Origin of the sequence: Mycobacterium sp. (assembly GCF_032159775.1) — a bacterium.
Lineage (GTDB): Bacteria > Actinomycetota > Actinomycetes > Mycobacteriales > Mycobacteriaceae > Mycobacterium.
In genome coordinates this window covers 1-108,011 of the sequence record NZ_JAVHWK010000137.1, presented here as the reverse complement: position 1 = coordinate 108,011, position 108,011 = coordinate 1, and the positions used below count along the sequence as shown (strand labels likewise).

124 protein-coding genes and 2 pseudogenes (1 of these 126 running past the window's edge) are annotated in these 108,011 nt (G+C 66.2%); 66 read left to right on the top strand and 60 right to left on the bottom strand.

Annotation, left to right across the window (positions count from 1 at the left end; translation table 11 throughout):
* A protein-coding gene (locus QOJ24_RS18475) for a glutamine amidotransferase (RefSeq protein ID WP_526263780.1) crosses the window boundary here: on the top strand, positions 1-199 show its 3' portion. Its footprint begins 557 nt before the window's first position; 199 of the gene's 756 nt are visible here — the last part of the coding sequence; the start codon falls outside the window, past its left edge; the stop codon is at positions 197-199.
* Between the two features lie 8 nt (positions 200-207).
* Here QOJ24_RS18475 and QOJ24_RS18470 read toward each other — a convergent pair whose 3' ends face one another.
* The 3 genes from QOJ24_RS18470 to QOJ24_RS18460 form a co-directional block, all read right to left on the bottom strand.
* Positions 208-1,890, bottom strand: coding sequence for an NAD-dependent malic enzyme (locus QOJ24_RS18470; RefSeq protein ID WP_526263778.1), 1,683 nt, complete (start codon positions 1,888-1,890; stop codon positions 208-210).
* 61 nt (positions 1,891-1,951) lie between these two features.
* Positions 1,952-3,316 carry a phenylacetate--CoA ligase family protein gene (locus tag QOJ24_RS18465; RefSeq protein ID WP_526263816.1) on the bottom strand — a complete coding sequence of 455 codons (1,365 nt, stop codon included), beginning with the start codon at positions 3,314-3,316 and terminating at the stop codon, positions 1,952-1,954.
* Complete coding sequence (locus tag QOJ24_RS18460; protein WP_526263776.1) at positions 3,316-3,879, bottom strand: hypothetical protein; 564 nt, start codon at positions 3,877-3,879, stop codon at positions 3,316-3,318. Before QOJ24_RS18460 ends, QOJ24_RS18465 begins: the two co-directional genes overlap by 1 nt.
* A gap of 177 nt (positions 3,880-4,056) precedes the next feature.
* Between QOJ24_RS18460 and QOJ24_RS18455 the strand changes: the two genes are divergently transcribed.
* Positions 4,057-4,728 carry an alpha/beta hydrolase gene (locus tag QOJ24_RS18455; RefSeq protein WP_526263774.1) on the top strand — a complete coding sequence of 224 codons (672 nt, stop codon included), beginning with the start codon at positions 4,057-4,059 and terminating at the stop codon, positions 4,726-4,728.
* A 6-nt stretch (positions 4,729-4,734) separates the two neighbouring features.
* On the opposite strand, the gene QOJ24_RS18450 is transcribed toward QOJ24_RS18455, so the two are convergent.
* The gene (locus QOJ24_RS18450; protein WP_526263772.1) at positions 4,735-5,355 is read right to left on the bottom strand and encodes a M15 family metallopeptidase; all 621 of its coding nucleotides are present in this window, start codon (positions 5,353-5,355) and stop codon (positions 4,735-4,737) included.
* 28 nt (positions 5,356-5,383) lie between these two features.
* Here QOJ24_RS18450 and QOJ24_RS18445 point away from each other — a divergent pair, with 28 nt between their 5' ends.
* Positions 5,384-6,520: an alkaline phosphatase family protein gene (locus tag QOJ24_RS18445; RefSeq protein WP_526263770.1), complete on the top strand. Its 1,137-nt coding sequence runs from the start codon at positions 5,384-5,386 to the stop codon at positions 6,518-6,520.
* Positions 6,521-6,558: 38 nt separating this feature from the next.
* Here QOJ24_RS18445 and QOJ24_RS18440 read toward each other — a convergent pair.
* Positions 6,559-6,825, bottom strand: a pseudogene (locus QOJ24_RS18440) (ArsR/SmtB family transcription factor); the annotation flags it as partial.
* Positions 6,826-7,215: 390 nt separating this feature from the next.
* On the opposite strand from QOJ24_RS18440, the gene QOJ24_RS18435 reads away from it, so the two are divergent.
* Both QOJ24_RS18435 and QOJ24_RS18430 read left to right on the top strand, forming a co-directional pair.
* Positions 7,216-7,830, top strand: coding sequence for a peptidoglycan endopeptidase (locus QOJ24_RS18435; protein WP_526263768.1), 615 nt, complete (start codon positions 7,216-7,218; stop codon positions 7,828-7,830).
* 670 nt (positions 7,831-8,500) lie between these two features.
* Positions 8,501-8,734: a hypothetical protein gene (locus QOJ24_RS18430; protein WP_526263766.1), complete on the top strand. Its 234-nt coding sequence runs from the start codon at positions 8,501-8,503 to the stop codon at positions 8,732-8,734.
* A gap of 5 nt (positions 8,735-8,739) precedes the next feature.
* Here QOJ24_RS18430 and QOJ24_RS18425 read toward each other — a convergent pair whose 3' ends face one another.
* Positions 8,740-9,030 (bottom strand): DUF4333 domain-containing protein, encoded by a 291-nt coding sequence (locus tag QOJ24_RS18425; protein ID WP_526263765.1) that lies wholly within the window; start codon positions 9,028-9,030, stop codon positions 8,740-8,742.
* Between the two features lie 167 nt (positions 9,031-9,197).
* Here QOJ24_RS18425 and QOJ24_RS18420 point away from each other — a divergent pair, with 167 nt between their 5' ends.
* The gene (locus tag QOJ24_RS18420; protein ID WP_526263763.1) at positions 9,198-9,572 is read left to right on the top strand and encodes an ACT domain-containing protein; all 375 of its coding nucleotides are present in this window, start codon (positions 9,198-9,200) and stop codon (positions 9,570-9,572) included.
* On the opposite strand, the gene QOJ24_RS18415 is transcribed toward QOJ24_RS18420, so the two are convergent.
* Positions 9,573-10,436, bottom strand: a complete 864-nt coding sequence (locus QOJ24_RS18415) for a hypothetical protein (protein ID WP_526263761.1) — start codon at positions 10,434-10,436, stop codon at positions 9,573-9,575.
* Positions 10,437-10,506: 70 nt separating this feature from the next.
* Here QOJ24_RS18415 and QOJ24_RS18410 point away from each other — a divergent pair, with 70 nt between their 5' ends.
* Positions 10,507-11,424 (top strand): alpha/beta fold hydrolase, encoded by a 918-nt coding sequence (locus tag QOJ24_RS18410; RefSeq protein ID WP_526263759.1) that lies wholly within the window; start codon positions 10,507-10,509, stop codon positions 11,422-11,424.
* A gap of 3 nt (positions 11,425-11,427) precedes the next feature.
* Positions 11,428-11,826 (top strand): DUF6941 family protein, encoded by a 399-nt coding sequence (locus QOJ24_RS18405; protein WP_526263757.1) that lies wholly within the window; start codon positions 11,428-11,430, stop codon positions 11,824-11,826.
* A gap of 6 nt (positions 11,827-11,832) precedes the next feature.
* On the opposite strand, the gene QOJ24_RS18400 is transcribed toward QOJ24_RS18405, so the two are convergent.
* Genes QOJ24_RS18400 through QOJ24_RS18390 form a run of 3 tightly spaced genes read right to left on the bottom strand, consistent with a single transcriptional unit; the run spans position 11,833 to position 15,022 of the window.
* On the bottom strand, positions 11,833-13,122 hold the full coding sequence (locus QOJ24_RS18400) for a competence/damage-inducible protein A (RefSeq protein ID WP_526263755.1): 1,290 nt from the start codon (positions 13,120-13,122) through the stop codon (positions 11,833-11,835).
* Complete coding sequence (locus QOJ24_RS18395) at positions 13,119-14,504, bottom strand: cytochrome P450 (RefSeq protein ID WP_526263753.1); 1,386 nt, start codon at positions 14,502-14,504, stop codon at positions 13,119-13,121. Before QOJ24_RS18395 ends, QOJ24_RS18400 begins: the two co-directional genes overlap by 4 nt.
* Positions 14,505-14,542: 38 nt before the next feature.
* Positions 14,543-15,022, bottom strand: a complete 480-nt coding sequence (locus tag QOJ24_RS18390) for an MSMEG_6728 family protein (RefSeq protein WP_526263814.1) — start codon at positions 15,020-15,022, stop codon at positions 14,543-14,545.
* A gap of 40 nt (positions 15,023-15,062) precedes the next feature.
* Here QOJ24_RS18390 and QOJ24_RS18385 point away from each other — a divergent pair, with 40 nt between their 5' ends.
* Complete coding sequence (locus QOJ24_RS18385; RefSeq protein WP_526263751.1) at positions 15,063-15,455, top strand: PaaI family thioesterase; 393 nt, start codon at positions 15,063-15,065, stop codon at positions 15,453-15,455.
* Positions 15,456-15,465: 10 nt separating this feature from the next.
* The gene (locus tag QOJ24_RS18380) at positions 15,466-16,335 is read left to right on the top strand and encodes an LLM class F420-dependent oxidoreductase (protein WP_526263749.1); all 870 of its coding nucleotides are present in this window, start codon (positions 15,466-15,468) and stop codon (positions 16,333-16,335) included.
* Between the two features lie 6 nt (positions 16,336-16,341).
* Here QOJ24_RS18380 and QOJ24_RS18375 read toward each other — a convergent pair whose 3' ends face one another.
* Positions 16,342-17,685 (bottom strand): pyridoxal phosphate-dependent decarboxylase family protein, encoded by a 1,344-nt coding sequence (locus tag QOJ24_RS18375; protein WP_526263748.1) that lies wholly within the window; start codon positions 17,683-17,685, stop codon positions 16,342-16,344.
* A 12-nt stretch (positions 17,686-17,697) separates the two neighbouring features.
* On the bottom strand, positions 17,698-20,415 hold the full coding sequence (locus QOJ24_RS18370; RefSeq protein WP_526263812.1) for a glycoside hydrolase family 2 protein: 2,718 nt from the start codon (positions 20,413-20,415) through the stop codon (positions 17,698-17,700).
* Between the two features lie 158 nt (positions 20,416-20,573).
* On the opposite strand from QOJ24_RS18370, the gene QOJ24_RS18365 reads away from it, so the two are divergent.
* From QOJ24_RS18365 to QOJ24_RS18345, 5 genes are all read left to right on the top strand, one after another.
* On the top strand, positions 20,574-21,302 hold the full coding sequence (locus QOJ24_RS18365; RefSeq protein WP_526263746.1) for an HAD family hydrolase: 729 nt from the start codon (positions 20,574-20,576) through the stop codon (positions 21,300-21,302).
* A 10-nt stretch (positions 21,303-21,312) separates the two neighbouring features.
* The gene (locus QOJ24_RS18360) at positions 21,313-21,768 is read left to right on the top strand and encodes a hypothetical protein (RefSeq protein ID WP_526263744.1); all 456 of its coding nucleotides are present in this window, start codon (positions 21,313-21,315) and stop codon (positions 21,766-21,768) included.
* Between the two features lie 69 nt (positions 21,769-21,837).
* Positions 21,838-22,170, top strand: a complete 333-nt coding sequence (locus tag QOJ24_RS18355) for an aminopeptidase (RefSeq protein ID WP_526263742.1) — start codon at positions 21,838-21,840, stop codon at positions 22,168-22,170.
* A 68-nt stretch (positions 22,171-22,238) separates the two neighbouring features.
* Positions 22,239-22,766, top strand: coding sequence for a hypothetical protein (locus QOJ24_RS18350; protein ID WP_526263740.1), 528 nt, complete (start codon positions 22,239-22,241; stop codon positions 22,764-22,766).
* A gap of 100 nt (positions 22,767-22,866) precedes the next feature.
* Positions 22,867-23,997, top strand: coding sequence for a nitronate monooxygenase (locus tag QOJ24_RS18345; protein ID WP_526263738.1), 1,131 nt, complete (start codon positions 22,867-22,869; stop codon positions 23,995-23,997).
* 1 nt (position 23,998) lies between these two features.
* On the opposite strand, the gene QOJ24_RS18340 is transcribed toward QOJ24_RS18345, so the two are convergent.
* Positions 23,999-24,541, bottom strand: coding sequence for a hypothetical protein (locus QOJ24_RS18340; protein ID WP_526263736.1), 543 nt, complete (start codon positions 24,539-24,541; stop codon positions 23,999-24,001).
* Positions 24,542-24,765: 224 nt separating this feature from the next.
* Between QOJ24_RS18340 and QOJ24_RS18335 the strand changes: the two genes are divergently transcribed.
* A complete protein-coding gene (locus QOJ24_RS18335; protein ID WP_526263734.1) occupies positions 24,766-26,016 on the top strand; it encodes a cytochrome P450 in 1,251 nt (416 codons plus the stop codon).
* Here the strand turns inward: QOJ24_RS18335 and QOJ24_RS18330 are convergent.
* Positions 26,003-26,311 carry a hypothetical protein gene (locus QOJ24_RS18330; RefSeq protein ID WP_526263732.1) on the bottom strand — a complete coding sequence of 103 codons (309 nt, stop codon included), beginning with the start codon at positions 26,309-26,311 and terminating at the stop codon, positions 26,003-26,005. The two genes, QOJ24_RS18335 and QOJ24_RS18330, sit on opposite strands and share 14 nt — an antisense overlap.
* 151 nt (positions 26,312-26,462) lie before the next feature.
* On the opposite strand from QOJ24_RS18330, the gene QOJ24_RS18325 reads away from it, so the two are divergent.
* Both QOJ24_RS18325 and QOJ24_RS18320 read left to right on the top strand, forming a co-directional pair.
* Entirely contained in the window at positions 26,463-27,185 is a 723-nt protein-coding gene (locus QOJ24_RS18325; protein WP_526263730.1) for a FadR/GntR family transcriptional regulator, read from the top strand.
* Positions 27,176-27,850: a sterol desaturase family protein gene (locus tag QOJ24_RS18320; protein WP_526263810.1), complete on the top strand. Its 675-nt coding sequence runs from the start codon at positions 27,176-27,178 to the stop codon at positions 27,848-27,850. The genes QOJ24_RS18325 and QOJ24_RS18320 overlap by 10 nt, the downstream gene beginning before the upstream one ends.
* On the opposite strand, the gene QOJ24_RS18315 is transcribed toward QOJ24_RS18320, so the two are convergent.
* The 4 genes from QOJ24_RS18315 to QOJ24_RS18300 all read right to left on the bottom strand — a co-directional run bounded on the left by QOJ24_RS18315 (position 27,847) and on the right by QOJ24_RS18300 (position 31,562).
* Entirely contained in the window at positions 27,847-28,470 is a 624-nt protein-coding gene (locus tag QOJ24_RS18315; protein WP_526263729.1) for a Pr6Pr family membrane protein, read from the bottom strand. The two genes, QOJ24_RS18320 and QOJ24_RS18315, sit on opposite strands and share 4 nt — an antisense overlap.
* On the bottom strand, positions 28,442-29,773 hold the full coding sequence (locus QOJ24_RS18310; protein WP_526263727.1) for a DUF7159 family protein: 1,332 nt from the start codon (positions 29,771-29,773) through the stop codon (positions 28,442-28,444). Before QOJ24_RS18310 ends, QOJ24_RS18315 begins: the two co-directional genes overlap by 29 nt.
* Before the next feature lie 206 nt (positions 29,774-29,979).
* Positions 29,980-30,927, bottom strand: a complete 948-nt coding sequence (locus QOJ24_RS18305; RefSeq protein WP_526263725.1) for a threonine ammonia-lyase — start codon at positions 30,925-30,927, stop codon at positions 29,980-29,982.
* 5 nt (positions 30,928-30,932) lie between these two features.
* Positions 30,933-31,562 carry a TetR/AcrR family transcriptional regulator gene (locus tag QOJ24_RS18300; RefSeq protein WP_526263723.1) on the bottom strand — a complete coding sequence of 210 codons (630 nt, stop codon included), beginning with the start codon at positions 31,560-31,562 and terminating at the stop codon, positions 30,933-30,935.
* 36 nt (positions 31,563-31,598) lie between these two features.
* Between QOJ24_RS18300 and QOJ24_RS18295 the strand changes: the two genes are divergently transcribed.
* The 8 genes from QOJ24_RS18295 (at position 31,599) to QOJ24_RS18260 (ending at position 36,267) form a co-directional block, all read left to right on the top strand.
* The gene (locus tag QOJ24_RS18295) at positions 31,599-32,180 is read left to right on the top strand and encodes a DUF2867 domain-containing protein (RefSeq protein WP_526263721.1); all 582 of its coding nucleotides are present in this window, start codon (positions 31,599-31,601) and stop codon (positions 32,178-32,180) included.
* Positions 32,150-32,602, top strand: a complete 453-nt coding sequence (locus tag QOJ24_RS18290; RefSeq protein ID WP_526263720.1) for a hypothetical protein — start codon at positions 32,150-32,152, stop codon at positions 32,600-32,602. Before QOJ24_RS18295 ends, QOJ24_RS18290 begins: the two co-directional genes overlap by 31 nt.
* A gap of 63 nt (positions 32,603-32,665) precedes the next feature.
* Entirely contained in the window at positions 32,666-32,983 is a 318-nt protein-coding gene (locus tag QOJ24_RS18285) for an ArsR/SmtB family transcription factor (RefSeq protein ID WP_526263718.1), read from the top strand.
* Positions 32,984-32,985: 2 nt separating this feature from the next.
* Positions 32,986-33,453 carry an SRPBCC family protein gene (locus QOJ24_RS18280; protein ID WP_526263716.1) on the top strand — a complete coding sequence of 156 codons (468 nt, stop codon included), beginning with the start codon at positions 32,986-32,988 and terminating at the stop codon, positions 33,451-33,453.
* A gap of 55 nt (positions 33,454-33,508) precedes the next feature.
* On the top strand, positions 33,509-34,561 hold the full coding sequence (speB, locus tag QOJ24_RS18275) for an agmatinase (RefSeq protein WP_526263714.1): 1,053 nt from the start codon (positions 33,509-33,511) through the stop codon (positions 34,559-34,561).
* On the top strand, positions 34,548-35,531 hold the full coding sequence (locus QOJ24_RS18270) for an NAD(P)H-dependent flavin oxidoreductase (RefSeq protein WP_526263712.1): 984 nt from the start codon (positions 34,548-34,550) through the stop codon (positions 35,529-35,531). Before speB ends, QOJ24_RS18270 begins: the two co-directional genes overlap by 14 nt.
* A 4-nt stretch (positions 35,532-35,535) precedes the next feature.
* A complete protein-coding gene (locus tag QOJ24_RS18265) occupies positions 35,536-35,925 on the top strand; it encodes a thiol-disulfide oxidoreductase DCC family protein (protein WP_526263711.1) in 390 nt (129 codons plus the stop codon).
* Positions 35,926-36,057: 132 nt separating this feature from the next.
* Positions 36,058-36,267 (top strand): GNAT family N-acetyltransferase, encoded by a 210-nt coding sequence (locus QOJ24_RS18260; RefSeq protein WP_526263709.1) that lies wholly within the window; start codon positions 36,058-36,060, stop codon positions 36,265-36,267.
* 57 nt (positions 36,268-36,324) lie between these two features.
* On the opposite strand, the gene QOJ24_RS18255 is transcribed toward QOJ24_RS18260, so the two are convergent.
* Positions 36,325-36,876, bottom strand: coding sequence for a lipoprotein LppJ family protein (locus QOJ24_RS18255; protein WP_526263808.1), 552 nt, complete (start codon positions 36,874-36,876; stop codon positions 36,325-36,327).
* Positions 36,877-36,958: 82 nt separating this feature from the next.
* On the opposite strand from QOJ24_RS18255, the gene QOJ24_RS18250 reads away from it, so the two are divergent.
* Positions 36,959-37,801: an alpha/beta fold hydrolase gene (locus QOJ24_RS18250; protein ID WP_526263707.1), complete on the top strand. Its 843-nt coding sequence runs from the start codon at positions 36,959-36,961 to the stop codon at positions 37,799-37,801.
* On the opposite strand, the gene QOJ24_RS18245 is transcribed toward QOJ24_RS18250, so the two are convergent.
* Complete coding sequence (locus QOJ24_RS18245; RefSeq protein ID WP_526263705.1) at positions 37,791-38,675, bottom strand: cyclopropane mycolic acid synthase family methyltransferase; 885 nt, start codon at positions 38,673-38,675, stop codon at positions 37,791-37,793. The two genes, QOJ24_RS18250 and QOJ24_RS18245, sit on opposite strands and share 11 nt — an antisense overlap.
* 165 nt (positions 38,676-38,840) lie before the next feature.
* Here QOJ24_RS18245 and QOJ24_RS18240 point away from each other — a divergent pair, with 165 nt between their 5' ends.
* Complete coding sequence (locus tag QOJ24_RS18240; protein WP_526263703.1) at positions 38,841-39,758, top strand: bifunctional helix-turn-helix transcriptional regulator/GNAT family N-acetyltransferase; 918 nt, start codon at positions 38,841-38,843, stop codon at positions 39,756-39,758.
* Between the two features lies 1 nt (position 39,759).
* Here QOJ24_RS18240 and QOJ24_RS18235 read toward each other — a convergent pair whose 3' ends face one another.
* Positions 39,760-40,710 (bottom strand): alpha/beta hydrolase, encoded by a 951-nt coding sequence (locus tag QOJ24_RS18235; RefSeq protein WP_526263701.1) that lies wholly within the window; start codon positions 40,708-40,710, stop codon positions 39,760-39,762.
* A 122-nt stretch (positions 40,711-40,832) separates the two neighbouring features.
* Between QOJ24_RS18235 and QOJ24_RS18230 the strand changes: the two genes are divergently transcribed.
* Positions 40,833-40,982 carry an Rv3202a family protein gene (locus tag QOJ24_RS18230; protein ID WP_526263699.1) on the top strand — a complete coding sequence of 50 codons (150 nt, stop codon included), beginning with the start codon at positions 40,833-40,835 and terminating at the stop codon, positions 40,980-40,982.
* A gap of 12 nt (positions 40,983-40,994) precedes the next feature.
* Here the strand turns inward: QOJ24_RS18230 and QOJ24_RS18225 are convergent, their stop codons facing one another.
* Both QOJ24_RS18225 and QOJ24_RS18220 read right to left on the bottom strand, forming a co-directional pair.
* Entirely contained in the window at positions 40,995-41,243 is a 249-nt protein-coding gene (locus QOJ24_RS18225; protein WP_526263697.1) for a hypothetical protein, read from the bottom strand.
* A 143-nt stretch (positions 41,244-41,386) separates the two neighbouring features.
* Positions 41,387-41,674 (bottom strand): putative quinol monooxygenase, encoded by a 288-nt coding sequence (locus QOJ24_RS18220; protein WP_526263695.1) that lies wholly within the window; start codon positions 41,672-41,674, stop codon positions 41,387-41,389.
* Positions 41,675-41,771: 97 nt separating this feature from the next.
* Between QOJ24_RS18220 and QOJ24_RS18215 the strand changes: the two genes are divergently transcribed.
* On the top strand, positions 41,772-42,119 hold the full coding sequence (locus tag QOJ24_RS18215) for a hypothetical protein (protein ID WP_526263693.1): 348 nt from the start codon (positions 41,772-41,774) through the stop codon (positions 42,117-42,119).
* On the opposite strand, the gene QOJ24_RS18210 is transcribed toward QOJ24_RS18215, so the two are convergent.
* Positions 42,061-42,972, bottom strand: a complete 912-nt coding sequence (locus QOJ24_RS18210; protein WP_526263691.1) for a cytochrome c biogenesis CcdA family protein — start codon at positions 42,970-42,972, stop codon at positions 42,061-42,063. The two genes, QOJ24_RS18215 and QOJ24_RS18210, sit on opposite strands and share 59 nt — an antisense overlap.
* Positions 42,973-42,978: 6 nt before the next feature.
* Positions 42,979-43,485, bottom strand: a complete 507-nt coding sequence (gene dsbE, locus QOJ24_RS18205) for a disulfide bond-forming protein DsbE (RefSeq protein ID WP_526263689.1) — start codon at positions 43,483-43,485, stop codon at positions 42,979-42,981.
* 35 nt (positions 43,486-43,520) lie between these two features.
* Here dsbE and QOJ24_RS18200 point away from each other — a divergent pair, with 35 nt between their 5' ends.
* Positions 43,521-43,937: a DUF6653 family protein gene (locus tag QOJ24_RS18200; protein WP_526263687.1), complete on the top strand. Its 417-nt coding sequence runs from the start codon at positions 43,521-43,523 to the stop codon at positions 43,935-43,937.
* Here the strand turns inward: QOJ24_RS18200 and QOJ24_RS18195 are convergent.
* Positions 43,927-44,697 (bottom strand): class I SAM-dependent methyltransferase, encoded by a 771-nt coding sequence (locus tag QOJ24_RS18195; protein ID WP_526263685.1) that lies wholly within the window; start codon positions 44,695-44,697, stop codon positions 43,927-43,929. The genes QOJ24_RS18200 and QOJ24_RS18195 overlap by 11 nt on opposite strands.
* Positions 44,698-44,737: 40 nt before the next feature.
* Here QOJ24_RS18195 and QOJ24_RS18190 point away from each other — a divergent pair, with 40 nt between their 5' ends.
* Positions 44,738-45,199 (top strand): SRPBCC family protein, encoded by a 462-nt coding sequence (locus tag QOJ24_RS18190; protein WP_526263683.1) that lies wholly within the window; start codon positions 44,738-44,740, stop codon positions 45,197-45,199.
* Here the strand turns inward: QOJ24_RS18190 and QOJ24_RS18185 are convergent.
* Together QOJ24_RS18185 and QOJ24_RS18180 are read right to left on the bottom strand one after the other, a co-directional pair.
* Positions 45,192-45,617, bottom strand: coding sequence for a hypothetical protein (locus QOJ24_RS18185; protein WP_526263681.1), 426 nt, complete (start codon positions 45,615-45,617; stop codon positions 45,192-45,194). The genes QOJ24_RS18190 and QOJ24_RS18185 overlap by 8 nt on opposite strands.
* A gap of 168 nt (positions 45,618-45,785) precedes the next feature.
* Positions 45,786-46,748 carry an alpha/beta hydrolase gene (locus tag QOJ24_RS18180; protein WP_526263679.1) on the bottom strand — a complete coding sequence of 321 codons (963 nt, stop codon included), beginning with the start codon at positions 46,746-46,748 and terminating at the stop codon, positions 45,786-45,788.
* Between the two features lie 24 nt (positions 46,749-46,772).
* Between QOJ24_RS18180 and QOJ24_RS18175 the strand changes: the two genes are divergently transcribed.
* The 3 genes from QOJ24_RS18175 to QOJ24_RS18165 all read left to right on the top strand — a co-directional run bounded on the left by QOJ24_RS18175 (position 46,773) and on the right by QOJ24_RS18165 (position 48,608).
* Positions 46,773-47,180, top strand: a complete 408-nt coding sequence (locus QOJ24_RS18175; RefSeq protein WP_526263677.1) for a hypothetical protein — start codon at positions 46,773-46,775, stop codon at positions 47,178-47,180.
* The gene (locus QOJ24_RS18170) at positions 47,102-48,031 is read left to right on the top strand and encodes a hypothetical protein (RefSeq protein WP_526263675.1); all 930 of its coding nucleotides are present in this window, start codon (positions 47,102-47,104) and stop codon (positions 48,029-48,031) included. Before QOJ24_RS18175 ends, QOJ24_RS18170 begins: the two co-directional genes overlap by 79 nt.
* 73 nt (positions 48,032-48,104) lie before the next feature.
* The gene (locus QOJ24_RS18165) at positions 48,105-48,608 is read left to right on the top strand and encodes a nuclear transport factor 2-like protein (RefSeq protein WP_526263673.1); all 504 of its coding nucleotides are present in this window, start codon (positions 48,105-48,107) and stop codon (positions 48,606-48,608) included.
* Positions 48,609-48,611: 3 nt separating this feature from the next.
* Here the strand turns inward: QOJ24_RS18165 and QOJ24_RS18160 are convergent, their stop codons facing one another.
* Complete coding sequence (locus tag QOJ24_RS18160; RefSeq protein ID WP_526263671.1) at positions 48,612-50,537, bottom strand: flavin-containing monooxygenase; 1,926 nt, start codon at positions 50,535-50,537, stop codon at positions 48,612-48,614.
* Positions 50,538-50,611: 74 nt separating this feature from the next.
* On the opposite strand from QOJ24_RS18160, the gene QOJ24_RS18155 reads away from it, so the two are divergent.
* Together QOJ24_RS18155 and QOJ24_RS18150 are read left to right on the top strand one after the other, a co-directional pair.
* Positions 50,612-51,049 (top strand): hypothetical protein, encoded by a 438-nt coding sequence (locus QOJ24_RS18155; protein ID WP_526263669.1) that lies wholly within the window; start codon positions 50,612-50,614, stop codon positions 51,047-51,049.
* Between the two features lie 9 nt (positions 51,050-51,058).
* Positions 51,059-52,339, top strand: coding sequence for a cytochrome P450 (locus tag QOJ24_RS18150; RefSeq protein WP_526263668.1), 1,281 nt, complete (start codon positions 51,059-51,061; stop codon positions 52,337-52,339).
* Here the strand turns inward: QOJ24_RS18150 and QOJ24_RS18145 are convergent.
* The 4 genes from QOJ24_RS18145 to QOJ24_RS18130 all read right to left on the bottom strand — a co-directional run bounded on the left by QOJ24_RS18145 (position 52,336) and on the right by QOJ24_RS18130 (position 55,270).
* Entirely contained in the window at positions 52,336-53,019 is a 684-nt protein-coding gene (locus QOJ24_RS18145) for an HAD family hydrolase (protein ID WP_526263666.1), read from the bottom strand. The two genes, QOJ24_RS18150 and QOJ24_RS18145, sit on opposite strands and share 4 nt — an antisense overlap.
* 38 nt (positions 53,020-53,057) lie before the next feature.
* Positions 53,058-53,441 carry a cupredoxin domain-containing protein gene (locus QOJ24_RS18140; protein ID WP_526263664.1) on the bottom strand — a complete coding sequence of 128 codons (384 nt, stop codon included), beginning with the start codon at positions 53,439-53,441 and terminating at the stop codon, positions 53,058-53,060.
* Positions 53,442-53,519: 78 nt separating this feature from the next.
* The gene (locus QOJ24_RS18135) at positions 53,520-54,215 is read right to left on the bottom strand and encodes a YoaK family protein (protein WP_526263662.1); all 696 of its coding nucleotides are present in this window, start codon (positions 54,213-54,215) and stop codon (positions 53,520-53,522) included.
* A gap of 122 nt (positions 54,216-54,337) precedes the next feature.
* Positions 54,338-55,270, bottom strand: a complete 933-nt coding sequence (locus QOJ24_RS18130) for a dienelactone hydrolase family protein (RefSeq protein ID WP_526263660.1) — start codon at positions 55,268-55,270, stop codon at positions 54,338-54,340.
* 69 nt (positions 55,271-55,339) lie between these two features.
* On the opposite strand from QOJ24_RS18130, the gene QOJ24_RS18125 reads away from it, so the two are divergent.
* Together QOJ24_RS18125 and QOJ24_RS18120 are read left to right on the top strand one after the other, a co-directional pair.
* Entirely contained in the window at positions 55,340-56,260 is a 921-nt protein-coding gene (locus tag QOJ24_RS18125; protein WP_526263658.1) for an SDR family oxidoreductase, read from the top strand.
* 48 nt (positions 56,261-56,308) lie between these two features.
* Positions 56,309-56,722, top strand: coding sequence for a limonene-1,2-epoxide hydrolase family protein (locus QOJ24_RS18120; RefSeq protein ID WP_526263806.1), 414 nt, complete (start codon positions 56,309-56,311; stop codon positions 56,720-56,722).
* 11 nt (positions 56,723-56,733) lie between these two features.
* On the opposite strand, the gene QOJ24_RS18115 is transcribed toward QOJ24_RS18120, so the two are convergent.
* The 4 genes from QOJ24_RS18115 to bfr form a co-directional block, all read right to left on the bottom strand.
* Positions 56,734-58,104 carry a type I glutamate--ammonia ligase gene (locus QOJ24_RS18115; RefSeq protein ID WP_526263656.1) on the bottom strand — a complete coding sequence of 457 codons (1,371 nt, stop codon included), beginning with the start codon at positions 58,102-58,104 and terminating at the stop codon, positions 56,734-56,736.
* 20 nt (positions 58,105-58,124) lie between these two features.
* A complete protein-coding gene (locus tag QOJ24_RS18110) occupies positions 58,125-58,607 on the bottom strand; it encodes a carboxymuconolactone decarboxylase family protein (RefSeq protein ID WP_526263654.1) in 483 nt (160 codons plus the stop codon).
* A gap of 70 nt (positions 58,608-58,677) precedes the next feature.
* On the bottom strand, positions 58,678-60,741 hold the full coding sequence (locus QOJ24_RS18105) for an MDR family MFS transporter (protein WP_526263652.1): 2,064 nt from the start codon (positions 60,739-60,741) through the stop codon (positions 58,678-58,680).
* A gap of 121 nt (positions 60,742-60,862) precedes the next feature.
* A complete protein-coding gene (bfr, locus tag QOJ24_RS18100) occupies positions 60,863-61,354 on the bottom strand; it encodes a bacterioferritin (RefSeq protein WP_526263650.1) in 492 nt (163 codons plus the stop codon).
* A 271-nt stretch (positions 61,355-61,625) separates the two neighbouring features.
* Between bfr and QOJ24_RS18095 the strand changes: the two genes are divergently transcribed.
* Positions 61,626-62,258, top strand: a complete 633-nt coding sequence (locus QOJ24_RS18095) for a fatty-acid--CoA ligase (protein ID WP_526263804.1) — start codon at positions 61,626-61,628, stop codon at positions 62,256-62,258.
* 11 nt (positions 62,259-62,269) lie between these two features.
* Positions 62,270-62,464, top strand: coding sequence for a (2Fe-2S)-binding protein (locus QOJ24_RS18090; RefSeq protein WP_526263648.1), 195 nt, complete (start codon positions 62,270-62,272; stop codon positions 62,462-62,464).
* On the opposite strand, the gene QOJ24_RS18085 is transcribed toward QOJ24_RS18090, so the two are convergent.
* From QOJ24_RS18085 to QOJ24_RS18075, 3 genes are read right to left on the bottom strand one after another with little or no spacing between them, the layout of a single operon-like run.
* Entirely contained in the window at positions 62,461-63,228 is a 768-nt protein-coding gene (locus tag QOJ24_RS18085; RefSeq protein WP_526263646.1) for an enoyl-CoA hydratase/isomerase family protein, read from the bottom strand. The two genes, QOJ24_RS18090 and QOJ24_RS18085, sit on opposite strands and share 4 nt — an antisense overlap.
* 16 nt (positions 63,229-63,244) lie before the next feature.
* Positions 63,245-63,688 (bottom strand): TIGR03618 family F420-dependent PPOX class oxidoreductase, encoded by a 444-nt coding sequence (locus QOJ24_RS18080; protein ID WP_526263644.1) that lies wholly within the window; start codon positions 63,686-63,688, stop codon positions 63,245-63,247.
* Entirely contained in the window at positions 63,685-64,407 is a 723-nt protein-coding gene (locus QOJ24_RS18075; protein ID WP_526263642.1) for an EthD domain-containing protein, read from the bottom strand. The genes QOJ24_RS18080 and QOJ24_RS18075 overlap by 4 nt, the downstream gene beginning before the upstream one ends.
* Before the next feature lie 75 nt (positions 64,408-64,482).
* Between QOJ24_RS18075 and QOJ24_RS18070 the strand changes: the two genes are divergently transcribed.
* The gene (locus tag QOJ24_RS18070; protein WP_526263640.1) at positions 64,483-66,444 is read left to right on the top strand and encodes an FUSC family protein; all 1,962 of its coding nucleotides are present in this window, start codon (positions 64,483-64,485) and stop codon (positions 66,442-66,444) included.
* Positions 66,445-66,453: 9 nt separating this feature from the next.
* Here the strand turns inward: QOJ24_RS18070 and QOJ24_RS18065 are convergent, their stop codons facing one another.
* Positions 66,454-67,086 carry a PaaI family thioesterase gene (locus tag QOJ24_RS18065; protein WP_526263638.1) on the bottom strand — a complete coding sequence of 211 codons (633 nt, stop codon included), beginning with the start codon at positions 67,084-67,086 and terminating at the stop codon, positions 66,454-66,456.
* Positions 67,087-67,162: 76 nt separating this feature from the next.
* Between QOJ24_RS18065 and QOJ24_RS18060 the strand changes: the two genes are divergently transcribed.
* The 4 genes from QOJ24_RS18060 (at position 67,163) to QOJ24_RS18045 (ending at position 70,867) form a co-directional block, all read left to right on the top strand.
* Positions 67,163-67,510 carry a DoxX family protein gene (locus tag QOJ24_RS18060; RefSeq protein WP_526263636.1) on the top strand — a complete coding sequence of 116 codons (348 nt, stop codon included), beginning with the start codon at positions 67,163-67,165 and terminating at the stop codon, positions 67,508-67,510.
* Positions 67,511-67,600: 90 nt separating this feature from the next.
* Positions 67,601-68,173 (top strand): TetR/AcrR family transcriptional regulator, encoded by a 573-nt coding sequence (locus QOJ24_RS18055; RefSeq protein ID WP_526263634.1) that lies wholly within the window; start codon positions 67,601-67,603, stop codon positions 68,171-68,173.
* A 32-nt stretch (positions 68,174-68,205) separates the two neighbouring features.
* Complete coding sequence (locus QOJ24_RS18050; RefSeq protein ID WP_526263632.1) at positions 68,206-69,294, top strand: hypothetical protein; 1,089 nt, start codon at positions 68,206-68,208, stop codon at positions 69,292-69,294.
* Positions 69,197-70,867, top strand: coding sequence for a tetratricopeptide repeat protein (locus tag QOJ24_RS18045; RefSeq protein ID WP_526263630.1), 1,671 nt, complete (start codon positions 69,197-69,199; stop codon positions 70,865-70,867). Before QOJ24_RS18050 ends, QOJ24_RS18045 begins: the two co-directional genes overlap by 98 nt.
* Positions 70,868-70,871: 4 nt before the next feature.
* On the opposite strand, the gene QOJ24_RS18040 is transcribed toward QOJ24_RS18045, so the two are convergent.
* A complete protein-coding gene (locus QOJ24_RS18040; protein ID WP_526263628.1) occupies positions 70,872-71,291 on the bottom strand; it encodes a VOC family protein in 420 nt (139 codons plus the stop codon).
* 132 nt (positions 71,292-71,423) lie between these two features.
* Between QOJ24_RS18040 and QOJ24_RS18035 the strand changes: the two genes are divergently transcribed.
* Positions 71,424-72,761 (top strand): alpha-amylase family protein, encoded by a 1,338-nt coding sequence (locus QOJ24_RS18035; protein ID WP_526263626.1) that lies wholly within the window; start codon positions 71,424-71,426, stop codon positions 72,759-72,761.
* A 2-nt stretch (positions 72,762-72,763) separates the two neighbouring features.
* Here QOJ24_RS18035 and QOJ24_RS18030 read toward each other — a convergent pair whose 3' ends face one another.
* Entirely contained in the window at positions 72,764-73,210 is a 447-nt protein-coding gene (locus QOJ24_RS18030; RefSeq protein WP_526263624.1) for a DUF1810 domain-containing protein, read from the bottom strand.
* 44 nt (positions 73,211-73,254) lie between these two features.
* On the opposite strand from QOJ24_RS18030, the gene QOJ24_RS18025 reads away from it, so the two are divergent.
* From QOJ24_RS18025 to QOJ24_RS18010, 4 genes are all read left to right on the top strand, one after another.
* Positions 73,255-75,429 (top strand): adenylate/guanylate cyclase domain-containing protein, encoded by a 2,175-nt coding sequence (locus QOJ24_RS18025; RefSeq protein ID WP_526263622.1) that lies wholly within the window; start codon positions 73,255-73,257, stop codon positions 75,427-75,429.
* Complete coding sequence (locus tag QOJ24_RS18020) at positions 75,426-76,826, top strand: mechanosensitive ion channel domain-containing protein (protein WP_526263620.1); 1,401 nt, start codon at positions 75,426-75,428, stop codon at positions 76,824-76,826. Before QOJ24_RS18025 ends, QOJ24_RS18020 begins: the two co-directional genes overlap by 4 nt.
* 9 nt (positions 76,827-76,835) lie before the next feature.
* Complete coding sequence (locus QOJ24_RS18015; protein WP_526263618.1) at positions 76,836-78,059, top strand: alpha-hydroxy acid oxidase; 1,224 nt, start codon at positions 76,836-76,838, stop codon at positions 78,057-78,059.
* A gap of 222 nt (positions 78,060-78,281) precedes the next feature.
* Positions 78,282-79,247, top strand: a complete 966-nt coding sequence (locus QOJ24_RS18010; RefSeq protein ID WP_526263802.1) for an alpha/beta hydrolase — start codon at positions 78,282-78,284, stop codon at positions 79,245-79,247.
* Between the two features lie 113 nt (positions 79,248-79,360).
* Here QOJ24_RS18010 and QOJ24_RS18005 read toward each other — a convergent pair.
* A pseudogene (locus tag QOJ24_RS18005) lies at positions 79,361-80,049 on the bottom strand (AAA family ATPase).
* A gap of 159 nt (positions 80,050-80,208) precedes the next feature.
* Here QOJ24_RS18005 and lon point away from each other — a divergent pair.
* The 6 genes from lon (at position 80,209) to QOJ24_RS17975 (ending at position 86,028) form a co-directional block, all read left to right on the top strand.
* Positions 80,209-82,560, top strand: a complete 2,352-nt coding sequence (lon, locus tag QOJ24_RS18000; protein ID WP_526263616.1) for an endopeptidase La — start codon at positions 80,209-80,211, stop codon at positions 82,558-82,560.
* Positions 82,561-82,636: 76 nt separating this feature from the next.
* On the top strand, positions 82,637-83,659 hold the full coding sequence (locus QOJ24_RS17995; RefSeq protein WP_526263614.1) for an LLM class flavin-dependent oxidoreductase: 1,023 nt from the start codon (positions 82,637-82,639) through the stop codon (positions 83,657-83,659).
* A 9-nt stretch (positions 83,660-83,668) separates the two neighbouring features.
* Complete coding sequence (locus QOJ24_RS17990; protein WP_526263612.1) at positions 83,669-84,001, top strand: TfoX/Sxy family protein; 333 nt, start codon at positions 83,669-83,671, stop codon at positions 83,999-84,001.
* A 36-nt stretch (positions 84,002-84,037) separates the two neighbouring features.
* On the top strand, positions 84,038-84,679 hold the full coding sequence (locus tag QOJ24_RS17985; protein ID WP_526263610.1) for an endonuclease: 642 nt from the start codon (positions 84,038-84,040) through the stop codon (positions 84,677-84,679).
* Positions 84,676-85,404 (top strand): DUF72 domain-containing protein, encoded by a 729-nt coding sequence (locus QOJ24_RS17980; protein ID WP_526263608.1) that lies wholly within the window; start codon positions 84,676-84,678, stop codon positions 85,402-85,404. The genes QOJ24_RS17985 and QOJ24_RS17980 overlap by 4 nt, the downstream gene beginning before the upstream one ends.
* 36 nt (positions 85,405-85,440) lie before the next feature.
* Positions 85,441-86,028: a hypothetical protein gene (locus tag QOJ24_RS17975; RefSeq protein WP_526263606.1), complete on the top strand. Its 588-nt coding sequence runs from the start codon at positions 85,441-85,443 to the stop codon at positions 86,026-86,028.
* 19 nt (positions 86,029-86,047) lie between these two features.
* Here QOJ24_RS17975 and QOJ24_RS17970 read toward each other — a convergent pair whose 3' ends face one another.
* Positions 86,048-87,514, bottom strand: a complete 1,467-nt coding sequence (locus QOJ24_RS17970; RefSeq protein WP_526263605.1) for an acetyl-CoA acetyltransferase — start codon at positions 87,512-87,514, stop codon at positions 86,048-86,050.
* The gene (locus QOJ24_RS17965; RefSeq protein ID WP_526263800.1) at positions 87,511-89,865 is read right to left on the bottom strand and encodes a CaiB/BaiF CoA-transferase family protein; all 2,355 of its coding nucleotides are present in this window, start codon (positions 89,863-89,865) and stop codon (positions 87,511-87,513) included. The genes QOJ24_RS17970 and QOJ24_RS17965 overlap by 4 nt, the downstream gene beginning before the upstream one ends.
* A 58-nt stretch (positions 89,866-89,923) precedes the next feature.
* Between QOJ24_RS17965 and QOJ24_RS17960 the strand changes: the two genes are divergently transcribed.
* Positions 89,924-90,688, top strand: a complete 765-nt coding sequence (locus tag QOJ24_RS17960) for a CPBP family intramembrane glutamic endopeptidase (RefSeq protein WP_526263603.1) — start codon at positions 89,924-89,926, stop codon at positions 90,686-90,688.
* Here the strand turns inward: QOJ24_RS17960 and QOJ24_RS17955 are convergent.
* Positions 90,680-91,273 carry a CGNR zinc finger domain-containing protein gene (locus tag QOJ24_RS17955; protein WP_526263601.1) on the bottom strand — a complete coding sequence of 198 codons (594 nt, stop codon included), beginning with the start codon at positions 91,271-91,273 and terminating at the stop codon, positions 90,680-90,682. The two genes, QOJ24_RS17960 and QOJ24_RS17955, sit on opposite strands and share 9 nt — an antisense overlap.
* 117 nt (positions 91,274-91,390) lie before the next feature.
* Here QOJ24_RS17955 and QOJ24_RS17950 point away from each other — a divergent pair, with 117 nt between their 5' ends.
* Positions 91,391-91,879 carry a hypothetical protein gene (locus QOJ24_RS17950; protein ID WP_526263599.1) on the top strand — a complete coding sequence of 163 codons (489 nt, stop codon included), beginning with the start codon at positions 91,391-91,393 and terminating at the stop codon, positions 91,877-91,879.
* A gap of 8 nt (positions 91,880-91,887) precedes the next feature.
* Here QOJ24_RS17950 and QOJ24_RS17945 read toward each other — a convergent pair whose 3' ends face one another.
* The 5 genes from QOJ24_RS17945 to QOJ24_RS17925 all read right to left on the bottom strand — a co-directional run bounded on the left by QOJ24_RS17945 (position 91,888) and on the right by QOJ24_RS17925 (position 96,516).
* Positions 91,888-92,907, bottom strand: a complete 1,020-nt coding sequence (locus tag QOJ24_RS17945; RefSeq protein ID WP_526263597.1) for a zinc-binding alcohol dehydrogenase family protein — start codon at positions 92,905-92,907, stop codon at positions 91,888-91,890.
* A 57-nt stretch (positions 92,908-92,964) separates the two neighbouring features.
* Complete coding sequence (locus QOJ24_RS17940) at positions 92,965-93,276, bottom strand: GlsB/YeaQ/YmgE family stress response membrane protein (protein ID WP_526263595.1); 312 nt, start codon at positions 93,274-93,276, stop codon at positions 92,965-92,967.
* Between the two features lie 162 nt (positions 93,277-93,438).
* Positions 93,439-94,440, bottom strand: coding sequence for an APA family fibronectin-binding glycoprotein (locus QOJ24_RS17935; RefSeq protein WP_526263594.1), 1,002 nt, complete (start codon positions 94,438-94,440; stop codon positions 93,439-93,441).
* A gap of 184 nt (positions 94,441-94,624) precedes the next feature.
* Positions 94,625-95,710: a sulfate/molybdate ABC transporter ATP-binding protein gene (locus tag QOJ24_RS17930; protein WP_526263592.1), complete on the bottom strand. Its 1,086-nt coding sequence runs from the start codon at positions 95,708-95,710 to the stop codon at positions 94,625-94,627.
* On the bottom strand, positions 95,707-96,516 hold the full coding sequence (locus tag QOJ24_RS17925) for an ABC transporter permease (protein WP_526263590.1): 810 nt from the start codon (positions 96,514-96,516) through the stop codon (positions 95,707-95,709). The genes QOJ24_RS17930 and QOJ24_RS17925 overlap by 4 nt, the downstream gene beginning before the upstream one ends.
* Before the next feature lie 187 nt (positions 96,517-96,703).
* Here QOJ24_RS17925 and QOJ24_RS17920 point away from each other — a divergent pair, with 187 nt between their 5' ends.
* The 3 genes from QOJ24_RS17920 (at position 96,704) to ndh (ending at position 99,853) form a co-directional block, all read left to right on the top strand.
* Positions 96,704-97,378 carry an SDR family oxidoreductase gene (locus QOJ24_RS17920; protein WP_526263588.1) on the top strand — a complete coding sequence of 225 codons (675 nt, stop codon included), beginning with the start codon at positions 96,704-96,706 and terminating at the stop codon, positions 97,376-97,378.
* Positions 97,379-97,444: 66 nt separating this feature from the next.
* Positions 97,445-98,374, top strand: coding sequence for an LLM class F420-dependent oxidoreductase (locus QOJ24_RS17915; protein ID WP_526263586.1), 930 nt, complete (start codon positions 97,445-97,447; stop codon positions 98,372-98,374).
* Positions 98,375-98,482: 108 nt separating this feature from the next.
* Entirely contained in the window at positions 98,483-99,853 is a 1,371-nt protein-coding gene (gene ndh / locus QOJ24_RS17910) for a type II NADH:quinone oxidoreductase Ndh (RefSeq protein WP_526263584.1), read from the top strand.
* Here the strand turns inward: ndh and QOJ24_RS17905 are convergent.
* From QOJ24_RS17905 to QOJ24_RS17875, 7 genes are read right to left on the bottom strand one after another with little or no spacing between them, the layout of a single operon-like run.
* Positions 99,850-100,485: an urease accessory protein UreD gene (locus QOJ24_RS17905; RefSeq protein ID WP_526263582.1), complete on the bottom strand. Its 636-nt coding sequence runs from the start codon at positions 100,483-100,485 to the stop codon at positions 99,850-99,852. The two genes, ndh and QOJ24_RS17905, sit on opposite strands and share 4 nt — an antisense overlap.
* Positions 100,486-101,169 (bottom strand): urease accessory protein UreG, encoded by a 684-nt coding sequence (gene ureG / locus QOJ24_RS17900; protein ID WP_526263580.1) that lies wholly within the window; start codon positions 101,167-101,169, stop codon positions 100,486-100,488.
* Positions 101,170-101,186: 17 nt separating this feature from the next.
* Entirely contained in the window at positions 101,187-101,822 is a 636-nt protein-coding gene (locus tag QOJ24_RS17895) for an urease accessory protein UreF (RefSeq protein WP_526263578.1), read from the bottom strand.
* Positions 101,822-103,543 carry an urease subunit alpha gene (locus QOJ24_RS17890; protein ID WP_526263576.1) on the bottom strand — a complete coding sequence of 574 codons (1,722 nt, stop codon included), beginning with the start codon at positions 103,541-103,543 and terminating at the stop codon, positions 101,822-101,824. Before QOJ24_RS17890 ends, QOJ24_RS17895 begins: the two co-directional genes overlap by 1 nt.
* Positions 103,540-103,890, bottom strand: a complete 351-nt coding sequence (locus QOJ24_RS17885) for an urease subunit beta (RefSeq protein WP_526263574.1) — start codon at positions 103,888-103,890, stop codon at positions 103,540-103,542. The genes QOJ24_RS17890 and QOJ24_RS17885 overlap by 4 nt, the downstream gene beginning before the upstream one ends.
* Positions 103,887-104,189 (bottom strand): urease subunit gamma, encoded by a 303-nt coding sequence (locus QOJ24_RS17880; protein ID WP_526263572.1) that lies wholly within the window; start codon positions 104,187-104,189, stop codon positions 103,887-103,889. Before QOJ24_RS17880 ends, QOJ24_RS17885 begins: the two co-directional genes overlap by 4 nt.
* 49 nt (positions 104,190-104,238) lie before the next feature.
* Complete coding sequence (locus QOJ24_RS17875) at positions 104,239-104,628, bottom strand: PaaI family thioesterase (protein WP_526263570.1); 390 nt, start codon at positions 104,626-104,628, stop codon at positions 104,239-104,241.
* Between the two features lie 77 nt (positions 104,629-104,705).
* Between QOJ24_RS17875 and QOJ24_RS17870 the strand changes: the two genes are divergently transcribed.
* Complete coding sequence (locus QOJ24_RS17870; protein ID WP_526263568.1) at positions 104,706-105,083, top strand: rhodanese-like domain-containing protein; 378 nt, start codon at positions 104,706-104,708, stop codon at positions 105,081-105,083.
* 141 nt (positions 105,084-105,224) lie between these two features.
* On the opposite strand, the gene QOJ24_RS17865 is transcribed toward QOJ24_RS17870, so the two are convergent.
* Entirely contained in the window at positions 105,225-106,004 is a 780-nt protein-coding gene (locus QOJ24_RS17865) for an iron reductase (protein ID WP_526263566.1), read from the bottom strand.
* 217 nt (positions 106,005-106,221) lie between these two features.
* Here QOJ24_RS17865 and QOJ24_RS17860 point away from each other — a divergent pair, with 217 nt between their 5' ends.
* The 3 genes from QOJ24_RS17860 to QOJ24_RS17850 all read left to right on the top strand — a co-directional run.
* The gene (locus tag QOJ24_RS17860) at positions 106,222-106,635 is read left to right on the top strand and encodes a BlaI/MecI/CopY family transcriptional regulator (RefSeq protein ID WP_526263564.1); all 414 of its coding nucleotides are present in this window, start codon (positions 106,222-106,224) and stop codon (positions 106,633-106,635) included.
* Between the two features lie 14 nt (positions 106,636-106,649).
* Positions 106,650-107,591, top strand: coding sequence for a M56 family metallopeptidase (locus tag QOJ24_RS17855; RefSeq protein WP_526263562.1), 942 nt, complete (start codon positions 106,650-106,652; stop codon positions 107,589-107,591).
* Between the two features lie 57 nt (positions 107,592-107,648).
* Positions 107,649-108,011 (top strand): NAD(P)-binding domain-containing protein (locus QOJ24_RS17850; protein ID WP_526263560.1); only part of this gene is annotated, 363 nt, incomplete at its 3' end.

The following is a 108,011-nucleotide window of genomic DNA, read 5'->3' as shown; positions in this document are numbered from 1 at the left end:
CACCAACACCTACGCGACCCAGTTCCACCCCGAGCTGGATCTCGAGGGCATCCTGACCAGGATCGACGTGTACAAGAATTACGGCTATTTCGCACCCGAGTCGGCTGATTCGTTGAAAGCGGCTGCGCGGCAACGACATATCGAGTACCCGCCGACGATCTTGCGCCGGTTCGTTCAGCGCTACAGCAGGCGACGGTAGGCGGCTCGTTACGCCGGATATTCCGGTTTCCAGTGCACCTGCGATATGCGTTCGGACAGCTCTTCGTCACTGCGCGCAGGCGCGACGCCGTCCGCGATCGCCTGTCGGCCGACGGCCGCAGCGATGCGCAGCGCGATGCCGGGAACATCGGACCAGGCTGGTAACAGCGGCGCATTGGGATCCGTCAGCGCGGGCGACGCGTCACCCAGCGTGGCGGCCGCGACCCTCATCATGTTGTCGGTGACCCTGGTGGCTTGAGCCGCGGTCACCGCCAACCCCATTGCCGGGAAGATGTACACGTTGTTGCACTGGGCGATGGGCCGCGTCACCCCGTCGCGTTCCAGCGGCGCGAACGGCGATCCCGTCGCGATCAACGCGCGCCCATCGGTCCACGCGTCCAACTCGGCCGGATGTGCCTCGGCGTGGCTGGTCGGGTTCGACAACGGGAAGATGATGGGCCGCTCCGTCTTGCCCGCGAGCTCCCTCACGATCTCTTCGGTGAAGGCGCCCGCCGCAGTGGACAACCCCATCAGGATTCCGACATCCACGTTGTGCACGACGTCGGCGAGCTGGGCATGACCCGACAGGCCCCACCCCGCCACCCGGCCTGCCGGCTGGGCGAACTGTCGCTGTCCCGGCGACAGGTCGGTTCTGTCATCGGTGAGCAGACCCACGACGTCCACGACCCAGATGCGTTCTGCGGCTTGCGCTTCGGACAGCCCCTGCGCCACCATCTCCCGCGCCACCATGCCGAGCACACCGATGCCCGCCGAGCCCGCGCCCAGCATCACGACCTGCTGCTGCGACAGCGGACGACCCGCTACCTGCGATGCCCCGTGAAGCGCTCCGAGGGTCACTGCCGCGGTGCCCTGGATGTCGTCGTTGAAGGTGAGAAGTTTGTCGCGGTACCGCTCGAGGATCGGCTGCGCGTGCGCGGTGGCGAAGTCCTCCCACTGCAACAGGACGTCGGGCAGCTGTTCCTGTACGGCTTTGACGAATTCGTCGATGAAGGCGTAGTAGTCGTCGTCGTTGATCCGCCGATGGCGCCAGCCGAGGTATTGCGGGTCTTCGAGGAGTTCGACGTTGTCGGTGCCGACGTCGAGGACGATCGGCAGGGTGCGGGCGGGATCGATCCCGCCGATGAGGACATACAGCGACAGCTTGCCGATCGGGATGCCCATTCCGCCGATGCCTTGGTCGCCGAGCCCGAGAATGCGTTGGCCGTCCGTCACCACGATCACGTCGGGATTGCGGTGGGGCCGGTTGTTGATCACCTCGGCGAGCCGGTCCCGGTCCGGGTAGGACACGAACAGTCCGCGCGGTCGCCGGTAGATCTCGCTGAAGCGTTGGCAGGCCACCCCGACGATTGGGGTGTAGACGATCGGCATCGTCTCGGAGATGTGGTCGGCAAGGACACGGTAGAACAGGGTTTCGTTGCGGTCCTGTAACGCGCGGAGATAGATGTGTTTGTCGAGATCGTCTCGGCGCGTTGAGAACTCGTGCCAGCAGTGTTCGACCTGTTGATCGAGTGTCTTTTCCGCCGTTGGCAGCAGACCCAGCAGGCCGTATCGTTCGCGCTCCTCGCGGGTGAATGCGGTGCCCTTGGTGGTCAGCGCATCGAACAGTTTTGCCTGTCCCTGCAAGTCCTCGGGCATGGCTTCCCTTCTGCCGGTCGTCTGCGAGGATTCCACGCTAGCGGGGTGCGCGCGCGGGAAAACCGTCCGATCTCGGTGATTGTTGTTTCGTCAGCGACTAGCCAAGCGGAACGAAACGTTTCAGCTTGCCGGTCGACTCATGGCGCTGCAGTCTGCCGACGACACGGATGTCCACCTCGGGATCGGTCAGCCCGTGCCTGCGCAGCGCGGCCGCCAACGCCGGCGCCAGCGCATCCCCGTCCGGTGCCCCCACGATGAGCACATCGGCACCGCGCAGAGTCTGGTGCACCTGGTATTCGGAGACGCGCGGATCGGTGCCGAGTACGTGCCGGAACACGCTGGCCGGAATCGTGGCGGTGCCGTAGCGGAAATCGTCATCGCGGCGGCCGCCGATGTCGGCCACCCGCGCGAACACGCTTCCGCACGCGCACTGGCCAGGCAGCCAGTCGACCTGGTCGCCCAGGTCGTACCGGATGAACGGGAAGGTGCGGTTGGCAAGGCCGGTGGCGAGCGTTCTGGCGGCAGGCTCGTCGGGGCCGACCGGTGCGCCGGTTTCGTCGACGCGTTCCAGCACGACCTCGTCCTCGCACACGTGCAAACCCTTGCCGTGTGCGCAACCGACCGCCTGCACGCCGATCTCGGTGGACCCCCACAGGTTGTGCACCGGGGCGTCCCACGCCTCCCGGATGGCCTGCCTGTCCTCGTCGAGCAGCGGCTCGGAGTTCGTACTCACTCGGACGGGACGGATATCGAGCTGTCCTGCCAATGACGCGCGCGCGAGTTGCCCGACCACGGTGGCATAGCCCACCAGGTGCGTGGGGTCTGCCGCGGCAACAGCTGCGATGGTTTCGTCGAGCGGCGCCCCAGCCGGTATGACGATGGTTTCCATCCCCGGCGCAGTCGGCACGTCGAACAGCGGCGTGCTGGCGTGTGGCGGCATGCCGGCCGCAAGAACAGCGAGCCTGGCGGGCGCGTGCGGCGCCGCGCGCTCTTCGCGTGCCTGCTGGCGCCATGCCAGACAGCCGATGGACACGAAGAAGTGCCAGTCCCATACGTAGACGCCGCGCACGCCGCTGGACCCACCGGAACTGAAGATTTGCTGGTCGCCCAGTGTGTAGGAAAACCAAAGCTGTTCGGCGAGAACCTGTTCGGCCCGTTTCCGGCTCAGGTCGGGCACCGTGACGATGTCATCCCACTCGTCTTGGGCTTGTGCTTTGGTCATCATCGGCACGCCGGCCAGGTCTGCGGCAGTCATCGCCGACGGGTCGATTCCGCTCAGCCGCCGTGCATGGAACGGCGACCGCACCTTGGCGTAGGCCAACAGTGAGCGCAGCCGCTGCATCTGATGGTTTTCGATCTGTTCGCGCGACCAACCGAGGCGGCCGATGTGGTCCTGCAGCGCGCCTTGCACGGCGTCGACATGAGCGTCTCGCAGCCGCTCATAAGATTCACGTGCCGAGATCACAGCAGCCCTCCTCCGAGCAGTCCGCCGCCGCCGTGGCCTCCGCCGCCGTGGCCTCCGGGCGTCTGGCTGGGGACGGGTGCGCGGATTTCGGGTGCCACGCTGATGGGGGCCCTTGTGGCCGGCGAGTTGGTTGTCCGCGTCGCAGGCGCACCCGTCTCGGCCGAGGACGCTGGGGCGGGCAGCTGTTGCTCGGGCACCGACTCGATGGTCTGCGGGGCCTCGGTCGGCTGCTGCTCCGCAGCGTCCGGCGGCGGCGGAACGGGGACTGCCTGGCTCGACACGACGATCGAAGTCGACAACGGAGACGGATCGAGCGGAATCTGCACACGATCGGTTGTCCTGTTGGGCTGCTGCAGCAGCAGGGCGGCGACCACGGCGGCCACCCCTAGCGTGCCGAGGACGAAGGCCGCAAAGGCCAGCCGTACGGGTGCGGCGCTCGGCGGTGCCGTGCGGTCGTCCGCCCGGGATGTGCCACCGGGGGCGTCGTCGATCGACTCCTCGTCATCGAGGGGCTCGAAGAGGTAGTCGAACCGGCTGGAGAGGCTGTCCTCTCGCGACATGCCGCGATGGTACAGGCGCTGGTACAAGCACCCTCCTGAAATCCCTAATCCGCTGACACGGACGCGTTTTAGGCACGATGCTGCCCTGGGACCGCGGACTGCGCCGTGTTATCCGCCCCGCCACATGGCAATAGCGTGCCTGCAGATGACGGCGCCTCGCGACGTAGCCTCGACGGTATGGATACCGTCGAATACGCGGCTGGTCGGCTGGTCGACCTTTTCGGTGACCCGGCGCACCCGACCGTACTGATCTGGCACGGCATGCAGAGCAACGCCCGAGCTTCGGTCCGGCCACTCGCGGAAAGCGTGGCAGCGCACGGGCTGGCGGTGGTCGTGCCGGATTGGGATTCCCAGGCCGACGACGGGGGCCGCGGCGATCTGCTGCAGTCGTTGCGCTTCGCGCAGCAGGCGGGTGACCCTTCCGATGGCCTCACACTTGTCGGCTGGTCGATGGGAGGGCTTGCCGCGGCGGGACTGACCGCGCACGCGGCGCGCCATGAGGTCCTTCTGCGGCGGACCGTTTGCTTGGCCGGCGCCTTCACCGCACCCGACCCGATTTCCGGCCGCGAGCCGGCCTCGGCCTTGGCGGGCAGCGGGACGAGATCGCCGTTCGTCCTGCTTCACGGAATCAGGGACGACGTGGTGCCGGTCTCGGCCAGCCGTCGATTCGCCGCGGACCTCGAAGAACATGAATGGCCCGTCGAGCTGGTGGAACTCGAGGCCGACCACGCCTCTATCGCGGGCGCACGCTACGACCGAGTCGCAGGCCGCTACGACGCGGCCGAGGACGGCGAGTCACTGGCCATAGCCTCCGACGTGGCGGCCCGCATCGCGGCCGAATCGGGCTGAGGAGAGTCAGCCTGCCGCGTTCGGCCGCAACGGAGGGCAGCCGCCGTGTTCGTCGGCGGCGAGTTCGAAGTGCCAGATCTCGTTCGCGTAGATCTGGCACAGACCGAACCGAGACCCGTTGCGAATCAACCAGTTATCGGCGTCCACCGGCCCGACGTCAACGGCCTTGCCGAGGACGTGCCTCGACGCATCGGGCGAGGCGACGAATTGCTGGGCGGCCCCCACGTTTCCATACGTTCGCACCGCGTCGTCGAACAGCCGCTGCTGGAAACCCTTTGTGCGCCAGCCCGATGTGATCTGCACGCCGACGCCGTCGGCCTCGGCAGCGCGGGCCGCCTTTTCGATCGCTGCCAGCAACGCCGAGTCCAGCCAGGCGATCACGGGGTTGGTCGCGTCGAACGGCGAGATGGTCTGCCCGTCGGGAAGGTATCCGCCGATGGTGTCGGTGGCGGCCGGGCCGATCGAGAACGTCTTATCGTCGGGGGCCGGCGACTGTTGGGCGGCGGGAGTGGCGAGCGGCCTACTGCCCGCGGCCGCAGTGGGCGCCGCCGTCGGGTTCGACGGCGTGCAAGCAGCGAGCAACATCGTGAGCCCGATGCCCGCGACCGTGAATATCCGCAGCGGCATACCGAAAACAATATGGCAGGCTCGCGATGTGGACCTGCCACAGCCGGACGCGCACACCCCTCATCTGGCGGATGTGGTGCCATCGGTGCTGGCGGCGATGGGTGTGACGAGTTTCGAACGCCGCATCGATCTGGCCGCGGACGTCCGTGGTGCGTGCGTGCTGTTGATCGATGGTCTCGGGGCGGAATTGCTCGACGCCCACGTCGACGATGCCCCGGTCATGGCGGGGTTGCGCGGGCCGACACTGCAGGCCGGGTTCCCATCTACCACGGTGGCCGGGCTGGCCGCCGTCGGCACCGGCTGTCGCTCCGGCGAGCACGGTCTGGTGGGGCTGTCATTCCGGCTGCCGGGCGTCGGAGTGATCAACCCGTTGCGGTGGCGCCCCCACCCGTGGGGCGACGACCTTCGTGATGTGGCGCCGCCGGAACAGGTGCAGCCGATGGCGACGACTTTCGAACGGGCTGCCCGCGCAGGCGTCGAGGTGAGCGTCGTCTCCCCCGCGGAGTTCAGCGGTTCCGGGCTGACCCGTGCGATCCTGCGCGGCGGTGAGTACGTGGGGGTTCATGCGCTGGGCGATCTCGCCTCCGCCGTGCGGGCCGCCGTCGCGGGCGGCGGCTTCTGCTACGGCTACCACGGCGAGGTCGACCTGCTCGGTCATCTCTACGGTCCCGGCTCGCTCGCGTGGCGGATGCAGCTGAGGGAGGTCGACCGGCTGGTCGAGTCTCTCGTCGAGGGCCTGCCGCCCGGCGGGCTGCTCGCGGTCGTGGCCGATCACGGCATGGTGGCCGTCGATGACGACGAGGTGGTGGACATCGACGGCTGCGCAGCCCTGCTCGACGGCGTGGCCGCGATCGGCGGGGAACCGCGGGCCAGATATGTCTATGCCGACGACGGCGCAGCCGAAACGGTGCTCGCGACGTGGCGGGAGGTGCTCGCGGACCGGGCCTGGGTTGCCTCGCGGGACGAGGCGATCGCGGCCGGCTGGTTCGGCGCGCGCATCGGCGATGGTGTCCGCGCCCGCATCGGCGATGTCGTCGCGGCCGCCCGCGACTCGGCGACCATGGTCCGTCGCACGGTGGAGCCGCTCGAGTCGTCCCTGGTCGGCCACCACGGCTCGGTCACGACGGCCGAGCAGAGCATTCCTCTATTACTGGCCTACGGATGACTCGGTGCATCGTGCCACCCCGCCCATGGATATGGCGTCGCAGGCGCCCGCTCATACCGCTTGATCCAGCCGTCGGCAATCGCCCTGATCGGCCCGGCGTCGAGGAAATGCAATTTGTCCCTGCCGCGGCGTCGTGTGCTGACAAGGTCCGCCGCCTCGAGGACCGCCAGATGCTTACTCACCGACTGCCGGGTCATCGACAGCCGTGCACACAGCTCGCGCAGGCTTTGTCCGTTTCGCTCGTTCAGGCTGTCGAGCAGAGCACGGCGGCTCGGGTCGGCCAGCGCCTTGAAGACGTCGTCCATCGGCTCATTGTCGCACTATATGCAACCAATCAGCTGCATGTGCTCAACAGGCATCCGTTTGGCTGCATATAGATGGTCAGCACGGGTAATTTGCTGAAACTGCACGTTGCCGCGGCGTTTACTGATTGACAGCAACCGCGTCGATGGCGGAAAATTCGCCAGATCGGCCTGGAGATCACGAACGACAACGAAACCTGTTTCTTTGCAACGTAATACATACCTTACGCTCGGCCGAGCGCTCAGCTAGATAACCGCTTCGAGCGCGAAAAGCATTGCTTTTCAACCAAGTTCGTTTATCGCACAAAGTGAAAGGTGCCACTGCACAACCGAATTGTGAAGACCGTCACAGATTTTGAAGGTCGAATTGCACCTCTGTTACTGTCCGACGTCATGTTTGCTGTCGCAACCGCATCACTGCTGACGCTTGTCCAGCAGCTGTCCGGAACGCCCTACATCTCCGGTGGAGATTCGCCGCGCGGAACGGACTGCTCTGGCTTGGTGTCATTCGTAACGAACGCCGCAACCGGTCGTCCGGTCTACGGCGACCGGTTCAACACCGGCAATATCGAAGGCGCTCTCAAGGCCCGAGGCTTCCAGTACGGCACCAAGCCGGGCGCCCTGAACGTCGGATGGAACCGCGGCCACACCGCCGCCACCCTCCCCGACGGAACGCCGGTCTCGTCCGGCGAGGGCGGTGGAGTCAGGGTCGGTGGTGGAGGCGCGTACCAAAATCAGTTCGCCAAGCACATGTACCTCGAGCTGGCGCCCGCGGCTCCTGCGCCGGACGAGCAGCTTCCGCCAGGCGTGCTGCCCCCGCCGCCCGGCGAGCCGATGCCGCCGGAGGGCGTCATCGTTCCGGTCGGATTCGACCCACCGCCTGGTGAGCTCCCTCCGCCTCCGGCTGAGCTGCCCCCGCCTCCCGGTGCGGAGCCGCCCCCGCCTCCCGGTGCCGAGCTGCCCCCGCCTCCCGGTGCCGAGCCCCCGCCGCCGCCACTCCTCGCATAAGCGTCATCCCCGGCGGAAATTGCGGTCACGGCCTGCGGCGAACACCCGCCAGTTGGCCGCGGCCGGGCGTCACATCACGTCGCGGGGATAACACCGGTTGCCCGGTCGGGTGCCAGTGCATTCGCGGTGCGTAGCCACGGACAAGCCCGGCTTGACATACCGCTCGAACGACGGTGAGCGTCCGTAGTTCTCGCAATCGTGTCGTGCAGAATAGTCACCGCGCCGAACGGCTGTCGGCTTGTGACGATGCTGCATGACGGGAGCGAGGTTGGTTACCAAACCTGCGACGTCGCTTCGTCGGTTGCCCGCCGGAGGCAAGCACCGCAAACAACCTCTGCACCGGAAAACAATTGCGGAACAACGAATTTCAGCACGGAAGCGGCTTCTCGTCGGCGCGCTCGCAGCAGCGTTGGTCGCCGCGCTCGGCTTCGGTGGGCTGATCGCGATGGGGACGACCGAAAATTCGACACCAGTTGCGGATCCTCGGCTACCGTCGCCGACTACGAACACTGAACCAACGACGCAGTCGCCGAACCGTTCTCGTGGTTCTTCGCCGGGAACCGCTGCGCCGGCGCCGTTTCCCTACGACGACAGCGGTTTCCTCAATTCGCCTGCGCGATGCCCCCGATCGCAGCCTGCATCCGCAATCGGTCGGACAACTGGCTCGCTCGTGGTGATCTGTGGCGAACAGCCCGGCCGGTACACCTACCTCGGTGTCCGGCTCAGCGATGCGGCCGTGTTGCGGACAACCGCATCAACCACCTCAATCGGTTCGGCGCGTGGCTTCCTGGCCAGAAGGGCCGGTGTCCTCTACGCCGTCAACCGAAGCGAGCTGAGAGTCACCGCAGGCAGCACCGTCATCAAGCGAGAGCCGATGATCGAATACCGCGACGTGGCCCGCTAGCAGGATCAACTGGGCTTGGACTCGACGTAGAACTCCACGTTGTCGCCCTCGACCTTCGTCACCTTCATGTGCGCGGTGTACTCGACGCCTTCGGGCCCGGTGAATGTGCAGTCGAATTCGACGCCGACTTTCGCGTCCACTCCTGACGGACAGCTGACGTCTTTCGGCTTGAACTTCGTCTGCTTCGACACGACCTCGACAACCGATTTCGCGGCGCCATCGGGATTGATCTTCGAACCGCATCCACTGACGAGCATGGCCAGCACGGCGGCAAAGACCAGCAATGCGCGTCGCATCGTCGCAGTATCGCAGATCAGTGGGAACGCGACCAGGGTTGCGAACCGGCAACGGATGCCCGCTGCGCTGCTTCAGGGATGTGCCGGGCAGTGTTTTCGCGAGGAGTCGGGTATGGCCGCCGCCGTCGGAGCATGATCGTCGTTAATCGGTATGAAAGGAGCCGGTCATGGCAACCGACCTGACGCTCTATTTGAACGACGATCCCGGAGAACTTGCCCGCGTCGGCGACGTCCTCGGCCAAGCGGGCGCGAACATCGCCGGCTTGTGTGCGGTGGCGAGCGGCGGCGGACAGGCCGAGGTTCACATCCTCGTCGACGACGCGACGCCTGCGTTCGAAGCGCTGCAAGCCGCGGGAGTCAAAATCGCCACTGAGCAGGAGGTGCTGGTTCTGGAGATCGAGGACCGGCCGGGTGCCCTCGGTGAGATCACGCACCAACTCGGCGCAGCGAAGGTCAACCTCACCCTGGTGTACCTCGCGACGAACACCCGTCTGGTGCTGGGGGCGGACAATCTCGCCGATGCCAAGGCCGCGATCGGCTGATCACCTGGCGCGCCTGGATTGCGTCAGCCGCGCCTTCGCATCCCTGACCGTTTCGGCGGCGTCACGACTGGCCTGCTTGGCTTCGGCATAGGCGCCCTCGGCCGCTGCCAGGGCACCTTCGGCGTCCGAGAGGCGCTTCCGCATCTCGTCACGACGCAACCTGGCGACCGCCAGATCCGATTGTCGGTCCGACAACGCGTTCTCGGCGTCGCCTTTGGCGCGTTCGGCTGCGGCCAGTGCCGCTTTCCTCTCAGCCGTTTCCTTGGCGTCCTTGGCGTCCTTGGCGTCTTCGGAAGGGCGGCGGCCTTTCTCGCGCTGGCGCTCGTCGGAAGGCCGCTGCGACGGCCGCGCAGCTTTGGACCGGTCGTGGCCGCGCGCGGATGTGAGTACGGCTGTCGTCGCACCGAAATCGCCGAAACCCGACCACTGTTCGGCCTTGGCCAGCCGGCCGAGTCGTTCCGCCACGTCGGGATCGGCGACCGCGGCCTGCAGCGTCGAAATGACATCCTCGCGCACCGTTGCCGACGGATCCGCCATGTCTGCGCCGTCGAACGCGGCGCGGGCGAGCTCTTCGACAAGAGACCGCTGCTCGGCCGACAGCTCGCGGATGGCCGCGCCGTCCATCGCTGCGTGCGCTTCGCGCAGCCGCTCCCCCAGATCGGTCAGCGAACGCTTGACGTCGTCGTTGCTTCCCACGAGCCGGTTGACAACCCATGCCGCTGTGGTCGGCCTGCGCGCCGCAGAGATCCGCTTCGCCGCCGCAGCGTCGCCGCGCTTCTTGGCCGCGGCGGCGAGATCGGTGCGCAGCGCGGTGAACTCCTCGGGTTTGACTGTGTAGAGCTCGTCCAGCTCGTCAACGGCCATGACGCCATGATGCGCCATGAAGTCACCGACGCTCGACAGACCGCTGCGGCCGACATGCGACACTCTGGGCATGGTTGTCGCAATTGAACGCCCGAAGCTCGAAGGAAACATCGCCGTCGGCCGTGACCGCCAGATCGGGTTCGCCGAGTTCGGCGCACCGCAGGGACGAACCATTTTCTGGCTGCACGGCACCCCCGGGGCCCGCAGACAGATTCCCATCGAGGCCCGGGCGTACGCCGAAGAAGCAGACATCCGGCTGATCGGCATCGACCGGCCGGGCATCGGGTCCTCGACGCCGCATCAGTACGGGAACGTTCTCGAGTTTGCCGAGGATCTGCGCACCATCGCCGACGTCCTCGGCATCGACAAGATGGCCGTGGTCGGTCTGTCCGGCGGCGGCCCCTACACGTTGGCGTGCGCGGCGGCGATGCCCGAGCGCGTCGTGGCGGCAGGCGTCGTCGGCGGGGTCGCACCCACGGTCGGCGCCGACAGTATTGGCGGCGGCCTGATGGGGAATCTCGGAACACGCGTCGCACCGATCCTTGCTGTGGCGAAGGTACCGATCGGGATGGTTGCCACTACGCTGATTCGATTCATCCGCCCGTTCGGAGGCCCCGCGGCGGACCTTTACGGGCTGGTGTCGCCGCCGGCCGACCGTGCTCTGCTCGCGCGACCGGAGATCAAGGCGATGTTTCTCGACGATCTGCTCAACGGCAGCCGCAGGCAGATGGCGGCGCCGTTCTACGACGTCGTCGCCTTCGCACGTGACTGGGGATTCCGGCTGGACGAGGTCAAGGTGCACGTGCGCTGGTGGCACGGCGACGCCGACCACATCGTGCCCTATGCGCACGGACAGCATGTGGTGTCGCGGCTGCCCGACGCCGAGCTGTTCCCGATGCCGGGCGAGAGCCACCTCGGCGGCCTCGGCCGCGCCGAGGAGATCCTGCGCTCGATGCTCGAGGTGTGGGACAGCGCCGGCGCCCATTAGCCGATGAGAGCCATCGTCCTGCTCGCCCAGAGCGCTGCGCTGGACCAGGCGGGCACCGTGCACGCACTCGGCCTCGGCTGGACCGTCAGCGCCACACCGGTTCCCCAGCACGCGTTGGTCATCTTCGTCGAAGTCGAGTGGGCGGAACTCAACAAGTCCTTTCCGATCCGAGCCGAGTTGGTCGACAGCGACGGAGTGCGGGTGGCCCACACGGAACACGGCGTCATCAAAGCCAAACACAAACCGGTCCACCCCGCCGGAACCCCGGTCACCATCCCCTTCACCGCCACCATTCCGACCCTGAAGCTGACTGCCGGTGAGCGCTACCAGTGGCGGGTGTCGATCGACGACGAGATGCACGAAGACTGGCTGGCCGGGTTCACCGTCACCGACGACGACTGAGCAGCGTCAATCCCGAAGTACTGCAGGGTCTTTCGCGCCGAGCACGGCTCGCCGAAGCAGGTGCATCGCGACGGTCGTCGAACGCTCCCGGACATCGGAGCGGTTGCCCGGTAGAAGAAGCGTTCTGGTGAGCGTCGGACCGTCGGCCAGCATCACCGAGAAGCACACCGTCCCGACCGGCTTGTTCTTTGTTCCGCCACCCGGCCCGGCGATTCCGGTCGTCGCCACGGCGGTGTCGGCGCCGAAGCGCCGCAACGCACCACGGGCCATCGCCTCGGCCACCGGCTCGGACACCGCACCATGCGATTCGATGAGTTGGACATCGACGTCGAGCATGCCCGATTTCGCCTCGTTGCTGTAAGCCACCACACCGCCGGCCACGTAACCAGACGATCCCGGAATGTCGGTCAGCCTGGCTGCGACCAGCCCCGCCGTGCACGACTCCGCCGTCGCAATACGGCGGCCAGCCAGCAGCGCCGCCACCTGATCGTCGACCAGCGTGCCGTCTTCGGAAAAGATCTGGCGCGCATGGTGTTCGCGCAGGACGCCGAGCAACTCCGCATACACCGGCGCCGCATCCGGCTGATAGCGGGTGACGATCTCGAGCTCACCCCGACGCAGACAGGTGGTGATCTCCAGCCGCTCGAACCCGTCGATCTGTCCCTCCGCATCGCGCAGCGTCTCGGCGAGGCCCGACTCGGGAAGCCCGAACATGCGGACCATGTCCTGCCGGTACTCCGTGCGACCCGCGATGGCCTCCTGTAGTCCTTGGGTCTGCACCGCGGTGTGCCACATCGGCTGCAACTCGCGCGGCGGCCCCGGCAGCACGACGACCGTCGGCTTGCCCGCGACCACGACGCCGGGTGCCGTGCCCACCGGATCGAGGATCTGTGCGCCGGCGGGCACCATGGCCTGCTTTCGGTTGGCGGCCCGCACCGCGTCGAAATCCGCCTCGGTGAAGCGCGCCCGCAGCCGCTTGAGGATAGCCGCGATCTTCTCCTCGAGGACGTCGTCGAGCACCAGTTCGCGCCCACAGAACTGCGCAACGACTTCAACTGTCATATCGTCGGCCGTCGGCCCGAGTCCGCCGCTGGTGACGATGAGGTCGACTCCCTCGCCGGCCAGGAATTGGAGCGCAGCCGCGATGTCGCCCTGACGGTCGCCGCAGATCGTGACGTGGGCCAGCTCGACCCCGAGCTCGAGCAACCGGTCGGCGATCCACGGGCCGTTGCGGTCGGCCACCCGCCCGGTCAGAACCTCTGTCCCGGTGACGACGATGCCTGCGCGTGCGCTCACGGACTATGCATACACGACGACGTGCTCGCCGCAGCGGGAGCCGTGGCCGCAACGTCCTTGCGCGCCCGCACCCGGATGCGCGCGCCGCGGTGCGGGACCAGGATGACGTGTTTGACTCGTTGCCGTTCACCCGCCGCCGTCGTGGTGGCCAGCTCGACCCGGCGCAGTACTTCGCGCAACACGAGCCGCAGCTCGATCATCGCGAACGTTGCGCCGAGGCAGCGGCGGTTGCCCCCGCCGAACGGCAACCACGTGGTGGGTCCTGTTGCGGCGCCGACCATTCGGTCAGGGTCGAACCGGTCCGGATGCGGATACTGCGCCGAACTGCTGTGCACCAATCCGATTCCGGGGGCCACCATGACTCCTGCCGGAAGGCGATAGCCGGCCAGCTCGACCGGCTCCTTGAGGATTCGGCCGACGTCGAACACGACGGGGCGGATCCGCAGGGTCTCCCTGGCGACCGCATCGAGGAAGTCGTCTCCTGCGGGATCGCCTGCAGCGCTCGCTTCGGCGGCACGCACAGCCTTGTCCAAGATCGCGGGGTGTCTCGTCAGCCGCTCCAGTGCCCATGCCAGGCCGGTGGCTGTGGTGTCGTGGCCCGCGACCAACAGGGTGATCAGCTGATCGCGCAGTTCCCGATCGGTCATCGTGTTGCCGTCTTCCCCGGCGGCGCGAACCAGCTTCGCAAGGGCGTCGGTGCGCGTCGCGAGTGCGGGATCGGTTCGGCGATCGGCGATTTCGGCGTACAGCAGGCGGTCGGCCTCGTCCATGTTGCGCCGCAGAGAGCGCCACAGCCCGAGCTTCTGCAGTCTCGGGCTGGCGATCGCGAGCGACGCCCATGGAGTCACGTTGAGCAGCTTGGGCATCACCTCTCGTAACGCCGTGAGGCGATCCGGGTCGGAGGCGCCGATCACCGTCCGCAGGATCACCTCGAGGGTGATCTCCGACATCTTGGGTGCGACCGCGAATTCGGTGCCCACCGGCCATGTCGCGACGTTCGCCGAGGCGATCTCGGCCATCACCTCGGTCTGCCGCACGACGGCGTCGCGGTGAAAGGCCGGCAGCATCTGCCGTCGCCGCTCCCGATGCACGTCGCCGTCGATCACCAGCACGGAACTGTTGCCCAGCAGACCAGCCAGCATCGAGTTCGCCTCACCGGCGTGATAGACCGTCGGACTTCCCGCGAACACCTTCTTGATCTCGGCCGGGTCGTCCAGATACACCAGCGTTCCCATGGTGGCGATTCGCATCGTGAACACGCTCCCGTACCGCCGCCTGCACGCGGAGATGAAGCGCGGCCAGTAGCGGGCCATCAAGGCGGCCTGGATCGGGGCGGGCAGCCGTGGCCCAGGCGGCAATTCGGCGCGCGCAGTGTCGGCCATGTCCTGAGCATACGAGCCGACCAGCGCGCGGTCGAAGATCAAACGGGCACGCGGCGGGACCGATCCGATGCCGGCCATACGTAGGGCAGATCGTCGGGGACGTCGGGAAAAAACCGGCGATAGTGCGCCGGATCCTTGCGGACGAGTGCGGACTGGTGGCTGCGGTGGAACGCGGGATCACCGAGCCACGGAGGCAGTTCGCCCGCCGTGGCCAGGTCGGGCTGTGTGCGCACAGAGATCTGCCCGATCGTGCGTGTCAGATCCTCGACGAGGGTCGCGGCGCATGTGTCTGCGTTCCCGACTTCACACCACGCCGCGCAGATGTCGAGCCCATATCGCACGAGCGCCTCCTCGTATCCTGCCCACATCGCGGCCGCCGGATGATGCCGCCACCCGTAGCCGGGAACGGTCAGCGCCCGCAACACCTGGATGACCTCGACGCGTTGCTTGCCGAGACGGCGCGTGTCGAGCACGTGCGCGGAGTCGGCGAAGGCGCTGTACGGCAGGAACGTCTGCATCGCCCGAATGAGTACCCCGGCTACCGGTAATGTCATTCTCGTGACGGCGCCGAAATCCCTGCGGGAGCTGTTCGACCAGATCGGACTGGAGGAGGTGCCTGCCACGGACGGCACCGTCGTCATGGAGATGCCCGTCGACGAGCGGGTCACGAACACCGCGGGCGGCCTGCAGGGCGGACTCATCGCCACGATGGCCGATGTGACGGCCGGCCAGCTCGCCGCGCGCAGTACGCCCTTTGGCCACGCCATCGCGACCACCGATCTCTTCGTCCGTTATCTGCGACCCATCAAGGAACGGAACGGGCCTGCGCGCGCCGTCGCCAAGATTCTTCGCACCGGCAAGCGGTCGGTCGTCATCCAGGTCGACATCTACCGCGGTGACGACGGCGAACTCGGTGCGACGGCCACCGTCAACTTCGCGGCCGTCGGATAGGACGTCAAGCATGGATCTGTCCGGTGTCGGCATCTGGAACTACGGACTGCGTTACGGCGACAAGGCGGAATCCGCCGACGTCGCAGCGGAATTGGACGAACTCGGGTATACGGCGCTGTGGATACCCGACGTCGGCGGTACGCCGGTGCTCGAGTCAGTGGACCACCTGCTTTCGGCGACCGACGACATCGTTGTCGCGACGGGAATCCTCAATCTCTGGATGAACGATCCAGCCGATGTGGCGGCGTCCTACGCGTCGCTGACGGCCGCCCACGGCGACCGGTTCCTGATGGGCATCGGCGTCAGTCACGCGCCGCTGATCGACTCGACCGAGCCGGGCAGATATCGCAGGCCGCTGGCTGCCACCGCGTCGTTCCTCGATGCGCTGGACAGTGCCGAGCAACCCGTCCCGGCCGACGCACGGGTGCTCGCGGCGCTCGGGCCGAAGATGCTGGAGCTGGCGGCGAACCGGTCGCGCGGCGCCCACCCGTACCTTGTCACGCCAGAGCACAGTCATCGTGCCCGTGAAGTGCTTGGCCATGGCCCGCTGCTGCTTCCCGAACAGACCGCCATCCTCACCGACGACGCCGCCGAGGCCCATGACATCGGAAGCAGTTGGCTCCGAAGGTATTTGGCGATGCCGAACTACGCAAACAACATGCGCAGACTCGGCTTCTCCGCCGACGACGTGGCGTCGGTGAGTGACCGGCTGCTCGACGCGATCATCGTCTGGGGCGACGAGGCCGCGGTGATCGGCCGAGTGAACGAGCACTTGGCCGCCGGTGCCGACCACGTATGCCTCCAGCTGCTGACGGCTGACTCGAACGAGTATCCGCGTCAGGAGTGGCGGCGCATCGCCGATGCGCTGCGCCAGCCCTGAGGCCCCTCACTCGGTCCTGGCCAGCACCTCGCGAACCAGCTCCAGGTGAGTGTGCGGGTGCAGGAAGGCGAAGCGGCCCACCGTTTCGCCTTCCCACTTCGTCGGCGGGATGAAGGCGACCTGATCCGCATGCAGCCGCTGCGCCCATGCGTCGTAGTCCTCCGGCTTCCAGCCAAGCCTGCGGAACAACACCACCCCCAGGTCGGGCTCGCGGATCAGCTCCAGCTGCGGTGCAGCCTTGATCAGCTCCGCGGTTTGGCGTGCCAGCGACACAGCGACCTCGATGGCGCTCCGGTATGCCTCGAGCCCGTTCACCGCGAGTGAGAACCATAACGGCAGCCCCCGCGCCCGGCGGGTCAGCTGATAGGCGTAATCCGACGGGTTCCACTCCCCGTCGGATGTGTGGATCACGTCGAGATACGACGCGTCCTGAGTATGCGTCGCGCGGGCCAGCTCCGGGTCTCGATACAGCAGCGCACAGCAGTCGAACGGGGTGAACAACCATTTGTGCGGGTCGAGGATGAACGAGTCGGCCTCTTCCAGCCCCGCGTACTTGGGGCGCAGCGAACGGGCGAAGATGCCGGAGCCGCCGTAGGCGCCGTCCACGTGAAACCACCAGCCCCGCTCCCGAGCCAAGGCGCCGACGCCCGCAAGGTCGTCGATGATGCCCGCGTTTGTCGTGCCCGACGTGCACACCACCGCCGCGATATCCGTTGCGTCGGCGGGCACGACATCTCGTACGGTTTCGGCGGTGAGCCGATGATCCGGCGTGTCGACCACCAGGGCATCCATCTCCAGTAGCCGAAGCGTGTTGACGATCGACGAGTGCGCATCGGAGCCGACGACGACGCGCAGGCGTCCCGTTGCCCCGCGCCGTTTGGCGGTCTCTCTGGCAGTCGCGAGTGCGGACAGATTGCCTGCCGAGCCACCCGAAACGAAGCAACCTCCTGAGGTGATCGGCAGGCCTGCCTCGTTGGCGATCACGCGCAGCACGCTGTTTTCGGCAGCGATGGCGCCGGACGCCTCCAGCCACGAGATGCCCTGAATCGAGGCGCAGGACACCAGCATGTCGAACAGCAGGCTGGCCTTGGTCGGCGCCGCAGGGATGAAGCCGAGGAACCGCGGGCTGTCCGCCGATATGACGCTGGGCGCGATCACCGAGGTGTACACGCCGAGCACCTCGTCGGGTTGCCGCGGCGTATCGCGGATCAGCCCGTCGAGCCGGTCGTACAACTCCTCTGCGGGTAGCAGGCCCTTGTCCAGCGGTACGGGGTCCATCCGCAATCTGTTCTCCGCGTAGGCCAATACGCTGCGAACCATTTGCTCTGTCTGCTGGTCGACCTCGTGCATGGCACCTCTCCTCTATTCGATCGGCACCACCACTGGTGGCGTGTTGTATCCGGCCACCCGCACCCAGTCCGCGACTGTGCCGTCGCGCGGTACGACGCCGTGAACGTCGACGGTTTCGCCTGGGAAGACCGTCACGTAGTTGTCGCTGTATTCGATGGGCAGGATCTCGTCGCCGTCGGGCGCGCTCAGAATCTCGGCTCGCTCGAAGAACGCCACCCGCCCAGTGGTGTTCTTCAGACGAATGGCGACGCCGTTCTCGCCCGCCGCATCGGTTCGTTGGGCACTCACCTGCAACGGAACCCGCGGCATCCAGTTCAGTGCCGTCATGTCCGCCCAACTCACCTGCCTCAGTTCGAACGCCCAGTCGTTCGTCGGATCACCAAGATCGTCCCGCTGTTGCGACTGCCAGTAGACGTTTTCGGCAAGAACGGTTCCGTCGTCGTCGACCACCTCGCACCGCACGAAGAACACACTCGAGTCGCGGGCCACCTTCGGCAGGGTCATCGCCTCCACGCTTCCACCCGAGGCGACGTCGAGGTTCTCGGTCGTCCGGTCTTCGCGCATCTTGCCCTGCAGGTCGTAGACGCGGACCCGGACCTTCAGGTTCGACCGGTCGTCGGGCGTCTGGTTGACCAGCGTCACGTGCGCCTTGGTGTGGTCGGCCGTGGCATACGAGTCGAACACCACCGACAGCGGGCGGAGGCCCTTCTTCGCCCCGTAATAGGCACCGCCGGGCCGCAGGTAGTAGTCGAAGATGTTGCCGAAGAACGACGGCCAATGGTTGTTCAACATCCAGTAGATGGTCATCTTGTGGCTCGCCCAGCCGTTCGCGGCGAACGCCTCGAACTGAGCTCGCGTCGATTCGTAGTGTGCCAGTTGGGCTTTGCGGGTGAACTCCTCGGCATCGTCGGAGGGTCCGTAGCGCCGGTCGACCGCTCGCTTGATGCTCTGCAGCGCGGCGTTCTTCGGGTTCGAGCCGGCGTGGAAGGACCACGTGTCGTTGATCGGCCACAGTTTGTCGGGCGGGATGAACTTCTTCAGGCTCGCGAACGGCGGGATGTGCTCGTTGTCGCCCTGTTCGGCGGTGGACCCGCGGGTGGCGCCGTATTGCCCGCTGAACCAGTAGCCCGGCGACCGCCAGCTGTACGGGCCCGCCATGTGGATGCCGTCCCAGTCGCGCTCGCCGCTGCTGTCCCGCGCCAAGGACGAAACGGTGTCCACGGTGGCGTTCTGCCAGTGCGAGTCATCAAGGACGGCATGGTATTTCGCAAGGATGTCGGCGGGCGGCTTGCCGTCGCTTCCGTTGGCCCAGATGAACACCGACGGGTGTGAGCGCAGCACCAGGATCTGCGACCGCAGGCTGTCGGCGGCCACCCGGCGGTCCTCGTCGTCCCACTGGGACCACTTCTCCCACTGGTTGCAGCACATCCAGCCGTACATCAGAGGGATGCCGAGCTCGTCGGCCTTCTCGATGATGTGCTCGCCGGGAAACTTACCCTCCAGCCGCACCATGTTGAGGCCGAGATCCTTGACGTACCCCAAGATCGCGTCCTCGCGGTCGGGGTCGTCGGCGAACAGGAGGTCGGGCGTGTAGGCAGCCCCGCGGACCAGGAAGTCGCGTCCGTTGACGGTCAGATAGAAGTTGCCGCCCTTGCCGAGATCGGGAAAGTCGCCGTCGGAGTCACGGTGCTGGGAGACGGTGCGGATGCCGAACCGGAGGTCAGACGAATCCGACGTCTGCCCGAACTGGCTGAACTCCAGACGTAGGTCATAGAGGTCAGGCTTTCCAAGGGTGTAGGGCCACCACAGGTCGGGATTGCTCACCGTCAGCGCGTCGAATCGGTCCGGGTTGAACGTCACTTCGCGCTGTTCGCCCGGCAGCAGCGTCACCGGCTGTTCGACGTCGATGCTCGGCTTGCCTTCACGGCTGATGGTCCCCTTCAGCACACCGCGGACCTGCTCCGTCGAGTAGTTGTGCACAGACGTGTGGATGGTGAGCCGAGCGGAATCGGTTCGCGGTAAAGGCAGTTCGGTGTTGACGACGGCAGGCCCAAGCGACACCGCGCCGCCGACCTTCAGATATACCGGCTTCCAGATACCCGCATTCCGGTCGGAGACAAATGAGTTGCCGCGGTCGGGGTTCTTGCCCGCGCCCTGGTAGCCCAGGTACTTCCAGTTGATCCAGTCCCACCAACTGTCCGCCAGCTCGACTCCGTTGATGTCCTGCAGAGCCTGCTCCGGCGTGATCTTGATGGCGAGGGTGTTCGGCACGCCCGGAGCGATCCATCGCGCCACGTCGAGTTCGTGGGCGTTGTACATGCCGACGACTTGGGTGCTGTCGGCGACCAGGTGGCCGTTCAGCCAGACCTCGGCGCGGTAGTTGATGCCGGGTAGCTCCAGCAGGTATGTGGTGTGACCGGCGGGTGCGGTGAACGTCGTGCGATACCACCAGTCCTGCTTGTAGAGGTCCGCAGGCACCTCGTCGCGGAGGTTCTTGCCGTAGTAGAGGTCGGGATACGTGCCGTCATCCTGCAACGCTTCGAGGACGGTCGCCGGCATGTGCCGGACGGTGTGCCAGCCCGGCGCCGTGTAGTCGGCACGCGAGACCGTCGCACCGTCGGCGCCCAGTTGGCTGGCCGACGCGAGCTGCCAGCCGTGCGCGAGTTCGATGCGGTCGGGCGGCTGCGCAGGCCAGGCGAAGGTCGGCAGGGAACCCGCGCAGGCCAGCAGTAACAGGACGACGAGGAGTCCGGACAGGACGGTGCGGCGCCGGGTCGATATAGCCGTCTCCTCTCGGTGTGTTCCGCTCGTCGCATGCGCGGATTCGTCGACACTACGGGTGGTGACGCAATACGGCTGATTGTGATCAAGAACCGTAGTCTCGGGTGATGGTCACCGGGCCGCCGGGTCGGATCGACGAGATCGCCGCGAGCGAGGTAGGACCCGAGGTGGGCGCGTTCTTCGATCTCGACGGCACGCTGGTTTCGGGCTTCACCGCGACAGCCCACGCAGGCGACCGGATCCGGCGCAGACAGGCCAGGATCGGAGAGATTCTCGGAGTGCTCGAAGCCTCGATCAGATACCGGCTCGGCCGCATGCAGTTCGAGCGTCTGATCGTGCGGGCGGCGGGATATCTCAAGGGTGAGTCGCTGCGAGAACTCGACGAGCTGGGCGACCGGCTGTTCGTTCGCCACATCGCGTCGCGGGTCTACCCGCACATGCGCGAGGTCGTGGCCGCCCACCAGCAACGCGGCCACACGGTAGCGCTGTGCTCGTCGGCGCTGACCATCCATGCCGAACCGGTTGCTCGTGCCCTCGGCATCGAGAGGTTGCTCTGCAATCACTTCGCCGTCGACGAGAACGGTCGCCTGACAGGCGACATCGAAAGGCCCATCATCTGGGGAAGCAGGAAAGCCGATGCGGCACAGCGCTTCTGCGATGACAACGGCGTCGACTTGCAGCGCAGCTATTTCTACGCCGACGGCGACGAAGATGTCGCGTTGATGTCGTTGATCGGTCATCCCCGACCCGTGAACCCGCGTTCGGGCCTAGCGGCGGCCGCGGCGGTCAACGGGTGGCCCGTGTTGCGCGTGGCCGTGCCGGGCCGGAGGGGCTGATTCCCGCCCGATGAGTGTCTTCGACGGTCTGTCGCTGGCGTGCAGCGGTTTCCTGCTGGCGGTGCTGTGGATGGACCTGATCTTCGACAGCCAGGTTCGGTCTGTGCGGGGCGGTGAACTCCCCGAGCCGATCCTTGCATCCATCGCGGACTACTACCGACGTGCGACCACCACATCGCGCCCGATGAGCCGGCTGATCGCGGCGGTCATGGTGATTCTATTGGGCACGTTGGTGTTTCGCGGTTTGCGTGGCGACGAGCCGGTGATGGTGACCGCAGTGTCGGCCGTCCTTGCCGCGATTCCCATTGTGCTGGCGTTGTTGCGAACTCTGCCCGACGCCGTCCGGCTCGGCGCGCGGTCCGACGGGCCGGTCGAGCAGTCACGGCTCGCACGATCGATTTTCCGCGACCACATCGCGTGCCTGCTGGCGATATCGGCCCTTCTGGCGGTGTTGCTGGTTTGGTGAGCGGTGCCGCGGGCAATCCCCCGGCGGGGGTCGGGGCAACTCCCTTCATGAGAAACGAGGAACCGCGACATGAATGCGCGACGTTTGATCCTGCTCGTAGGCGCGGCGCTACTGGTCGCCGGTGTGATCGCGCTACTCATTCCGGTGTCGATCACCGGTGACGGGAATTCGATCGGCTGCGGAAACGCCATCGCTGCGGATTCCTCGGAAGCTGAGGCCGCCAACAACAAGACGGTGGCGAACGTGCCGATCCTCAACCAGATCGTTCCGCACAACGACTACGTCGCCAACTGTCAGTCGGCGGTGTCCAGCAGGCGGACCTGGTCCATTCCGTTGACGGTCATCGGCGTACTGGTCGTGCTGGGTTCGTTGGCGGTGCCGCGAACGCGCACTGTTTCGTAAATCACACTTTCGGGCAGTCCTACAGGCAGCAAAGCGCTAGAGACCTTGAGACCGGAGGGGGCGCCATCATGGCGAGCGAAGACCAAAAGACAGAAGAGACCGAAGAGAATGACAGCGAACAGCAAGACGATCGGCCGCGGACCGAGAAGCCCGAGGTCAAGGATGAGCACAAAGAGAAGGCCCAGGAGATGCGGAAGGAGTACGTGGAAGAACGCCCCACGGTGATCATGCCGGGGAGCGGTGGCACCGTGGCGGGCACGGCCGTCAACGAGTGGCTCGAGGACGACGGAAGCCCGAAGTTCGGGGACGAGTCTGAGTCAGCGGCCGACAAGTCGGAAAGCGATGACGTAGAGACCGGCAGGACCGACGATGACAAGTCATACGGCGACACGGTGGCGGATGACAAGGAAAGAAACGAGCGAATTCGGAAAGCGCACGAGGAGGCACAGGCCGACCAGGCGCAAAACGACGAGGCGCAGGGCGACGCGGCCCAGACCGACGACGAGCAGAGCGACGACGAGCAGACCGACGACGAGCACAGCGACAAGGCGGACCACGACGCGGCCAAGGGCGACGAGGCTAAGAAAGACGGTTAGGCGGCGTAAAGCTCTCCGCAGGCCTGCGTGGATCGCCGATGCCGGCGCGTACTAAACTAGAACACGTTTCAGTTCGCCTCTCGCGCCAAAGGAGCCTCGCATGCATACGGCCATCTGCGACGACCTCGACATCGAGTTTCCGATCTTCGCTTTCACACACTGCCGTGACGTGGTGGTGGCGGTCAGCAAGGCCGGCGGTTTCGGTGTGCTCGGCGCCGTGGGCTACACCCCCGAGCAGCTCGAGATCGAGCTGAAGTGGATCGACGAGAACATCGGCGACCACACCTACGGCGTCGACATCGTCATTCCGAACAAATACGAAGGCATGGATTCCAACCTGTCCGCCGACGAACTGACCAAGACCCTGCAGGACATGGTTCCGCAGGAACACGTCGACTTCGCCCGCAAGATCCTCTCCGACCACGGCGTGCCGATCGAAGGCAGCGGCGCCGACGCGTTCCAACTGCTCGGGTGGACCGAGGCGACGGCGACCCCTCAGGTCGAGGTGGCGCTGCAGCATCCGAAGGTGACGTTGATCGCCAATGCGCTCGGGACCCCTCCCGCGGAGATGATCAAGCACATTCACGACGAAGGCCGCAAGGTTGCGGCGCTCTGCGGCTCACCGTCGCAAGCCCGCAAGCACGCCGACGCAGGCGTGGACATCATCATCGCCCAGGGCGGCGAGGCGGGCGGACACTGTGGTGAGGTCGGCTCGATCGTGTTGTGGCCGCAGGTCGTCAAGGAGGTCGCCCCCGTTCCGGTGCTGGCCGCGGGCGGCATCGGCAGCGGCGAGCAGATCGCCGCGGCTCTGGCGCTCGGCGCGCAGGGCGCATGGACCGGTTCGCAGTGGCTGATGGTCGAGGAAGCCGAGCACACCGCCGTCCAGCAGCAGGCCTACGCCAACGCCTCGAGCCGCGACACCGTTCGTAGCCGGTCGTTCACCGGTAAGCCCGCCCGCATGCTGCGCAACGACTGGACGGAGGCGTGGGAAAAGGAAGACAATCCGAAGCCCCTCGGTATGCCGTTGCAGTACATGGTTTCCGGTATGGCGGTCGCCGCCACGCACAAATACCCGAACGAAAGCGTCGACGTCGCCTTCAACCCGGTCGGTCAGGTCGTCGGCCAACTGAACAAGGTGGAGAAGTCGTCCGCGGTCATTCAGCGCTGGGTCCAGGAATACCTCGAGGCGACCACGAGGCTCGACGAACTCAACGAAGCCGCCACCGTCTGATCTAGGGCGTCGGCGGGGGTGCGAGGCCGGGCAGCACCGGTCCCGGCGGCGGTCCGTCGGGTGGTGGCGCTACCGGCGCCAGCGGATCAGGTGCCGGCGCGCTAAGTGGCGGAGTGCCGGGTGGCGCCTGGGGCGCCACGGGCATGCCGTTGGTCGGCATCGCATTGGCGTCGAGCGGACGCTGCGTCAGTAGTAGCAGGGCGTCCTTTCCACTGATCTCCTGCGTCTGATATGCGTGAATCAGGTCGAGTAGGTAGGACGTACCGCGGCTTTCGGGAGGGCCGACGGGAACAGCAGAGGTGCCCGGCGGCAGGTTGTCGGGACTGGCCAGATGTGGGACCTCGGCGGGCGGCGGCGCAGGCAGCGCGGGGTCGTCCGCTGCGGCCTGGGTGGAGATGGACTGCTCGCCCGGTGAGGGCTGCGGCGCCGGCGCCGGCGCGTCAGGATCGGCATGTGCGACCGGGACCGCGAGCATCAACGCCGCGAAGGCTCCGAGTGCGCCACCAGCCAACGGCAGCGACCACACCTTGTCAGACTTCTTCACCGATACCCCCTTGGCTTTCTCGACGGCTATGGGGAACTTCAGTTTTAGTACACCAATTGTTACACCTGTGCACTATGTGACCAAGGTGTCATTAATGAGAAACGGAGCGGAACACGTTTCACTTGCGACTTTCCGCCAAGTTTCGGAACCCCCTTCACCGCTTCCCATCTGTGGTGTAGCAATGCCATACGGGCACTAGACAACGTCGTATGAGGAGTCCATTCATGCCATCTCCGAACCTCCCACCCGGGTTCGACTTCACTGACCCCGACATGTACGCCGAACGGCTGCCGGTCGACGAGCTGGCGCACATGCGGAAGGTGGCTCCGATCTGGTGGCAGCAGCAGGACCGGGGCAACCTCGCGTTCGGCGACTCCGGCTACTGGGTGGTGACCAAGCACAAAGACGTCAAGGAGGTGTCCCGCCGCAGCGACGTCTTCTCCAGCAACAAGAAGACGGCCTTGCCGCGGTATCGCGACGAGGCTGATCCGGCGTCTCTGGAGACGGGCAAGGTCGTGCTGCTCAACCAAGATGCCCCGCATCACACCCATCTGCGCAAGATCGTCTCGCGCGCATTCACGCCGCGGGCCGTCGAGTCACTGCGCGACGAGCTTCGCGACCGGGCGCGCGACATCGCCAAGCGAGCTGCGGCCGAGGGATCCGGTGATTTCGTCGAGCAGGTGTCGTGTGAGCTGCCGCTGCAGGCGATCGCCGGGTTGATGGGTGTGCCGCAGGAAGACCGTATGAAGTTGTTCGAGTGGTCCAACCAGATGGTGGGCGACCAGGACCCGGAGTACGCCAGGAACGATCCGTCGGCCGCGGCGGTCGAACTGATCATGTACGGCATGCAGATGGCCGCCGAGCGTGGCAAGAACCCCGGCGACGACCTCGTCACCAAGCTGGTGCAGGCCGATGTCGAGGGTCACAAGCTCACCGACGACGAGTTCGGTTTCTTCGTGATCCTGCTGGCGGTGGCGGGAAACGAGACCACCCGCAACTCGATCACCCAGGGCATGATGGCCTTCACCGAATTCCCGGACCAGTGGGAGCTTTTCAAGCGGGAGCGTCCTTCCACCGCCGCCGACGAGATCGTCCGATGGGCAACGCCGGTCACCTCGTTCCAGCGCACCGCGCTCGTGGACACCGAGTTGAGCGGCGTCGAGATCAAGAAGGACGACCGGGTGGTGATCTTCTACCGCTCGGCAAACTTCGACGAAGAGGTGTTCGACGACCCCTACGCCTTCAACGTCCTGCGGGATCCGAACCCACACGTCGGCTTCGGCGGGACCGGTGCCCATTACTGCATCGGTGCGAACCTCGCCAGGATGACGATCGACCTGATCTTCAACGCCATCGCCGACGAAATGCCCAACCTGACGCCGATCTCCCCGCCCGAGCGCCTGCGGTCAGGATGGCTCAACGGCATCAAGCACTGGCGGGTCGACTACACCGGCACGGCCGCTAACGGGATCTAGCCGGCGGGTAGTCGATGATCGAGCGCCAGTAGTCCTCGGGGATCTCCTCGCCCGACCGCAGGACGACCGCGAGGCCGGTTGCCATCGCGATGCCGAGCAGCCCGAGCCACAGGCCGGTGACGGCGATGACGGCCCACAGGATCGTCGTGACCGTCGGCCATGGCGAGAGCAGCGCGAGTATCGGCGCGAAGAAGAAGCCGGTGCCGATGTACCAGGACGACCCCGCGCGGTCGGATTTCAGCACGAAGCGCAGCCAGCGCGGGATGGACGAGTCCACCGGCCTTGTGTCAGGCATTCAGTCGGTCTCCTCTCGACACCTCCTCACGGTGCCCGGCGTGGGTAATGGAAGCAATTACCTCCGGGGTAGTTCCTGGTACGGTCGCAGTCAGCGCGCCTCATTGGTATGACCACTTGACCTCTGGCCACTTGTCCGACATTGTGGGGCCATGGCCCTTCAACCGGTGAACCGGCGCTCGGTACCCGAGGATGTATTCGATCAGATCGTCGCCGACGTACTCAGCGGCGAGATGCAGCCGGGAGAGACGCTCCCGAGCGAGCGCCGGCTCGCCGAACTTCTCGGTGTGTCCCGGCCGGCCATCCGCGAGGCGCTCAAGCGGGTATCTGCTGCCGGGCTGGTCGAGGTACGCCAGGGCGACGCCACCACCGTTCGAGACTTCCGCAGGCACGCAGGCCTGGACCTTCTCCCCCGGCTATTGCTCCGGGCGGGCGAACTGGACCTGTCGGTCGTTCGCAGCATCCTCGAGGCCCGGCTGCACAACGGACCGAAGACGGCGGAACTCGCCGCTTTGCGCCGCAAACCGGGCCTGGCCGCACTCCTCGACGACGCGGTGCGCGAGCTGGAATCCGCAACCGACGCGATCGCACGGCAACGTCACGCCCTGACTTTTTGGGACCACGTCGTCGACGGAGCGGACTCGATCGTGTTCCGGCTGATGTACAACACGCTGCGGGCTGCCTACGAGCCTGCCCTGCCCGCCCTCGCCGTGGTGATGGCCGCCGAGGTCGGCCGCCCGCAGGCCTACCGCGAACTCGCCGCAAGGATCTCGGCGGGTGAACCCGATGCCGCGAAGAAGGCGGCGATCGACCTCCTCGAACCCGCCACCGCCGCAATGCTCGCCGTGATCACCGAATTGGAGGGATTGTCTTGACCACAGCCACCGAGCGCCCGACGCGCAAGGGATTCACCCTGCGGAATGCGGGCATTGAATTCTGGAAACATCCGTCCCCCTGGGTGATCGGCACCATATTGGTGTCCGCGCTGACGGCGCGCATGGTCGTCGGTGACTGGCGGCTCAGCGATGCACTGGTGCCGGTGATGATGCTCGCACTGTTCCCCTTCTTCGAATGGATCGTCCATGTCTTCGTTCTGCATTGGCGCCCGAAGACATTCGGCGGATTGACCATCGACCCAGTGCTCGCACGTGAACATCGACGCCATCATGTCGATCCGCGCGACATTCCCACAATCTTCATACCCTGGAAGGCCCTGTTGTGGGCCGCACCGCTCGCGGTCGGCACTGCGCTGCTTGCGTTTCCCGAGTTGAACCTCGGACTGACGTTCCTTGTGGTCCTGATGATTCTCGGACTGGGCTACGAGTGGACCCACTACCTGATCCACAGCGACTACAAGCCGAAAACCCGGTTATATCGCACGATTTGGCGAAACCACCGTCAACACCACTTCAAGAACGAGCATTACTGGTTCACCGTGACCAGCTCGGGCACCGCCGACCGGGTGCTCGGCACATATCCCGATCTCGCGTCGATCGAGACGTCGCCGACAGCCAGGAACCTCTACGCGATGGAGGCTTAGCGCACGCCGGTCGGTTCGGCTCGCCTGGGGCGGCCGACAGCCGAAATCCCGTATCCCAGAGCCAGAATGAACGCCGCCAGCAATCCGATGTTGACGGTGACGACGGCCATCCCGACGGAGTCGGGATCCAGGAAGTAATAGGGCGCGCGCCGCCCGGCTCTGTTGAGCACGACCAACGCCAGGATCAGATAGGCCGCCGGATAAATCAGCCAGAGCAGAGGTTGCCACCAGCGGACCACCCGCCTGCGGCGTCCGACAACGAGCCAGTCCACGGCGGCCAGGACCGGGACGACGATGTGCAACAGGATGTTGGCCGGGGTGTACCCCATGCTGTAGTCGGTCAGCAACAGATTCCAAAGAATCCCTGCCGCAACGACATACAAAACAACAGCACCATGGATGCCGACCCGGTCGTCTACCCGAGGGGAGAGCAGACTCCACAGGTAGTACGCCGCGGCAAGCATGTTGGCCTGGTAAGTGAAGGTGATCAGCCGCCAGAGCACACCGGACCGCGATGTCGTCTCGACCGCGATCAGCGCGATCACCACCGCCGCGACAATCAGGACGCGTAGGGAGACCCGCACATGGTCATTATCCAGGCGGTGGCGGCTGAGGCGCATCCGCAGGCGGCGGGACCAGCAGCGGATCCTGCGGCGGCACCACGTCGACGGGAGCCTGCGCCGGTTCGTCCGGCTTGCCGATGCCGGAGATCCTGTCTCGGATCCGTCCCAGGAATCCCCCACTGCGCTGCGGCACCGGTGTCACCTCCGCGGGCACCAGACCCGGCGCCGGGTCGGTGACGCCCGGGGGCAGCGGCACACCGTTGGGGGCAAGCGGGCCCTGCGGAAGGGATCTGTCGGTAGGCGCGAGCGGGTCAGGAGCTCCCGCCTCGGGTGCCAGTGGGTCGGCGACCGGAACCGGTTCGACGTCGTATACCGGTGGCGGAGGCGGCTCTGCGGGCGGCGGTGGGAGCGCCGCTTCCAGGGTGGGCGTTGCGGCAGGAGCCGGCCTGGTAGCCTGCAGTGCGGCAGGAGCATCGGAGGTGCTCGCTGCGGGTGGCTTCTCCGCCGGTTTCGCGCTCTCACCCGTCGTCAGTTGCATGCCGATCGCCAGTGATCCCGACACCACGAAGGTCACCACGCCGATACCCAACATGGCGCCGGCGGCGCCAACACGCGGAAACAGCGATGACCGTCGAGGCGTGGTCTGCACGCGACCCGAGTCCTCCCGGCCTTCGTCGAGATAGAAGTCGGGTCCGTGAGTCGACGCCATGGCGGCACCGCGGGCGAGCGCCAACTGGGCCTCGGCGGGCACGAACACGGGCACGGCCAGCACCTCTTCGAGATGCGGTGTGATCGCCTCCAGGTCGCTGCCCGACCCGACCAGCACTAGGGCCTCAGGTTGCCACTCGGCCTGCGCGAAGATTGCGCTCAACCAGCGGGCCAGGTCCTCGTCGGTAGTGACGGCGTGGTTGACCGTGGTCTGCACATCGCCACGGGCCGAGTCGACCACCAGCACGACGACGCTGTCGGGCTCGATCACGCACACGGCGGTGATCTCGTAACCGATGACGCCCGCGATCCCGCGGGCAAGCGCTTCGGTGGCTTCGGGCATCCGCACCGCGACGACGTTGTCAAAACCGGACTCCGACAACGACTCCAGAAGAAGGGAAGCCTCCGTATCGGCGTCCTCGCTCCAGGTGACGCCGATCGAGTGGAGGCGGTGGCCCCGCGCCGCAGCGATCGCCTCGGTGCGCATCACCGCCGCAGCCGCCTTCTCAGAGGTGTTCACGGCGCTGACAAGGCCTCGTTCGTGAACCGCGAACTCGTCCTTGTCCATGGTGGCGCCGTCGGCTTCCTGGCCTTCGACAAGGACGAGCCCAACGGTGGTCGGCGTCATGGACAGTCCGAGCACCGCGTCCATCCGCACCCCCTTTGGGACATCTCGTTACGGGTGGTCTACGTCACCTATCGGGAAGTGAGACTACCTGGATCTGATGAGATAGCTGCCCTCGGGCGCTCGCCGTCGCCACTTACTCGATGCCGAGCAAATCTCCGATGCTGTGTAACGGGTTTGGACCGCTAAGGACAGATCGGACAGCAAACTGGAAAATGTTGCTGACCGATTTCTCAACCCGTCAGGATGTCCGCAAGAGCCGACGGTTCCACATTGCCGCCGGAAAGGATCATCACCGTGGCTCCGGGTGGCGTCGCGCCCTGCCGGTACGCGGCGAGCGCGACTGCGCCACTTGGCTCGCTGACAAGGTGCGCATTGACGGCGAGTTCCTTGACGGCGGCGCGAATCTCGTTTTCCGAAACCGTGATCATGCCGTCGATGACCCGTTGAAGATGCGCGAAGGTCAGCGCGGACGGCTGCGAACGCAGGCCGTCGGCGATGGTCCGGTTGCGGTCCTCGATGGACCAGTCCACTCGCCTGCCCCGTTGCAGGCCGTCGGTCGTATCGGCAGCAAGCTCGGGCTCGACCCCGAAGACCCTGACCTTCGGTCGCCTGGCCTTGATCGCGGTGCCGACGCCGGAGGCCAGACCGCCGCCACTGACCGGTATCAGCACGTTCTCCACGTCGGGCAGGTCGTCGGCGATCTCCAGGCCGATCGTGCCCTGGCCCGCGATGACGTCCGGATGGTCGAAGGGCGGTATCAGCACGCCGCCCGTCCGCTCCAGAAGCTCGGCGGCCACCTGCTCGCGTTCGCCGGGCCCACACAGCACCACCTTCGCGCCGTAGTCACGGGTGGCAGCCACCTTGACCCGCGGTGTCTCGCGCGGCATGACGATGTGCGCGTCGGCACCGAACGCGGCAGCGGCGTAAGCAACGGCCTGGGCGTGATTACCGCTGGAGTATGCGACTACGCCGCGCGCTCGGTCGGCGTCTGTCAGGTTGCCGATGGCGTTGAAGGCGCCGCGAATCTTGAATGCGCCGATCGGCTGCAGGTTCTCCGGCTTGATCCACAGTGGGCGCTCGGCGTCGGCCCACCGTGCCGGGATCAGCGGGGTGCGGAAGACGGCGTCCCTGACCCGGTCGGCCGCGGCATGAATGTCCTTGAGGGTGACCAGCTGCACGATCGTCAGTCTGCCCGTTTCGCGCTGACACCCAACAGTCCGCGCACCATCCGTTCGGCCATCGCCTCGTCGTGCGGGGCGCCGGCAAGGTGAATCGCCAGTCCCTCGACGGCGGCGGTGACCGCCGCCCCGAGCGTCTTGGCCGGTGGCCCGGCAGGTATGGACCCGTCCCGCCTGCCGGTGGCGATCACGGCGCCGAACCGCGTTGCGAGGTCCTTTCCGATATCGGCGACCCTGCTGCCGACGGGATGTTCGCGACCGTCGAACTCCATCCGCAGCGCCATCATCACCCGGGCGATGTCGCGACGGCAGAAGACGATGTGTCCCCGCGCCAACGCCACCAGCATGTCGACGGGTGTGCCCGCGCGCTGCGCGGGCTCCCACACTTCTCGTTCCCAGGTGTCGGCGACCCAGTCGACGACGGCGAAGGCGAGTTCCTCCTTGCCCGTGAAGAGGTGATAGAGCGCGCCGCGCGTGTAGCCGGCATCGCCTGCGACCTTCTCGAGCACGACATTGCCGTATCCGTAACGCGAAAAGCCCCTGGCTCCCGCTTCGAGCAGGGCGGCCCGGGTGCGTGCCCTTCGCTCCGCCTGCGTCCGCGGCCGCGTGTCGGATCCCGATATAGATACGTGCATGTATGTATGTTACTGTGGCGGTCAAGGAGGTGCCCGATGAAACTCCCAGAGGGTGACCACTTTTCGCGGGCCTGGCGTATCCACGACCTCACCCCCGACTTCCGACTCGAGGATGTCTGGGCGTTGCCGACCCCGGGCGGTCCGGACGACTTTCCCCGGCTGATCGATATGGTGGCATCCTTTGACGATGCGCGGCAACGGTTTTCAGTTGTCGGACTGCTCTTTGCGGTCCGGGAGGCGCTCGGGCATGTTTTCGGCTGGGATGGACGCGGCGCCGATCCCGACCGCCCGAGCCTTCGGGACAGGTTGCCCACCGACCTACGCGAGTCCCGCTCCACCGTCACCCCCGCGATGGGATTCGCCCCCCTGTACCAAATCGATGACGAGTGGGCGGCCGAGCTGATCAACCAGACCGTGCACGGGGTCATCCACCTCGGCTGGGTACCCGATGAAGGCGGCGGCTACCGAGGCCAGATGGCGATCCTGGTCAAGCCGAACGGCGTGCTGGGCCGCGCCTACATGACGGCGATCACCCCGTTCCGCTACCTGATCGTCTATCCGCGCATGCTGAAGGAGATGGGTCGAAAGTGGTTGTCGTACAGCGCAGATCGATCGTAGCGACGCAGCGTTGCGATTACGCCGACGCGTTCGAAGTCGGCCTGGCCACGACCGACGGGCGCTCCGCCGAGGAGTTAGTCCGCGCCGGTCTGGCAAATGTGCCCCGGTGGCTGGGTGCCGCGGTGCTGATCGTGCATCGTCATGTGCTCAGGTTCGACTTGGCTCCGTCGGCGCCGAACCACCTCCTCGGCTGGGAGATCGGCGACCGAGAGCACGACAGCATCCGATTGAGTGCCAGTGGGCCACTCCTTGACGGCGTGCTGCTAGCCAAACGTGTGCCGCCTTCGACGGCCGTGCTCGAGACGTTCGTCAGCTACCGGCACCCGGCGGCTCGTGTGGTCTGGCCGTTCGTGGCGCCGATTCACCGAGCCGTCGTACCGGTTCTCTTGCGAAGGGCGGCTATGGCTTTCGGCCCGCGGTGAAAAGCCCTGCTGCTAGCCCACTTGACCTTGACCGAATCATCCGTAAGCTGATATGAACGGTAAGTGGTTACTTACGGAGCGGTGTTGGACTCCCTTGCCGATTCAACCCGACGGGAGTTACTGGATCTGGTGCGCCGCAAACCGTCATCGGTGCAGGAACTCGCCGACCAACTACCGATCAGTCGGCCTGCGGTCTCACAACATCTGAAGATCCTCAAAGACGCAGGCGTTGTGACGTCCCATCCCGTCGGGACGCGTCGCGTCTACACCGTGACCACCGATGGCTTCGAGGTACTCAGGCAGTGGCTCGACGTCATATGGCGTGACGCGCTCTCGTCTTTCGCCGCGTTCGCCGATAGTCAGCCCAATTCAGGAGACTAATCATGACCACGATCACCGATGTCCGTCGCGAGGTCACCGTTGCCGGAACACCGGAACGGGCGTTCGAACTCTTCACTAACCGAATGGCCGAATGGTGGCCCGCCAACCACCATCTCGCGACCTCGCCGGTGGTGGCGATGACGGTGGAACCGCGTGTCGGCGGTCGCATGTTCGACACCTGCGAGGACGGCAGCGAATCGGCATGGGGCCGGGTCACCGAGTGGGATCCGCCAGCAGGCTTCGGCTTTGCCTGGATGATCTCCGGCACCTGGCAACTCGAGACGGACGTCGAGAAGGCGTCGCGGGTCACGGTGACGTTCAACGCCGAGGGCGACAAGACGCGAGTAAGTGTGGTGCACAAGGAGTTCTGGCGCCTGGGCGAGGGCGGACACGGTATGGCAGGTGCGGTCGGCGCGGCCGACGGCTGGGGTTCGGGGCTGACGGCGTTCGCCGCATTCGCGGCGAAGTGACCTCCGGTTCCCGTATCGCCGAATCCCGGGGGTGGCGGGCGGTACTGTCACGCCCATGGGCGATCAGCACGACCACGGGCCGCAGCGGGACTTGCCGCCGGGAATGGCCGAGCAGCTCGATCTGCCCCACTCGGGTCTCGCGTCGTTCGGTCACCGGCCGTTCCTGACCGAGCTCGAGCAACTGGACTCCTGGCAACCCGACGTCGCGATCGTGGGGGCACCGTTCGACATCGCGACGACGAACCGGCCGGGTGCCCGGTTCGGTCCCAGAGCCATCAGGGCAACCGCGTACGAGCCGGGCACGTATCACCTTGACCTCGGGCTGGAGATCTTTGACTGGCTCGAGGTCGTCGACTTCGGCGACGCGTTCTGTCCGCACGGGTTGACCGAGGTCTCGCACCGCAACATTCGTGAGCGCGTTCACGCGGTCGCGTCCCGCGGGATCGTGCCCGTCATCCTTGGCGGCGACCACTCGATCACCTGGCCAGCCGCGACAGCGGTCGCCGATGTGCACGGCTACGGCAACGTCGGAATCGTGCACTTCGACGCGCACGCCGACACCGCCGACATCATCGACGGAAATCTGGCGAGCCACGGCACGCCGATGCGTCGGCTGATCGAATCCGGCGCGGTGCCGGGCACCCACTTCGTGCAGGTCGGGTTGCGCGGATATTGGCCGCCGCAGGACACCTTCGAGTGGATGCTCGAACAGGGCATGACGTGGCACACCATGCAGGAGATCTGGGAGCGCGGTTTCAAGGACGTCATGCGGGACGCGGTCGGCGAGGCGCTCGCCAAGGCCGACAAGCTGTACGTGTCCGTCGACATCGACGTGCTCGACCCGGCGCACGCACCCGGGACGGGAACGCCCGAGCCCGGCGGCATCACCAGCGCCGACCTTCTCCGCATGGTCCGTCAGCTGTGCTACGAGCACGACGTCGCCGGTGTCGACGTGGTGGAGGTCTCGCCGGCCTACGACCACGCGGAACTCACGGTCAATGCCGCACATCGCGTGGTGTTCGAAGCCCTCGCGGGGATGGCCGCGCGCCGACGCGACGCCGCCACCAACCCGACGCCACCAGGACCGCCGGCCCGTGGACCTGCTTGACCGACTGAGCCTCGATGTTCCGGTCTGCCAAGCCGGGATGGGCGGAGGATTGGCGGGTCCCGAGCTCGCCGCCGCCGTCGCCGCTGCAGGCGGCTTGGGCACGCTCGGCCTTGCTCCCCCGGAAAAGCTGCGTGAATGGATCTCGCGGGTGCGTACGGCGGCGCCGGGCCGCGCAGTCGCGGTGAACCTGCTCACGCCTTTTCTGCGGCGCAGCCACGTTTCGGTGTGCGTCCGCGCCGGCGTCGACGTGGCGGTGGTGGCTTTCGGCGGTGACCGACAGTTGGTCGACGAGCTCAGTGACGCAGGGGTTTTCGTCTTCGTCATGGTGGGCAGCGAGGAGCAGGCCCACCGCGCCGTTGCGTGGGGCGCAGACGGGCTCATCGCGCAGGGCGGCGAGGCGGGTGGACATCTCTGCGGAACGACCGGGGCGCACGAGTTCCTGCCGCGCGCGCTGGCCGTCGCCGATGGCAGGCCGGTATTGCTCGCAGGCGGAATCGCCACGGGATCCGACACCGAGGCGGCGTTGTCGGCCGGAGCCAGCGGGGTCATCGCGGGAACCCGCTTTCTGCTCACCCATGAGTCACGGGCTCACCCCGAATACCAGCGCCGAATACTGGCTGCCGACAGAACGATTCGGACGAACCTGTTTGGCCTGAGCTGGCCGGCGCCGCACCGGGTGATCCCCAACGCGGCAACCGAGCGATGGTGCCGTGCAGACGGGAGTGCCAAGGTGGTCCCGCGCTCGATCAACGGTGGCAGCGCGTTTCTGGCCTGGCTTCCCGCCACACCGTGGGTATCGCGGATGCAGACGCTGCGGCTTCCGTTGTTCTCCCCCGTCGCGCCGACCGTCGGGATGCCCGCGTCGGCGGTGGACCGCGCCGCCTGTTACGCCGGAGAGTCCGCAATGCGGATGAACTCGGTCACATCGGCCCGGCAGGCGGTTGCGGACCTGGCGCAGGGAGGACAATGAATGTATGAAACGACCTGCCGGTGGAGTGCTGTTCTTCGACGGGGCATGCGGCATGTGCACCCGGTCCAGAGACTTCCTGCTCAAGCTCGACCGCACAGGTGCGCTGCGCACGGAGCCGCTTCAGGGAGCGGGCACGGCCGAGCGCCTCGGCATTTCTTCGGACCACCTCATGGAGCAGATCTGGTGGTTGGATGCGTCCGGCGAGCTGTACGGCGGGGCCGAGGCGGCGAACGCAGCCGTCTCGGCGGCTGTCGGCACCAGCCTTCCGCTCCTGGTGTACCGGGTGCCGGGCATGAGGTCGGTCCAGGATGCCGTCTACCGGTGGGTCGCCGAGCACCGCTACCGATTTCCCGGCGCGACCCCGTACTGCGAATCGCACCCGGTCGCCTGCTGACCTCGGTGGGCACAGCGAACCGACCGTCCGGCCCACCGTGCCCGACGATCTCGACGCAATCGGCGACATCTATGCCCACCATGTGCAGACCGGAGTCGCGACGTTCGAGGTGGACCCGCCCGATGGGCGTGAATGGAGAAGGCGCTCCACACTGTCGAGGACGCGGTCTACCTGTCCCCGGCGGCGGTTGGTCGAGGCATCGGCGGTCGCCTGCTCGATGCCCTACTCATCCGTTGCTCGGAAATCGGGGTCCGGCAGGTCATCGCCGTCATCGTGGACGACGATGCCGAGCATCGCTTGCGCTGCACCGTAATCGCGGCTTCGTGGACGCGGGCAGGCTGACCTCGGTCGGCTCCAAGCACGGCCGATGGCTGGACACGGTGCTGCTGCAGCGCGGCCTCAGCGCAGCCGGTCGGTGATGTCGGTGAAGGCCGGGTTGTCGTTGCGGTGATCTGAGGTGTTTCGGCACTCCCCGTAGATGCGCATGGTGGCGAACCTGCGGTCGTCGGGGTTCTCGTGAAATGTCGACGTGACGCCATCTCTGGTCAGCTTCATGCCGAAGTGCTCGGCCATCGCGGGTGCCTTCTGCCAGCCATGCGCTGTCATGGCGGCGGCGACTTCGCTGATGCGCTTGACCGAGTTCGTCTCGGGCAGCCCGAAGTTGAGGTGCACCGCAGCCTGATAGGGCGGATCGTGGCTGCTCGTGCACGACAGGAAGACAACGCTGGCGCTGACATCCCGCAGGTTCGCCGCATCGACAATGTCTCGCGCGGCGTCCAGCACCTGGTTCGTGGCCTGTTCGTCGGTCATCGGCTCCGCGCCGCCAAGCATGTCGGACTCGGTATTGCGCGACGAGTTGAACACGACGAAACCGACACCCAGGGCCAATGCCATCGACAGGGCCGCGAAAACCAGTGCCTTGGCGGCCGGGGACCAGTGCCACCCGCCCATCCCGCCCCTCATAGGGGTCAACCAACGCCGCAACCGGATACGGTGATGGCCAAGGTCACCGGTCACATAAGAGGAGTCGGTCATGCCGCAGGTTGCGTTGAACCAGGCCACAATCGGCTACCGGGTCATCGGTCCCGACGACTCGCCTCACCCCCCGGTGCTGTTCGTACACGGGATCCTGGTTGACCATCGGCTGTGGGACCGAGTCGCCGAAGGCCTAGCGCGGCAAGGGTTTCGGTGCATCCTGCCGGACTGGCCGCTTGGCTCGCACACCGTGCCTGTCAACGACGGCACCGAGCTGTCGCCGCTCACCGTTGCCGCGATGATCGTGGAATTCATCACCGAGTTGGGCTTGTCCGATGTGACGCTCGTCGGAAACAATACCGGCGGCGGCCTGTGCCAGTTCGTCATCGACGCGCATCCCGACGCGGTCGGTCGCCTGGTGCTGACCAACTGCGATGCGTTCGACAAATTTCCGCCGTTTCCGTTCCCGATCGTGTTCGCGCTGCTTCGCGGGCCCGCGTCGATCAAGTTCCTCGCCGGTCAGATGCGGGTGGCGGCGCTGCGGCATTCGCCCTTCGGCTACGGCCTCCTGGTGACCGACCCCGACCCCCACCTGACGAACAGCTGGCTCGATCCATGCCGGCGGGACAGCCGGATCTGCCGCGACCTGGCCATGCTGCTGCGCAACGTCGCCAAGGCCGACCTGACCGAGGTGTCGACGCGGTTCCCGCAGTTCGCCAAGCCGGTCACTCTGGTGTGGGGTCAGGGCGACCGGTGCTTCAAGCCATCGCTCGGCAGGCGGATGGCGGAGTTGTTCCCCAACTCCTCGCTGATCGAGGTAGCCGACGCCAAAACCTTTGTCTCCCTTGATGACCCAGAGGCGGTCATCGAGGCGATCGCCGCAGGCGCGGCTAGCCCTTGACGAGGGTGAACTGGCAGACGTCGGTGTAGCCCTTGCGAAACAGGTCCGCGCAACCGGTCAAATACCTCATGTACCGGTCGTAGACCTCCTGGCTCTGGATCGCGATCGCCTCGTCCTTGTGGGCTTCGAGGGCGGCCGACCAGATGTCCAGGGTGCGCGCATAGTGCAGCCGCAGCGGCTGCACCAGCTTGACCTCGAAGCCGGCTTTGGTGGCGTGGTCCTCGACGACGTTCACCTGTGGCAGATCGCCTCCGGGGAAGATCTCGTCCATGATGAATTTGAAGAACCGCAGCATGGTCATGGTGACCGGCAGCTCGCGTTCCTTGAACTCCTCGTCGCTGGGCTTGACGATGGTGTGCAGCATCATCACGCCGTCGGCGGGCAGGGCGGCGTAGGCCATCTTGAAGAACTCGTCGTAGCGGTCGCGGCCGAAATGCTCGAACGCCCCGATGGAGACGATGCGATCCACCGGCTCGTCGAATTGTTCCCAACCCTGAAGCAGCACGCGCTTGTTGCGTGGGCTCTCTTGTTTGTCGAGGAGTGCCTGGACGTGCGCCTGCTGATTACGGCTGAGGGTCAGGCCGACGACGTTGACGTCGTAGCGCTCGAGGGCGCGGTTGATGGTGGCACCCCATCCGCAGCCCACGTCCAGCAGCGTCATGCCCGGCTGGAGGCCGAGCTTGCCGAGGGACAGGTCGATCTTGGCGATCTGTGCCTCTTCGAGCGTCATGTCGTCGCGCTCGAAGTAGGCGCAACTGTAGGTCTGCGTGGGATCGAGGAAGAGGCGGAAGAAGTCGTCGGACAGGTCGTAATGAGCCTGGACGTCTTCGAAGTGCGGCTCCAGATTGGGGGTGCCCGTCGGTGTCTTTGGCAAGGTACAGCCTTTCGGCGCTGAACGGTTTTCCAGCCATGGTCGGCGCGGTGGTTTCGGCCGACGCTGGTTGGGATGAGGATAACCGTTCTCCCCTGCCAGCCTTGAATCGAGCCTTGAATCGGGCATTAGTTGACAAAGTCAATTAAGTGTTTGACTCTGTCAACTATGTCGGTATCGACAGTGAGCGAAATCCGCGGTTTCAACCGCTTCTACACCCGCATTCTGGGCCTGTTGCGACCCAAGCTGGCCGGTTCGGCATTCGGGCTGACCGAGGCCCGCGTGCTATTCGAACTGGCGCATGTCGACCAGATGGAGGTGGCGGAACTGCGGCGCGTCCTCGACCTGGACGCCGGCTATCTCAGCCGGATCCTGTCACGGTTCATCTCCGACGGCCTCGTCGAGCGGGAACCGTCGGCAGCCGACGCCCGCCGCCAGCTCGTCCGACTCACCGGCGCAGGACAGCTGGCGTTCAGGGAGACGGACACGCTGCAGGCGGACGCAATCGATCGGCTGGTTGAGCCGCTCGACGAGAATCAGCGCAACGAACTCGTCACGGCGATGGGACGGATCCGACGGATGCTCGACGGCGGGCACCGTGCCGGCGGCCTCGTGCTACGGCCCACCGAACCCGGCGACCTGGGCTGGGTGGTGGAACGGCACGGTGCCCGATACGCAGCCGAGCACGGCTGGGATGCCACCTTCGAGGCGCTCGTCGCCCGCGTGGTCGCGGACTTCGGTGACCGTGTGGACAGCAGATGCCAATCCGCGTGGATCGCCGAGCTCGACGGCGAACGAGTCGGCTGCATCTTCTGCACCGCTTCCGACGTTCCCGACACCGCGCAACTGCGTCTGCTGTTGGTTGAACCGCAATCGCGCGGCGCCGGAGTCGGAACCCGACTGGTCGACGAATGCCTTCGCTTCGCGCGACGTTCCGGCTATCGGCGAATCATGTTGTGGACCACCGAAGTACAGCGCGAAGCCCGGCGGATCTATCAGCGTCAGGGCTTCCGGCTGGACACACGTGAGCCGCAAACGAGATTCGGCCACGAGCTGGTGGGCGAATACTGGTCGCGCGAGCTGTAGGTCAGACGGCAGGCGCGGCGCCAAGCACGCGTTGAATGTCGGGCTTCATGGCCTGCAGCTGGCCGCCCCAGTAGCCCCAGCTGTGGGTGCCGTTGGGCGGGAACTCGAACACGCCGTTGCTTCCGCCCGCGCGCGCGTAGTGGGCCTGAAATTCTTTGTTGGTGTTGATGGTCAGACCCTCGAGGAACTGCGCAGGGATCTGTGCGTTGCCGAGGCCGGCATCGAGGTCGGTCGGATTGCCGTTGCCGCTGTAGACCCAGATGCGCGTCCCGTTGGAGACCAGCCGTCCTATCTGAAGCATCGGATCGTTGCGCTGCCAGGCCGGGCCGCCGTAGGGCCCCCACATGTCGAGGGCGTTGAAGCCTCCCGCGTCGGCCATCGCGATGCCGATCAGCACCGGCCACAACCTGTTCGACGTGTTCAAAAAGCCGGACAACGAACCCGCGTAGATGAATTGGCCGGGGTGATAGGCGGCCAGAATCAGTGCCGCTCCCCCGGACATCGACAGGCCGACCACGGCGTTCCCGCTGGCGCTGACGCCCTTGTTTGCAGCCAGCCAGCCCGGCAGCTCCGATGTCAGGAAGGTCTCCCATTTGTACGTCTGCGTTGTGCCGTTCCCCACCGCTGGCCGGTACCAGTCGCTGTAGAAGCTCGACATGCCACCCACCGGCATCACCACCGACACCCCGGAGCCGTCGAACCAGCTGAACGCGCCGGTCTCGATGTCCCAGCCATTGCGGTCATCGCGCGCCCGTAACCCGTCCAGCAGGTAGACGGCGTGCGGCCCGCCGCCCTGGAACTGGACCGGGATGTCGCGCCCCATCGAGGGCGAGGGCACGCTCAGCACCTCGGGTGCTGCCGCGGCCGTCGGCACGCCGCCGAGCACGCCGATCAGCCCGGCAAGGAGGGTCGCCGCCAAGGCGGCGGAAAACAGTCGGTGGAGGTATTTCATGGCGTCACTTCCAGTCGTGCTTAGAGCCCCGACAGTGTGGATATCGCCGATTGAGGACGGGCAGTTACAGACCTCTGCACTTCGGGAGACAATTCACTGAGCACGGAAAGGAACCGACGACCATGACCCACCCCGACGACATACCGGTCGTCACCGATGACGAGGACGCCGGACCCGAGGAGTTCCAGGTTGGTGCCGAAGCCGACGAGGCCGACCTGATCGAGCAGGCGACGGCCGTCCCGCACCGGGATGACGAAGACTTCGACCGCTGACCGCTCGGCCGGTCAGGCCGAGACGCGCAGCTTGGACCGTCGTGCGTCGATGTCCTTCAGCAGCAGACCGTAGCCGTTGCCCAGCAGGCTGATCCGCAACGGGCGGCTCAATTCGTGGACCATCATCCACCTGCCGAGGGCCGCCTTCTGCTTCTCGACGCATGCTTGGGACACGCCGAGCTCGCGCAACAATGTGCTGGCCGTAGCGGGCTGGGGGGACTCGACGGCGTCGAATGCGCGGTCTGAGATCGAGACTGTCATGGCTGTCTCCAGTCCTGGTGAACTGGGCGCCTCGGTGGCGTTTTCTTTGTGGCGCCGTGTCAATCGAGTGTAGGACGGCGTTGCTGTCCGGATGAGCTAAATTCGCGAACTGCCGATTGAGTACCGATCCGATGTTGCTGGCGCTAGGTCAAGCGACGTTCGCCAGATACGTCATATTCGGACACCGACGCCGATCTGATCATGGCGCCCTGGTCTTCGCCGGTGCCGCTTCCCCGAAACTCCTCGACGGCGGATTGCGAAGCCCATCGCTCGAAAACGTTGATTCGGCCGGGGTCGAGCAGGTCCGCCGAGATCGCGAAATCAAGGCAGCCGGGAGCACGGCGGGCTTGTGCGACGACGTCCGCGCAGCAGGCCAGATAGTCTTCGCGCGCCTCTTCGTCGACGATCAGATGCCCCGACACGATCACCATGGCGTGCCCCTTTCTCGCTGAGCCACTACAACTGAGACCACGGATGGCCTTCGAAGTCATCGAAGGACGTCGTCGAAGGAAGCCGAAAGGAACGCTGATGAAGCTGCGAGACGCGCTGGACTCGATCGTGCCCGATCCGTCCGCCGCGCAGGTCTACGGGCAGCCGTATCAAACCTCGGACGGGGCCACTGTGCTACCGGTTGCCAAAGTGCGCGGCCGGACCAGGCCGGGAGCGCAGGACGCGGATCTTCGGCTCACCGCGAAACCCGTTGGGGTGTTCATCATCAAGAACGGCGAGGCAACCTGGGTGCCTGCGGTGGATCAGACCCGGATAGCTCTGATGGGTGAGCTGATCGGATTGGTCGCGGCGACGTTCGCCACACTGGCTATGGTTCGTCGCCCGCCGTGGCCCGATCTGCACGGGACCGTCGACGTCTCCAAGTAGCACCCCTGGGCGTTCGCCAGGTCCACACGAAGGCTGCCAGCAGGAGCACGCCGAGTAACATGAGCCACGGCCATGCGCCGTGCCGGTGCACCCATCCGGCGACGGCGCCCTGCAGACGGCCGGCCGCGGCGATGACCGGATCGCCTGGGCTTCCGCCCGCCGTGAACAACCGCACCTCGTAGAACCCGTAGTAGCCGACGTAGAGGCCGACGACGATCAGCACCGCGCCACCGATTCGGTTGACATACGGCAGGATTCGCCGCATCCGCTCGACGAGCGCCGAACCTGCCAGCGCGACCGCGACCGCCAAGGCGCCGACAACCAGCGCAAAGCCCGCGGCATACGCCAGATAGACCCAGACCCGGCCCGGCACGGATGTGCCGCCAACGCCGGCACCCGTGACCGCCAGAAACGGTCCGACAGTGCAGGACAGCGAGGCGATCGCGTAGCCCACGCCGTACCCGAACATGGAGCCGAGGCTGCTCGTCGGCGTCGTCGACGCAGTGCGCGACAGCGGACTGGGGAGCAAAAGCGTCAGCTCATGTCCTGACAGCAGCCAGATACCAAGCGCTACAAGGGCGATGCCGATCACCACGGTGACGTACGGCATGTACTTCTGGACCGTTGAAGCCAGTGACACGGTCAAGAACCCGAATGTGCCGAACACCGTGAGGAAGCCGAGCGTCATCGCGGCAGTGGCCGCAACGGCGCGACCGACCGCGGTCGCAGCGCTGCCCTCGCCGCTGCCCCGCACCACAAGGGCGAGGTAAACGGGCAGCATCGCGAAACCACATGGGTTCAGCGCAGCCACCAGCCCGGCGGCGAACGCCAGCCCCACCAGGTCCTGTTGCACTCGCGATCAGGTGGACAGGGCCGAGACCCGCTCCTGCAGCTCCTGCTGCGACATCGCGGAAGTCGGGTTGTTCACGAACGTCGATGTGCCGTCCGCGCGATAGAACGCATACGCCGGCTGCCACGGCACGTTGTAGCGCGCCCAGATGGAGCCGTCAGCGTCATCCAGGGTGGTGAAGTTCAGGTTGTATTTGGACACGAAGGCCTGCATGGCGGCGACGTCGGAGCGGGCCGCGACGCCGACGAACGTCACCTTGGGGTTGTCGGCAGCCACACTGCTGACCGACGGCCCTTCGGCGTTGCAGAACGGGCACCACGGCGTCCAGAACCACAGCACGGCCGGCTTGCCCTGCAATGACGCCCCGTTGAACGGCGCGCCACTCAGGGTGGTGGCGGTGAAGTCCAGCCGGTCGTCGGCGAGCGCGGCAGGCGGGCTTGTCAGGGCGAGAGCGACGACGGCGGCGGCCATCGCGATCGCCAAGGACCTGCTTTTGCGAATGAGGCGGTGAATCATGGCGGCTCCTCCCTGCGCCTGGACACACGAATGAGGTGACACTATGTGGTACGGACTGGTTCGGTCGTCGGTTCACCGCATTCGGAAACCGAACGGAGGTGCGCGTTGGCCGGCCGGAGTCGATTGACCAAAGCGTTCGGCCTTTCGGATGGCGACGCGATCCCCGCGTTTTCCCGCCCGCGCGGTCGATCGACACCTGGGCGTCGCGCGGGGTGCTCGGCGAAGAGTATTGGTCCGCGCACAGACGGAACCCGATTTCCGCGCATCACCGTGTCGCGCCGATTGTGCTCGGCGGCATGAGCGCGGCAGGCTTGCCGTTCTGGGCATGGGGACTGATCGTGCTCGACCCGTGGATCACCGCATTCGGGCTGGCCGCGCAGATGCTGTGCAGGGTCTGGTTCATCGATCGGATGGCGTTGCTGTACGACGATGTTCAGGCATCTAGCGGTTGAGCTCGGCCCGCATCTGGGTGAACCGAAACAGCCCGGCCCCACCGACGACAGGCTCGTAGGCTGCCACGAGTTCCTCGATGAACCGGCCTCGGTCCCCTGCCGGTAACCGGTCCGTCCATGCTGTGCAGCCGACCGAGCACCACCGCGCAAAAGCGTTGCGGGAGCCGTGGTCCCACTGCCGGTCGGTAACCGTCAACGTCATCAGCGTGAGGCCGGCCGATGCCGCCAGCTCGGCATAGCCATCCGGTGCGACGTGGATGAACGGCGCGGAGAAACCGTCGAACAGGGAAGCCCACCTGGGGTTTTGGCAGGTCTGCATCGCGACCGCCTCCAGGCTCGGCCGGTCCCCCGCACAAACCACCTGGATCAGTGCACGGCCGCCCGGTTTGAGCACCGACGCGATCTGAAGCAGGGCCTGCCGTTGTTCAGGCACCCAGTGCAGTGCGTTGAACGACACGACGACATCGAAATGCGCGCCGAACGGCAGCAGGCGGGCATCGGCAGCGACGAACCACGGACCCGATGCTGCCGGGATACCGGCGGCCCGTGCGGCCGCGATCATTCGCCTCGACGGGTCGATGCCGACCACACATCCGGCAGGCGCCATAGCGGCCATCTCGTGGGTCAGATACCCGTCGCCACAACCGACGTCTAGGACCAGGTCCCCGTCGGCAAGCACCAGGCTCGCCTTGGCGTCCTCGATCATCGCCCGCTGCAGCGAGCTGAGCCTGGCGTAGTCCTCGCCGCTCCAGTCGGTCACGGCGACCAGTTAACGTGAACGGAAAACCAAGGAGGTCGCAATGCAGGCATCGGTGACGGTTCCGATGGCGGCGCAGGCGGATGAGATCTGGAACATCGTCGCCGACGTCCGCAACACAGGCAGATATTCACCCGAGGTGATCGAGGCCCAGTGGCTGGACGGCGCCACCGGCCCGGCTCTGGGCGCCCGCTTTCGCGGGCACGTCCGCCGCAACGAGATCGGCCCGGTCTACTGGACCACCTGCCGGGTCACGGCGTGCGAGCCCGGCAGGGAGTTCGGCTTCGAGGTGCTCCTCGGCGACCGCCCGGTGAACAACTGGCACTACCGCTTCACCCCGACAGACGCCGGCACCGACGTCACCGAGTCGTTCCGGATGACCGACAGCGCCTTCACCAAGATCTTCTCGGTGCTCGGCGGGCAGTTACGCACGAGGCGCAACAAGCGCGACATGCGTAAGACCCTGGAGCGGATCAAGGCGGTCGTGGAGGCGCCCGCTAGCTGAAACCGATCCCGAAGATCGGAATCCAGAGACCGAACAGCCAGATGCCCCACTGGTGGAAGCCGTCGTCCCACACCGGGTTCACGTCGTAGCCCCAGTAGTTGAACGGATGTGGCGGGCCGCCGGTCCACTGGTATGCCGGCGGTGGGCCCCAGCCCCACGGAGGCGGGCCCTGCCGGTCGTCCCACCAGTCGTGGCGGTTGTTGGCCCACCAGGGCCCCCTGTCCTGGTGGTCGCGGTCGAAGCCGCCCTGCCAGTCGTTCCAGTCGTCGTGCCGGTTCTCACAGAACGGGAAGCACGGCCGGTCGATGTCGTTTCCGTGCCCCGGTTTGGCGGACGCCACGCCCGTGCCAACCCCGGCGGCCCCGAAGCCGAGCGCGGCGACGACCAACGCGTTGGCCAGTGTCCTTGCGAGTTTCATCCTCTGCTCCTAGCTGCGTGACGCGGACGTCGAACGGTGTCGAACCTGTTCGAACCCGGATACGTCACTGGTCATTCCCCTGAAGTGCGCAACGTGGCGTTGAGCGCAAGCCATGACCCCTGTCATCGTTATCGAACCTCGCCGGTGGGCTGTTACCCGAGCCTGGGATCACAGGGAAAGCAGCCGCCGGATGCGGTCGTTGATGGCACGTCGGGACACGTCGGCACTGTCGGCAAGCGCTTCGAAGGCGTGCGGGCAGCCGGGGTGCAGATGGAATTCGGTCGGTACTCCGGCTTCGGACAGCCTGCGGGCGTATGCGATGTCCTCGTCGCGGAAAATGTCCAGGTCGCCGACGTCGATGTAGGTGTCGGGCAACCCGGTCAGGTCGGTGGCGCGAGCGGGAGCCGCATAGGGCGAGACGTCCGCGCTGCCGGCGTCCTCGCCGAGCAGAGCGCCCCAGCCGGTGAGGTTGTCGTCGTAGGTCCACGTCAGATGTCGCAGCGGTGCCGCTTCGGACGCAGCAGGCCGATCGTCGAGCATCGGGTAGATCAGCAGCTGTTGGGCGACGGCGGGACCGTTGCGGTCGCGAGCCATCAGGCACACCCCGGCAGCCAGCCCGCCGCCCGCACTGTCGCCCATCACCGCGATGCGGTCAGGATCCAATCCCAGCATGTCCGCGTTCGCGGCGAGCCATTCCAGTGCGGCATAGCAGTCTTCGACTGGCGTCGGATGCGGATGCTCGGGTGCGACGCGGTAGTCGACCAGCAGCAGCGGCACCCCGGATTCGGCTACGTAACGGCGCGCCGCCAGCTCGTACATCGAGCCGAGGTGGTCGAGGCTGAAGATCATGCCGCCGCCGTGCAGGTACAGCACCGCGCTGCCGGGCGGTTCGCCCGCCGATCTGCGATACCAGGTGGCCGACAGCGCTGTGCCGTCGCCGGTGGTCACCGAGAACTTGTCCGTGTCCACGCCCGGGATCGGCGCTGAAGTGGCGCCGATGAAGTCGAACATACGGTGGCCGTTGATCCTGCGCGTTTCGACGTCGCCGACCGGTGCCGCGTCGGTCTTGCCAAGAGCATCGGTCAGCCGATCCATCTGGACCCGCACCGCAGGGTCAAGGCGTAGGGCCATCGCTCGACAGTATCGTGGCCGTACGTGAGCACCGCCGCCACAGAAGTCGCGACCACTCGTCGGGTCCCGCCGTTCGCGGCGGCCGCGGTCATCTCGGTCGCGGTGGTCGTGTTCGTATTACATTGCGCGGCAGGTGCTTTGGGTCGCGGATATTGGTTCGACGAGGTGTACATGCCGGCCATCGGCCGCTACCACCTGGACTGGGGCTCGGCGGATCAACCACCGCTGGCGCCTGCGCTGGCCGCGTTGATGCACACTGTCGCGCCCGCTGCGCGGCCGGCGCTCGCATTCCCCGCCGCGCTGGCGACTGGCTGCGCAGTCGTGCTCGCCGGGCTGATAGCGCGCGAGTTCGGATGCGGTCGACGCGCGCAGGTGGTGACGGCACTGCGCAGGCGACAGGGCTGTGGACGTCACTGGCCGGTCACTGGTTGACGCCCTACGCGCTGGAGCCTGTCCAGTGGCTGCTGCTGATGTGGTCGCTGATCCGATGGGTGCGGCTGCGCGACGACCGACTGCTGATCGCCTTCGGCTGTGTAGCAGGCATCGCGGCGCTGACCAAGCTCCAGGTGATACTGCTGTGTTCGGTGCTGCTCGTCGCCGTCGCCCTGGCCGGCCCGCGGGAACTTCTGCGGCGGCCGATGTTGTGGTTGGGCGGCGTGATCGACGACGAGATGCGCGAATACCGCTTCGTCGCCGTCGCATTCGTGTTCCTGTACGTCATCTTCGTCGCCACGGCGGGGCGTCCCTACCACCTCGTCGGCCTATATGCGCCGTTGGCGGCCGCAGGTGCGCTGGGATTTGCGCGGCGGCGCGAGCACGGCACGGTGAGGCGGTGGCCGGTGTGGCTAGGGGTTGCGTCAAGCACGGGCCTGGCGGTCGGCGCACTGGCCCTTTCGGTGAACATCACCCGCTCTGACGTCGGTGAGCAGATCGCCGACCGCACCGCCGAGACCTTCCACGCGTTACCCGTCGACCAGCAGCAGCGCACTGCCATCGTCGGCAAGTCCTACATGGTCGCCGCCTGCCTCGACGGATACTCCGAGCGCTTCGGACTGTCCGAGGCGCACAGCCTCAGCCGCAGCTACGGGTATTTCACTGCGCCGCGGCCCGAGCTCGACAGCGTGCTCTACATCGGGCGTGATGCCGCATCGCTTCGCGACTACTTCGACACGTCACGACAGATCGCCGACATTGGCGAGGATATGCACGCGTTCGTGCTGACCGGGCGCAGGCAATCGTGGGAATCCATGTGGTCGCATGAGCGCACACTGACCGTGTCCTGATTCGGCCCCGCTGCCAACTCGCGTTTGGTAGAACGGGTTCGGCGTTCTGCGCCGCGAGCCGAAGGAGTTTGCAATGGGTCGATGGTCACGCGCAGAGCTCGAGAAGGCGTTTCACGACTACGAGGATGCCGTTGTCGAAATCGGCAAGACCTGGGACTGGGCCAGCTACGCCGACCACTTCACCGAAGACGCCGAGTACGTCGAGCACGGAATGGGCAACCGGACCGGCCGCGAGGAGATCCGTGAGTGGATCTCGTCGACGATGAACATGTTTCCCGGCAGCGAGATGCCGACATTCCCCTGCGAGTGGTATGCCATCGACGACGAGTTGGGCTGGGTGATCGCCCGGATCCCCAATCGGATGAAGGACCCGGGCGACGGCAGCATCCACGAGTCGCCGGTGATCACCGTCCTCAAGTACGCGGGCGACGGCAAGTGGAGCTACGAAGAGGATGCCTACAACCCGATGAACTTCCTGGTGATGGTGCAGGAGTATGTCAACCGCGCGCACGGCCTCGGCACGCTGTCCGACGACGGGCGCACATTCGCCAAGAACATGGGCTGGCGCTTGGACTGACGGTTAACCGAAGACGAAGTCGTCGGGATCCGGTGTGCGTGTCCACGCCCAATAGTCGACGAGGCGCCACGGGCTCAGTGTGTGCACTTCGCCAAGGCTGTTCTTGAAGTAGGAGTGCTTGATCGTCGGCTGTGACCACACCATCGTGCGCATCTCGGCCTGGCTGCGCTCGTGCCAGTCCGTCGTCTTCTCGATAGTTGGCTCCATCGTCGCGTGTCCGCCTGCGATGAGCAGTTCCAAACACTGTGTGATGTAGCGCATTTGGCATTCGGAGTGGAAGATCAGGCTGCCGCCGCTTGCCAACCAGGTGCCGGGACCGTTCATGCAGAAGAAGTTCGGGTAGTCCGGGATCGTGATGCCCAGATATGCCGACGGCCGCTCACCCCAGCGCTCGCTGAGGACTTCGGCGTCCCGGCCGCGAATGGTCATCGGCCACAACAGCTTGGTGTGCTCGAATCCGGTGGCGTACACGATGACGTCGGCCGGATAGCGGGTGCCGTCCTCGGTGACCACTGCGTCCGGTTCGATGTGGTCGATCCCGGTCCGGACGAGTTCGACGTTGTCGCGCGTGAGCGTCTTCAGCCAGCTGCCGTTGTCCTGCAGCGTACGTTTGCCGGTCGCCGGATAGTCCGGCACCACCTTCGCCTGTAGGACCGGATCATCGCCGACCTGACTGATGATCCAGTCGGTGAACATGATCCGGGTGACCTCGCTGATCTCGTTGATTGCCTTCTGCTGGTCCGGATACTCCGGGTCGACGCGCGCCACATCGAGTCCTTTGTCGCACCACGGCCAGAACAGCAGAAAGCGGTACCACCGGCCGTAAAACGGCAGATGCCTCAACGCCCACTGCACACCGGGACCGACTTCGTCGTGGTAACTCGGATTGGAAAACATCCACTGCGCGGTGCGCTGAAACACGGTGAGGCCGGCCACATCCGGCGCGATTGTCGGTGCGATCTGAAAACCGCTGGCCCCTGCGCCGATCATGGCGACCCGCATGCCGCCGAGGTCGACGGAGTGATCCCACGCGCTGGAGTGGAATGCCGGTCCGGTGAAGTCGCGCTGCCCCTCGATCGTCGGGGTGTGCGCCCGGTCGAGCTGCCCCACCGCGGTGATGACGGCGCGCGCCGACAGTTCGGTCGTGGTCCCGTTTCGGTCGCGGGTGCAGACGGTCCAGGTCGCGCTGTCGTCGTCCCACCACGCCTCGGTGACCTCGGTTTCCCACCGCACATGGCGGCGGATGTCGTGCTTGTCCATCACCCGCTCGAAATAGGCCTGCAGCTCTGGCTGCTCGGCGAAGAAGTGGGTCCACTGGTCGGTCGGCTCGAAGCTGTAACAGTAGAAGTGGTTCGGGACGTCAACCCGCGCGCCGGGGTAGGTGTTCTGGTACCACGTGCCCCCGACGCCGGCGTTTTTCTCGACGATCGTGAACGGGATGCCCGCCTCTTTCAGCCGGATTCCGGCCAGGAGCCCCGATTCACCGCAGCCGATGACCACGACGGGGAACTGCTCGCGCGCGGCTGTGTCCAGCGGCGGGCGTGCCCGCGCGTCTCCGCCGTCGAGCTCCATCTCCTCGAGGACCATCGGTACGTATTCCTGGGGTACCGGCTCGCAGACCAGCCACGCCATCATCTCGTGCAGCATTTCGGCGCCGATCGGCTCGGGCTCCGGGCAGCCGCGGTCGCGGTAGTCGGCGATGACCTCGAGCGCAATCTTGCGGGCGGCGGCCTTGTCCTCCTCGGACATGAAGCCCTGAACCTCGTTGAGAAACAATCCGGCCGGTTTGAGGGCGCCACGGATCAACTCTGGATCGCCCGACATATGCACCAGTGACAACATCAGGGTCGGAATGCTGACGTCTTCAAGCGCCTTGGCGATCTGCTCGTCAGAGGTTGTAAACGCTTGTCCGGCATGTGGGTTGCGCACGACTGAAGTGCTACCACGCCGACCTGGGCAAGCGCAGCCGATTGCCGTCGGGCCAAGCCGGGTATCTGGTATCGGTGACCAACTCATCAAAGCCTCGTGGCAGCCTCGACCGTCGGCCCGACGGGGTCAGCGACGAGACGGTCGAGGCGGTGGGTTCGCTGTCCGAGGCGTTGGAATACGTCGAGCGCGCCAGGGGGCATCTGTATGAGTTTCATCAGCTCATGGGGCATGCCGACCTGCTCCTTGGCGAGGCGTCTGACAAGCTACGCGCTGCCGGGCACCGGGCCGTCGCCGACCGGCTGGAATCCGACATGGTCGGCCGGAACGTACTCGACGGGCGCTGGACGTTTCAGATCATCGAGGAGTTCGACGACGGCTACTGGTCGGTCTTCCGCGAGCACGAGCGTCGGGTCAGGGATGAGCTGCAACAGGGGGCCAGGCACGTCTTCGAGGCCGAGATGAAGGAGAAGAGGCGGACCAAGGCCCGGCCGGGCCACGAAGCCCACCCGTAGACTCGCGGCGTGGGTATTGCGACCAGACGCAACGGCGCCACCCCCGCGGAGGTGCCGCTGTCCGACATCGACCTCAGTTCGTGGGATTTCTGGGGCCTCGATGACGATGTGCGTGACGGCACGTTCGCCACCCTGCGCCGAGACGCCCCGGTGTCGTTCCACGAGTCGTTCGTCGGCGACGAGTTCACCCCGACGGCGGGTCATTGGGCGGTGACCCGGTACGACGACGTCTTCTACGCCAGTAGGCACCCCGATCTCTTCAGCTCAGCAGGCGGGATCACCGTCGGTGACCAGACGCCCGAGCTGGCCGAGTACTTCGGATCGATGATCGCCATGGACGACCCTCGGCACACCAGGCTGCGCAACATCGTCCGCAGTGCGTTCACGCCGCGCGTGCTGGCGATGCTCGAGGAGTCCGTGCGCGACCGAGCCCGCCGTCTGGTGACCGCGATGCTGACCGACAATCCCGACGGCAGGGGCGAGATCGTCGCCGACCTGGCCGGTCCACTGCCCCTGCAGATCATCTGCGACCTGATGGGCATTCCCGAACAGGATCACGAGCGGATCTTCGGCTGGACCAACGTCATTCTGGGGTTCGGCGACCCCGACATCGCCACCGACTTCGACGAGTTCTTCCATGTCGCCGTCGACATCGGTGCCTACGCCACCGCGCTGGCCGAGGACCGAAGGCGGTCTCCCGCCGAGGACCTGACCACCAGCCTGGTGCAGGCCGAACTCGACGGCGAGCGGCTCACGTCCGCTGAGGTCGCCTCGTTCTTCATCCTGCTCGTCGTCGCGGGCAACGAGACCACTCGCAACGCGATCAGCCACGGTGTGCTGTCGTTGAGCCGGTACCCCGAACAACGCGACACCTGGTGGAACGACTACGACGAGGTGGCGCCAACGGCGGTCGAGGAAATCGTCCGCTGGGCCTCGCCGGTGGCCTACATGCGCCGGACCACGACGCAGGACGTTGAGTTGGGTGGCGTGAAAATGGCTGCGGGAGACAAGGTCACGCTGTGGTACGGATCGGCCAATCGGGATGAGTCCAAGTTCGCCGACCCCTGGGCGTTCGACGTGCGCCGCCACCCGAATCCGCATGTGGGATTCGGCGGCGGAGGAGCGCATTTCTGCCTGGGCGCCAACCTGGCCCGCCGCGAGATCACCGTCGCGTTCGAGGAACTGCACCGGCGATTGCCAGACATCACCGCGACGGAGGAGCCGGACCGACTGCACTCCGCGTTCATTCACGGCATCAAACGGTTGCCCGTCGCCTGGACGCCGCGCTAGCTGACCGACTGCGCACCGAGCGCAGCGATCGGCGAGCTGTCGATGTGCTCGCACAGGTCACGCGGATTGTCGAAAACGGCTTGAGCGCCGGCCTTTTCGAGTTCACCTCGTGATACTCCCCCGCTGAGGAGTCCGATGGCGGGCACGCCGAGGCGACCGCACGCGATGATGTCCCACACCGCGTCCCCGACATAGACCGCGCGGTCGGCATCGACCCCCGCCCTCTGCATGGCGATGTCGACGATGGCCGGGTCGGGTTTGGCGGTTTCGACATCCTTTGATGACGTCGCGGCAGAGATCAGGTCGTCGCAGTCGAGCACACTTCGTGACATCGACAACTCCTCCTCGCTCGCTGAGCTGGCGAGCACGACCTGCAAGCCGAGTGAGGACACCCGTTCCAGGAGTGCACGCGCGCCGGGAAGTGCGCGCAGCAGCGGCGCAGCCTCCTTGAGATATCGGGTGTGCAACTCGTCGGCCTTCTGCTGGGCGTCCTCGTCGGCGTCGCCGGCCAGCGATTGGATCAGCCGGTCCCCGTCCATCCCGATCGATCGATGAATCCGCCACGACTCGACCGCGACGCCCGCCTCCTCGAAGGCCCGCGTCCAGGCGTAGACGTGCAGATAGTTCGAATCCACGAGGGTGCCGTCGACATCGAACAACACGGCGGGTGCATCAACCATCGCCCGGGTATGCCCGCGGCCGGATGGAGGTAAACCCGCTACTTGACGATCAGCGTGCCCTTCATGTTCGGGTGATAGCTGCAATGAAACGGGTACTCGCCCGGCTGGCTCGGCGCCGTCATTGTCGCCTCCTCGTTACCCTCGACATCCTGGTCAAAGGCGCCCGCAGTGTCCGATGTGACGGAATGCTCCATGGTGTCCTTGTTCGCGACGTTTATCTTCGAGCCGGGTGCAACGGTGAGCGGCTGCCCGAAGGCCATCTTCGCAATGGTTATCGTCGGGCCGCTCGCGACCTCGGTCGGACTCTTTTCACTCGATGAATCACTTGCGGTGGCCGCGGTCTCGCTGCTGTTCGATCCGCAGGCCGTCGCGAGCGCGGCAGCGAGAGCGACTGCCGCCAGGAACATGCCGAACTTCTTCATCGTGACCCCTTCACTTTTCGACCCCGTGCTGACGACACGATCGGCCGGTCGAATTAGTTCAGGCCAAACGGATCTTGCTCACCGCATCCACTCGCGCTCGTCGATGATGAACAGGCAGAGTGTGACTGCCAGGAAGCCCGCAGGCAGCCAGATCGCGTGCACGCTCCAGGCATCGGTGGCCAGTGCGCCCGCCAGCGCACCGCTGGCGAACGCGAGGATCAATATGCCGTAGACGGCGGTGGGGCGACGAGCTTCTGCCCGCTTCTCCACCGCGCCGTCGTACACCGACTCCATGAACCGCATCAGGTTGCCGGTAGTGGCGACGGGTAGGTATGCGAGATCGCCGATGTTACGAAAGAGGCCGATCTGCACCGCGGCGAGAAACGAGATCGGCACAGTGACGAATGTGTGGTCCACCGACGCGGGCACGAAACCGATGATGGCGAGCACGACCGCCTGAACGCCGATGGTCCAGCGCAACGAGTACGGCAGCATCTGTTCCATGCGACCCGATTTGATGTGGGATGCCAGCAACATGCCTGCGATGAACGCCAGCAGCGGCCATACATGTGCCAGCGCCGATGAGAATTGCCGCTCCGATACATGGATCGCGGAGAAGATGACGTTGGCCGTCTGCACGTTGGCGAACACGTGACCGCGGGCGATATAGGTGTGCGCGTCCAGGAAGCCGTTCGTCAGGGTCAGCAGCACCGCGAACCACAGCGTCCTGGACCGCTCGGCGTCCACTGGGCCGCTGGTGGGGGCTTGCGCCATGGTGAGAACGTAGCGCCTCGACCAGGCGAGCGCCTATAGCGCGCCGAGCGCCTCAAATATCCCCGCGGCCACGTGAACTGCCCGGCACGTCGTTGGCGAATTGAACTACGCGCATGCTCGAACTAGACCAGGTAGCGGCCGAACCAGTCCTGGACGCGGCGCCAGGCGTCCTGCGCGGCCGTCGCGTTGTAGCGATCGGCGTTCGTATCGTTGAAGAAAGCATGGTTGGCGTCGGGCTCGGTGACCAGTTCGTGCACCAGTCCGGCCTTCTCCAACGCAGCTCTTGCGGTCGGCTCGGTCTTGTTCACGCGATCGTCGAGCGCGCCGTAGAAGCCGAGCACCGCGACATCCTTGGAGCCCGCGAAGTTCGGATTGTCGGGAGCCGGGCCGTAGAACGGCACTGCGGCCGCCAACTCGGGCGAACCTGCGGCGAGCAGACGCCAGACCAGTCCGCCGCCCATGCAGAAACCGACCGCCGCGACCTTCTTGCCGGGTACCCGCCGCTGTAGCTCACCGACACCGGACTTCAGATTCGCCACGAACTCCTCGTTACTGATGTTGCCCAGCGCCGCCGTCGCCTCGGCCGGGTCGGTGAACTTCGCGGTGCCGCCCTGCGGCGACAGCAGATCGATGGCCAGCGCGGAGTAGCCGATGCCTGCAAACCGGCCCGCCACCGAGCGGACCCAGTCGTTGAGGCCCTTGTTCTCATGGATGACGAGCACGCCGCCACGCGCATCCGGTGCCTCCACCCATGCACCCGCAAGCTCTCTTTGTGGACCTGCCCAGGCGACCGGCGCGGTGGGTAATGCCGTGTCGGATCCGGGCGCCTGTGGGCTCGCGGTCGCCGGCTGGCTGGCAGTGACCGCACCGGTCGACGTCGCAGGCGCTTCCGATGTCGGCTTCTTGTTCCCGCTGCACGCGGCAATCAGCGTTGTCGCCGCCGCAGTGCCCACCCCGAGCAGCGCCAGCCTGCGCAGAGCCTCACGCCTGGAGAGCAACCCGTCGACATGGTCGGTGGCGATTTCTTCTGCGATGTATCGCTGTAGCGGAGTCACATTCGCGAGTATTCACCGTCGATGCCGAACACGGCTAGACGCTTCTGGTTTCGCGTGATACTGATGCCGATGGACTGGACACCGGACGGAGAAGCCCTGCGCGGGCGGGTGGCCGTGGTGGCCGGGGCGACGCGGGGCGCTGGCCGAGGCATCGCCGTGGCGCTCGGCGAAGCAGGCGCAACCGTGGTGTGTACGGGGCGCAGCTCGACATTGGGCGGCAAGAAGTCCGACTACGACCGACCCGAAACCATCGAGGAGACCGCCGCGCTCGTCGATGAACTCGGTGGGCAGGGCGTCGCCATCCAGGTCGACCATCTCAACGCGGACGAGGTGCGAGGCCTGGCGCGCCGAGTACTCGGCGATTTCGGCGGCATCGACATCCTCGTCAACGACATCTGGGGTGCTGAGGTGCTCAAGGGACCGCCGCCGACGTGGAACAGGCCGATCTGGGAGCACGACCTCGACGACGGGCTGCGAATACTCCGGCTGGGTATCGACACTCACCTCATCACCTCGCACTGCCTGCACCCGCTGCTCGTTCAACGGTCCGGCGGGTTGCTCGTCGAGGTCACCGACGGCACCCGCGCATACAACGACGAGAACTTCCGGCTGTCGGTGTTCTACGACCTGGCCAAGACCGCGGTGAACCGGCTCGCATTCGCACACGGACACGAGTTAGCGCCGTACGGTGCCACCGCGGTCGCCGTGACGCCGGGCTGGTTGCGTTCGGAGATGATGCTCGACAACTGGGGCGTCGCCGAGGCCAACTGGCGCAGCGCGCTGGATCAAAACCGCGGCGGCGGACTGCCCACCGCGCCGCCGTCTTTCGCCGACTCGGAATCGCCGAGTTTCGTCGGCAGAGGCGTCGCCGCCATCGCCGCCGATGAAGACCGCGAACGGTGGAATCAGGGCTCGGTGACGTCGGCCAACCTGGCTCGCGAGTACGGCTTCACCGACATCGATGGACGACAACCCGATGGGTGGACGTAGGTTGACTGGGTGACTTCTGAAGCCGCCACCCGTGAAATCGTCCTCGGTATGTGGAAGGCGCTGTCCGACCGCGACTGGGAATCCGTCAAATCCTTCCTGTCCGACGACTGTCTGTACGTCGACATGCCGATGCCTGCTGTGTCGGCGCGCGGTCCCGAGAACATCGTCGCCCGACTGAAAATCGGCCTGGAGTTGTTGTCCTCGTACGTGAACCACGAGGGCCTGCTGCTGAGCAACGGTGTGGACGTGATGTACGAACACTCCGAGACCTGGGGCTGGCCCAGCGGGGAGACGGCTCGGCTGGCGTTCGTGTCGGTGCATCGGGTTCAGCACGGCAGGATCACCCTCTGGAAGGACTACTCCGACTTCAACACGTTGTTGTCGCAGGCGCCGCAGTCGTTCACCGACGGCTTCGCGTCCGCCGACACGTCGTGGGTGTTCGACGCGACCGACCTGGTTTGACAGGCGCCTTGCTACACGCTCCAGGCCAACCGGAACTTGTCGGCGAGCTCGTCGGGGCCGAGTTCTCCGTATGTTTCGTGCTCGTAGCGGCGCACCGCGACGATCGCGTCAACCGCCTGGTCGCCGAGGATGCCGCGAACCAGTGCTGAGCCGTCGAGCGCGTCGATGGTTTCGGCCTGATTCGTCGACATCAGCGTGGTGCCGGCAGCAGCACGCTGCTCGTCGGTGAGGGTGGACGGGTCGACGAGGGTTTCCGGCGGCAACTTCAGGTTGCGCTCGATGCCGTCGAGTGCGAGCCCAAGTATCGTTGCCGTCGCAAAGTAGGGGTTCGCCGACGGGTCGACGACCTTCACCTCCACGTTTGCGCCCAGCGGGTTGCTACTACCGCCGACGAGGAATCGCACTGCGGCCTCGCGGTTTTCGGTGCCCCAGCAGACGTATGCGCCGGACCAGTGTCCGGGCTGCATCCGCAAACCGGACAGGATGGAGCCGCACAGCACTCCCTGCGCTTCAACCAGACCCGCAACCACGCCCGCCACCGCCGACTCCCCCTCCGGTGTCATTCCCTGGGCGCCGGATCCGTCCGAGAACAGCGGTTGATCGTCCTTCTGTAGCGAGAAGTGTTGATGCGCACCAGAACCCACACTTCCGGCGAACGGCACCGGCGACAGGCTGACCCGTAGGCCGTGTCGCCTGGCGGCCCTGCCGACGATCATCCTGATCAGCATCAGCTGGTCTGCGGCGGCCACCGGTGACTGCGGAGTCAGCGAGATCTCGAACTGGTTCACCCCGTATTCGGGGTGGAACTGTTCCACGGACACACCCGAACTCGTCGCCGCATCGGTCACATCGCGAACGAAACCCTCGTATTCCAGCACCCCGGCAAGCCCGTACTGCGCCCACAGGTGGGCGGGCAGCCGACTGCCCTCGGGTCCGACGAGCAGGAACTCCATTTCGTGGCCGACCAGCGCGGTGTAGCCGGCGTCGACAAGCCTGCGTTCAATGCGCGCCAGCGCGCCACGGCTGCAGTAGGGATCGGGTTCGCCGTCCTGGTCGTAGAAAGCGCCTGGCGCCCAAGCTAATCCGTCTCCGAGAATGCGCAGGGCGGCTAGGTCGATGCGGATCCGCTGGTCCCCAACCACGCCGAGGTCGCCGCCGAGTGCGATACCGGTCTGGTCGATCGTGAACACGTGCCACACGGGGCTTGCGCCGAGCCCCGGATCGGCGAACGCGCCCATCTTCCGCAGCGGAATCGTCTTGGCGTGCATGAGCCCGGCAGAGCTCACCACCGTGCCGATGAGCGTGGCGACCCCGTCGGACTCGAGTTGAGCGATAGCTGCTGCAGCGAGTGGTTTGGCGGCCCGTGAATTCACCGGAGCCATTCTTCCTTCGATTCGGTGACCTACAAAGTGATCTTGCAGGTTTGGCCGATATCGAGCGTTCGTAACATGCGGCCCATGCCGAGCCACATCGCGCAGGACAGCGCCAGATCGGTCATCAACTCGTCGCTGAACTGCTCGCCGGCGCGGTCCCAGAAGTCCTCGTCGTCGCGAAGCGCGGTGTGGTCGCCGACGAAGCGTTCGGCGAACTCTGCTGCGATGCGTTCCTGAGGGCTGTACCCGGGCCACGTCCGCCACTCGGCCGCGTGGTTGTAGAGGTCCTCGTCGACGCCTTCGGCGATCCCCTCGGAGTCGCGGGTGTTCTGGCACACCACGCATTCGTTGTCGAGCGCAATGACCATCCGGGCCAACTCACGGACCCGCATCGGCAGCCGATTCTTCTTGTAGACCGCGTTGGTGAAGCCGACCATCCCCATCCCGATATCGGGTGACTTCACGACCCAGGCAGCGGCGTCATCGTCGGCGAAGTCTCCAATTCGGCTCATGGCCGGAATCGTACGCCGAGCCGGAAAAAAGTGAAACACGTTCTAGGAAGGCGTCGTAGCCGCAGCTAGATCACCTGGCGGCTGCAACCGGCACGGCCCCGTCGTCGTGCCAGTCACGCTGCACCAGGACCTGATGGGCGATCCGCTCGAGCGCGGCTTCGACCTCGTCTCGATCGGGTCTGCCCTCGAAGTTCGGCGATGTGGCGAGTTTGTCGACGATCCGGCTCACCAGAGCGGACGACGCGCAGTCGACCTGGCGGGCACCGGCTTGGGTCAGCCACAGCTGGTCACCGGTGCGCAGCGCATAACCCCGGTCCACCAGCCGGTCGAACGTGGACCCGATGACCTCGGTCGGTACCCGAAGGCGGTCGGCGATGTCGGTCAGCCGCGCAGAGCCGAATACCTGGCTCTGCCGGTAGATCTGAATCAGTGCCCACAGCAGGGCGATGTCGGATTCGCAGCCCGCCTGCCCGGCGATGGTGCGCAGCCGGATCTCCGGCGTGTTGCGCATCAGGCGGCCGATGGCCACCTCGAGGATCTTGTCGGGCGACTCGGTGCTGGGCATGCCGAAGCCCTCGCCGAGGTCGGTGGCCGACATGGCGTCCATCTCGCGAAGCGGTATCTCCTTGAGGAAGAGCGAGACGATCAAGCCGACGACCGCTACCGGGACGGCGCACAGAAACACCGTGCCGAGCGAGTCCGCGTAGGCGTTGACTATGGGTGCTGCCATTTCGGGCGACAGCGCGTGCAGTGCCTGCGGCGACTCCGCTGCGCGCGGCGGCGCTCCGCTTGCCGCCAGCGCAGGCCCTATTCGGCCTGCGAGAAAGTTGGCGAACAGGGACCCGAATATGGCTGCCCCGAAGGAACTTCCGATGGTGCGGAAGAAGGTCACCCCTGATGTGGCCACGCCCAGATCCGCGAAACTGGAGGTGTTCTGCACGACGAGCACGAGCACCTGCATGCACAGCCCGATGCCCGATCCGAGCACGAACAGGTAGGCCGACTGCTGCCAGGTCGGCGTGTCGGCATTCATTCCGGAGAGCAGAACGAAGCCCACTGCCATGGTCGCGGTGCCCGCGACGGGGAAGATCTTGTATCTGCCGGTGCGACCGACGATGTTGCCGCTGCCGATGGACGTGATGAGCATCCCCGCGACCATCGGCAGGGTGCGCAGGCCCGAGGTGGTCGCGGAGACGCCGTCGACGAACTGCATGAACGTCGGGAGGAAGGTCAGCGCCCCGAGCATCGCGAAACCGACGATGAAACCAAGGATGCAGCAGACGGTGAACACCGGGCTGGCGAACAGCCGGATGGGCAGAATCGGTTCGGCCGCACGGGTTTCCACCCAGACGAAGAAGGCGAGCGCCACAGCGGAAGCGACGAACAAGCCGATGATCATCGGGGAGCCCCACGCGTACTCGCCCCCGCCCCAGCTGGTGGCCAGGGTGAGTCCCGAGGCGCCGATGCCGACCAGCAGAATGCCGGCGTAGTCGATGACCGGCCGGGCGGCCTTGGCCAACGACGGAATGGCTGCGGCCCCGACCACAAGCACGACGGCGGCGACGGGAATGTTGATCCAGAACGCCCACCGCCAGGTGAGGTGGTCGGTGAAGAATCCGCCCAGCAGTGGCCCGATCACGGTGGTGACGCCGAACACCGCTCCGAGCGCGCCCTGGTAACGACCGCGTTCGCGCAGCGGGATGACCTCGCCGATGACGGCCATGGCTGTCACCATGATGGCGCCGCCGCCGATCCCCTGCAGGGCGCGGGAGGCGACGAGCATCGTCATCGACGCGCTCAGACCACACAGCACCGAGCCGGCGAGGAAGAACAACACGGACGTCTGAAAGACCACCTTGCGGCCGAAAACATCACCGAGTTTCCCGACGATCGCCGTGGCGATGGTGCTTGCGAGTAGATAACTGGTGACCACCCAGGACTGGTGGCCGGCCCCACCGAGATCGGCGACGACGGTGGGCAGCGCGGTGGCCACAATCGTTTGGTCGAGCGCGGCCAGCAGCATGCCGAGCAGCACCGCAACGAAGATGAGGTTGCGGCGGTGGAGGCTGATGCCGGCGCTGCTGGACTCGGGGTCCAAGACAGCGGCCGTCGATGTCGATGCCTGACTCGTCATTCCTGCCTTCCGTCCGAGACAACCGTTCCGCAGCCATATCGTTAGATAGGCTATAAAAGTTACGGCGACCGGCCGGACGCAGGGTTACACGCGATTGCGATGCGCAAACGCCCAGATGTGACTAACCGGCTGTGCTGCTAGGAGGTCTGGACACGCACTGAGCCAGGTAGAGCTCCTCGCCCAGCTTGTTCATCAGCTCGAGCTGGGTCTCGAGGTAGTCGATGTGGTTTTCTTCGTCGGCCAGGATCATCTCGAAGATGTTGGCGGACGTCGCGTCTTGCTTCTCACGGCACATGATGATGCCGGGCCTCAGCCTGCCCACCACTTCGTACTCGATCGCGAGATCGGCTTCGAATTGCTCGCGTACCGTCTGACCGACGCGCAAGGAAAAAAGCCGTTGATAATTCGGCAGACCATCGAGAAGCAGAATGCGATCGGTGATCTTTTCGGCGTGCCGCATTTCATCGAAAGACTCCGCACGCGTGTGAGAAGCCAATTCGGTGAATCCCCAATTCTCCTGCATTTTGGCATGCAGGAAATACTGGTTGATAGCCGTAAGTTCGCTCGTCAACTGCTCATTGAGCAATTTCAGAACGTCGGGGTCCCCTTGCATGCTGGCTCCTTGCGGCGGTCGCTTCGTCGTTCGGTGGGCTGTTTTTGACAGGCTCCAATCTAGTGCACGCAGAGACGCCACCGAGACAACTTGTGCAGTGTGTGGGGCGTGTTTGCGCCGTTGCGGCAACGAACTTCGATGTACGGGGTGAGGATGAACGCAGGTGCTTGGCCTGGCTAGGCTACGTCGGGCGGAGACTGGTGGACTGGCGGTCTAACTAAGGTTAGACTGGGCTAACATGATCGCCAGCGCAGCGGAGCGAAGGACGACGATGAGTGAGAGCAATCTGCACTCACTGATTCTCGCCTGCGACTTTCGTGTCGACGACGTCGACAGGATGTGGAGCTGGCTCAAAGGTCGTCGCGACAACCTGGCGTCAATCGGCGCGCATCACGTCGTTCTCTATACGTCGATTTGGGAACCGGGCCGAGTGCTGGTGACAATCGGAATTCGGCACGCCCGCTCGATTCGTGACGTGATCGGCTCCCCCGCGGTATTCGAGTGGTTCGATATCGCAGGCCTCGACGACATCCCGCCGATCTTCGGTGGCCAGGTGGTCGAGAAGATCGATCTCGACGCCCCCTCCTCGGAGCGACACGTCGGCCGGATAGTCGTCGGCGTCATGTCGTCGGTCGACGACGTGTCGGAGCTGATGGTCAAGGTGCACGCCGGCCTGGACCGGTTCCGGCGCGGCGGGGTACGCAAGATCTGGGTGTACCGCGCGCTCGACGACGGACAGGAAGTGATGATCCTGCAGGAGATTGACAACGAGATCAGCGCCAGGCAGTGGATCGATCACCCCGACGCCGCCGCGGAGTGGATGTCGAATGCCGGGCTCGGCGCCTATCCGACGCAGTTCGTCGGCCGGTTCGCCCATCTCATGAGCATCGACAGTCAGAACTGATGGGCCGATAGATGTTCGTCTGCCTTTGCACCGGAGCCACCAGCCACGTGGTGCACGACTGTGTCGCCAAAGGCGCATCGACATCGAAAGAGGTGGCGGCCGCGTGCGGGGCGGGGTCCGAATGCGGACGGTGCAAGCGCACAGTGCGGTCGATCATCGAGGCGCATTTCGCCACCAACGGCACCCGCTCGGCGGCGAGCCGCTAGCCGCCTCCCCTTTGCCGCTTGTCGGTGAACGCGGCGAGCGCGTCGGCGTTGGCGTCGGCGCCCATCAACTCGGCGAAATGGGCATTCTCCCGTTCGGTGGCGGCTTTGATGCCCGCTCGAAACGGCTCTGCGATCGTCTTCTTGACCGCCATCAGACTGGGAATCGGTCTGGCGGCGAGGATTTCGGCGTGCCGGTGCGCCTCGGGCAGAAGTTCGCCCGGCTCACACACCCGCCACACCAGCCCCATTTGCAGTGCCTCTTGCGCTGACACCCACTCCGAGGACATCAGCAGCCAGGCTGCGTTCTGTCTACCGATCAACCGGGGCAGAAGGTACGACGATGCGGCTTCCGGCGCGACGCCGAGACTGGTGAACGGACACTTCAACCGTGCGTCCGACGACATGAAGACCAGGTCGGCATAGCCGAGAAGGGTTGTGCCGATGCCGACAGCGAGTCCGTTGACCGCGCAGATGAACGGCTTCGGGAAGTTGGTCAGCTCGTCGATCAGCGACGTGAAGTGGCTGCCTTGGTCGGTGAGCGCCGGGTCGGTGATCCGCGCAGCCATCTCCTTGAGATCGTTTCCGGCGCTGAACGCCCTTCCGCTGCCGGTGAGCAACACCACCGCGACACCAGGATCGTCGGCGGCCTCCCGGATCGCGATCGCCGTCGCCTCGTAGAGCGCTTCGTTGAACGCGTTGAGCACATCCGGCCGGTCGAGGGTGAGAGTCCGAACTCTGTTGACGTCACTGATCAGGAGTGGCACGCGAGCAGCGTAAGCGTCAACCGTTGCTGTACACCCGGGTGGGTGTGACGAGCACCGCCGTGCGGCGTTGTTCGATCATCGTGGCGTCATAGGCGTCCCAATCGTCATGGGTGCCGCCTGCAGCCGTGAACACCTCGCGCAGCAGCAGCCGAAGCCGGTCCGCGTCGGTGAGCCAGGGCTGCGGATCGTCGGGGCCCGCCAGTTCGGCGTCGCCCTCGACGGTCGCCCACTGCCAACCGCTGCGAAATGTCGCCGCAAGCTGGGGCCGGGCGCGAAGGTTCGCGAGCTTCACCCGGCCGTAGGTGACGAATGCCAGTACCGGACTTCGGTTTTCGGGATGCGCCAGCACGCCCGCGTTGACCAGCGATGCCTGGATGGTGTTGTCGGCTCGCAGCGTCGAGACGACCGTCAGGCCGCTCTCGTCGCGGGCCAACGCCACCGCCTCGTCGAGTGTGGTCATCTGGTCACCTTCTGCCTTCCCCCGTCGAACGGGCTGCGGTACACGTAGCGGCTGGTGGGCACGGTGTCGACGTTCTCGTTGGCCCCGAAGGCGGCGGTGCTGGTGAGCATGCGCTCCATCCGGTCGCGCAGATCATCGTCGTCGGCCGCGCCGAAGAATGCGTGCAGATCGGAGATCGCCTCGACCGGGAAAAGCTCCTCGACGATTGCCGAAATATCGGGCGCGCCAGCCGTCAGTGCGCGCACCACCGCGTTCTGCGTGTAGCCGAATGTGGACTGGGTGTCGAGCGCCACCGGTGTGTGGTCGATGTGCCAGCGCGACAGCCATGTCGCCTCATCCAGGTCGTCGGGTCGGCGGAGAAGGGCCACATTGGCCAGCCCGGCCGTGCGCTGGCCTGCCACGGTCGGCGGTGGTCGCAGCGGAACGGATTCCGTCACCAGGTAGGCCGCGACATCAGCGCACTCCCGCTCCAGCAGCGCCCGGGCTGCCTGCACCTGATCGCCGTAGGACTGTTGGACCCACACGCTGACGAAAGCGACGACCGGGGGATCCATCGTGGTCAGCGTCATCAACGAATCGCGCACCTCGGCGTCGCGGACGTTGATTGCGAGGCCGGGCAGACCGATGTCGAGGAGGCCCGCGGCGACGTGCGCGCGCAGCCGGGCACACCAGGCGTCGTCAGCGTCTGCTCCGCGCAGAGTCATGATGACTTTCTCCACGACCCGAACCTAGCGCAACCATCTCTACGGGCCGGCTTGACGCGGATGCGGCCGTGGCGGGGTGAGAATGGTCGGGTGATCAAGGCTCTGGGGCTCCGGCTGCACCTGCCGGACAACGGTGCGGTCGCGCGAAGCCTGCTCGGCGTTCTGGTGCTCACGGCGGCCGCCCTGCTGTGGGGACCAGTCGGGGCGGCGACGTCGACGGCCGCCGCGGGCGCGATCGCGGGCGCTATCGCGTTGCAGGACAACCCGCTCGGCCGGATTCCGATCGTGCTCGCAGTGTCCGTCGAGCTGGGTATCGCTGTGCTGCTGGGAGGGCTGTTCGCCGGCTACAGCGTGGTGTTCGTCGTCGTGATCGCGCTGTGGTGCTTCTTCGCGGGCATGCAGTGGGCGGTTGGCGCGCCCGCCGGCCTCCTGGCAGGGGCGTCGGGTCTGCTGTTGGTCATCGGACACCCGCAGTCGCTTCTGCCTGCGCTCGCGTCCGCGCTTCTTGCCGTGGTCGCCGGTCTGACGCAGGCCGCGCTCATCGCGGCGTGGCCGCCACGGCGGTGGCGGCTGGAGCGCGAAGCCCTGACGAAGGTGTACCGGTCGCTGAGCACCGACGCGCGACAGCTGGCCGCCGAGCCAACGGCGGAGGTCGACTCGTCGCAGCTGCTGGCGTGCAAGGAAGCGTTCAGCACCGAGGAGGCGCAGTCGGGCCGCCGCACATCGGCATACCGGGACTGGCATGCGCTGCCCGACCAGATCGCCAAGACGTTGATGGCTTTTCGCGGTAAGGCCGCCGGGCAGGACGCGGTCCGCGACGTGTTGACCGCGGCGTCGGACATGCTCGCGGCGATCGCCGCGCAGAGCCGGACGGCGCGCCGAGACGCGGAACAGGCGCTGCGGGGCGTCGACGCAGCCGTCGCGGCGGTAGCCATCTCGGATGCCCCGGTGGCGCAGCGGTTGTCCCGGCAGCTTCACCGCGCGAACGCGCTGCGCTTCGGCAGACGCAGTCCCGCCGAATGGACGGGCGCGCTGAGATCGGCGCTCGACGTCGGGGTCGGACATGTCAACCTGAAGTCCCCGATATCGCGTCACGCCGTACGGCTGGCGGGCGCTGCCGCCTGCGGGACCGCCATCGCGCGCGTCACCGACGTGCCTGCGGGCTACTGGATTCCGCTGACAGTGCTGCTCGTCATGCGACCAGAGACTGCCCACACATACACCCGGTGTGTGGGCCGGGTGGCGGGCATCTGCGTCGGCGTGGTGATCGCATCCGCGGTAACGCTGCTGTGGGAACCGACCGGTCTGGCCGCAGCGATTCTCGCCGTGCTGTTCCTCGGCATCACATATGCGGTGTCGATCCTGGGGTACATGGCGGTGACGGCGGCCTTCGGCGCAACAATCGTGTTGCTCCTCGACATCACCGATGCGTCATCGTCGGTCAGCGACCTGCTGCTGGCGACCGTGATCGGTGGCGCCCTCACGGTGCTGTTCCATGTCGTGGTTCCCGATGACGCACTGATCCGGCTGCGTCAGCGCGCCGGCGAGCTGCTGAAGACCGAGATCGACTATGCGGCAACCGTTATCAAGGCCTTCGTGCACGACCTCGACCACCCGTCGGATGCGCTCGCCGCCGCGTGGCAACGGGCGTTCCGGGCCCGGGCGGCGTTCGAAGCCGCCGCAGGAGCGACCCGGGTCGAATCGCGCGAGCTGCGGCGTTGGCTGAGGTCGTTTCGCGCGGGGGTGAATGCCGTCACCACCTCGTGCACCACGCTGGAACAAAGCCTGCCGCCGCATCCGTCCACCGCCTTGAGCCGGGAGTTCGTGCTGGCAGTGGACGACTACGTCGAAGCGCTGCGCGGCGATCCGCCGACCCCCGCCACCCCGTGGAGCATTGACACACTGCCGTTGGTCACCGCCGATGCGCAATTGCGCGACGCCGCAACACATGTCGACGACGGCGCCACACGTGTTCTCGTCGCCGAAATAACCACGATCACCCGCAGCCTCGTGGGTATTGCGGCCGATAGCCACGACGTCGCGACGCCCTGATCGGGCGCTCTAGTTCTGGTCGCGCGCCCACTTGGGCGTGATGAAGACGCCCTCGGCCTCGACGGTGATGCCGTCCTTATCGGCGAGATGGCCGACAACGTAGGTCTTGACGCCTTCCGTGCGATCGACGTGAGCCTGCGCGTGCAGCCGGCCCAGTTGCGTGGTGCGCAGGTACCGGAGGGTGATGGTGCCGGTGAAGCGTGGAATCACCCCGTCGCTCGCCGCCTCACCGAGAACGTGATCGAGCACCAGTGCCGACATCCCTCCGTGCACGAAACCCGGGGGGCCCTCGTACGGCGCTCCCATGACGAAGTCGGTGAACGCCGCTCCTGACGCGTCGCGCTCGATGACCAGCGGAGGCGCGATCGGATTACGGATGCCGACGACGGGATTGCCCCACGCCATCCGGTCGCCTGCGGTGGTGTACCGCACCCCGAACGCCCCGTCGATCTGGCGTGCCCGCAACCGGGCGGTCAGCGCGTCGATCTCAGCCTTGACCGCCGCCACCTCGTCGGCGTCGACCTCCGTGCGAATCGTCGCGTCGACCAAGTCCCTGACCGATTCGGCGAGCGGCTGGTAGACGTCTCGGATTCGGTCGACTTCATCGGAACTCAGATCCCCGATGTGGGTGAACTCCAGCACTCGAAAACTAGAACATGTTTCTAGTCTGAAGTCGAATCCCGCTCCTCACGTACGCATCCGGACGTACTCTGCGTTGGTGAACACCGTCACCGTCGTCTTGACGCTGTTGCTCGCAGCGCTGTTCACCTTCTCTTCGAGCATCAAGCTGATCGGCGTCCCGAAGTCGCTCGCGATCCGCGATCACCTCGGCGTCTCACCGGTCCAATGGCGTGTCATCGGCGCGCTCGAACTCGCGGGCGTGGCGGGAGTGCTGACCGGGTTGCTGTGGTCCCCGATCGGTATCGCGGCCGCGATCGGGCTCGCGCTGTTGTCGATCGGTGCGATCGCCTTTCACCTCCGCGCGTCCGATCGTGTGGCGGAGATCATTCCTGCCGTGATCGGCGTCGCACTGGGCGCTGCGACTGCCGTACTGCACACGATCTGACGTCGCGCGCATCACACCTGTTCGAACAGGTGTCTTAGATTACCTAAGTTTTCGTAGTCAGTTGTCCACGAAGTGGATTAGCCTGCAAACATGGCAGCACGCACCAACAGCGTCGATCCCCGCGCCGAAAGAGTCCGCGGCAGACTTCGCGACGCCGCCTTCGCGCTGGCGCACGATGGCGCCGTCGACCATTTGACCGTCGGCGACATCGTCGACCGCGCCGAGGTCAGCCGACAGGTGTTCTACCGGCACTTCCGCGACCGCGACGACGCCATCGCATACGCATTCACCATCGCGTTCGCCTCGGCCACCGCGGACATCGCCGGCGATCCCCGCGCCCGCATCACCGCACTGTTCGATTTCGCGGCCGAACACCGGGCGATGTACCGCAACGTCGTGCCGAGCGCGGTCACCCTGCGCGTCCTCGCCGCCTTCCGTGCCGAGCTCACACCGGCATGCGAACAGATCGCCGCCGACGCCGCCGTCGGCGACATCGCCGGCCTGACCACGGAATCGGTGAGCCGGTTCCTCGTCGGCGGGTTCATCGAGGTGCTGCGCTCCTGGATGGAGGACGGTGACGCCACCGACCTGCGCGGCCGGGTGACCGCCGCACTCGACACCGTCGGCGCGCTGCTCGGCACGGCCACCGCCACCCCCGTCTGAACCTAAACCAACTCCGCACGAAGGGATTTCACATGGCACGACACGCTTCCCCCGAAACGACGATGACCAAGACCGGCATCCGCAACATGGTGCTCGCGATGACGGCGCTGACGCTGTTCGTCGTCGCGATGATCGCCAGCTACTCCGGCGCCTTCGCCAGGCCCACCCTGCACCACCTCACCGTCGCGGTGGCCGCCCCAGAACAGGTCGTCGAAGCGATTCGTGGCCAGGATGTACTGACGGTCAATGTGGTTGGCGATGATGCCGCAGCGCGCCAGCAGGTCCGCGAACGGGCGGCCGACTCCGCCTTCGTGGTCACACCAACCGGCGAGATGACCATCTACGTCGCGGGCGGAGGTGGCAGAAGCGTTGCCACCGCGGCCGAATCCGTAGGCCGCCAGATTGCGACGAGAGGCGGGTTCACCACCACCGTTGAGGACATCGCACCGACGTCGGCAGAAGATCCGTCGGGCACCGTGGAGTTCTATGCCGTCATCTTCATCTCCATTGGAGCGTCGTTGGGCGCCACCGCCTTTGGCTACATCATGGGCAAAGTGCGCAAGCCGGCCACCTTCCTGATGCGCACGCTGACGTTGACGGGCTACTCGGCCCTGCTGGCCGGTGTGGTGACCGTCTACGTCGACGCGATGCTCGGCGCTTTGTCCGGCCACACGGTGGCCGTTTTCGGGGCGCTGTGGATCTATGCGATGGCCGTCGGCGGAGCCGTCACGGGAGTGGCTGCGGCATTCGGATCCGCGGCCTCGATGCTGCTGACCCTGTTCCTGGTGATCGTCGGCAACGCGGCAGCCGCGGGGCCGGTCGGCAGACCGCTGCTGTCGCCCTTCTACTCCACCTTCACGACGATCGTCCCGCAGGGCTCCGGCGTCGCGCTGCTGCGCAACATCTCCTATTTCGGCGGCCACGGCGCGGGGACGCCACTGCTGACGCTGGCGATCTGGGGTGCGGCCGGCTGCCTGCTCGCCGCCCTCGCCACGGCATCGCGGGTGAATTATCGTGCCGTTTATGAGCGTTTCGCGCAGCGACGTCGACCCGTACTACGACCTGGGTACGTATCACCGCCAGGTCGACACGCCGTCGCCGCAGGCGCAGATCTGGACTGACCGGGGTCTCGTCTGGGCCTATGCGTTCAACCACGACGAGGCGATCCGGTGCTTCGAGCGCGCCCTTGAACACGATCCGGATCTCGGCATCGCCCACTGGGGGATCGCCTACGCGATCGGGCCGAACTACAACAAGGCGTGGGAGGCGTTCGACCCTGTCGAACTCGCCGCGTCGCTGGCGCGGGCACGATCAGAACTCGGGCTGGCGGCCAATGCGCGGGCTTCCGCGCTCGAACGCGGGCTGATCGAGGCGCTGCAGGCCCGCTTCCCCACCGAGGATCCGGGCGATACCGACGCGCTGATCGCCGGCCACGCAAGCTACGCCGATGCCATGGCGCGCCTCGCGGACGCATACCCCGACGACATCGATGTCCAGGCGCTCGCGGCCGACGCATTGGTCAACGTCACGGCATGGGCGTTGTGGGACACCAGAACGGGTGAACCCGCACCTGGCTCGCGGGTGCTGGACGCCAAGCGCATCCTCGATGACGCGCTGGCGACCCCGGGGGGCCGCAGGCATCCCGGGGTGCTGCACCTGTACCTGCACGCCATGGAGATGTCGGCCACCCCGCAGGACGCCCTGCCGGCGGCCGACCTGCTGCGCGGCCTGGTGCCCGACGCCGGTCACCTGCAGCACATGGCCAGTCACATCGACGTGCTCTGCGGCGACTACCGCAATTCGGTGGTGTCGAATCTGACCGCCGTGCAAGCCGACCGACTGTTCGTCGAACGTGAGGGCCCGCTCAACTTCTATTCGCTCTACCGCGCACACAACCTGCACTTCGTCGTCTACTCGGCGATGTTCGAAGCCAACTCGCGCATCGCACTGTGGGCCGCCGACGAGCTCGCCGGACAGCTCACCCCTGAGCTGCTGGCGATAGAGTCACCGCCGATGGCCGACTGGCTGGAAGCGTTCGTGCCGTTGCGAATTCATGTGCTGGTCCGGTTCGGACGATGGGACGAACTGGTCTCCCACGCCGTGCCCGACGACGTCGGGCTGTACTGCACGACCGCGGCCACGATTCACTACGGGCGCGGAGTGGCGCATGCCGCGAAGGGTCAACTCCCGCAGGCACACGCCGAGCGTGAGGCGTTCGCGGCCGCATACGACCGCATCCCGGAATCGCGCTACCTGTTCAACAACACCGCACGCGACATCCTGGCGGTCGCAGCCGAAATGCTGGACGGTGAAATCGCTTACCGGGAAGGGCAATTCGATATAGCATTCGCCCATCTGCGGCGCGCGATCGAACGCGACGACGCACTCCCCTACGACGAACCGTGGGGATGGATGCAGCCGACCAGGCACGCCTACGGCGCGCTGCTGCTGGAGCAGGGTCGTGTCGAAGAGGCCGCCGAGGTGTACGCCGCCGACCTCGGGCTCGATCCCACCCTGAGCCGACCATGCCAGCACCCCGGCAACGTATGGAGCCTGCACGGATACCTCGAGTGCCTGCAACGGCTCGGCCGCACCGCAGAAGCGGTCATCATCGGCCAACAGCTGGCCTTGGCGTCGGCACGCGCGGATGTACCGATCGACGCATCCTGTGCCTGCCGGCTGGAGGTCGGCTAACCCGTCAGGTCGGCGCTTGGTGCAGCTCGATCGAATTGCCGTCGGGGTCGGCGATCTGCACCTGTTTACCCCCGGGACCGATGGTGACGTCGGAGCGCAACGCCACACTCGCCCCGCGCAGACGGTCAACCCGAGCCTCGAGGTCGTCGACATAAAGCACGATCCGGTTCCAACCGCCGGGCATCTGCTGTTGGCCGTCCATCGGCCTGGACCCCGAGCTGTCCGGCCCGCTCAAAAGGAGGTGTAGAGCCCCACGCGTGACGATCGCAACAGGCCCGGCGCGTTGCTCGAGACGGAAGTCGAGCTGGCCGGTGTAGAACTCGATCCCGCGATCGAGGTTTCCCACTTGATAGCGGACCACGGCGTCCGTGAGGTTCGCGGGTCGCCACGGCGCGCGTCCGCCCGACGAAGCGTGTTCAGACATACGCATACGGTAGGAGCGTTCGGCTCCTCGTTGGAGAGATCGGACGCGAAAATCAACCTGATCACCTCCGATAGATGGACCACCACCCGTGTCACGGAGTCATCGCGACCGCGCTGCGTAAACTCACCGCCTGTGGCCAACAGCGACGATGACGAGCGCTCATCCACGACTGATCCCGAGTGGGTCCGGCACGTGATCTGGTGGCAGGTCTATCCGCTCGGCTTCGTCGGGGCGTTCCCATCCGATCCGCCACCGAACGCCGACGAACACCGGCTTCGCCGCATCATCGATTGGCTCGACTACGCCGTCGAGCTGGGGGCCTCGGGTATCGCGCTCGGCCCCATATTCGCCTCGAGAACGCACGGTTACGACACCACCGACCACTATCAGATCGATTCGAGGCTGGGCGACGACGAGGACTTCGACCACCTGGTCGCCGAGGCGCACCGACGGGGTCTTCGCGTCCTGCTCGACGGTGTCTTCAACCATGTCGGGACCGACTTCGCCCGCTACCGGGACGCCCTCGCCGGGCAGGACAGGTCGTGGTTCCACCTGACCGGCGGCGAGTTCGCGACGTTCGAGGGGCACGGCGAACTCGTCGCCCTCAACCATGACAATCCCGAAGTCATCGACTACACCGTCGATGTGATGAAGCACTGGCTGCGACGTGGCGCCGACGGGTGGCGCCTCGATGCCGCCTACGCCGTCCCCGACCGGTTCTGGGCACATGTGCTGCCGCGGGTCCGCGACGAGTTCGGTGACGCGTGGTTCGTCGGCGAAGTCATCCACGGCGACTACTCGGCACACGTTCGCGATGCAGGGGTGGACTCGGTCACCCAGTACGAACTGTGGAAGGCCATCTGGAGCAGCCTGAACGACGGCAACTTCCACGAGCTCGACCATGCGCTGGCGCGGCACAACGACTTTCTCGATGTCTTCGTCCCGATGACGTTCATCGGCAACCACGACGTGACCAGGATCGCCAGCAAGCTGGAGAACTCCCGACATCTCGAGCACGCGCTCGTCATCCTCCTTACAGTGGGCGGCACCCCGAGCGTGTACGCAGGCGACGAGTCGGCATACCGCGGCGTCAAGGAGGAGCGCGTCGGCGGCGACGATGCCGTGCGACCCGAGTTCACTTCACCCCGCACAGGTGCCGACGAACCGGGCCACGACGTCTACCGCCTGCATCAGTATCTGATCGGATTGCGGCGACGCCATCAGTGGTTGCACACCGCGAGAACCTCTGCGGTGGAACTGACCAACACCCAGTACGTGTATCGGGTGCAGTCCGATTCGGACGCGCTATTGGTTGCCCTCAACATCGACGATGCCCCGATGACGTTGACGCTGAGCGAGTTCGGGCACGGCGACGGCCGTATTGTCGCCGGTTCTGGAGCGCCACCGGAGGACGTCGTCTCCGCGGCCGAGGTCGAGCCGCACGGCTGGCTGATCATCGCGCCGACGTGATCTCAGGTCAGCCGTGCCAGCGTCGCCGGGTCCTCTTCGCCTTCGTAGAACTTGTCCAGCACCGCCACGAACTCTGCGTTATCGTCTGCGGCGCGGGCGAACAGCGTCATCGACGACCGCAGCTTCATGTCGTCGGGCCAACCGAAGATCTCCTCGGCCGTCCGTCCGTCGATCCTTCTCACCAGGTCCGCACACTCCCGTAGCCGGGCGCCGAGCAGTTCGTGGTCGAGGTAGGCGCGCGCCTCGTCGATGGACGAGATCGCGAATCGCATCGCCGTCGGGCTGCTGCCCAGACCACGCAGTTGTGGAAAAACGAACCACATCCAGTGAGTTCGTTTGCGGCCGCCGCGAAGCTCGGCCACCACCGTGTCGTAGACGCGACCCTGCGCATCGACGAAGCGTTGAAGGTCGTATGGGTCCGATTGACTCCTAGACAACAACTTGCCCACATTCATTTCGTCTGCCAGTTTTGCAAGCTAGTCTTCGGGTTTCAATGACGATCACCAATGAATCGGGTAGCCCGGCGCCATCGTCCCCTGCGCAGAAACCTCGAAGTTTTCGCCGCCGAGTGCTGTCGAGGATCAGTATTCAGTCCAAGCTCCTGGCGATGCTGCTGGTGACGAGCGTCCTGTGCGCCGCCGTGGTCGGATTTATTGGTTACCAGTCCGGACGGTCGTCTTTGCGGGCGTCGGTGTTCGACGGCTTGACCGAGATCCGGGCGTCGCAGTCGCGCCAACTGGAATCGCAGTTTGCCGACCTCAAAGATTCGCTCGTCATTTACACCCGCGGGGCAACGGCCATTGAGGCGATCGAGGCGTTCACGCCGGCGTTCGACCAATTGAACGACGCCACGGTCAATCCCGGCCAATGGCAGTCGATCGTCGATTACTACAGAACGCAGTACGGCAAGTCGGGACCAGACCAGACAGGCAATCGTGTCGATCCCAATGCGCTGCTGCCGACATCCAATGCGCAGAAGTACCTGCAGGCCTACTACACCGCACCCTTTGATGACTTCGACAAGGCCGTCGCGTTCGACGATGCGCGCGACGGCAGCCCCTGGTCGGCGGCCAACGCCCGATTCAACGACTTCTTCCGGGAAATCGTCACGCGCTTCGAGTTCGAGGACGCCCTGCTGCTCGACACCCGCGGGAACGTCGTCTACAGCGCCTACAAGGGCGCCGACCTCGGCACCAACATCCTCAACGGGCCGTACCGCGGAGGCGAGTTGAGCGACGCCTACCAAAAGGCGCTGGCGTCCAACGCCGTCGACTACGTCGGGGTCACCGACTTCGGCGACTATCTGCCCGCCGACGAGCCCACCGCGTGGATGGTGTCGCCGGTCGGTCCGCAGGGCCGGGTGGAAGGCGTGCTGGCGCTGCAATTCCCGATCTCCAAGATCAACCGGCTGATGACCGCCGACAAGAAGTGGGAAGCCGCAGGCATGGGCAAGACCGGCGAAACGTTCCTCGTCGGGCCCGACAGCCTGATGCGGTCCGACTCACGAATGTTCCTGGAGAATCCCGAACAGTTCAAGCGCGACGTGATCGAGGCCGGCACGCCCCCGCAGGTCGCCGACGAGTCGATCCGGCAGGGCGGCACCACGCTGGTTCAGCCCGTCGAGACCGAGGCGACGCGGCTGGCGCAGCGAGGCCAGGACGGCACGATCATCGAAAACGACTACCTCGGCCACGAGTCGCTGCAGGCGTACGCGCCGCTCGACCTGCCGGGACTGAACTGGTCCGTCATCGCGAAGATCGACACGTCGGAGGCCTTCGCGCCGGTCTCGACCTTCACTCGCACGCTGGTGTTGTCCACCGCGGTGATCATCTTCGTGGTCTGCCTCGCCGCCATGCTGCTCGCCCGGCTGTTCGTGCGGCCGATCCGCCGGTTGGAGGCGGGCGCACAACAGATCAGCTCCGGCGACTACAAGGTCGTGCTGCCCGTGCAAACGCGCGACGAGTTCGGCGACCTGACCGTGGCATTCAACGACATGAGCCGCAATCTCGCGATCAAGGAGGACCTGATCGCCGAGCAGCGCCGTGAGAACGACCGGCTGATGCTGTCGCTGATGCCCGAGCCGGTGGTCCAACGCTACCGCGAGGGTGAGGAGACCATCGCCCAGGACCACCAGAACGTGACGGTGGTCTACGCCGACATCATCGGCCTCGACGAGCTCACCTCAGAGCTGAGCTCAGACGAACTACTCGCGATCGTGAACAAGCTCACCCGCCAATTCGATGCCGCCGCGGAGAACCTCGGCGTCGAGCAGGTGCGGACCCTGCACAACGGTTACCTCGCCAGCTGCGGAATGAGCGTGCCGCGCCTCGACAACGTCCGTCGCACCGTCGATTTCGCCATCGAGATGCGGCGGGTGATCGAAAGGTTCAACGCCGAGACCGGTAACGACCTCGAGCTGCGCGCGGGTATCGACACCGGCACCGTCACCAGCGGCCTCGTCGGGCGCGCGACCCTCGCGTACGACATGTGGGGATCGGCGGTGAACGTCGCCTATCAGGTGCAGAGCGGCTCGCCGCAACCCGGCATCTACGTGACGTCACGCGTGTACGACGTCATGCGGGACACCCGCGACTTCAGCCCGGCGGGTGAGGTCGGCGGCGGGGACGATACGGAGCCGATCTGGCGTTTGGCGGAGCGCGAAGCATGACCGGTGTGCTCGACGCGACGTGGTTCTACTGGGCCATCGGGGTGGCCGTCGGATTCCCCATCGCGCTTGTCGCGCTCACCGAATTGCAGAACGCGCTGCGACGCAGGAACAGCTTCCTGGTGCGGCCGGTTCACCTGCTGCGCACCTACATCCTGCCGCTGGGCGCCCTGCTGCTTCTCCTGGTCGGCGCCATCCAAATCTCCGGTGAGGCGACCCCGGTCCGCGTCGTGTCCACGGTGTTCTTCGTCGTCGTCCTCGTCCTGCTGCTGTCGGGCCTGAACGCGACCGTTTTTCAGGGGGCGCCGGAAGGTACGTGGCGCAAACGCATCCCGACGATTTTCCTCGACGTCGCGCGTTTCGCCCTGATCGCGGTCGGGATCGCGCTGATCCTCGCCTACATCTGGGGCGCCAACGTCGGCGGCCTGTTCACCGCGTTGGGCATCTCGTCGATCGTGCTCGGCCTCGCGCTTCAGAACTCCGTGGGCCAGATCATCTCCGGCCTCCTCGTATTGTTCGAGCAGCCGTTCCAGATCGGCGACTGGATCGAGACGCCGACCGCACGAGGGCGGGTGGTCGAGGTCAACTGGCGCGCAACGCATATCGACACCGGTGGCGGATTGCAGATCATGCCGAACTCGGTGCTCGCCGCCGCATCGTTCACGAACTTCAGCAGACCGCCTGGCAGCCATTCGCTCTCCGTGGCCACCGTCTTCTCCGTCGACGATCCGCCCGACGAGGTGTGCCGGATGCTGAACCGGGTCGCGGCGTCGCTGCCGCAGCTGCGGCCCGATGCCGCACCATCGAGCTCTGCCGGCGGCGGTCTGAAGTACACCACCTCGATACCGGTGCGCACGCCCGGCGACGACTTCGCCGCCAAGGTGATGTTCATGCGCTGGGTCTGGTACGCGTCGCGGCGCGCCGGGCTCCACCTCGACGAGGCGGAAGACGAGTTCGCCACCACTGACAGAATCAACGCTTCGCTGACGATCATCGCGCCCACGCTTCGGCTGACTCACGCCGAGCATGAGGAGCTGCTCCCGCGGGCTCGCCTCACCCGTTACGGCGCAGACGAATATCTTCAGTCCGCCGGTGAAGTGCCCAAGCGAATGACCTTTATCGTCAACGGTAGGGTCCGTCTGGTGGCCAACGGTGAGGACGGCTCTGTCATCCCGGTGCGGACGCTGGAGGAAGGCGACTTCCTCGGCCAGACCGCGCTGACCCGGGAGCCGGTTTCCGCCTCGGCGTACGCCCTCGATGAGGTCACCGTCCTTCAGTTGGAGCGCGAGCACATCGAGGCACTGGTCGCGCGAAAGCCGGTGCTGCTGCAGGACATCGGCCGGTCGATCGAAGACCGCCGCGCCGATGTGCGCCGCGCGATCTCGGCGGCGGCCGACTAGGGGGCGTCGATGGACCGTCGGATACCGAAGCCGCGCGACCTGGCACCGCTGATCCAATTCAAGAAGCCGACGCTGAATCGGACGGCCCGCAGGCTGGCCGACGCGCTGACGGTCGCGGACCTGCGGCTGATCGCCAAGAGGCGCACACCTAAGGCCGCATTCGACTACACCGACGGCGCCGCAGAGGAGGAACTGTCGCTAGCCAGGGCGCGGCAGGCCTTCCGCGAGATCCAGTTTCATCCGACGATTCTGCGGAACGTCGCCGAGATCGATACCGGTTGGGATGTCCTCGGCGGGCGGGTTGAGCAACCGTTCGGCATCGCCCCGACGGGGTTCACGCGTCTGATGCAGACGGAGGGCGAGGTCGCGGGTGCGCACGCGGCGGCGAAAGCCGGGATCCCTTTCTCGCTGTCGACGTTGGGCACCAGGTCGATCGAGGAGGTCAAGGCCGCAAATCCGAACGGTCGCAACTGGTTTCAGCTGTACATGTGGAAAGACCGGGAACGCTCGATGGCCTTGGTCGAGCGCGCCGCGGCCGCCGGGTACGACACCCTACTGGTGACGGTCGATGTTCCGGTTGCCGGCGCACGCCTTCGAGACACCCGCAACGGCATGTCCATACCGCCTGCGCTGACCCTGCGCACTGTGCTCGATGCGGTACCGCACCCGCGGTGGTGGTTCGACCTGCTGTCGACGGAGCCGCTGTCGTTCGCGTCACTGGATCGCTGGCCGGGCACGGTGGCCGAATACCTTGACACCATGTTCGACCCCACCGTGACATTCGACGACCTGGCCTGGATCAAGTCGCAGTGGCCGAACAAGTTGGTGGTCAAGGGAATTCAGACCCTCGAGGACGCGAAGTCGGTGGTCGATCTCGGTGTCGACGGCATCGTGCTGTCCAACCACGGGGGCCGTCAACTCGACCGCGCCCCCGTGCCGTTCCATCTGCTGCCCACCGTCGCACGTGAGGTGGGTGATGACACCGAGATCGTGCTGGACACCGGGATCATGTCCGGCGCCGACATCGTCGCCGCCATTGCCCTGGGTGCGCGCTTCACATTGGTCGGGCGCGCCTACCTCTACGGTCTGATGGCGGGCGGTGAGGCAGGCGTCGACCGCGCCATCACCATCCTGTCCGAGCAGGTCGCTCGCACCATGCGGCTACTCGGCGTGACGCGCCTGGACGAGCTTGTGCCGCGGCACGTCACGCAGCTTTCTGGCCTCGGCGGATAGCCAAAGGGCCACGTTTCCCCAGTTCAGAGGGGCCGAGTCCGCGCCGAGTCGCAATCGTTAGCCATTCGCGATATCCGGACGCCGTGTTGGTGCACGTGTGACTGATGTGGCGGGTGATTCACTGGCGCACGCAAAGCGAACGGCAATTGCTTGGTGTCAAGTGATTGGAAAGGTGGGTTGGTTGCCGTGATCAAGAGGTTAGAGAAGTTTCGAGGTAAGTGGATGCGGCGGGCGGCGGTAAGCGCCCTCGTCGCGGCGGCTCTGCCGGCGCTGATCGGATACGCCGGGGGGTCGGCGACCGCGGGTGCGTTCTCCAGGCCCGGTCTGCCCGTCGAATATCTGATGGTTCATTCGGCGTCGATGAACCGCGATATCAAGATTCAGTTCCAGGGCGGCGGACCGCACGCGGTCTATCTGCTCGACGGCCTGCGAGCGCAGGACGATTTCAACGGCTGGGACATCGAAACCCCGGCGTTCGAGTGGTACTACGGCTCTGGGCTTTCGACCGTCATGCCGGTCGGCGGCCAGTCGAGCTTCTACGCCGACTGGTACCAACCGTCGCAGGGCAACGGTCAGGACTACACCTATAAGTGGGAGACCTTCCTGACCCAAGAACTGCCTGCCTACCTGGAGGCCAACCAGGGCGTGTCGCCGAACGGAAACGCCGTGGTCGGAATCTCGATGGGTGGCAGCACTGCGCTGACCTACTCGATCTACTACCCGCAGAAGTTCATCTACGCGGCGTCGTTATCGGGCTTCCTCAATCCGTCCGAGGGCTGGTGGCCGATGCTGATCGGGCTGGCGATGAACGACGCGGGTGGCTACAACGCCGAAGACATGTGGGGCCCGTCGTCGGATCCCGCCTGGAAGCGCAATGACCCGATGGTGAACATCAACCAACTGGTCGCCAACAACACCCGGATCTGGATCTACTGCGGCACCGGTACGCCGTCGGATCTGGACTCCGGAGCGGCGGGCGGCAACCTGATGGCGGCGCAGTTCCTGGAGGGCTTCACACTCCGCACCAACCAAACCTTCCGCGACACGTACGTGGCCGCGGGTGGACAGAATGGGGTGTTCAACTTCCCCGCGACCGGGACACACAGCTGGGGCTACTGGGGACAGCAGCTCGAGCAGATGAAGCCCGACCTCCAACGGGTGCTGGGCGCGTCCCCCACCTCCGCGTAACAGCACCTCTCTCCAGTGAGCCTGTCGCTACCCCTGGCGGCAGGCTCACTGCTTTGCGCCTAGTTCTGAACCGTTGGCCTGATGACGATTTCGCCAATTTCGACGTCGCGCGGTCACAGCCGTATGCGCAGGGCGATGTCTTCTTCGAACTCGGACAGCATCGCGTCAGTCAACGTCGGGCGGGTATCGGCGATGGCGGTCAGATAGTCGTGGGTGCGAGCGGTTTCGCCACGCCGGAACTCGACCTCACGCTCGAGGGCGCACTGGGCGCCCTTGCGTGCGGCGAATTCGATGTCGGCCGGTGTGAACATCGCGCTTGCCTCGACCAGTTTGTCGACCTCTACCGCGTCCCTCATCGGACCCAGGTAGCGACTCCAAATGGCAGCGCGGGCAACGGTGTCCGGCGGACCGATCGGGATGATGTAGTCGAATCTGCCCGGCCGCAGAAACGCCGAGTCGAGTGAGCGCACCGAGTTCGTCGCACACACCAGCAGACGCTCGTCGCGCTGGCGGAACGTCGGTATCAGCTTGAGCAATTCGTTCGTCACGCCGTGTGAGGGATCTGAAGGGACTCCCGAGCGACTGCCTGCGATCTCCTCCCCTGCGGCTGCGCGGCCGCCATGCCGACGAGTTCGTCGCCGATGACGGCGACCACCGCAGGCTGGCCAGACCTGGCCGCCGATACCACCTCCGACACTCCGAACACCGGATGTGTCTCGTCACGGCTTCGGCTCTGGTCCCAGACGCTGATCGCCTGGTCGAGGTCGTCCTCGTGGAAGTCGCGCAGTCGCCAAGGGGGCATGCTCATGAGTACCTGGCGCGGCGGTGAAGGGGCATCGCCCAGATGGGTGGTTGTGCGGGGGTGCTGGGAACGGTCTGCGTCGCGGAAGCCGCGGGTGCGACGGGGAACAAAGCAGCCCCGGCCAGGGTTGAGCCGATCAGGCTTAACTTTGGAGGATGAATGTCTGAAGCAATTTCAGTGCCGGTGGTATTCGTCAGCGAGCCGATCGTGCTGCCGACCATGGTGGTGCCGATCGAGCTGGACGACGCCGCTCGGACCGCCGTCGACGCCGCGCAGGCAAGTGAAAGCGGAAAACTGCTGATCGCCCCCCGGCTCGATGATCGCTACCCCACCTACGGCGTCCTGGCCTCGATCCTGCAGGTCGGACGCGTCGCGGGCAGCGGCGGCTCGGCAGCGGTGATCCGCGGCGAGCGCCGTGCCCACATCGGCACCGGCACGACCGGTCCCGGTGCGGCGCTGTGGGTCGAGGTGACCGAGGTGGAAGACCCGCAACCGACCGACGAGACCCGCGCGCTGGCCGCCGAGTACAAGAAGCTGCTGCTGGCGATGCTGCAGCGGCGCGAAGCGTGGCAGATCATCGACTTCGTCAACAAACTGACCGACCCGTCGCAGCTTGCCGACACCGCGGGCTACGCGTCGTATCTGTCCGACGTGCAGAAGCGTCAGCTGCTGGAGACGCCCGACGTGGCCGAACGGCTGCGGGCGCTGATCGACTGGACCAGCACGCACCTTGCCGAGGTGGAGGTCAACGACAAGATCGCCGAGGACGTCCGCGACGGCATGGAGAAGACGCAGAAGGAATTCCTGCTGCGCCAACAGCTCGCGGCGATCCGCAAGGAGCTCGGCGAGGGCGAGCCGGACGGTTCCGACGACTACAGGGCCCGTATCGAGGCTGCCGAACTGCCTGGGAAGGTCCGCGAGGCGGCGCTTCGCGAGGTCGGCAAGCTGGAGCGATCGAGCGAGCAGAGCCCCGAGGGCGGCTGGATCCGCACCTGGTTGGACACAGTGCTCGACCTGCCGTGGCACGTCACCACCGAGGATTCGACGGATCTGAGGGCGGCGCGCGACATCCTCGACGCCGACCACCATGGGCTTGAAGACGTCAAGGACCGCATCGTCGAATACCTGGCCGTGCGCGCCCGCAGGTCGCAGCGGGGCATGGCCGTCGTCGGCGGTCGCGGCTCGGGTGCGGTGATGGTGCTTGCCGGGCCTCCGGGGGTCGGCAAGACATCGCTCGGTGAGAGCGTCGCACGCGCGTTGGGCCGGAAGTTCGTTCGCGTGGCCCTGGGCGGGGTGCGCGACGAGGCCGAGATCCGCGGACACCGGCGAACCTATGTCGGTGCGCTGCCCGGCCGCATCGTCCGCGCGATCGGCGAGGCGGGGTCGATGAACCCGGTCGTTCTGCTCGACGAGATCGACAAGGTCGGCTCGGACTACCGCGGCGACCCGAGCGCTGCGCTGCTCGAGGTTCTCGACCCGGCGCAGAACCACACGTTCCGCGATCACTACCTCGATCTGGATCTGGACCTGTCCGACGTGGTGTTCCTGGCGACGGCCAACGTCATCGAGAACATCCCGTCGGCACTGCTGGACCGGATGGAGCTGGTTCAGATCGACGGCTACACCGAGGATGACAAGGTCGCCATCGCCCGCGACTTCCTGCTGCCCCGGCAGCGCGAACGGGCGGCGCTGACAACCGACGAGGTCACGGTGACCGACGACGCGCTGCGCAAGATCGCCGCCGACTACACCCGCGAGCCGGGCGTTCGGCAGTTCGAGCGGCTGCTGGCCAAGGCGTTGCGCAAAGCGACGACAAAATTAGAGGAATCCCGACCGCTGTCCGATGTCGCCGCCGGAGCGGCTCCGTTGACCATCGACGAGCCGAATCTCGTTGACTACCTCGGCCGTCCGCGGTTCACGCCGGAGAGCAACGAGCGCACCGCGGTGCCCGGTGTGGCGACCGGCCTCGCCGTCACCGGATTGGGTGGCGACGTGCTCTACATCGAGGCCAACGGCAACGACGGGGAGCCGGGTCTGAAGCTCACCGGTCAACTCGGTGACGTGATGAAGGAGTCGGCGCAGATCGCGCTGTCCTACGTCCGGGCCCACGCCGAGCAGTTGGGGGTCGACCCCAAGGCGCTGGACCGCCAGATCCACGTGCACGTGCCTGCGGGCGCGGTGCCCAAGGATGGTCCTTCGGCTGGTGTCACCATGGTCACCGCCCTGGTGTCGATGGCCACCGGACGACAGGTCCGCGGGGACGTCGGGATGACCGGTGAGGTAACGCTCAACGGTCGGGTGCTGCCGATCGGCGGGGTGAAGCAGAAACTGCTGGCCGCCCAACGCGCAGGCCTGTCAACGGTTTTCATCCCGCAGCGCAACGAACCCGACCTGGACGATGTCCCGGCCGAGGTGCTCGAGGCGCTCGAGGTGCGGCCGATGACCGATGTCGCCGACATCGTCGCGCTGGCGCTTGAGCCCGCCGCCGATACGGTCACGCAGGCGGCATAGTTCGCGAGATCTGCACCAGGGTTGTGGTGGGTGACCATTCGCAGCCCTGGTGCAGAATTCGATGTGGAGGAGGGCCATGCCACGACGCGGTGAACCGTTGCGCAAGTTCGGCTTTCTGACCATCGGACGCTTTGATGCGGCCGATCCGGGACCGGGCATCGAGGAGACACTGCAGACCATCGAGCGCGCGGAGACACTGGGCTTCGACAGCGTGTGGCTGCGCGACCGGCACCTGCAGCCGGGAATCTCCTCGCCGGTCGCGATCATGGCCGCGGCCAGCCAGCGCACCAATCGAATAGAGATCGGCACCGCGGTCATCCCCCTCGGACTCGAGAACCCGTTTCGGCTGGCAGAAGACCTCGCGACCGTCGACATCATGTCCGGCGGTCGGATCAACCCCGGGGTGTCGGTCGGTACGCCGATGCTGTACGAACACTACAAGGCCGCGCTGTACCCCGAATCTGCTGAGTTGCAGGATTTCTCGAAGGACAGGGTGTTGCGGCTACTGAGCTACCTGCGCGGCGAGCCGGTCAGCGACTTCGCAGGCACCGTCGGCATCGAGCAGTTCACCGACCGCATCCAACCCCATTCCCCCGGGCTGGCCGAAAGGGTCTGGTACGGCGGCGGTTTGGCGTCAGCGGTGTGGGCGGGCCAGCAGGGAATCAACTACCTGACGAGTTCGGTGGTGAGCATCGAGGGCACCGAGAGCCGCGACTTTGCCACCATCCAGGGCGAGCAGATCGACGCCTTCCGTGCGGCACATGCGCAGCCCGAGAAGGCGCGGGTGTCTCAGGGACTCGTCGTCATCCCCACCGACTCGGCGACCGATGACCAGATCCGGCGGTATCGCGACTATGCCGCAAGCAGATTCGAGCGCACCAAGACGCCCCAGGGCGCGCGCGGCATGCTGTTCTCCCCCGACTACGTCGGTCCGTCCGACGAACTCGCGGACCACCTTTTCGGCCACGCGGGTTTTCAGCGCGCCGACGAAGTCGCGTTCGCATTGCCGTTCACATTCGGCGCCGACGACTACACCCAGATCGTGGACGACATGGCCGGATACCTCGGCCCCGCGCTCGGATGGACGCCGGCCCAGTAGCGTCAGCTCATGGCGTACGACGAAGACCTGGCCGACCGCATCCGCGAACTCCTCGGACCGCGGAAGGGAGTCGAGGAGAAGCGCATGTTCGGCGGGCTGGCGTTCCTGATCAACGGCCACATGTCGGTGGCGGTCAGCGGGCGCGGCGGGCTGATGGTGCGGGTGCCGCCCGACGAAACGGAGAAGCTGCTGGCGCGCGACCACGTCGAGCCGATGGTGATGGCCGGTCGGGAGACCCGCGGCTGGCTGCGAGTTGGCGGTGACGGCGTGAAAACCAAACGGCAGTTGCAGTCCTGGGTCACTCGTGGCATCGATTACGCCAGCTCCTTGCCGCCGAAGTGACGTTTTCCCATAGCCCCGACGGGTAATTCAGGTGTGATGGCATCGTCGTCGCACAAGCAGCTGGTCGGGCGCCTGCTGAAGGTGGCGGGCACCACCTACGCCGAGGAGGCGGGCATCAGGCTTCGGGACAAACCGATGCCGTTGTTCCAATTGCTGGTGCTGTGCATGTTGGCCAGCAAGCCCATCGGCGCTACGAGAGCGGTACAGGCCGCACGCGAAGTGTTCGGGGCCGGCCTCAAGACACCGAAAGCGGTCCTCGCCGCCGACCGCAAAACCATGATCGGGGCGTTCGGGCGGGCCCACTACGTCCGATACGACGAGAGCTCCGCCACCCGGCTGGTAGACATCGCCGTTGCCGTGCGTGATGACTACAGCGGCGACTTGAGACGGCTGGCGACCGCAGGCGAATGCGACACGAACTCGGTGAAACGACTCCTGAAGCAGTTCAAGGGAATCGGCGACACCGGCGCCGACATCTTCCTCCGCGAGGTACAGGACGTGTGGCCATGGGTGCGGCCGCATCTCGATGAACGGGCCACCGCGGCAGCACACGACATCGGACTGCCCGCCGACCCCGCGGCGTTGACGGCACTTGCGCCGCGGAACACAGCGAAGCTCGCCGCTGCGCTGGTCCGCGTCGCCCTTGACGACGACATGCGCGCCGGGCTGGTGGCGTGATCCGGATCGGGACGTCGGGGTGGTCCTATGACCACTGGACCGATGTGCTGTACCCGCAGGGCCTGCCGGCATCGAAGCGGCTGGCCCACTACGTCGCCGCGTTCGACACCGTCGAACTCAACGCGAGCTACTACCGTTGGCCACGGGATGCCGCTTTCGCCGGCTGGCGGCAACGGCTGCCGGACGGCTTCACGATGGCGGTGAAGGCACATCGCGGCCTGTCGCACTTCCGCAGGCTGAAGTCGCCCGAGCCGTGGGTCGAGCGCTTCGAGCGCTGCTGGAAAGCGCTCGGCGAGCGGGCGGAGGCGCTGCTTGTCCAACTGCATCCCGCGATGGAGCGCGACGACTCCCGCCTGGATCATTTCCTTGGTCTGATGCCGTCGTCGATTCCGGTGGCGATGGAGATGCGGCATCCCTCGTGGAACGACCCGGCGGTGTTCTCGATGCTGGAACGCCATGGCGCGGCCTACGTCGTGATGAGCGGCGCGGGGTTGGCCTGCGTACCGCGCGCCACCAGCAATTTGGTCTATGTACGAATGCACGGCCCCGAGCCGGCGTCGCTCTACACGGGCTCGTATTCCGACAAGGATCTGCGTGAGTGGGCTGACCGTCTGATGGCGTGGCAGCACGAGGGCAGACGGGTGGACGTGTACTTCAACAACGATCTCGGCGGCCATGCCGTGCGCAACGCTCACCGGCTCAAAGAGTTAGTGACCCCCGGTTGACCGGCCGGAATCAAGATCGGGCAAACTGCTGATCCGATGCGTACCGTAATTGTGATCGCCGCGGCAGCGGCATTCTCCGTTGTCGGCTGTAGCTCCGAGACTGTGGTCAACACCGGAGAATGGGAGTCCTCGACGGCGACAAGCACCTCGGCCGCGCCTCCGCTACCGCCGACGAACCCGGCGCTGCTGGCCAACGCGTTCGACTTCGTCGAGCATCCGGACGGACAGGCTGCGTACTACTTTATGACGCCCAGCGGCCGCTGGCGGTGCGCGATACTTCCCCGCAACAGAGCGGGATGCCAGGCGATGGGTGGCGCACTGAGCATCGCGGGCGCTCCCGACACGGTGCCCGACGCCGCCGGTCAGGAAACCGCCCCGAACGCGATCGTGATCGAGCCCGAGGGTGACGCTCACTTTGCCGCCGTGGACGGCGCGGAATTCACGCCTGCCGATCCCGCCAACGTGTTGCCGTTCAACAGGACGCTGGTCGTCGCCCGGTTCCGCTGCAACATCCAGGAGGCGAGCGGGGTGTCGTGCCTCAGCGAGCAAAGCGGCAAGGGCTTCACGTTCAGCTCCGACGGATACCTGCCCCAGTACACCGAAGTACCGCTCGACGCGCCCTAGCGCCGAGTGACGACGGCGCCTACTCGATGTGTGCGGTGCCGTCGGCGTGCACCTGCACCTTGGCACCTGCGATGTCCTCGCGGACCGTCGCATCGGCTTCCGCGGCGTCGGTGATCACCGCAAGCGTTCGCGCGTCGTCTGGAGTGCGCACCGCCACGTAGGCTTTTTCCGCCGACCCGTCGCGGTCGAACGGCGTAGTCCATGCTTCGACGGTGCCGACGCCGGACCACTCGACCTTGGATTGCCTGGTCGGCTCCGCGTCGACAGCGGGTTGCATGTCCTCCCAACGGAATTCGTGCTCGGGCGGTGTGGTCCCGTAAACACCGAAGCTGTGCTTGGTGAGCCATCCGCCGTTGGCGGAGATCAGGCCACGCGCACCGGGGTTGGCGACCAACCGCTGTGCCATCGTGGCGATGGAGTGCGTGACGTAGTTGTTCCACGGGCCGCCTGCGAAGGTGAGACCACCGGTCACCGTGAGTGGCCGCGGATCGCCTGCCAGGCCGAGTTCGGTGGCGGCCACCTGGACCGCCGACGGGAAGCAGGAGTAGAGGTCGACGTGGTCGATGTCGTCGAGGCCGACACCGGCCAGCTCGAGCACTCGCCGACCCGCGATCCTGATAGCCGGTGATCGGTGCAGCTGTTGGCGTTCACCGATCGCGTACGTGTCGTGTGCGTCTGTGCCCGCGTAGGGGAAAACCCAGCGCTCAGTCGGGATCTGGAGAGCAGTGGCCTTTTGTGCCGAGGCCAGGATGATCACCGCGCCCTGATCGACCATGTTGTTAGAGTTCATCAGCTTCGTGTACGGCCAGCTGATCATCCGGTTGTCGGCGCTCGGCTGCCAGATATCCTGTGCCGACAGCGCTTTTCGGCTCCAGGCGTGGGGATTGTCCGCAGCGACCACGCTGAACTGCGACCACAGTTCGCCGATCCGGCCGCGGTGCGCGTCCGCGGACTCCCCCGTATCGATCCGCAACGCCTGCTCGAACATGGCGTAGAAATACGGGGCACTGATGAGGCCGATACGGGTCTCCGCAGGCCCGACGAGCGGCTCCCCCTCGTTGGCGCCGTCGGCGAACGGCACCGACTCGTCTTCGCTCGTCCAGTCCGGCTTGACTCCACGGTTACGCATTCGCGTTCGGGTGCGGAAGGTTTCGGCGCCCGCAATCACGACGAGCTCGGCACGTCCCGCCTGGATGTCCAGGCATGCCTGGTTGACCAACGTCTGCGGCACGTTGCCGCCGACGCCTGTGTACCGGGTAGATGCGTCGCAGGCCCGGATGCGCTGCGCCAGCAGACGACCCGGGTCGCGGTATCGCCACGACAGGATGTTCACGACACGTATCGAGTCCACGGCCTCGAGCACGCGCGGACCGGCTGCCGACTCGGCGGCGGCCGCCATCAAGTCGATCGGCTCGACGGCCGGATCCTCGTCGTGCTGGTTGACCTGTCCGTAGCCGACGATCACCGGCGTTCTGGGTGGTGTCATGAGTGGGTCCTCGGTGCGTCGGAGGTGAACAGGACGCCCTCGCCGATCAGGCGGTCGATCTCATCGGTGTCCAGCGCCAGAAGCTTCTGGCAGATCTCGCGGGTGTGCTCCCCCGCCAGCGGGGCGGGACGCAGTTCGGCCCGCGGGGTGTGGGCGAACAGTGACGGGCTGGTCTCGGTGGGCATCGGCTTGGCGAACAGCGGATGAACCATGTCGGTGAAAAACTTTCGGTACACCAGTGTGGGATCGGCGAGCACGTCCACGGCGCGGTTCATCGGCGCAGCGGGCACTCCGCGTCGTTGAAGCGTCTCTGCGACAGTGCCTTTGTCCATGCGCGATGTCCAGTCAGATACCGCCTCGACGAGATCGACCCGGTTCTCGGGCAATGCGGCGTTGCCCATCGCGGTGGTCAAAGCACTGCGATCCGAGTCGCCACGAAGCGAGATCACGCACCATTCGTCCTCACCCTCACACGGGTAGACGGCGTGCAGCGCGGGATCGTCGGCGACGGCCAACGCTGCGGTCTTCGCGGCATCGATCACGTAGCTCGCGGCGAGCTGGTTGACGGCCGCCTCCGCCTGGGAAATATGCACGTGCGCACCGGTTTCGGCGCGGTCGCGTCCGATCAGTGACGCCAACGCCGCGACCGCGGTGATTCGGCCGACAACGTGGTCGGGAAACACAGTGGTGGCGTCGTAGAAGCCAGGTTCGTCGGTGGAGGTCCACAGCCGGGAGACGCCGGTGGTGGCACGCACCAACGGTCCGTAACCCATGTGCGCACTCCACGGTCCCGTCGCGCCGAACGCGCTGCTCTCGGCCAGCACGATCCGCGGGTTGAGCTCGCGCAGCTTCTCGTATGGAAAGCCCAGCGAGGCAAGGGTTCCCGGTTTGAAGTTGGCGAACACGGCGTCGGCGCCGACGACCAGCCTGGCGAAGATCTGTGCGCCCTGCGCGCTGCGCAGGTCAAGACCCAGTGCGTACTCGTTGCGGTGGGTCAACGCCCACGACCTGCTCATCACCTGGCCGGGCGCCGTCTGACGCAGCCCGTCGGGATAAGCCGCGCTCTCGATCTTGATCACCTCGGCACCCAAATCTGCGAACAGCCTGCCCAGTTCACCGCCCGCGACGATCACGCCGAGATCCAGAATCCGCAGACCGTCGAACGGCCGCTTCGCGATCGTGTTGCCGGGCACGGCGGGTGCTGTGGGTCGAGGCGAGTTCCACACGGCTTCGTGTGCATTGACCGACGGGGCGGGCCGGGCGATTCCGACATGGCCGCCATCGACGACGAACGCGCCGGCGGGCACCGTGACGTCGACGCCCGGTGCGATCGTCGCCTCGGTCAGCGCCCCGACCGACCGAAAGTGTTCAGATGCCAACGTCTCCGCTGGGCTGAGCACTGCGGCGACCGGAACTCCCCTCGACTGGCCGGCTGTGACCAGTTCACCCATCGTCTGCGTGCTGAACGATTCCGCGATCAGCGCGTTGATCTCTTCGGATGCGGCGTAGCGGGCGGCGATCGTGTCGTATTTCGAATCGGCGAACTGGTCCGGTTCGCCCAGCCATGTCCACATACCGCGCCATTGGCGTGGTGACAGCAGACAGACGCGGACGTGGCCGTCACGACACGCGAACGTCGGGTAGATCTGCTGGTTTCGCGGTCTGCCGCGCCACAACTCGCCGGACATCTTCAACCCGACGGCGGCCTGCCCCTCGGAACCGAATGGCGGATCGAGAGCCGCAACGACCGCCTCGAAGCGGGAGAAGTCGATGTAATCGCCGACGCCGTAACGCAATCGGCGATAGTAGGCGGTCAGCGCGGCCCATGCCGCCTGCACAGCGGCGGTGGCAGAGGCGATCCCCTGTGGCGGGAGCACCGGACGTCCCGCCGTCGGACCCGACCGGGACAGCGCGGTCGACAGCGCATAGAACACCGGATCTGTGCCCGTCCACGATGCCCGCGGGCCGTCGGCGCCGAAATCGGTGACCGACATGGCGACCAGGTGCGGATATCTGTCGAAAAGCTCCGCGGGCGAAGTGTTGAATGCCACCCCCCGGCCCGTTCTGCCGCTGTCGACCACGATGTCCGCCTCTGATGCCAACTCGTGAAACCGCTGCCGATCGTGTGCGTCGTCGGGGTCGAGCACACACGCTCGCTTGTTCGCGTTATTCAGCGCGAACGGGACGCTCGCCCCGGCTACGTGGGGTGGCTGGGACCGGCCTTCGTTACCGCCGGGCCGTTCGATCTTCAGGACGTCGCCGCCGAGGTCGGCGAGGTGTCTGGTCACCGCGTCGGCGTCGCCGTCACACAGATCCAGCACCCGCAGTTCGGCCAGCAGCACGCCCGTCAGGTTAGTAGTCGCCGGTCAGCGGGCCGGAGTGGGTCCGCGTCGCAGGTAGAATCGGCAGATGTCCGACTACGCCGCGGTGGCCCCGCAACCGCACCCGCTGGTCGGGCAGCTCTCGGCGTTGCACCACTTCCGTACCTACATCGACATCGCGGTGGTCGTGGTGGTGCTCGCGATCACCAATCTGGTCGCCCACTTCACGACGCCGTGGGCCGGCATCGCCACGGTGCCCGCGGCCGCCGTCGGGCTTCTTGTGCTGGTTCGCTCCCGTGGTCTCGGCTGGTCTGAGCTCGGCCTGAGCCGCGAGCACTGGAAGGCCGGCGCCGGTTATGCGTTGGCGGCGGTGGCCGTGGTGACGACGGTTGTCGCGATCGGGGCGCTGCTGCCGTGGACCAGGCCGATGTTCATGAACAACAACTACGCCACGGTGTCGGGCGCGCTGATCGCGTCGATGATCATCATCCCGCTGCAGACGGTGATTCCCGAGGAGGTGGCCTTTCGCGGCGTCCTGCACGGCGCGCTGAACCGCGCATGGGGGTTCCGGGGCGTCGCGGCGGCAGGGTCGCTGCTCTTCGGCCTCTGGCATATCGCCACCTCGCTGGGTCTGACCAGCAGCAACGTCGGGTTCACCCGGATCTTCGGCGGCGGCGTCGTCGGCACCATGGCCGGTGTGGTGCTGGCGGTGGCGGCCACCGGGATTGCCGGGTTCGTCTTCACCTGGCTACGCCGCCGCAGCGGCAGCCTCATCGCGCCTATCGCGCTGCACTGGTCGCTCAACGGCATGGGCGCGCTGGCAGCCGCCATGGTGTTCCACATGTCAACCTGACTGCCCGCTGCGCTTGCGAGCGCGAAACTCACGGTTCTTGAGTTTGTTTCCGCACGAGGACATCTCGCACCAGGTGCCGCCGTAGTTACGGGATCGGTCGTAGAACGCCCACTGGCACTCGTCGTTCCCGCAGGCTTTGAGGCGCGACCAGGTGCCGTCGCGCTGGGCGTCGCGAATGATCAGCACCAGCTCGATCATCCTGGCCGTCACCGAGTCTCCGGCCGCGCTCAGCAGGATTTCGCCGCCATCGCCGAAGTCGGCGCGCGCCGTAGCGTCGGCGGCGACATCGCGCAGCGGCGCCAGGGCGGCCGCCGTGGGCGGCGGTCCGCCCGCGTTGTGCACCAGCATCGCCCGTAAGCCCTCGCGGACCCCGCGGACATGCGCGAGGTCCTCGGGCCGCAGATCCGCACCGGACCCCAGTAGACCGCTGGCAGCGAGCCACGGCGTGGCGTCGGCCGGATCGCCGAGCCGGTCAGGGCCGTCGGGCAGCTCAACGGTGTTGACCAGCGCCTGAATACGGCTCAGCGGTTCTGGCGCCGGTTTGGACTCGGCGTCACCGAGCCAATGCGCATGTGTCGACGACATGTGATTGAGTGTAGCCGACGTGACCGGTAAACAAGTTTGACTAGTCATGCATGACCGGTGTAGCGTTTTTGATAGTCACGAGTTGGATACGATTCGAACGGAAAGAGGACAGACCCCATGACCGGCAACAGGATCTCGATCGGCTTCCTTTCATCGGCGCAGGCTCAGGGCACGACGCGACGCGACGAGGCTCGGCGCGGGACCTTCGGCAAGCGCGTGATCGCCCTGTTGAAGGCCAACAAGTTCGACCGGATGCTCGCGGTCGGCGTGCCCGTCCCGGCAGGAAGTGCACTCGCCGTGCATGCTGCGCGGTTGACGTCGGTCGACGAGCGCGAGGCCCTCGCCCGGTCGTTGCGTCACGTCCTGGACGACGCCCGCGACCGGACCGCGCTGATGTCGTCGCGCACGGAATTGAACGTGCCGAACATCAGGGCCGCACGGGATCGGATCGACCAGATCACCCTGCGGTTGCACTCGCCGCGGCCGGTCACTTCCCGAGGAGTCGCGCGGCTTCGGCTGCTGCTTGCCGACGGCGCAGGGCCGATGTACCGCTACGGCCGTGGGGATCTCGAGGGTCGCCTCGGTGCGGCACTCGCAGCGCTGTGATCGGTTCGCTACAGCCGCAGCACGGCGGCACCGGATATGCGTCCGGCGCTCAGATCGGCGAGGGCGTCGTCGGCACGGTCAAGTGCATACACCGGTGTCGTGACGGCAATCCGATGGCGGCCTGCAAAAGCCAGGAACTCGCGGGCGTCATTTCGGGTGTTTGACGTCACCGAGCGAATCTGGCGCTCGAGGAACAGATGTCGCTCGTAGTTCAGCACCGGGATGTCGCTGAGGTAGATGCCCGCGATCGCCAGCGTGCCGCCGCGGTCGAGCGCCTGGAGCGCGGGCACCACAAGGTCGCCGACCGGAGCGAACAGAATGGCGGCATCCAACTTCACCGGCGGGGCTTCGTCGGCATTTTGCACTGAGGCCGCGCCGAGCGCCAGCGCCAATTCGCGGGCGGCTGCGCCGCGGGTCATCACGTGCACTTCGGCGCCGCGGGCAAGGGCCACCTGAGCGGTGATGTGTGCGCTGCCGCCGAAGCCGTAGATCCCGAGTCGGCCGCCTGCCGGTAGATCGGCGCGCAGCAAGGAGCGATAGCCGATGATACCCGCGCACAGCAGCGGGGCCAGTTCGGTCTCGGAATACCCGGCGGGCAGCGGGTGGGCGAAAGCGGCTGGGACCGTGGTGAATTCGGCATATCCGCCGTCGGCGTCCCAACCGGTGTACCGCGACCGCGGACATAAATTCTCCCGGCCGCTGGTACAGAATTTGCACTCGCCACAGGTGTGACGCAGCCAGGCGACGCCGACGCGATCACCGACGGCGAATTCGTCGCCCGCCTCCGTGCCAACAGCTACCACTTCGGCGACCACTTCGTGTCCCGGTATGACGTTGGACCGGTGTACGGGCAGGTCTCCCTCGGCAACATGCAGATCGGTGCGGCATACGCCGCAGGCCCGCACCGCGACCAGCAGCTCATCCGGCGCGGGTGACGGCATCGCAACGGTGACGCGATGCAGTGGACGCGTGTTCATCGGACCGGGACTACGGACCTGCCACGCGGTCATGGATGTGCCGGTGGTCATCACCCCATGGTGACGCAAAAGGCATACGACCGTCGAATACGGCCGTACGCCAACGGGTTAGCGCGGACTATTCTTACGCTGCACCATTCCGACGATCCACAACAGGATCACCGATCCCAGGATCGCGGTGAAGAGCGTGAACCACCAACCGCCGCCAGCAGTATCGAGGAAGAAGCTCAACAAAAAGCCGCCGATCAGCGCACCGACGATGCCGATCACGATGTTCATCAGAATGCCTGAGCCGCCGCCTTTGACGATCTTGCCTGCGATCCAGCCGGCGAGAGCTCCGATGATGATGTAGCCAATCCAGCCGACGCTGGTCTGTGTTGATGACCGAGCGAGGAACTCGGTCGCTGCAAGGGCATCCATTCCGCGATCTCCTGCCTGTCGGCGCCCAGCGCGACCGCTGGGCCAACCTCCGGTATACGCCCGAAGCGTAACGATTCAACCGTCGAATGGGACACGAACAAGATCGAACATTCCGGTTTACGAAAAACGGCCGACCCGCTACGGGCCGTTTTTCGTGTGTGCTCAGCCCGCGGGCATCATCCCCGGCGCGTTGGCCGGATCGACCGGGACACCGACTCCCACCGGTGGGCGACCCGGTGCACCCTCCGGCGCGACCGGTGCGTTCGGGTCCGCGGGAGCCGCGTTGGGATCGGCGGCCTGCGGCGCGTTCGGGTCGGGCTCTGGTGGCGGCGGCGGAGACCACGGCCGGATGGAGTTGGCGAGCGTGGCGGCTGCCGCCTTGTCCACCGGATTGGGTGCGGTGCCCAGCCAAACCACGAACCAGCGCTCGTTTCGCTGACCGCGCGGTGCCAGCGGCTGACCGGCTGCCACCGTCGGCGTCGCGTTGCCGACCACGCCCGCCCAGATCTGGCCCGTCGGCTTGTTGGTATCGGTGAACTTCACGTCGTATGCCGAGAAAGCGCCGGGCATGTCGGCACTGCCGAGCGGCCCGTTCGCCTGATTGACCCGGGTGCCGGGAAACGGCATGAAGAACTCGCCCATATCGGAGGCCAGCCGGGTGGCCGCCTTGGCGTTGTCGGCCTCTGCTCCTGCGAACAGCTTCATGTCCAGCCTGCCCAGCAGAACGCTGGTGTCGTTCGCGGGTTGCGGGCCCTGCTGTCCGGGCTGGGTGGGTGCTGTTCCCTCGGGCTGCTCACGAGTCAACAGCGCCTGGCCGTACGACAGCTGCCTGGCGTCGGAGACCTTCCAGCCCGCGGGCACCACATAGCTGAACCCGCCCGCGGCGTTGTCGACCCGGCCGGGTTCGGACGCGGGTGCCGCTGCAGGCGCCGGCGCGTTGGGATCGGCGGCAGCCGGCGCCGGTACATTCGGGTCGCCAGGAGGGCCCTGCATGAAGGTATTGCCCGACGGGGCCGGCGGGCCAGGCTCCGGCGAAGGATCCGGGTCGGCCAGTGCCACCGACGGAATTGTGAGGGCCACCACGGCGGCGCCGGCCAGCGTCGCCATCGCCAGCCTCGTCACGTGGCGCTTGCGGTGTTCAGAGATCGCGTCCGGGTCATACATGCAGACGAAACTACAGTGTTGCTGGCGTGACGCAAGTGTGGGGCGGTCTTAAAGTGTTTAACTGTGAAGTTGCTGAACGACTCATAACGTCAGCTAGCGTCGTTAGCGGAAATTGCTGGCACGACAAGGCACTCGCGCCGGTGCGCGAGGTTTGTTCATTTGATCGGCGCATCCGCGGCCACCGTTACCGAATTTGGTGAACGGTGACTTCCTGCGCCTTGACCGAGAAGTAGACGCGCTCCCCCGGCGTCACCCGAAGCTCGGCGGCGGACTCGGCGGTGATGTCGGCGGCCAGGCCCGGCCCGCCGTCGGGTTGCTCGTCGGCACGCACGCGAAGGGCTGACCCGCTGCTGTCGAGTTCGGCAACCACTACTTCGACGGTGTTCCTCGGGCTGCCGTGCGGCTTGTCGCGGTAGATCGCGACGGCCGAAGGCGGAAAAACGGCCACCGCCGGTTGCCCCACCCCGATGTCCGGACCGGCGCTGCCATGCCAGGTAGCGCCCCAGTCGGTGGTCAGCACGCCGCTGCGACCCGCGGTGCCGGTGACGAGGTTCACTCCTGCGAACCGCGCGCCGAAACGGCTTCGGGGTGAGGCCAATATCGCTGCCGACGAACCGGTTTCGGCGACCCGGCCGTCCTCCAAAATGAGCACCCGGTCGGCCAGGGTCAACACGTCGAGGACATCGTGGGTGATGAACACCGCGGAACGGCCGTCACGGGTCAACCTGTGAAGCAACAGTTTTCGCATCGCGCTCGCGGAGGAGACGTCGAGACCGGCGAGTGGCTCATCGAGCAGCAGTACGTCTGGATCGGCCGCCAGTGCCCGGGCGAGGGCGACCCGCTGAGCCTGGCCGCCGGACAGCTGCCTCGGCATTCGGTCGGCCAGATCGGAGGCGCCTACCTGGTCGAGCCATGACATCGCGGCGGCGCGAGCCTCTCGCCGCGGTTTCCTTGCGTGGCCACTGCGAGGGGCGAAGGCCACGTTGGCGGCGACGTCGAGGTGTGGGAACAACAGCGCGTCCTGCAGCAGCAGGCCGACCCGCCGATCGTGGGTTGGGACGAACACGCCCGCTGCGGTATCGGTGAGCACACGGTCACCGACTCGAACGTGTCCCGTGTCCGGCCGGATCAGGCCCGCGATCACGTGCAGAGCGGTCGATTTGCCTGCGCCGTTGGCCCCGAGCACAGCGAGCACTTCACCTGCCGCGACGGAGAATTCGATGTCGACGTCACGGTGGGCGACGACGGCGCGAACGTCAACGCCGGTCACCGAACAGTTCCTGCCATTGCCGAACCCGCTCGCAGTGTGCGCGCGCCGAGCACGAGCACGACAACGGCGGCGACGACGACCAACAGCACCGAAAGTGCGACGGCCGCGTCGGCGTCGGTTTCCCGTTGCAGGTAGATCTCCAGCGGAAGTGTCCGCGTGACGCCCTCGCGCGAACCCGCGAACGTCAGCGTGGCGCCGAACTCGCCCAGGGAGCGGGCGAACGCCAACACGGCACCCGCGACCACGCCGGGTGCCAAAAGCGGTAGGGATACCCGCCACCACACCATGGTCGGTCTGGCGCCGAGCGTGGCGGCCACCACGTCGTAATCGCGGCCGGACGTGCGTGCCGCGCCCTCGAGCGCGATGACGAGGAACGGCAGCGAGACGAAGGTCTGCGCCAACACCACCGCCGTCGTGGTGAACGCGATCCGGATGCCTGCTGCATCGAGGTACTGGCCGATCAACCCCAACCTGCCGAAGGCGTACAGCAGCGCGATTCCCCCCACCACCGGCGGAAGCACGAGCGGTAGCAGCAGCAGCGGACGGATCATCTGGACCGCGCGCCCGTCGTTGCGTGCCAGCACGAGCGCCATCGGAACGCCGAACAGCACGCACAGCAGCGTGCTGGCTGCCGCCGTCTTGAGACTCAATATCAGTGCGGCGCGGGAGGACTCGCTGGAGACCAGGGTGACGAACTGCGGCCAGTCCACCTTCGCCACGACGGCGATGAGCGGGAGCACCACGAACAGCGCCCCGACGGCGGCCGGAAGATAAATCCAGCGCGGCAAAACGGGCGCGCTGGTCAAGGCTTGGAGCCGCAGGTGAGCGGGGAGAAATTACTCACAGAGCAAACCCTAGGTCACCGATGGATTGCAGGTCGGAGTCGGGGCGGAACGGATCTGCGCGTCGGGTTTCGCCGAATAGCTACTGTCCAGTAACATCGTCGGCGGATCGCAGCCACGGCGGCGGCGGTCCTGCGCTAACAGGGAGGTCTTGGCGATGGAGGTGCTGGTCACCGGCGGTGATACGGATCTGGGCCGGACGATCGCGGAAAACTATCGCGACGCTGGGTACAAAGTGGTTATCACCGGCGCCCGCCGCGACGACCTTGAGGTAGCGGCCAAGGAACTCGACGTCGACGCGATCGTGTGCGACAACACCGATCCGGCGAGTCTGGAAGAGGCCCGCGCCCTGTTCCCGCATCACCTGGACACCATCGTCAACGTGCCCGCCCTGAGCTGGGATGCGGGCGACCCACGCACCTACACGCTGACCGACCATGCCGCCGCCTGGCGAAACGCCTTGAACGCCACGATGCTGTCGACGGTACTGACCATTCAGGTACTCGGCGATCATCTGCGCTCGGGCGGTTCGATTATCAGCGTCGTGCCGGACAACCCGCGTGAGGGCAGCGCGGACGCCGCGATTAAGGCGGCCGTGTCGAACTGGACCGAGGGTCAGGCGACGCACTTCGGCACGCGCGGCATCACCGTCAACGTCGTCGCGTCCGGCCGCAGCGCGCAGGAGGGCTACGCCGGCCTCGGCAGTTCAGCCCCGGTGGCCGCGGAGATCGCCCGGCTGGCGGTGTTCCTGAGCACGCCGGCAGCGCGCCACATCACCGGGCAGACGATGCACGTCAGTAATGGCGCACTCGCCCAGATCGGCTGATATTCCCGCGTTCGCCCGAAGCTAAAGCGGGGTGACCGCCCCGGTTAGTTGTGGTTACGTGAAGGCGTGACCATCAAACTCGGACTTCAGATCCCCAACTTCTCCTACGGCACCGGCGTCGCCGAACTCTTTCCCGCTGTGATCGCACAGGCGAAGGAGGCCGAAGCCGCCGGCTTCGATTCGGTCTTCGTGATGGATCACTTCTACCAACTGCCGGGGCTCGGCACGCCCGACCAACCCATGCTCGAGGCCTACACGGCGCTCGGCGGCCTCGCGACAGCCACCGAGCGTGTGCAGCTGGGCACCTTGGTGACCGGCAACACCTACCGCAACCCGACGCTGCTCGCCAAGGCGATCACCACGCTGGATGTCGTCAGCCAGGGCCGGGCCATCCTGGGCATCGGTACCGGCTGGTTCGAACTCGAGCACGATTCGCTCGGGTACGAGTTCGGCACCTTCACCGACCGCTTCAACAAGCTCGGGGAAGCGCTGCAGATCGTCCTGCCGATGCTGGCCGGCGAGCGCCCGACCTTCAACGGCCAGTACTACCGCACCCAAGAGGCGATGGCGGAGCCGCGCTTCCGCGACCACATCCCGTTGATGATCGGCGGCAGCGGAGAGAAGAAGACGATTCCCTTGGCGGCCAAGCACTTCGACCACCTGAACATCATCGCCGGCTTCGACGAGCTGCCGCGTAAGGTGGCCGTCGTCAAAGAGAATTGCGAGAAGATCGACCGCGATCCGGCGACGTTGGAGACCAGCATGCTGGTGATGGCGGTCATCGACGAGAACGCCACGGAGGACATGATCCCCGAGAACTTGCGACGCAATGTGGCGGTCGGCGGACCCGAACAGGTCGCCGATCAGATCAAGACCAAGGTGCTCGACGCGGGCGTCGACGGCGTGATTCTGAGCCCCGTGACGAACCTGTCGGGATACCACCCGGGGGGCATCACCGCGGTCGCCGAGAAGCTCAGGCCGATGATCGACGGTTAAACATGGCGTTGGGTGGCAAATCTCACGCGTATGCGCCTTCTGGACGGGATGGGGGCGGCTACGGTAGACGCTGTATAGAACGTGAGAATCGTCGAGGAGCAGGAGCTCATGAGCCACCCCGGAGCTACCCCGTCTGACCGGCACAAAGTGGTCATCATTGGGTCGGGATTCGGCGGGTTGACTGCCGCCAAGGCCCTCAAGCGCGCCGACGTCGACATCAAGATCATCGCCAAGACCACGCATCACCTGTTCCAGCCGCTGCTCTACCAGGTGGCAACCGGCATCATCGCCTCCGGCGAGATCGCGCCCCCCACGCGGATGATTCTGCGCAAACAGAAGAATGCGCAGGTGCTGCTGGGCGAAGCGACCCACGTCGACCTGGCGAAGAAGTCCGTCCGGTCCCAGCTGCTCGGCCACACCTATGTCACCCCGTACGACACACTGATCGTCGCCGCGGGCGCCGGCCAGTCCTACTTCGGCAACGACCATTTCGCCGAGTTCGCGCCGGGCATGAAGTCGATCGACGACGCACTGGAGCTACGCGGCCGCATCCTCGGTGCGTTCGAGCAGGCCGAGCGGTCCAGTGACCCGAGTCGGCGCGAGAAGCTGCTGACCTTCGTCGTCGTCGGCGCAGGCCCGACCGGCGTGGAGATGGCCGGACAGATCTCCGAGCTGTCCGACTACACCCTCAAGGGCGCGTTCCGGCACATCGACTCCACCAAGGCCCGGGTGATCCTGCTCGACGCCGCGCCTGCCGTGCTGCCCCCCATGGGTGAGAAGCTCGGCAAAAAGGCGCAGGCTCGGCTGGAGAAGATGGGCGTCGAGATCCAGCTCAACGCGATGGTCACCGACGTCGACCGCAACGGCATCACGGTCAAGGACTCCGACGGCACCACCCGCCGTATCGAAGCCGCAACCAAGGTGTGGTCGGCAGGAGTGTCAGCCAGCCCGTTGGGTAAGCAGATCGCCTCTCAGACGACCTGCGAGGTGGATCGGGCGGGCCGGGTCAAAGTGCAGCCGGACCTCAGCGTCCCGGGCTACCCGAACGTCTTCGTGATCGGCGACATGGCCGCAGTCGAAGGTGTGCCGGGCATGGCACAGGGCGCCATCCAGGGCGGAAAGTACGTCGCGACCGCGATCAAGTCCGAGCTCAAGGGCGCCGACCCACTCGAACGCGAGCCGTTCGACTACTTCGACAAGGGGTCGATGGCGACGGTGTCGCGATTCTCCGCGGTGGCCCAGATCGGCCCGCTCGAATTCGGCGGTTTCATTGCCTGGTTGGCGTGGCTCATGCTGCACCTGGTCTATCTCGTCGGGTTCCGGCGCAAGCTCACCACGCTGCTGTCGTGGACGGTGACGTTCCTCGGCCGCGCCCGCGGAAACCTCTACATCACCGAGCAGCAGGCGTACGCCCGCACCCGAATCGAGGAACTCGAGGAGATCGCGGCGGCCGTCGAAGGAGAGAAAGCGGCCAGCTAGCTGGCTGCCAGCCGGTCCCCCTGCCACGTTGCGAGGCTTCCGCCGTCGGCGAGCTCCAGAACGGTGCCCAGTGCGTCCGTCGCGATGTCCGGATAGCGCAACTCGCTCACCGAAGCCAGCGGCATACCGAGCAGGTCGTGGGTCGCGGATTCCTCGCCGAGCTCGATCCGATGTCGCAGCAGCGGATGGCCGTCCACATCTGCATGGAGCAAACCCGACCAAAACCCTTGCCGTTCATCGGTTCTACCGATCTGAATCCGCTCGCGCATTCTGATCCGGCCTGCATCGTCAACCAGTAGCCGAGTGGACGTCATATGTCGGGAACCGCCCGCCACCACCGTGGGTTGCGGGTCGACGTCGAGATCACCAGATACCTCGAGATGCCAGCGGGCGGCCGACTCTGCCGTGCTGCGGCCGGGCAGCGTGACCGTCGCCGCGGCGCTGCGCACCCGCAATGCGGCCCCGCGCTCCACGACAACCCGCACTGCGACGGTGTCGCCGCCGAGCGGTGTCGCCGCCGTCGACACCAGATGCACGGTGTCCGGCTCGGTGGCGCGCGCGGCGATACCGCCCGCGCATTCGATCCACGGCTGCCTTCCGGCTCGCGCGACGATCAGGACGTCGGAATGCATCTAGACGGCCTGGGCGACCCGCAGCTGCTCGCGCACCCACGATCGGACCGGTCCGGCCGACGGGTCGTCGGTCAGCGAAATCAACACGGTGGGGCGCTCACCACGCGCGGCCGCCGCGTCGCGGCGCATCACACCGAGGTCGGCGCCGACGAACGGCGCCAGATCGGTCTTGTTGACCACCAACAGGTCTGAGTAGGTGACGCCGGGGCCACCCTTCCGCGGCACCTTGTCGCCGCCTGCCACGTCGACGACGAAGATCTGGACGTCGATCAGACCGGACGAGAACGTCGCCGTCAGGTTGTCGCCACCGGACTCCACCAGGATGAGATCGAGGTGGTCATGAGCGGCGATCAGATCCTCGATGGCGTCGAGGTTGGCCGTGATGTCGTCGCGGATCGCGGTGTGTGGACATCCGCCTGTCTGCACCGCGGCGATCCGGTCGTCGGCCAGCACCGCGTGTCTGCGCAGGAAGTCGGCGTCCTCGGTGGTGTAGATGTCATTGGTCAACACCGCCAGCGACAGCTCGTCCCGAAGCTCGCGGCACAGCGCGGCAACCAGGGCGGTCTTGCCCGAGCCGACCGGGCCACCGACGCCGATCCGCAACGGCTCCTCCGCCGTCCGCGGTCGCCTCGGCCGGTCGGGATGGTGACGATGCGGCTCGCCGTCGGTGAAATGGGGTGCCATGGCGGGTTATCGGCCTTTCAGGAGACGAACAGTGGGCGCTCGCGTTCGGTGTGGCGCTGGGCCAGCACGTCGAGCAGCGGGTCGGACAGATCGGCAAGCTCCTTGCAAGCCAGGTCGGCGGTCTGGTCGCACAGTTGCGACAGCTCGAACGTCAGCGCAGCGACGTCGGCGGGATCCAGCGCCAGCAGGCGCTGCGCGGCGGTCGCCGAGGCGGTCATCGCGGTGTACACAACGGACAGCGCTGTGTGCTGCGGGGTCATGCCGCTCGCCGCGCCGACTGCACCCGCCGCCACCGCAAGGTGCGGGGTTGCGCCGAGGGCGTCCCAATCACCGTCGACCCATACGCGGCGCGCCAGCCGCGTCAGGCCGCGGCCCTGCGCGCGCGATGCCTGCCGGGCGGCCGGAGCCGGTGTGCGGGCATCGGTTTCGCGATCGGCGGCGGCGGCCGACAGCGATCCGGTGTGCACCGCTGCCGCAACCGATGCCGTCACGAGACCCTGGGTGGTGATTCGACGGCGCAGGAACGCCCGCAGTGTCGGGAGGTCGAAGACCAGCCCGCTGGCCACCGCTTCCTCGACACCTCCGGAGTGAACATGCCCGCCGGTCGGTAGCCGCGAATCGGCCAGTGACAGCAGTGTTGCCAGGCTGGTCATCAGAACAGGAAATACCGTTGAGCCATGGGCAGTTCGGCCGCGGGCTGTTCCTGCCAGACCTCGCCGTCGATGCGGACAGTGAACGTGTCCGGCTCGACCTCGATCCGAGGCATGGCGTCATTGCGCGGCATGTCCGCCTTGCCGATCTTGCGAACGTCGGAGACCGGCACCAGGCGTCGATTGACGGCAAGCCGGTCGGCCAACTTGTCGTCGATCGCCTGCGGCGACACGAAGTGCACCGATGTGGCGGCGGCCGCGGCGGGCGCCGCCCCGAACATCGGCCGCGGCAACACCGGCTGTGGCGTCGGGATGGACGCATTCGCGTCGCCCATCGCCGCCCACGCGATCATGCCGCCCTTGACCACCGCATGCGGTCGGACCCCGAAGAACGCGGGCTCCCACAGCACCAGGTCGGCCAGCTTGCCGACCTCGACGGAGCCGATCTCGGAATCCAGCCCATGGGCAACCGCCGGGCAGATGGTGTACTTCGCGACGTAGCGGCGGGCCCGGTTGTTGTCCGCTCGGCCGTCGCCAGGTAAAGCACCTCGGCGACGCTTCATCACATGCGCCGTCTGCCAGGTGCGTAGGACGACCTCGCCGATGCGGCCCATGGCCTGGGCGTCGCTGCCGATCATCGAGATGGCGCCGATGTCGTGCAGCAGATCCTCCGCGGCGATCGTCGACGGTCGGATGCGGCTCTCGGCGAAGGCGAGATCTTCTGGGACGCTTGGGTTCAGGTGATGGCACACCATCAACATGTCCAGATGCTCGTCGAGCGTGTTGACGGTGTGTGGCCGGGTCGGATTCGTCGAACTCGGCAGCACATAGGACTCGGCCGCCACCGTGATGATGTCGGGTGCGTGCCCGCCGCCTGCGCCCTCGGTGTGATAGGCGTGGATGGATCTGCCGCCGATCGCCGCCAGCGTGTTCTCTACGAAACCCATCTCGTTGAGGGTGTCGGTGTGGATGTTCACTTGAACGCCGGACGCCTCGGCGACGGCGAGGCACGCATCGATCGCCGCGGGCGTCGTGCCCCAGTCCTCGTGCAGTTTGAAGCCCGCCGCGCCGCCGCGCAGTTGTTCCCACATCGCCTCGGTGTTGACGGTATTGCCCTTGCCGAGCAGCGCAATATTCAGTGGCCAGGTGTCCAGCGACTCGAGGATCCGGGCCAGATGCCACGCCCCGGGGGTCACGGTGGTCGCCTTGCTGCCCTCTGCAGGGCCCGTTCCCCCCGCGATGATCGTGGTGATGCCGCCGCCGAGAGCCTCTTCCATGATCTGCGGGCAGATGAGGTGGACGTGGCAGTCGATGGCGCCTGCCGTCACGATCCGGCCGTTACCGGAGATGATCTCCGTCGAGGGTCCGACGACCAGATCGGGGTGCACGCCGCTCATGGTGTCCGGGTTGCCCGCCTTGCCGATAGCGACTATGCGGCCGTCCCGAATGCCGATGTCGCCCTTGATGATTCCCCAGTAATCGATGATCACCGCGCCTGTGATGACGGTGTCGGGTGCACCGTCGGCCCGAGTCGCCCGACCTTGCCCCATCGATTCGCGCAGCACCTTGCCGCCGCCGAATACCGCCTCGTCGCCCGCCAGCCCGGGACCTCCGCTGCGATCCTCGGTGATCTCGATGAACAGGTCGGTGTCGGCCAACCGGATCCGGTCGCCGGTGGTGGGCCCGAAAAGGGCGGCGTAGCGGGCTCTGGACAGTTCGGTCACGGGATGTCCAAACGGCCGGGCGGATCGAGGCTCAGCCCGTACACCTCGCGGGTGCCGCTCAGTGGCACCAGCGAAACATGTTGGGCCACACCGGGTTCGAAGCGGACCGCGGTGCCTGCCGGGATGTCGAGCCGGTGGCCGTGGGCGGCGGCCCGATCGAATTCGAGCGCCGCGTTCGCCTGCGGGAGGTGCACGTGGCTGCCGACCTGCACGGGACGGTCGCCGGTGTTCACGACATCCATGGCCAGTCGCTGCGCGTCGGCATTGATGGCGATTTCGCCGTCGCCGTAGATGATCTCGCCCGGCGCCCAGGATCCGCGATCCGCCTGCGGCTTCTCACTGGTCATGAGATCGGATCGTGAACGGTGACGAGCTTGGTGCCGTCGGGGAAGGTGGCCTCCACCTGCACGTCGGGCAGCATCTCGGGGACGCCCTCCATGACGTCGTCGCGCCCGAGCACTTCGCGGCCGCTGACCATGAGCTCGGCGACGGTGCGGCCGTCCCTGGCGCCCTCGAGGAGGTGGTCGGTCAGCAGGGCGACGGCTTCGGGGTGGTTCAGCCGCAGACCGCGTGCTCGCCGGCGGCGGGCGAGTTCGGCCGCGTACGAGAGCAGCAACCGGTCCTGCTCGTGCGGGGTCAGACGCATAGCGGGGATGCTGCCACGGGTGGCGCGTGTCCGCAGCGCTCGAACCGCGCTACTCCGCAATGTTTTGCAGCCGCACCTGTCCGCGCGCCACCATGCGGCCCTTGTCGTCGGTGACCTCGATCAGCCAGAGCTGTTGGCGCCGACCACGATGGATCGGTGTCGACACGGCCGTCACGGTGCCCGACGAGATCGCGCGCAGGAAGTCGGTGTTGTTGTTGACGCCGACGACGGTGCCGCGCTCTCCTTTTTCGGCGAACCAGACGGCACCCGACACGCTCGCGAGGCTCTCGATGATCGTGCAGTACACACCGCCGTGCACTATCCCCCACGGCTGCAGCAGCTTGTCGCTGATCTCCAGTACGGCGCGTCCGCCGTCGGGAGTGACGTCGATGTACTTGAGACCGAGTTCGCTGTCGAATCCCCTACTGAGATCCTCCATGGGCACAGATGACACAAGGAGTGTCTACACGGTGAAGCCCCCACCCCCGCATCGAGCCTCGCGATACCGTCGGAGACATGGCGAAAAGTGTCAAGGATTTGGTTGCGGCAGCCAACGCTGTCGTGCCGCGTATCTCGGTCGACGATGCGAAGCAGAAGATGGCGGCCGGTGCCCTCGTCGTCGACGTCCGCGACGCCGGCGAAGTCGAGAAGAGCGGCAAGATCGCAGGCGCCGTTCATGTTCCCCGCGGAATGCTGGAGTTCCGCGCCGACCCCGACACGCCCTACTACGACGACAACTTCACGAAGGGCAAGCCGGTCATCCTGTACTGCGCGTCTGGGGGCCGGGCGGCACTGTCCGGGCAGGCGCTCAAGGAACTGGGCTACGACGAGGTCTACAACCTCGGCGGGTTCGGCGACTGGACGGATGCCGGCGGCGCCGTGGAGAAGCCCTAGAACCGGTATTGGGACGGCAGCAGGTAGTGGGCGGGCCCCGCACCATCGGCACGGGACCCGCCCTTGGAGTGGACCGGGGGTCTCTGCAGCCCTCAGGACTCCTGCCGGCCCAACTACTAGCCCAGGATAGGCAAGCCTGGCCTAATTTAACAAGCCCTTCCCCTCGCGAGGCCGGTTTCCGCCGCGTACCGGCAGCCCGAACCCGACCAGCGCGTCGAGCACCGCCTGCCCGCGGCGCATGCTCGTCAGCTCGCTCGACCTGGCCAACAGCGGGATGTGCGTCGCGGCGCCGACCACCGCTGCGCCGACGATGTTCCACATCGACGATGTCGATATGGCGCCGCCGCTGACGTCGAAGATCGTCTCGAACAGCGGATGCAGCGCGCGGTGGCTGCGGTGGGCGACCCACGTCGTCAACGCCGCCTCGCTGGGCAGCCGGACCATTCCGTCGCGGGCGAAGTGCGCGGCGCCCGCATCCGTGCTGTCCCCGAAGAACGGATCGTCGGGCAGCGCCCGCACCGTCGGGCAGACGACGCCAACCCAGTCGATCGCTCCCTCGGAGTCGGCGTGCACCCACAGGTTCTCCAGGCCGGTGTCCCATGCCCGGCCCTCCAATGCGAGCAGCGGAATCACCCTGCCGATGACGACATGGGCCAGCGTCGCCGCAAGCTGCTGGGCCGCCGCCACCGGGCTGTCCATCTCCAGTGCGCTGATGCTGAACATCTCGGGCAACCGATCCGTCGTGAGCGCCTCCTGCAGCGGCCACCATCGCCGCCGGGTCAGATCGGACATCACCGCGACGCCGTAGACGCGCGGGCATTCCGGATACAGCTCGCGCAACCGTCGGCTCGACTCGTGCAGCGGCAGCGTTCGCGTGATCGCCATTCCCGCAATGAGCGGGTCGTCGACCGAGACCGTCATGGGGCGCCTCCAGCGAGTTAGGTTAGCCTTACTATAATCGTCCGGAAGTGCGAGGCAAGCTCTGTGACTGCACTCACAGGAAGCCAACGGAGAGGCTGCGAACGTTGTCGAATGCGACGCGCCGAGCGTCAGCTGCATTGACTCCGGCTCGCATACGACGCACGGTAGTAAGGCCGTAGTACCCTTGTTGAATCGCCCATTTGGAGATGAACGGAACATGGCCAAGCTGACGCGTCTAGGGGACCTCGAACGCGCGGTGATGGACCATCTGTGGGCATCGCACGAGCCCCAGACGGTGCGTCAGGTGCACGAGGCGCTGGCAGCCGAACGCGATCTCGCGTACACGACGATCATGACCGTGCTTCAACGGCTGGCCAAGAAGAACCTCGTGGTTCAGCACCGCGACGACCGTGCCCACCGATACGCGCCGACGCACGGTCGCGACGAACTGGTGGCGGGGCTGATGGTCGACGCACTCCACCAGGCCGCGGACTCCGGCGGCAGGGAGGCTGCGCTCGTGCACTTCGTCGAGCGGGTCGGCGCCGACGAGGCAGCCGCACTCCGGCGTGCGCTCGCCGAGTTGGAGAAGGACGAAATGCCCCCATCCAGTGGCGGTCCGGCCTCTCCCTAGGGGAGACTGACAAGGTGTCAGCCCTGGCCTTCACGCTCGTCGCGCTGCTGCTGGTCGGACCCGTTCCGGCCCTGCTGGCCCGCGCGACGTGGCCGATGCGGGCGCCTCGGGCCTCGATCGTGTTGTGGCAGTCCATCGCGTTGGCAGCGGTGTTGTCGGCGTTCAGCGCGGGAATCGCGATTGCGAGCCGGTTGTTCGTGCCCGGGCCGGACGGTCGACCGACGGCAACCATCACCAGCGAGATCGAGGTGCTCGGCTGGCCGCTGTGGATTGCCTACGTTTGCGTCTTCGCGCTCACGTTGCTGATCGGGGCCCGGCTCGTGGCCGCCGTGGTCGAAGTGGCGATCGCGACGCGACGGCGCCGGGCACACCACCGGATGGTGGTCGACCTGGTGGGCAAGTCGCAGAAGTGGGCGCACGCGCGAGCCGGGGACGGGCTGCGTGTCCTCGAAGTAGCCGAGCCGTTGGCGTACTGCCTACCCGGTGTGCGGAGTCGTGTCGTCGTCAGCGAGGGCACGCTGACAACGTTGGCGGACAAGGAGATTGCAGCGATCCTGTCCCACGAGCGTGCCCACCTGCGGGCCAGGCACGACCTGGTGCTCGAGATGTTCACCGCGGTGCACGCCGCGTTCCCCCGCTTTGTCCGCAGTGCCAACGCACTCAACGCGGTCCGGCTTCTCATCGAGCTGCTGGCGGACGACGCCGCATTGCGCGCCACCGGCCCCACTCCCCTGGCGCGCGCCCTTGTCGCCTGTGCGGCGGGCCGAACCCCCGCAGGCGCGATGGCCGCGGGCGGCCCGACGACGGTCCTTCGCGTGCGGCGTCTCGGTGGCCGCGGCAACAGCATCGTGCTGGCGATCACGGCGTACCTGGCTGCCGCTGCCGTGCTCGTCGTGCCGACCGTTGCGCTGGCCGTCCCCTGGCTGACCGAGCTGCACCGATTGTTCATCGCATAGACGCGGATGGCGTCGAAAATCCCTGTGCCACAACCAAACAATGAAAGGCTGCATTAGTTGTCTGAATCAGCTCAGTCCTCCGCAACCACTGGCACCGCTCAGATCGGCGTGACCGGCCTGGCCGTGATGGGATCCAACATCGCGCGCAACTTCGCCCATCACGGCTACACCGTGGCCCTGCACAACAGGTCGATCGCCAAGACCGACGCGTTGCTTTCCGAGCACGGCTCCGAGGGGAAGTTCGTGCGCAGCGAGACGATCCCGGAATTCCTTGACGCGCTCGAGAAGCCCCGTCGGGTGCTGATCATGGTCAAGGCGGGCGACCCGACCGACGCCGTCATCAACGAGCTCGCCGATGCGATGGAGGAGGGCGACATCATCATCGACGGCGGAAACGCGTTGTACACCGACACGATTCGC

Excerpts from the sequence above, each read along its gene's own strand:
- QOJ24_RS18460 (WP_526263776.1), bottom strand. The coding sequence starts at position 3,879 with ATGTCGCGAGAGGACAGCCTCTCCAGCCGGTTCGACTACCTCTTCGAG.
- QOJ24_RS18455 (WP_526263774.1), top strand. The coding sequence starts at position 4,057 with ATGGATACCGTCGAATACGCGGCTGGTCGGCTGGTCGACCTTTTCGGT.
- QOJ24_RS18450 (WP_526263772.1), bottom strand. The coding sequence starts at position 5,355 with ATGCCGCTGCGGATATTCACGGTCGCGGGCATCGGGCTCACGATGTTG.
- QOJ24_RS18435 (WP_526263768.1), top strand. The coding sequence starts at position 7,216 with ATGTTTGCTGTCGCAACCGCATCACTGCTGACGCTTGTCCAGCAGCTG.
- QOJ24_RS18425 (WP_526263765.1), bottom strand. The coding sequence starts at position 9,030 with ATGCGACGCGCATTGCTGGTCTTTGCCGCCGTGCTGGCCATGCTCGTC.
- QOJ24_RS18420 (WP_526263763.1), top strand. The coding sequence starts at position 9,198 with ATGGCAACCGACCTGACGCTCTATTTGAACGACGATCCCGGAGAACTT.
- QOJ24_RS18415 (WP_526263761.1), bottom strand. The coding sequence starts at position 10,436 with ATGGCCGTTGACGAGCTGGACGAGCTCTACACAGTCAAACCCGAGGAG.
- QOJ24_RS18410 (WP_526263759.1), top strand. The coding sequence starts at position 10,507 with ATGGTTGTCGCAATTGAACGCCCGAAGCTCGAAGGAAACATCGCCGTC.
- QOJ24_RS18405 (WP_526263757.1), top strand. The coding sequence starts at position 11,428 with ATGAGAGCCATCGTCCTGCTCGCCCAGAGCGCTGCGCTGGACCAGGCG.
- QOJ24_RS18395 (WP_526263753.1), bottom strand. The coding sequence starts at position 14,504 with ATGGCCGACACTGCGCGCGCCGAATTGCCGCCTGGGCCACGGCTGCCC.
- QOJ24_RS18390 (WP_526263814.1), bottom strand. The coding sequence starts at position 15,022 with ATGCAGACGTTCCTGCCGTACAGCGCCTTCGCCGACTCCGCGCACGTG.
- QOJ24_RS18380 (WP_526263749.1), top strand. The coding sequence starts at position 15,466 with ATGGATCTGTCCGGTGTCGGCATCTGGAACTACGGACTGCGTTACGGC.
- QOJ24_RS18375 (WP_526263748.1), bottom strand. The coding sequence starts at position 17,685 with ATGCACGAGGTCGACCAGCAGACAGAGCAAATGGTTCGCAGCGTATTG.
- QOJ24_RS18365 (WP_526263746.1), top strand. The coding sequence starts at position 20,574 with ATGGTCACCGGGCCGCCGGGTCGGATCGACGAGATCGCCGCGAGCGAG.
- QOJ24_RS18360 (WP_526263744.1), top strand. The coding sequence starts at position 21,313 with ATGAGTGTCTTCGACGGTCTGTCGCTGGCGTGCAGCGGTTTCCTGCTG.
- QOJ24_RS18355 (WP_526263742.1), top strand. The coding sequence starts at position 21,838 with ATGAATGCGCGACGTTTGATCCTGCTCGTAGGCGCGGCGCTACTGGTC.
- QOJ24_RS18350 (WP_526263740.1), top strand. The coding sequence starts at position 22,239 with ATGGCGAGCGAAGACCAAAAGACAGAAGAGACCGAAGAGAATGACAGC.
- QOJ24_RS18345 (WP_526263738.1), top strand. The coding sequence starts at position 22,867 with ATGCATACGGCCATCTGCGACGACCTCGACATCGAGTTTCCGATCTTC.
- QOJ24_RS18335 (WP_526263734.1), top strand. The coding sequence starts at position 24,766 with ATGCCATCTCCGAACCTCCCACCCGGGTTCGACTTCACTGACCCCGAC.
- QOJ24_RS18330 (WP_526263732.1), bottom strand. The coding sequence starts at position 26,311 with ATGCCTGACACAAGGCCGGTGGACTCGTCCATCCCGCGCTGGCTGCGC.
- QOJ24_RS18325 (WP_526263730.1), top strand. The coding sequence starts at position 26,463 with ATGGCCCTTCAACCGGTGAACCGGCGCTCGGTACCCGAGGATGTATTC.
- QOJ24_RS18315 (WP_526263729.1), bottom strand. The coding sequence starts at position 28,470 with ATGCGCCTCAGCCGCCACCGCCTGGATAATGACCATGTGCGGGTCTCC.
- QOJ24_RS18310 (WP_526263727.1), bottom strand. The coding sequence starts at position 29,773 with ATGGACGCGGTGCTCGGACTGTCCATGACGCCGACCACCGTTGGGCTC.
- QOJ24_RS18300 (WP_526263723.1), bottom strand. The coding sequence starts at position 31,562 with ATGCACGTATCTATATCGGGATCCGACACGCGGCCGCGGACGCAGGCG.
- QOJ24_RS18295 (WP_526263721.1), top strand. The coding sequence starts at position 31,599 with ATGAAACTCCCAGAGGGTGACCACTTTTCGCGGGCCTGGCGTATCCAC.
- QOJ24_RS18280 (WP_526263716.1), top strand. The coding sequence starts at position 32,986 with ATGACCACGATCACCGATGTCCGTCGCGAGGTCACCGTTGCCGGAACA.
- speB (WP_526263714.1), top strand. The coding sequence starts at position 33,509 with ATGGGCGATCAGCACGACCACGGGCCGCAGCGGGACTTGCCGCCGGGA.
- QOJ24_RS18265 (WP_526263711.1), top strand. The coding sequence starts at position 35,536 with ATGAAACGACCTGCCGGTGGAGTGCTGTTCTTCGACGGGGCATGCGGC.
- QOJ24_RS18260 (WP_526263709.1), top strand. The coding sequence starts at position 36,058 with ATGGAGAAGGCGCTCCACACTGTCGAGGACGCGGTCTACCTGTCCCCG.
- QOJ24_RS18255 (WP_526263808.1), bottom strand. The coding sequence starts at position 36,876 with ATGGGCGGGTGGCACTGGTCCCCGGCCGCCAAGGCACTGGTTTTCGCG.
- QOJ24_RS18250 (WP_526263707.1), top strand. The coding sequence starts at position 36,959 with ATGCCGCAGGTTGCGTTGAACCAGGCCACAATCGGCTACCGGGTCATC.
- QOJ24_RS18240 (WP_526263703.1), top strand. The coding sequence starts at position 38,841 with ATGTCGGTATCGACAGTGAGCGAAATCCGCGGTTTCAACCGCTTCTAC.
- QOJ24_RS18235 (WP_526263701.1), bottom strand. The coding sequence starts at position 40,710 with ATGAAATACCTCCACCGACTGTTTTCCGCCGCCTTGGCGGCGACCCTC.
- QOJ24_RS18230 (WP_526263699.1), top strand. The coding sequence starts at position 40,833 with ATGACCCACCCCGACGACATACCGGTCGTCACCGATGACGAGGACGCC.
- QOJ24_RS18225 (WP_526263697.1), bottom strand. The coding sequence starts at position 41,243 with ATGACAGTCTCGATCTCAGACCGCGCATTCGACGCCGTCGAGTCCCCC.
- QOJ24_RS18220 (WP_526263695.1), bottom strand. The coding sequence starts at position 41,674 with ATGGTGATCGTGTCGGGGCATCTGATCGTCGACGAAGAGGCGCGCGAA.
- QOJ24_RS18215 (WP_526263693.1), top strand. The coding sequence starts at position 41,772 with ATGAAGCTGCGAGACGCGCTGGACTCGATCGTGCCCGATCCGTCCGCC.
- dsbE (WP_526263689.1), bottom strand. The coding sequence starts at position 43,485 with ATGATTCACCGCCTCATTCGCAAAAGCAGGTCCTTGGCGATCGCGATG.
- QOJ24_RS18190 (WP_526263683.1), top strand. The coding sequence starts at position 44,738 with ATGCAGGCATCGGTGACGGTTCCGATGGCGGCGCAGGCGGATGAGATC.
- QOJ24_RS18185 (WP_526263681.1), bottom strand. The coding sequence starts at position 45,617 with ATGAAACTCGCAAGGACACTGGCCAACGCGTTGGTCGTCGCCGCGCTC.
- QOJ24_RS18180 (WP_526263679.1), bottom strand. The coding sequence starts at position 46,748 with ATGGCCCTACGCCTTGACCCTGCGGTGCGGGTCCAGATGGATCGGCTG.
- QOJ24_RS18170 (WP_526263675.1), top strand. The coding sequence starts at position 47,102 with ATGCGGTCGACGCGCGCAGGTGGTGACGGCACTGCGCAGGCGACAGGG.
- QOJ24_RS18165 (WP_526263673.1), top strand. The coding sequence starts at position 48,105 with ATGGGTCGATGGTCACGCGCAGAGCTCGAGAAGGCGTTTCACGACTAC.
- QOJ24_RS18145 (WP_526263666.1), bottom strand. The coding sequence starts at position 53,019 with ATGGTTGATGCACCCGCCGTGTTGTTCGATGTCGACGGCACCCTCGTG.
- QOJ24_RS18140 (WP_526263664.1), bottom strand. The coding sequence starts at position 53,441 with ATGAAGAAGTTCGGCATGTTCCTGGCGGCAGTCGCTCTCGCTGCCGCG.
- QOJ24_RS18135 (WP_526263662.1), bottom strand. The coding sequence starts at position 54,215 with ATGGCGCAAGCCCCCACCAGCGGCCCAGTGGACGCCGAGCGGTCCAGG.
- QOJ24_RS18125 (WP_526263658.1), top strand. The coding sequence starts at position 55,340 with ATGGACTGGACACCGGACGGAGAAGCCCTGCGCGGGCGGGTGGCCGTG.
- QOJ24_RS18120 (WP_526263806.1), top strand. The coding sequence starts at position 56,309 with ATGTGGAAGGCGCTGTCCGACCGCGACTGGGAATCCGTCAAATCCTTC.
- QOJ24_RS18115 (WP_526263656.1), bottom strand. The coding sequence starts at position 58,104 with ATGGCTCCGGTGAATTCACGGGCCGCCAAACCACTCGCTGCAGCAGCT.
- QOJ24_RS18110 (WP_526263654.1), bottom strand. The coding sequence starts at position 58,607 with ATGAGCCGAATTGGAGACTTCGCCGACGATGACGCCGCTGCCTGGGTC.
- QOJ24_RS18105 (WP_526263652.1), bottom strand. The coding sequence starts at position 60,741 with ATGACGAGTCAGGCATCGACATCGACGGCCGCTGTCTTGGACCCCGAG.
- bfr (WP_526263650.1), bottom strand. The coding sequence starts at position 61,354 with ATGCAAGGGGACCCCGACGTTCTGAAATTGCTCAATGAGCAGTTGACG.
- QOJ24_RS18095 (WP_526263804.1), top strand. The coding sequence starts at position 61,626 with ATGAGTGAGAGCAATCTGCACTCACTGATTCTCGCCTGCGACTTTCGT.
- QOJ24_RS18090 (WP_526263648.1), top strand. The coding sequence starts at position 62,270 with ATGTTCGTCTGCCTTTGCACCGGAGCCACCAGCCACGTGGTGCACGAC.
- QOJ24_RS18080 (WP_526263644.1), bottom strand. The coding sequence starts at position 63,688 with ATGACCACACTCGACGAGGCGGTGGCGTTGGCCCGCGACGAGAGCGGC.
- QOJ24_RS18055 (WP_526263634.1), top strand. The coding sequence starts at position 67,601 with ATGGCAGCACGCACCAACAGCGTCGATCCCCGCGCCGAAAGAGTCCGC.
- QOJ24_RS18050 (WP_526263632.1), top strand. The coding sequence starts at position 68,206 with ATGGCACGACACGCTTCCCCCGAAACGACGATGACCAAGACCGGCATC.
- QOJ24_RS18045 (WP_526263630.1), top strand. The coding sequence starts at position 69,197 with ATGAGCGTTTCGCGCAGCGACGTCGACCCGTACTACGACCTGGGTACG.
- QOJ24_RS18040 (WP_526263628.1), bottom strand. The coding sequence starts at position 71,291 with ATGTCTGAACACGCTTCGTCGGGCGGACGCGCGCCGTGGCGACCCGCG.
- QOJ24_RS18025 (WP_526263622.1), top strand. The coding sequence starts at position 73,255 with ATGACGATCACCAATGAATCGGGTAGCCCGGCGCCATCGTCCCCTGCG.
- QOJ24_RS18020 (WP_526263620.1), top strand. The coding sequence starts at position 75,426 with ATGACCGGTGTGCTCGACGCGACGTGGTTCTACTGGGCCATCGGGGTG.
- QOJ24_RS18015 (WP_526263618.1), top strand. The coding sequence starts at position 76,836 with ATGGACCGTCGGATACCGAAGCCGCGCGACCTGGCACCGCTGATCCAA.
- QOJ24_RS18010 (WP_526263802.1), top strand. The coding sequence starts at position 78,282 with ATGCGGCGGGCGGCGGTAAGCGCCCTCGTCGCGGCGGCTCTGCCGGCG.
- lon (WP_526263616.1), top strand. The coding sequence starts at position 80,209 with ATGTCTGAAGCAATTTCAGTGCCGGTGGTATTCGTCAGCGAGCCGATC.
- QOJ24_RS17995 (WP_526263614.1), top strand. The coding sequence starts at position 82,637 with ATGCCACGACGCGGTGAACCGTTGCGCAAGTTCGGCTTTCTGACCATC.
- QOJ24_RS17990 (WP_526263612.1), top strand. The coding sequence starts at position 83,669 with ATGGCGTACGACGAAGACCTGGCCGACCGCATCCGCGAACTCCTCGGA.
- QOJ24_RS17985 (WP_526263610.1), top strand. The coding sequence starts at position 84,038 with ATGGCATCGTCGTCGCACAAGCAGCTGGTCGGGCGCCTGCTGAAGGTG.
- QOJ24_RS17975 (WP_526263606.1), top strand. The coding sequence starts at position 85,441 with ATGCGTACCGTAATTGTGATCGCCGCGGCAGCGGCATTCTCCGTTGTC.
- QOJ24_RS17970 (WP_526263605.1), bottom strand. The coding sequence starts at position 87,514 with ATGACACCACCCAGAACGCCGGTGATCGTCGGCTACGGACAGGTCAAC.
- QOJ24_RS17960 (WP_526263603.1), top strand. The coding sequence starts at position 89,924 with ATGTCCGACTACGCCGCGGTGGCCCCGCAACCGCACCCGCTGGTCGGG.
- QOJ24_RS17955 (WP_526263601.1), bottom strand. The coding sequence starts at position 91,273 with ATGTCGTCGACACATGCGCATTGGCTCGGTGACGCCGAGTCCAAACCG.
- QOJ24_RS17950 (WP_526263599.1), top strand. The coding sequence starts at position 91,391 with ATGACCGGCAACAGGATCTCGATCGGCTTCCTTTCATCGGCGCAGGCT.
- QOJ24_RS17945 (WP_526263597.1), bottom strand. The coding sequence starts at position 92,907 with ATGACCACCGGCACATCCATGACCGCGTGGCAGGTCCGTAGTCCCGGT.
- QOJ24_RS17940 (WP_526263595.1), bottom strand. The coding sequence starts at position 93,276 with ATGGATGCCCTTGCAGCGACCGAGTTCCTCGCTCGGTCATCAACACAG.
- QOJ24_RS17935 (WP_526263594.1), bottom strand. The coding sequence starts at position 94,440 with ATGTATGACCCGGACGCGATCTCTGAACACCGCAAGCGCCACGTGACG.
- ndh (WP_526263584.1), top strand. The coding sequence starts at position 98,483 with ATGAGCCACCCCGGAGCTACCCCGTCTGACCGGCACAAAGTGGTCATC.
- QOJ24_RS17905 (WP_526263582.1), bottom strand. The coding sequence starts at position 100,485 with ATGCATTCCGACGTCCTGATCGTCGCGCGAGCCGGAAGGCAGCCGTGG.
- ureG (WP_526263580.1), bottom strand. The coding sequence starts at position 101,169 with ATGGCACCCCATTTCACCGACGGCGAGCCGCATCGTCACCATCCCGAC.
- QOJ24_RS17895 (WP_526263578.1), bottom strand. The coding sequence starts at position 101,822 with ATGACCAGCCTGGCAACACTGCTGTCACTGGCCGATTCGCGGCTACCG.
- QOJ24_RS17885 (WP_526263574.1), bottom strand. The coding sequence starts at position 103,890 with ATGACCAGTGAGAAGCCGCAGGCGGATCGCGGATCCTGGGCGCCGGGC.
- QOJ24_RS17880 (WP_526263572.1), bottom strand. The coding sequence starts at position 104,189 with ATGCGTCTGACCCCGCACGAGCAGGACCGGTTGCTGCTCTCGTACGCG.
- QOJ24_RS17875 (WP_526263570.1), bottom strand. The coding sequence starts at position 104,628 with ATGGAGGATCTCAGTAGGGGATTCGACAGCGAACTCGGTCTCAAGTAC.
- QOJ24_RS17870 (WP_526263568.1), top strand. The coding sequence starts at position 104,706 with ATGGCGAAAAGTGTCAAGGATTTGGTTGCGGCAGCCAACGCTGTCGTG.
- QOJ24_RS17865 (WP_526263566.1), bottom strand. The coding sequence starts at position 106,004 with ATGACGGTCTCGGTCGACGACCCGCTCATTGCGGGAATGGCGATCACG.
- QOJ24_RS17860 (WP_526263564.1), top strand. The coding sequence starts at position 106,222 with ATGGCCAAGCTGACGCGTCTAGGGGACCTCGAACGCGCGGTGATGGAC.